This window comes from Stenotrophomonas sp. 14P6.2.3, assembly GCF_057799055.1.
In genome coordinates this window covers 1-111,101 of record NZ_JBYOLA010000002.1, presented here as the reverse complement: position 1 = coordinate 111,101, position 111,101 = coordinate 1, and the positions used below count along the sequence as shown (strand labels likewise).

The window sequence follows — 111,101 nt, the reverse complement described above, 5'->3', positions numbered from 1 at the left end:
CGCTGGCGTGCACCGTGCTGGGTGATCCGCAGCAGGTGGCCGACGGCATTGCAGCGTTCGTCGAACGCCACCAGCCCGACGAACTGATGCTTACCGCCAACCTGTACGACCACCGCGCGCGTCTGCGCTCGTTCGAGCTGGCGATGCACGCCTGGCACGCCCGCCACGCGGGCTGAACAATTGCGTCACGGCAATTTGCGGCGCAGGCGCGTCTGATGGGGACTCACACCTCCGGAGTCCCCCATGGACCAGTCCCGTACCGAACACATTGCCCAGCTGGCCGAACTGATCAAGGACGTGGAGGTGGCGATGTTCACCACCCGCGGTGTTGACGGGCGCCTCTACAGCCGCCCGCTCGGCACCCAGCAGGTCGCCTTCGATGGTGACCTGTGGTTCGCCACCGCTGCCGACAGCCCGAAAGTGGCCGAGATCGCGCTCGACCCGCGGGTCAACGTGGCCTATGCCTCACCGTCAAAGAATACGTATGTCTCGGTGGCGGGTGTGGCGCGCATCGTCGATGACCGCGCCAAGATCGAAGAGCTGTGGTCGCCGGCGATGAAGCTGTTCTTTCCCGGTGGTCCCGATGATCCGAAATTGCGGTTGATCCACGTGCGTGCGGAGACCGCCGAATACTGGGACGGGCCGGGCACGCTGCTGGGCTCGGCCCTCAGTTTCGTGTTGTCGGCCGTGCAGGATGAGCCGGCCCAGTTGGGTGACAACGGCTTCATCGACCTGCGTTGAGGTGCCGCATCCACGCATGGCGTGGATCTACTGGGTTCAAGGTAGATTCGCGCCACGCGTGGATGCAGGTGATCCGAAGTAGATCCACGCCATGCGTGGATGGGAATCGCCCGGAAATTGCCTGCGCTCAGAACCAGCGCTGGAGCAGTTCGACGGTGTAGCCCACCAGCTGCCCGGAACTGAATCCAAAGAACGCGATCGCCACCGCTGCAGCCACCCAGTTGAACAACATCAGCGCACCGTCGCGCTCCAGCAGAGCCAGCGCGAACAACAGCAGCTGGAAGCCGAACAGATAGTTGGTGAACGGAATCGGCAGCGACAGCAGCAGGCCCAGCAGCACCAGCAGCAGGCCGCTGAAGGCGTGGGCCGGTGCAGGCGTCAGCAGCTGTGGCATGCGCGGCTTGAGCATGCGGTCGAGCCTGCGCAGGGCACCATCAATGCGGTCCAGGAACCGGTGCATGGTGCCGCGCTTGGGCCCGCGACGGGCGATGAACCCGGGCATCCAGGGCCGGCGCATGCAGAACAGCATCTGCAGGCCGATCAGGATCACCAGCGGCCCGCTGACCGCACCGCCCAGCCCCGGGATGGGGATGAAGGCGGGCAGGATGGCGACGAACAGGAACACACCGAAGGCACTCTGCTGCAGATCCTGCAGGATCTGCCCCAGCTTCATGTGCTGGGCCGGGTCACCGAAGGCGAACATCGCCAGTAGGGTGCGGATGCCCTCGTTGCGGTACTCCGGCGGCGCAGCGCCGGGGCCGGACTCAGGCGGTGAGCTCATCGGCCTGCTCGTCGGACAGGGTGCGAAGCAGCAGCTTGTCCACGCGCGCACCGTCCAGATCGACCACCTCGAAGCGCCAGCCGGCCCAGTCGAAGTACTCGCCCGCGTGCGGGATGCGGCCGAAGAAGTGGATGCACATGCCGGCCAGGGTGTAGTAGTCGCCATCCTCGGCGTCGGGCAGGTCGTTGCTGCCGATCAGCTCGCGCAGATCCTCGATCGGCAGCGAGCCGTCCACCAGCAGCGAACCGTCTTCACGGGTCACCACCAGCGCGTCTTCGTCGGCATTCTCCGTCGCCTGCAGGCGGCCGACCACTGCGCCCATCAGGTCACTGATGGTCACCAGGCCCTGGATCTCGCCGTACTCGTCCACCACCAGCGCCATCGACTGCTGTTCTTCGCGGAAGATCTCCAGCAGCTTCATCGCATGGGTGGATTCAGAGACGTACAGCGGCTCGCGCAGGGTCTGGAACAGCGCGTTGTCGCCGCGCGCCATGCGCGTGGCCAGCGATTTCAGCTCAAGCACGCCGACCACGTCCATGTCGTTGTCGCGGTACACCGGGTACCGCGAGAACTCGTGCTCGGCCATGATCTCCAGGTTCTTGTCCAGGCCACCCAGTGTGTCCAGCCAGGCGATCCGGTTGCGCGGGGTCATCAGGCTGTCGGCGGTACGGTCGCCCAAGCGCATCACGCGGTTCATCATGTCGCGTTCGTGGCTGTCGATCACGCCGGCCTCGTGGCTCTCGGCCACCAGCATGCGGATCTCCTCTTCGGTGACCGACGCGACCTCGTCCTTGCCCAGGCCGAACAGGCGCAGCACCAGCTGGGTGGTCTTTGACAGCAGCCAGACGAAGGGGAAGGCCAGCTTGGCCAGCCAGCTCATCGGCAGCGCCACCAGTCCGGCGATGTCCTCTGAACGGGTCAGGGCCAGGCGCTTGGGTACCAGTTCGCCGAAGATCAGCGTGATGAAGGTGATGAAGGTGACCGCCAGCGCCTTGCCAACGGCACCGGCATAGGCGAAGCCCGGCATCAGCCCCTGGATCCAGCCGCCGATGGCCTCGCCCAGTGCTTCGCCGCCGAGGAAGCCGGTCAGCACGCCGATCACGGTGATGCCGATCTGTACGGTGGACAGGAACGCTTCCGGCTTCTCCGACAGCTCCAGCGCCTTGGCCGCGCGCTTGGAGGTGCCGGCCAGCTGCTTCAGCCGGCTCTTGCGCGAGGTCATGACCGACATCTCGGACATGGCAAAGAAGCCGTTCAACAGAACGAGCGCGAAGACAATCAGGATCATTTCAAACACGGGCATCGTCCCCGGTTGGTGACAGGGAGGGCGGGTGCTTGCGATGGCGGCAGGCGCTCAGGAACAGGGTCCGGCGCGGCGCTGGGGGATAAGGGTCGTCGTCCATAAGGTGCGCCCGAAGGCGCGCTGGCATCTTAGCAAAGGGCCGTGGCTGGGTGGCAAATGCCTGTTCAGTTTTGGGCCTCCCGGCCCCGAAAAGGGGGCAGGGATACCCGTGATGGTCATCTAGCCGTCATAATTCGCACTGGTGCCGTCCTTCCCGCGACGGCTGACAGGTTTCTCAATGTTCTCTCTGCAGACCATTTTCGGTTCCGGCAAACAGTTCTACACCCTGCTTGATGAGGCTGCCGTCGCGGCTTCCGATGCCGCCAAGGCACTGCATTCGATGCTGCGCGACGCCGATCGCCAGCCCGCCCTGGATGCCTTCAAGCTGGCCCGACTGCGCGAACGCGCGGCCTCGGACAAGATCAGCCAGGCGCTGGTGGACAGCTTCATGACCCCGATCGAGCGCGAAGACATCGAAGCGCTGGGCTCGGCCCTGTACAAGATTCCCAAGCAGATCGAGAAGTTCGCCGATCGCTATTCGCTGGCCACGACCCACCTGGAGCACATCGACTTCGCGCCCCGCGCGGCGATGCTCGAGCAGGCCGCTGGCGTGGTGGTGGAGATGGTCGCCGACCTGCGCCACATGAACCTGGACCGGATGACCGCGCTCAACGAGCGTCTGCGTTCGCTGGAAAACGAGGCCGACCGCCTGATGCTCGAGCTGTACCGCGACATCTACTCCGGTCGCTTGGACAACCTGCAGATGTTCCTGCTGAAGGAATTCTTCGAGATCCTGGAGAAGGCCATCGACCGCTGCCGCGAAGCCGGCGTGGTGGCCTACCAGATCGTGTTGAAGAACAGCTGACGGACGCCACAGCATGCTGACCCTCGTTCTGGTGGTGATCCTGGCCGCGCTCGTTTTCGAGTTCATCAACGGCTTCCACGACACCGCCAACTCCATCGCCACCGTGGTGGCGACCAAGGTGCTCTCGCCCGGCTGGGCGGTGATGCTCGCCGCGTTCATGAACCTGCTGGGTGCGCTGACCGGCACCGCCGTGGCCCTGACCATCGCGTCGGGCCTGCTCAACACCAACGTGGTCGATGTGACCCCGCAGGTGATCCTGTGCGCGCTGCTCGGCGGCATCATCTGGAACCTGATCACGTGGTGGAAGGGCCTGCCGTCCTCGTCCTCGCACGCGCTGATCGGCGGCCTGTGTGGTGCCGGCCTGGCCGCAGCCCACAACAACTGGGATGCGCTAATCTGGTCGGAACGCTTCGGCAGCTGGGCGCAGAACAAGGGCCTGCTGTGGAAGGTGTTCGTGCCGATGATCACCTCGCCGATTGCCGGCTTCCTGCTCGGCATCGTGGTGATGGTGCTGCTGTGGGCATTGATCGCCGGCCTGGCCAAGATCGGCGGCGCGATCGGCCGACTGGCACGCCCGCGCATCGTCAATGCGTTCTTCGGCAAGGCGCAGATCGCCTCGGCGGCCTACATGGGCTTCGCCCACGGCCACAACGATGCGCAGAAGACCATGGGCATCATCGCCATGACCCTGATCGGCGCCGAAGCGACCGGCGCGTTGAACGACCTGCCGTCGTGGCTTGCCTTCATGCATCCGGACGCGCACGCCGGTGATGGCATCGCCATGTGGATCGTGCTGACCTGTGCCGTGGTGATGGCCGCCGGTACCGCCTCGGGCGGCTGGAAGATCATCAAGACCCTGGGCCACAAGATGGTCAAGCTGCATCCGATCCACGGCTTCGCCGCAGAAACGAGCTCGGCCACCGTGCTGACCGTGGCTGCCCACTTCGGCATGCCGGTGTCGACCACCCACAGCATCTCGACCGCGATCATGGGCGTCGGCTTCGCCAAGAACCCGCGTTCGCTGCGCCTGGGCGTGATCGAGCGCATCGTCTGGGCCTGGATCCTGACCATCCCGGCGGCAGGCGGCTGCGCCTACCTGATCCTGAAGCTGTTCGAGCTGTTCGGCTGGGCCTGAGTTCCACGCCAACGCGGCAAAAAAAAGCCCGCCGGATTCCGGCGGGCTTTTTTCATGGCAGATCATTTCCCCGTATCCACGCATGGCGTGGATCTACTGCAGGTCGCGTGAACCTGTCAGCGACGGGGTGGGGTGGGTGTGCAGGACCGTTGGCGCCATGGATGGCGCCATCGAGCCCCCAAGGACGGGTTCACGGCGTGTCCTGCACACCCACCCCATCCCGCCGCCCTCCAGAGGCCGAGCCTTTGCCGTTGCTCTGGCCTCTGCGGGTGCCGGGCCGCAGGCCCGGCCCACACACCCCTCAATTACGCTGGAACAGCGCCTGCACATCCCTGCGGAACGCCGCCTGGCTGTCAGCCCTGCTGTAGAACATGTGCCCGCCTGGATAGCTGCGCACCTGCACGCGGTCCGGATTGCTGCCCATCGTCGGCATCTGGTCCACCGTCAGGATCGAGCCCATGAACGGGCACGACAGGTCATTCCAGCCATGCACGATCAGCACCTGCAGATGCGGGTCGATCGCCACCGCCTGGCGCAGCTGGGTCACTGCACCCTCGCGCAGGTCGCCATTGCGATCCCACAGGCGGTTCACGTCGTAGTTCAGCGCCTGGTAGCGCGCATCCACCTTCCAGCCGACCTCGCGGGTGACGAAGTCGACCATCGCCGTGGTGGTCGGCGCGATGATGCTGTCCAGCAGCGGATCGTTGGCGCGCTGCTCTGGATCGTTCGGGAACGGATCGAATGCCGTGACGTTGGAGTCGTAGCGGCTTCCCAGCGTGCCCTTGTCGCGGAACACCTCGCGCAGGTAGGCCTGGGTTTCCAGGCGACCGCCAGCGCGGCGCACGAACTGCGGGTCCAGGCCGGTCAACTCGGCCACACGGCGCAGCATCGCCTCGGTCGCCTGCGGATCACTGCGGCCCTTCATCAACGCAGTGGCGTAGTCGCCGCGGGTGTACTCGACCACCTCGCGCATCGCCGCGTCGGTCAGCTTGCCCTGGCGCTCCAGGTGCGCCGCCGCGATCGAGGGCAGGGTCTGCATCCACGCCATCGGCGAAACATCGGCGTTGTCTTCCAGGGTCGGGCTCAGGTACGGCGACACCAGCACCAGGCCGTTCATCGCCACGCCCAGGCGGGTCTGCAGGAAGTGGGTGATGCGCGGGCCACGATAGCCGCCATAGCTCTCGCCGGTCAGGTACTTGCGCGCGCCCATGCGCTGGTTGCGCAGCAGCCAGTCGTAGATCGAGCGCGACAGGTACTCGATGTCGGCGCTGGGGTTGTACAGCTGCTTCTTCGCTTCGTCATCGCCGATGCGGGCGCGGCTGAAGCCGGTGCCGACCGGGTCGATGAACACCAGGTCGGTGAAGTCCAGCCAGGTGCCGGGGTTGTCGTGCAGCTTCGCCGGCGCCGATGCGCTGTCGCCTTCCGAACCGAAGGTCACCACCTTCGGGCCGATGGCGCCCAGGTTGAGGTACACCGACGACGCGCCGGGGCCGCCATTGAGCGCGAAGGTCACCGGCCGGTCCTTGCCCGGCATGGTGTATGCGGTGAACACCACATCGGCGATCACCTTGCCCTTCGCATCGCGTACCGGCAGCGTGCCGACGGTGGCGGTGTAGTCGAGGGTGCGGCCCGCCAGGCGCATGCTCTGCCGAGCCGACGCATCGGCCGGCAGCGGAGCGGCCTCGGTCTTTTCTTCTTTCGTTTCGGAGGCGCTGTCAGCAGCAGGAGCGGCCAGTACGCAGACAGGGGCGATCAGCAGGCCGACGCAGAGCGCGGCAGAGTGCAGCAGGAACTTCATGGCACCGGAACGGCAGCGGAAGGGACCCCGATGCTAGGACGGGGCGCCGCCTACCGTATGTGTCCAAAGGCATGGGCCAGCGTTGCGGCCTGATCCGGTCAAGCCGAGGTGGCAGCTGGCGCAGCGTCGTCGGCCAGCAGCCCATACACGGCCGAGTCCGACAGTTCACCGCGGATACGCCAGCGCTGCCGCAGCAGGCCTTCGCGGTGGAAACCCAGGCGTTCGAGCACATGTGCCGAGGCCTCGTTGCGTGGATCGATCTCGGCTTCCACCCGATGCAGTTGCAGGGTGTTGAACAGATAGGCCAGCACCCGCTGCAGCGCTTCATGCATGTAGCCATGGCCCTGCCTCCCAGGTGCCAGCAGATAGCCTATTTCGGCGCGGGCGGCGTCGCGATCCAGGGCAAACACCACGCAGATGCCCAGCAGCGGGCCGTCCACCGATTCGCGCAGGGCCAGCTTCAATTGCGTGCCGGTCGCCTGTGCGGCGAGGTCGTCGTCGATCTGCGCGCGTGCTTCGGCGGGACGCGTCCACGCCGGGTGGTTCCACCAGTGCATCACGTCCGGGTCGGACTGCAGGGCGAACAGGGCCGCGGCGTCATCGCGGCGGATGGGGCTCAGCACCAGGCGCGCGCTGTGCAGCGGCAGCCCGGGAAACAGCAGCGAGTTGGCGGGCAATGGGGTCGTCCACGCGGATGAGCGCGCATTATGGACCCGCAGGGTTTGCCGATGGGGGCGTGATGTCTGTAGAGCCGAGCCGATGCTCGGCTGCCCGGCACGGCGCGAAATGCAGCCGAGCGTGGGCTCGGCTCTACAGGAGGGCCGCGAGCGTCAGGCTTCCAGCGAAGCCAGATCGCCCTTGCTCTCCAGCCAGCCCTTGCGATCCGATGCACGCTTCTTGGCCAGCAGCATGTCCATCAGCGAGCTTGTCTGCTCGCGATCGTCGACGGTCAGCTGCACCAGGCGACGGGTGTCCGGGTGGATGGTGGATTCACGCAGCTGCGGCGGATTCATCTCGCCCAGGCCCTTGAAGCGGGTCACGTTGATGGCGCCCTTGATCTTCTCGCGTTCGATCTTGTCCAGCATCGAGCGCTTCTCTTCCTCATCCAGGGCGTAGAACACCTGCTTGCCCACGTCGATGCGGAACAGCGGCGGCATCGCCACGAACACGTGGCCGGCATCGACCAGCGCCGGGAAGTGCTTCAGGAACAGTGCGGTCAGCAGGGTGGCGATATGCAGACCGTCCGAGTCGGCATCGGCGAGGATGATCACCTTGCCGTAGCGCAGGCCACTGATGTCCTCCTTGCCCGGGTCGCAGCCGATGGCCACCGCCAGGTTGTGCACTTCCTCCGAGGCCAGCACGCTGTTGGAGGACACTTCCCAGGTGTTGAGGATCTTGCCGCGCAGCGGCAGGATCGCCTGGAAGTCCTTGTCGCGGGCCTGCTTGGCGCTGCCGCCTGCCGAGTCGCCCTCGACCAGGAACAATTCGGTGCGCGACAGGTCCTGGCTGATGCAGTCGGCCAGCTTGCCGGGCAGGGCAGGGCCCTGGGTGACCTTCTTGCGGACAACCAGCTTCTCGGTCTTCAGGCGCGCGCTGGCGCGTTCGATGGCGATCTGCGCGATCTTCTCGCCCAGCTCCACGTTCTGGTTCAGCAGCAGGCTGAACGCATCGTGCGCGGCGCCTTCGACGAAACCTGCGGCCTGGCGCGAAGACAGGCGTTCCTTGGTCTGGCCGCTGAACTGCGGGTCGGTCATCTTCAGCGACAGCACGAACGACACGCGGTCCCACACGTCTTCCGGGGCCAGCTTGACGCCGCGCGGCAACAGGTTGCGGAAGTCGCAGAACTCGCGCAGCGCTTCGGTCAGGCCGGTGCGCAGGCCGTTGGCGTGGGTGCCGTGCTGCGCGGTCGGGATCAGGTTGACGTAGCTTTCCTGCACCAGTTCGCCTTCCGGCAGCCAGGCCACGGCCCAGTCCACGATCTCGGTGTCTTTCTTCAGGTTGCCGACGAACAGATCGGCCGGCAGCGATTCGCGATCGCCCAGCTCCATCTTCAGGTAGTCGCGCAGGCCGTCTTCGTAGTACCAGGTATCGACTTCACCGGTGGCTTCGTCGGTCAGCTTGACGGTCAGGCCGGGGCACAGCACGGCCTTGGCGCGCAGCAGGTGCTTGAGCGCACGCACGGCGAACTTGGGCGTATCGAAGTACTTCGGGTCCGGCCAGAAGCGCAGGCGGGTACCGGTGTTCTTCTTGCCGACGGTGCCGACCACTTCCAGCGGCGAGGCGCGGTCGCCGTTGCGGAAGGTGATGCGATGTTCGGCACCTTCGCGCTTGATGTGGATTTCCACCAGGGTCGACAGCGCATTGACCACGCTGACGCCGACGCCATGCAGGCCGCCGGAGAAGGTGTAGTTGTTGTTGTTGAACTTGCCGCCGGCATGCAGGCGGGTAAGGATCAGCTCGACGCCCGGGATCTTCTCTTCCGGATGGATGTCCACCGGCATGCCGCGGCCGTCATCGCTGACCTCCACGCTGCCGTCCTTGAACAGGGTGATCTCGATCGAGCGGGCATGGCCGGCGAGGGCCTCGTCCACCGAGTTGTCGATCACTTCCTGCGCCAGGTGGTTCGGGCGCGCGGTGTCGGTATACATGCCGGGGCGGCGCTTGACCGGGTCAAGGCCGGACAGGACTTCAATATCGGCGGCGTTATAGCGGGCGTTCATCTGTCTTCGAAAGCGTGGAGCGACGGGCAAGTGTGCGGTCTGGACCGGGAATTTGCACGCCTGCGGTTCAGCCTCGTTGGCGGGGAGGGGGTAAAATGGCAGCCGCTGGAACCGAACACCGGCGCCCCCCATATCCGAGCCATACCGCGAGGAGGACTCCATGAAGAAGTTGCTGACCATTGCGATCCTGGCTGCCGCCGCTGTTGCAGTGCCGATGGTGCTGGCGCAGAACGCCGGCCAGCCTGCTCCGCAGCAGGGTGACCAGGCCGACAAGGCACAGTCCGAAGCCGACGCCAAGGCCAAGCGCCGCGCGCAGGCCAATGCCGAGATGAAGGCCAAGGGCCAGCCGGTGCCGCAGCAGGAAGAAGAGGAAGAGGCACGCAAGAAGAAGTAATTCTTCTGCCCCTCCGAAGCCCTTGCCACAAGGGTTTCAGCGTTGAACGCCCCGCCCAGCGGGGCGTTTCTTTTTGCCGATCGCGCCATCTGCCCCTTGGGTTGGCGGCCATCTATCTGTAAACTATGGCTTTCCGGGAGTAAGTGCGTGTCCACCATTTGCGAATGGGCTGGCACGGCCAAGCGTGGCCTCCAGCAAAGCGGGTCGCAGGTGACGGTCGAAGTGACCGGCACGGCCGCCCCGAACTCGCAGGGTGGTTCCCCGTTGGCGCCTGGCGCCGGCCGGGCCCGCACCTCCCTCGCTGCTCCAGCGAACCGGAAAACCCCCCTTCTGCTCCACGCCCGCCCCCCGGGCAGGCGTGGCGCTGCCGTTTTCCATTTCCAGACAGGATGCTTGCAGCCATGACTCCCTTGATTTTCGTAACCGGCGGCGTGGTGTCCTCGCTCGGCAAAGGTATTGCCGCCGCGTCACTGGCCGCCATTCTCGAAGCGCGTGGCCTGAAGGTCACGATGATGAAGCTCGATCCGTACATCAACGTCGACCCGGGCACCATGAGCCCGTTCCAGCACGGTGAGGTGTATGTCACCGACGACGGCGCCGAGACCGATCTCGACCTGGGCCACTACGAGCGCTTCGTGCGCACCCGCCTGAGCCGCAAGAACTCGGTCACCACCGGTCGCATCTACGAAGAAGTGATCCGCAAGGAGCGCCGCGGCGACTACCTGGGCGCGACCGTGCAGGTCATTCCGCACATCACCGATGAGATCCGTCGCTGCATGGACGAAGCCACCGAGGGCTTCGACGTGGCCCTGGTGGAGATCGGCGGCACCGTCGGTGACATCGAGTCGCTGCCGTTCCTGGAGGCGATCCGCCAGGTGCGCACCGAGCGTGGCCCGGAAAAGGCACTGTTCATGCACCTCACCCTGGTGCCGTACATCGCCGCCGCGGGTGAACTGAAGACCAAGCCGACCCAGCACTCGGTGAAGGAACTGCGCTCGATCGGCATCCAGCCGGACGTGCTGCTGTGCCGCTCGGAACAGCCGGTGCCGGATTCGGAGCGTCGCAAGATCGCCCAGTTCACCAACGTCTCCGAGCGCGCCGTGATCAGCGTGCCCGACGTCGATGTGCTGTACCGCATTCCGATGGGCCTGCACGCACAGGGCCTGGACGAGATCGTCATCAACCAGCTGAAGCTGGCCGACAAGGCCGGCCCGGCCGACCTTTCGATGTGGGAAGACGCCGTCGATGCCACCCTGCATCCGCTGGATGCGGTGACCATCGCGGTGGTCGGCAAGTACATCGACCACCAGGACGCCTACAAGTCGGTCGGCGAGGCGCTCAAGCACGGTGGCCTGCGCCAGCGCACCAAGGTCACCCTGAAGTGGCTGGAAGCGCAGGACCTGGAAGGCAGCGACATGTCCGCGCTGGCCGATGTCGACGGCATCCTGGTGCCGGGTGGTTTCGGCGACCGTGGCTTCGAAGGCAAGGTCCTCACCTCGCAGTACGCCCGTGAGCAGAAGGTGCCGTACTTCGGCATCTGCTACGGCATGCAGGCTGCCGTGGTCGACTACGCGCGCCACGTGGTGGGCCTGGAAGACGCCAACAGCACCGAGAACGATCGCCAGTCGCCGAACCCGGTGATCGGCCTGATCACCGAATGGCGCACCGCCACCGGCGACGTGGAAAAGCGTGACGACAAGAGCGACCTGGGCGGCACCATGCGCCTGGGCCTGCAGGAGCAGCGCCTGAAGCCGGGCACGCTGGCCCGCGAGCTGTACGGCAAGGACGTAGTCGCCGAGCGCCACCGCCACCGTTACGAGTTCAACAACCGCTACCGCACCCAGCTGGAAGACGCGGGCCTGGTGATCGCCGGCAAGTCGATGGATGACACTCTGGTGGAAGTGGTTGAGCTGCCGCGCGACCAGCATCCGTGGTTCCTGGCCTGCCAGGCGCACCCGGAATTCCTGTCCACCCCGCGTGATGGCCACCCGCTGTTCATCGGCTTCATCCGTGCCGCGCGCGAGCGCAAGGCCGGTGGCAAGCTGCTGCAGGAAGTGCGCGCCTGACTTGTCATGGGGGCCGCCGGCCCCCATCTTGCTCGCTTCAACCCCAGCGCACCGGCACTGCCGGTGTAGCGGACAACAAGGAAACGCCATGAAACTGTGTGGATTCGAGGTCGGGCTGGACCAGCCCCTGTTCCTGATCGCCGGCCCCTGCGTGATCGAGTCGATGCAGCTGCAGCTGGATACCGCCGGCAAGCTGAAGGAAGTGACCGACAAGCTCGGTGTGAACTTCATCTTCAAGTCCAGCTTCGACAAGGCCAACCGTACCTCCGGCACGGCCTTCCGTGGCCCGGGCATGGAAGAGGGCCTGAAGGTGCTGGCCGAGGTCAAGAAGCAGATCGGCGTACCGGTGCTGACCGACGTGCACGAGTACACCCCGATGGACGAAGTGGCCTCGGTGGTGGACGTGCTGCAGACCCCGGCGTTCCTGGTCCGCCAGACCGACTTCATCCGCAAGGTGTGCTCGGCCGGCAAGCCGGTCAACATCAAGAAGGGCCAGTTCCTGGCGCCGTGGGACATGAAGCCCGTTGTCGAGAAGGCCAAGGCCACCGGCAACGAGCAGATCATGGTCTGCGAGCGTGGCGCCAGCTTCGGCTACAACAACCTGGTCAGCGACATGCGTTCGCTGGCGGTGATGCGCGATACCGGCTGCCCGGTGGTGTTCGATGCCACCCATTCGGTACAGCTGCCGGGCGGGCAGGGCACCAGTTCCGGCGGCCAGCGCGAGCATGTGCCGGTACTGGCTCGCGCCGCGGTTGCCGTGGGCATCTCCGGCCTGTTCGCCGAGACCCATCCGGACCCGTCCAAGGCGTTGTCCGATGGCCCCAATGCGTGGCCGCTGGATCAGATGGAAGCCCTGCTCGAGACCCTGATGGAGCTTGACGCGGTGACCAAGAAGCACGGCTTCTCGCGCTTCGCGTGAGTCAGCACCCGCAGGCGGCGCTGGAGATCCAGCGTCGTCGCCGGCACTGGCGGCAGTGGCCGTGGGGCCCGATTGCACTCGGTCTGGCCTTGCTTTCGGTATCCGGCGTATTCGCCATCGGCATGCTGTTCGGTGCCGGTATGCGTCCGTCCAGTGCGGGCGGCCCGGTAGTGAACCTGCTGCCTTTCGTCATCGCGCTGGCGGTGGCCGAAGTGCTGACCATTTCCGCAGGGCTTTTCGCCGCGGTGCTCGGCTGGCGCCTGAACCGGGGCAGGGTCACCGCTGCACTGGCGATGGTCCTGCTGTCGCTGTGGGTGGGCATCCTGCTGCACGATCTGCTTTGATGAATACGACACCTGAACCCTCGCGCAGTCGCCCCTGGGGCCTGATCGCCCTGTTGCTGTCGGTGCTCGCCTGGGGCGCGTTGCTGCTGGGCGTGCTGGCCTTCGCCGCCAGCTTCCGGCCGCCGGGGGATGGCAACAACGGCGTGCAGGCTGTGCAGTACTGGATGCTGGGCGCGTTGGTTACGCTGGTGCTGTCTTTCGCAGGCAGCCTGGGCGCGATGGTGATGGCCTGGCGACGGCGGCGCGGACCGGTGTGCGCGGCCATTGCCGGTGCGCTGCTGGTGCTGCTGGTGTCGCTGGTGATGATCGTGATCGGGTCCAGCTGGGGCTGATGCCGCTCAGGCCATTTGGCAAGTGAGGGGTAGCCGGGGATAATCACGCGGCATTCGTTTTTGTCGCCCCCTCTCCATACAGGTAACCGGCCCGACCATGAGTACGATCCGCAGCATCCATGCCCGTGAAATCCTCGACAGCCGTGGCAACCCCACGCTGGAAGCCGAAGTCACCCTGGAGGACGGTTCGTTCGGTCGCGCCGCGGTTCCCTCCGGCGCATCGACCGGCACCAAGGAAGCGGTGGAGCTGCGTGACGGCGACAAGACCCGTTACCTCGGCAAGGGCGTGCGCAAGGCCGTCGACAACGTCAACGGCGCCATCGCCAACGCACTGAAGGGCTTCGAGGCCACCGACCAGGCCGGCCTGGACCGTCGCCTGATCGATCTGGATGGCACCGAGAACAAGGGCCGCCTGGGCGCCAACGCACTGCTGGGTGTTTCCATGGCCGCCGCGCATGCCGCTGCTGCCTCCAGCAAGCAGGCACTGTGGCAGTACCTGGCCAGCAAGACCGGCGCGACCCCGTCGCTGCCGGTGCCGATGATGAACATCATCAACGGCGGCGCGCACGCCGACAACAACGTCGATTTCCAGGAATTCATGGTGCTGCCGGTCGGCTTCACCTCGTTCTCCGAAGCGCTGCGTGCCGGCACCGAAATCTTCCATTCGCTGAAGTCGGTGCTGAAGGGCCACGGCCTGAGCACGGCGGTGGGCGACGAAGGCGGCTTCGCGCCGGACTTCCGCAGCAACGTCGAAGCGCTGGACACCATCCTTGAAGCCATCGGCAAGGCCGGCTACACCGCCGGTGAAGACGTGCTGCTGGGCCTGGACGTGGCCTCCAGCGAGTTCTTCGAGAACGGCAAGTACAACCTGGTCGGCGAGAACAAGCGCCTGACCTCCGAGCAGTTCGTCGACTTCCTCGCCGACTGGGCCGCGCAGTACCCGATCATCACCATCGAAGACGGCCTGGCCGAGAACGACTGGGCGGGCTGGAAGCTGCTGACCGATCGCATCGGCAAGAAGGTGCAGCTGGTCGGCGACGATCTGTTCGTCACCAATCCGAAGATCTTCCAGGAAGGCATCGATTCGGGCACCGCCAACGCGATCCTGATCAAGGTCAACCAGATCGGCACCCTCAGCGAAACCCTCGAAGCGATCGCCATGGCCGACCGTGCCGGTTACGCCGCCGTGGTCTCGCACCGTTCGGGTGAAACCGAAGACACCACCATCGCCGATATCTCGGTGGCCACCACTGCCACCCAGATCAAGACCGGCTCGCTGTGCCGCAGCGATCGCGTGGCCAAGTACAACCAGCTGCTGCGCATCGAGGAAGCTCTCGGTGCCGGCGCGCGTTACGCGGGTCGTGACGCGTTCGTGTCGCTGAAGCGCTGAGCCGATGCGCGACTGGCGCTGGCTGCTGTTGTTGCTGGCCCTGCTGCTGGCATGGCTGCAGTACCGTTTCTGGTTCGGCCCGGGCAATTCGGGTGAAGTGATGATGCTCGAAGCCCAGGTCGCCAACCAGGAGCGGGACAATGACGGTCTGCGGCAGCGCAACGATGCGCTTGCTGCTGAAGTGAAGGACCTCAAGGAAGGCCAGTCCGCCATCGAAGAACGCGCGCGCAGCGAGCTGGGCATGATCAAGCCCGGCGAGAAGTTCTATCGCGTCGTGGAAGATGCACCAACGCGTCCGGCGCAGCCTGCGCCGGTCACGGCCCAGGCCGGTGACCATCCGGCGGACGTGCCATGAGCGCGGCGATCTGGGTGGTTGTTCCGGCCGCAGGGCGCGGCACGCGTTTTGGTGCGCCGTTGCCCAAGCAGTACCTGCAGGCTGGCGGGCAGACCCTGCTCGCCCATACCCTGGACACGCTGCTGGCACACCCGGCCGTGGCCGGGGCCATGGTGGTGATCGGTGCGGACGATGCCGATTGGCCTGGCTGGACCGAATGGGCCGGCAAGCCGGTGCTGACCTGCACCGGTGGCGCCACCCGCGCCGCTTCGGTGCTGGCCGGGCTGCAGGCGCTGCCGGACAGTGTGCGTGCCGATGAATTCGTGCTGGTGCACGACGCGGCGCGTCCGAACCTGTCGCAGGCCGATCTTGGCCGCCTGCTGGAAGTGGGGCGTAACGACCCGGTCGGCGCCATTCTGGCCGCGCCGGTGCGCGACACGCTCAAGCGTGCTGGCGACGATGGCGGCATCGATGGCACCGAACCGCGTGAGCGCCTGTGGCGTGCACTGACGCCGCAGCTGTTCCGCCGTCACCAGCTGATCCGCGCCTTGTCCGAAGCGGCCGCCGCCGGTATCGACGTCACCGACGACGCCATGGCCATGGAGCGCCAGGGCCAGCGCCCGCTGCTGGTGGAAGGCAGCGAGGACAACTTCAAGGTCACCACCCCGGCCGATCTCGATCGTTTCGAATTCGTACTCTCCCGCCGCGCCGGCTGATCGCCCGCGCGGCCCTGCTGCAAGGGCTGCATCCATGAGCACCTCCCCGTTCCCGCCCGTCCGTATCGGCCAGGGCTACGACGTCCATGCCTTCGGTGAAGGCGACCACATCATGCTCGGCGGCGTTGCGGTACCGCACAGCTGCGGCGTGCTCGCGCACAGCGATGGCGACGTGATTCTGCACGCGCTGTGCGACGCCATGCTCGGCGCGATCGCGCTGGGTGACATCGGCCAGCACTTCCCGCCCAGCGACGACCGCTGGAAGGGCGCGGACAGCAGCGAGTTCGTGCGCCACTGCGACAGCCTGCTGCGCGAGCGCGGCTGGCGTGTCGGCAACACCGACATCACCGTGATCTGCGAGCGGCCCAAGGTCGGCCCGCATGCCCTGGCCATGCGTGAGCGCATCGGTGAACTGCTGCAGCTGCCGTTGGATGCGGTCAGCGTCAAGGCCACCACGTCCGAGAAGCTGGGCTTCACCGGCCGCGGCGAAGGCATCGCCGCGCAGGCGGTCGTCCTGCTGGTGGCCGCATGATCCCGTTGCCGCTCGCGTTCGGCGCGCCGCTGCTGCAGGCGCGCATCCGCACCACGCCGGAAGACTTCCAGGTCGATGAACTGCCGGCCTTCGAGGCCACCGGTGAAGGCGAGCATCTGCTGCTGCATATCCGCAAGCGTGGTGTGAACACGATGCACGTGGCCAAGGTGCTGGCCAAGTGGGCGGGTCTGCCGGAAATGGCGGTCAGCTATGCCGGCATGAAGGATCGCAATGCGGTCACCACCCAGCGCTTCAGTGTGCATCTGCCCAAGCGCGTCGCGCCGGACCTGGCCGAACTGGCCAGTGACGAGATCGAGGTGATCGAGTCCACCTGGCACAACCGCAAGTTGCAGCGCGGTGCGCTGGCGGGCAACCGCTTCAAGCTGGTGCTGCGCGATGTGCAGGGTGACGCCGCGGCAATCGACGAGCGCCTGCAGCAGATTGCCACGCGCGGCCTGCCGAACTGGTTCGGCGAGCAGCGCTTCGGTCGTGATGGCGGCAATGTACCGGCCGCGCTGGCGATGTTCGGGGGCCGCCGCATGCGCAAGGACCAGCGTTCGCTGCTGTTGTCGGCCGCCCGTTCGGCGCTGTTCAACCGGGTGCTGGCCGCGCGCGTGGAGCACGGCAGCTGGGACCAGCCGCTGCAGGGTGAAGTGTGGATGCTGGACGGCAGCCGCAGCGTGTTCGGTCCCGAGCCGTACAGCGACGTGCTGGCCGAGCGCCTGGCGCGCTTCGACATCCACCCCAGCGCCCCGCTGTGGGGCGAGGGTGAGCTGCGCAGCACTGACGCCGCCCGTGAGCTGGAACTGGCAGCGCTGGATGATGACGAATCCAAGGCACTGCGTGTCGGCCTGGAAGAGGCGCGGCTGAAGCAGGAGCGACGCGCGCTGCGGCTGCGTCCGGCACTGCTGCAGCACCAGTGGTTGGCCGCTGACGTGCTGGAGCTGTCCTTCGCACTGCCGCCGGGCTGCTACGCCACGGCCGTCCTGCACGAGCTCGGGCCGGTCGAAGACGCGTCGCAGGTCTGACGGAAATGGTGGCGGAGGCGAAGAGCATCCACGCATGGCGTGGATCTACTTGCCTCCGCTCGCCGCCGTAGATCCACGCCATGCGTGGATGGGCCGTCAGTAGATCCACGCCATGCGTGGCTGAGCCGTCAGTAGATCCACGCCATGCGTGGCTGAGCCGTCAGTAGATCCACGCCATGCGTGGCTGAGCCGTCAGTAGATCCACGCCATGCGTGGATGGGCCGCCAGTAGATCCACGCCATGCGTGGCTGAATCGCCAGTAGATCCACGCCATGCGTGGATGGGCCGCCAGTAGATCCACGCCATGCGTGGCTGAGCCGTCAGTAGATCCACGCCATGCGTGGATGGGCCGCCAGTAGATCCACGCCATGCGTGGATGGGCCGTCAGTAGATCCACGCCATGCGTGGATGGGCCGCCAGTAGATCCACGCCATGCGTGGATGAATCGCCAGTAGATCCACGCCATGCGTGGATGGGCCGCCAGTAGATCCACGCCATGCGTGGATGAATCGCCAGTAGATCCACGCCATGCGTGGCTGGGCCGCCAGTAGATCCACGCCATGCGTGGATGGGCCGTCAGTAGATCCACGCCATGCGTGGATGGGCTGTCAGTAGATCCACGCCATGCGTGGATGGGCTGTCAGTAGATCCACGCCATGCGTGGATGAATCCCACCGGCAAAACGTCAGCGCCGCGCCAGCAGCACCAGCACTGCACCGGTGCCGCCTTGCCCGGTCGGGGCCGAATGGAACGCCAGCACGTCGTTGCGCAGGCGCAACAGCCGGTCCACCAGGTTCTTCAACACGGGCGCACTGCCATCGGACTGCAGGCCCTTGCCGTGGATGATGCGCACGCAGCCGTACTCGTGGGCGTGCGCCTCCAGCAGGAACTGGCGCAGCATCGTCTCGGCCTGCGCGGCAGTGGCGCCATGCAGGTCCAGTTCGTCCTGCACCGAGTACTGCCCGCGCTTCAAGCGCTGGAACAGGCGTGGCGGCAGGTTGTCGCGCCGATAGCTGGCAACGTCGCCCGCTTCGAGGGGAGTGTTGTCGCGCAGCAGCCGGGCGAACTCACCGGCCGCTTCGGCGTCGTCGCGCTCGGCCATGCGCGCGCGCGGCTTGGGGCGCGGCGCGGCAGGCGCGGGCTCCACTTCCTTGCGCAGTGGCGTCACTTCGCCGATGGCTGCACGGAACAATGCAGCCGGATCTTCGTCTTCAGGGTGCGACATGCGCACAGGTTAAACCGGCTGCGCGGGTCTGCCTATGACCGTTTGATGTCGGCCGTGACCGCAGACAGGGTAGGACCCAGCGCCCGCTTGCGGCACAATAGTCGGCGCACTTGCGGAGCTGCCTCCTCCTTGGAGGAGACGGGTCGGCTTCGCCCACGATGCAAGGTGACGGGATCGAATTCTTGGAAAATCAAGCGGTTAAATCGAAGATGCGCATCCTGGTCAGCAATGATGACGGTGTCGACGCGGCAGGCATCCGGATGCTTGCGTCCGTGCTGCGCGAGGCCGGGCACGAAGTCACGGTGGTCGCACCCGACCGCGATCGCTCCGGCGCCAGCAATTCGCTGACCCTGGATCTGCCGATCCGGCTCAAGCGCATCGACCACTACACCGTGTCGGTGGCCGGCACGCCTACCGATTGCGTGCATCTTGCGCTGACCGGCCTGCTGGAGTTCGAGCCTGACATTGTCGTGTCCGGTATCAACAACGCCGCCAACCTCGGCGACGACGTGATCTATTCCGGCACCGTGTCGGCGGCGATGGAAGGTCGTTTCCTCGGCCTGCCCGCTGTCGCAGTGTCGCTGGTGACCCGCAACCACGACCCGAAGCATTTCGAGACGGCGGCGCGTGCCGCGGTGGAGATCGTTGCCCGGCTGAAGGCCGATCCGCTGCCGGCCGACACCATCCTCAACGTCAATGTGCCGGACCTGCCGTGGAGCGAGGTCAAGGGCTTCGAAGTCACCCGCTTGGGCAATCGCCATCGCGCCGAAGGCTGCATCGCGCAGAAAGACCCGCGCGGCAACGAGGTGTACTGGATCGGTCCGGCCGGCCGCGAGCAGGACTCCGGCCCGGGCACTGATTTCCATGCGGTGCGCACCGGCCACATTTCGATCACCCCGATCCAGGTCGACCTGACCCGCTACCAGGCGCTGGAAAAGGTCGCCAGCTGGGTCGGCGGCCTTACCGCCGCGCTGGACCAGCCGGCATGAGCCCACGCCTGCGCCTGCAGCCGGAAGCGGTCGGCATCGGCATGACCTCGCAGCGCGTGCGTGACCGCCTGGTCGACCGCCTGCGCGAGGCCGGCATCGTCGACGAGTCGACGCTGAACGCGATCCGGGTGGTGCCACGTCATCTGTTCATCGACGAGGCCCTGGCCTCGCGCGCGTATGAAGACACCGCGCTGCCGATCGGCCACGGCCAGACCATTTCGCAGCCGTGGGTGGTCGCGCGGATGACCGAGGCCGTGCTGCAGGTGACACCCAAGAAGGTGCTCGAAGTGGGTACCGGTTCTGGCTACCAGGCGGCGGTGCTCGGCGCGCTGGGGCTGGAGGTCTATACCGTCGAGCGCATCGGCGACCTGCTGCGGCAGGCGCGCAAGCGCTTCCGCGCGCTGGGCATGAACATCCGCACCAAGCACGACGACGGCCGCGTTGGCTGGGCCGAGCATGGCCCGTTCGACGCCATCGTGGTCACCGCCGCCGCACCGGCGCTGGTCGATGCCCTGGTCGAGCAGCTGGCCGAAGGGGGCCGTCTGGTCGCCCCGGTCGGTGGCGCGGGCGCACAGTCGCTGGTGCAGCTTGACCGCAAGGACGACGGCAGCATCGAACAACGCGTGCTGGCGCCGGTCACCTTCGTGCCGCTGCTGTCTGGCATGCTCGATTGAATCCACGGAGCAGGGTCGCATGAAGATTTTCGGGCCGCTGTACGAGCGGGCGATGAAGTGGGCCGCGCACGAGCGCGCGCCGACCTATCTGATGGTGCTGAGCTTTTTCGAAGCCATCATCTTCCCGGTGATGCCGGAAGTGATGCTGGCGCCGATGTGCGTGGCCCAGCCCAAGCGCGGCTGGTGGTTCGCCACCCTCAGCCTGGCCGGCTCGATGGTTGGCGCGGTGGTCGGTTACGCGCTGGGCCACTACGCGTTCGAGGCGGTCAAGCCGCTGTTCGAGGCGCTGGGCATGCTGCCGGCGATCGAGCAGGGCATCGCTACCGTGCAGGCCAAGATGGTGGAGTCGCCGTGGGCGGTGTTCACCTTCCTGGTGCTCGGCGGCTTCATGCCGATTCCGATGAAGGTCTTCACGTGGGCATCGGGTATCGTCGGCGTGCCGATGCCGCAGTACCTGTTGAGCATGTTGATCGGTCGTGGCAAGCGCGTGTTCGTGCTGGCCGCGGTCATCCGTATCGGTGGTGCGCGCGCCGAAGCAGTGCTGCGCCGATGGATTGAACCGCTGGGCTGGATCGCCACCGCGTTGGTGGTGGTGCTGATCGCCTGGCTTGTATGGAGGTCGAAGTTCGCATGAGTGCAGATCGTCTGAGCAAGGGAGTGCGCATCGGCGCACTGGCGTTGCTGGTATCCACCCTGGCCGCCTGTGGCACCGCCACCGTGGTCCGGCCCAGTGGCAGTGGCGGCAGTGGCGTCAGCACGCCGAAGACGTCGGTGCCCAAGCCGGGGCAGAACGTGGTTGTGCGCAAGGGCGACACCATCTACGCACTGGCCCGCATCCACGACATCACCCCGGCCGACCTGATCGCCTGGAACAACCTGGACAACCCGTCGACCATTTACCCGGGACAGGTGATCCGCCTGTATCCGGCTGGCTCCGGCGGCGGCCGTGCGCCGACCACCGTGGTCACCGCGCCGCGTCCGGGTGGCAGCACGTCCGGCGGCAGTACCGCGCCGACGCCGGGTCCGGCCGGTCCGGTCAAGAGCAACATTGCCTGGCGCTGGCCGGCCGATGGCGCAGTCGTGGGCCGCTACGTGGCCGGCGACGCGACCAAGCAGGGTGTGGACATCGCCGGCACCAGCGGCGCACCGGTGAAAGCCACCGCTAATGGCGTTGTGGTGTATTCCGGCGCCGGCCTGGTCGGCTATGGCGAGCTGATCATCATCAAGCACAGCGACCAGTGGCTGTCGGCCTATGGCCACAACCGCAAGCGCCTGGTCAATGAAGGGCAGAGCGTGAAGGCCGGCGAGCAGATCGCCGAGATGGGCCGTACCGGTGCCAACCGGGACATGCTGCACTTCGAGATCCGCTACAACGGCAAGCCGGTCGACCCGCAGCAGTATCTGCCGGCGAAGTAATCGGACATTCGCCTTCCGGGCGGATGCCCGGCCCGGCGCAGCGCGCCGGGCCATGCCCGGCATGCTGATCTGTAGAGCCGAGCCAATGCTCGGCTGCCTTTCCGTCGCTGCACGGCGCCGCGCGAGTATCGGCTCGGGCGCTACGAATGGGGCGTGATCCAGGCGAGCGCCGGGCCATGCCCGGCGGCTTCAGGCCTCAGCCTTCCAGAATGAAGGCGGCCGCCACCTTGCGGCCTTCGCCGGCAAGGATGTTGAAGGTGCGCGCGGCAGCCGGATTGTTCATCACTTCCAAGCCGATACCACGCGACAGGCAGGCGGCCATCACAACCGCCGGCGGGAACGCCTGGCGCTCGCCGGTGCCGAGCAGTATCAACGCCGGCTTCAGTGCCAGGATCGGCTCCAGGTCAGCCACCTGCAGCGCCGTGACGTCGGTCACCGGCCACAGCTCGACCAGCTGGTCTGGCGTCAGGAAGAAGCTGCGGCCCAGAACGCGATCATTCACCCGTGCCGAGCGACCGTCAGCGGCGCGCAGGCTGTAGGCGTAGTCGGGCAGTTCGTGGTTCAGCTGCATGGCAGGGACCGATCAGCCGCGCGGCAGCACGATCTGGCGGTGTTCCTTGCTCGGGCGATACAGCACGGCCACATGGCCGATACGCTGCACCAGCGCACTGTCGGTGGCCTGCACGATCTCGCCGATCATCACGTCGCGGGCGTCACGGTCTTCGGCGGCAACCTTCACCTTGACCAGTTCGTGGCGCTCCAGCACTTCGTTCAGCTCGGTCAGGAAGGCCGGCGTGACGCCCTTGCCGCCGGTCTGCAGCAGGGCCTTCAGGTCGTGGGCTTGGCCGCGCAGGAAACGGGTCTGGGAAGGGGTCAAGGCAGTGGGCATGCAGAAAACACGGTTGAATGGGACGATCAGGGTATCATGGCGACCCCCTCAGCCCCTATTTACAATGGCTACCCGCAGCAAAAGCAGCCAGCGCTGGCTCAAGGAACACTTCTCCGACCCCTTCGTGAAGAAGGCCCAGGCCGAAGGCATGCGCTCCCGTGCGGCCTACAAGCTTGAAGAGCTGCTCGAACGTGACCGGCTGCTGAAGCCGCATATGGTGGTGGTTGACCTTGGCGCGGCCCCGGGCGGCTGGTCTCAGCAGGTTCGGAGACAGATTGGCGATACCGGCCGCGTGCTTGCCCTGGACATCCTGGACATGCCGCCGCTGGCCGGTGTGGAGTTCCTTCATGGTGACTTCAGGGAAGAAACCGTCCTATCGGAGTTTGAAGCCATGCTCGGGGATCAGCCGGTAGACCTTGTGCTGTCGGACATGGCCCCCAATAAGAGTGGTGTGGGCGCGGTCGACCAGCCGCGGATGATGCACCTGGCGGAGCTGGCCATGGATTTTGCCGACAACCACCTCAAGACCGGTGGGGCATTCCTGATCAAGCTGTTCCAGGGCGAAGGCTTTGACGACTACGTGCGTGATATGCGCCGCCGGTACGACAAGGTCTCCATCCGCAAGCCGGAAGCCTCGCGCAAGCGCTCTCCCGAGGTGTATGCCTTGGGTCAGGGAAAACGCGCCCACATGAAGTAAGCTCGACCCCGTAAGTTCGACCCCAACGCAACGCCAGCACTAAGAGGAACACCGGAGCCAATGAGGATGAACGACTTGACCAAGAACCTCCTGCTATGGGTGGTCGTCGCCGTCGTGCTGATGGTGGTCTTCCAGAGCTTCTCACCCAAGACCTCAGGGGCCGGGGCGCAGGGCGCTTCGTACTCGCAGTTCCTGGACCAGGTGGACACCGGCAACGTGCAGAAGGTCGCCTTCGGCGGCGATACGCGCGGTGGTACCAGCCAGATCACCTACACCACCCGTGGTGGACAGTCGTCCACCATCACCGCGCCGTTCGATCGCGACCTGATCAACGTGCTGCGCACCAAGAATGTCGAGATCGTGCAGGAAGAGCCGTCCAGCGGCATCTCCCTCGGCGCGATCCTGATGAATTTCCTGCCGGTCATCCTGATCATCGGCTTCTGGTTGTTCATCATGCGGCAGATGCAGGGCGGTGGCGGCGGCGCCAAGGGCGCGATGTCCTTCGGCAAGTCGCGCGCCAAGCTGCAGGGCGAAGACCAGATCAAGGTCACCTTCGCCGACGTTGCCGGTTGCGACGAGGCCAAGGAAGAAGTCGGCGAACTGGTCGACTTCCTGCGTGACCCGTCCAAGTTCACCAAGCTCGGCGGCAAGATTCCGCGCGGCGTGCTGATGGTTGGCCCGCCGGGTACCGGCAAGACGCTGCTGGCCAAGGCCATCGCCGGCGAAGCCAAGGTGCCGTTCTTCTCGATCTCCGGTTCGGACTTCGTGGAGATGTTCGTCGGCGTCGGCGCCAGCCGTGTGCGCGACATGTTCGAGCAGGCCAAGAAGCACGCGCCGTGCATCATCTTCATCGATGAAATCGACGCCGTCGGCCGTCACCGTGGTGCCGGCCTGGGCGGCGGTCATGACGAGCGCGAGCAGACCCTGAACCAGCTGCTGGTCGAGATGGATGGTTTTGAGGGCGGCGAAGGCGTGATCGTGATCGCAGCCACCAACCGTCCGGACGTGCTGGACCCGGCGCTGCTGCGTCCGGGCCGCTTCGACCGCCAGGTGGTGGTCGGTCTGCCTGACGTGAAGGGCCGCGAGCACATCCTCAAGGTGCACATGCGCAAGCTGCCGCTGGCCGACGACGTCGTGCCGATGGTGATCGCGCGTGGTACCCCGGGCTTCTCCGGTGCCGACCTGGCCAACCTCTGCAACGAGGCCGCCCTGTTCGCCGCCCGTGGCAACGAGAAGGAGGTCCGCATGGACCACTTCGATCGTGCCCGCGACAAGATCCTGATGGGTGCCGAGCGCCGTTCGATGGCCATGAGCGAGGAGGAGAAGACCCTCACCGCCTACCACGAAGCTGGTCACGCCATTGTCGGCCGCCTGGTGCCCGAGCACGATCCGGTCTACAAGGTCACCATCATTCCGCGCGGCCGTGCGCTGGGTGTGACCATGTACCTGCCGGAAGGCGACAAGTACTCGATCAACCGCGTGGCGATCAACTCGCAGTTGTGCTCGCTGTATGGCGGTCGCGTCGCCGAAGAGCTGATCTTCGGGCCGGACAAGGTCACCACCGGTGCGTCCAACGACATCGAGCGTGCCACCAAGATGGCCCGCAACATGGTCACCAAGTGGGGCCTGTCGGAGACCCTTGGCCCGATCGCCTACGGTGAAGAGGACGATGAAGTGTTCCTCGGCCGTTCGGTCACCCAGCACAAGAGCGTGTCCAACGACACCGCGCGCCGCATCGATGAGGAGGTGCGCAGCATCCTGGACAAGGCCTATGCCCGGACCACCGAGCTGCTGACCGCCAACGTCGACAAGCTGCATGCGATGACCCAGCTGCTGCTGCAGTACGAGACCATCGACGCGCCGCAGATCGACGCCATCATGGAAGGCCGCGATCCGCCGCCGCCGATGGGTTGGACCAAGTCGAGCAAGGACGATGGCGGCAATGACAAGGGTGGCGACGCCCGTCCGCTGCCGCCGATCGCCGGTCCGGCCGAATCGCTCTGACGGCCTGCCGTACGCAATGCAAGACGAGGCCGGGGCAACCCGGCCTTGTTGTTTCCGGGCCCCGGCCCATCCGATCCCGACAGTCCGCTGGAGTCCGCATGTCCGCCCCCAAGCCTGAACCGATTTCCCACACTGCCGAGATGGTGATCGCCACCGTGGTCGGCGTCGCCGTCGGCCTGACCGTGGACAATCTGCTGCTGGGCTGTGGCGTGGGTATCGCAGTGGGCATCCTGCTGAGCATCATCAAGACGCTGTACGTAGACCGGAAGCGTCGGCGCAAGTAGGGTTCTGCGGCAGGGCTGCGCCCTGCACCCGCAGAGGCGGTAGTGCCGGCCGCTGGCCGGCAACCTCAACCTCATCAGCAACAGCAACAGCAACAGCAACAGCAACAGCAACAGCAACAGCAGGCATTCCGTGGGATGGCGGGGCGGTGTCGGATTGCGGGGACGCCGTGAACCCATCCCTGGGGGCTTGGCAGCCGCATCCATGCGGCTGACACCCCGCAATCCGACACCGCCCCGCCTTCGACAATTTCCCGCTGCTGTTGGGCTGCTGTTGGTAGGTGTCGACCTTGGTCGACACGTAGATCCACGCCATGCGTGGATGCTCTTCGTTCAATTGTCGAGATATTCGATTCCGATGGAGATTCATCCACGCATGGCGTGGATCTACTGGCCACCGGAAAACGGTCGAAGGCGGGGTGGGTCCGGTTGCGGGGGTGTCCGCGGCATGGATGCTGCGGCCAAGCCTCCATGGGTGAGGGCGCTTTGCTTGCGAAGCACTGCTTCGCAAGCGCCCGAACGCACAGCCGCCAGCGGCTGGGCAGGTCTGGGGATTCACGGCGTCCCCGCAACCGGACCCACCCCGCCATCCCACGGAATGCCGCTGTTGCTGTTGCTCCAGCCCTGGCCTCTGCGGGTGCAGGGCGCAGCCCTGCCGCCGTAAACTAACCTTCGTTGCCCGCAGGATCTGCCATGTTCGATATCTCTCCCCAGCTCGATTGCGCCGGCCGCATCCTGCGCCTGGACCGTGCCCGGGTCATGGGGATCGTCAACGTCACCCCGGATTCGTTCTCCGACGGCGGTGCCCATGACACCACCGAAGCGGCGGTCGCGCATGGCCTGAAGCTGGTGGAGGAGGGCGCCGACCTGCTCGACATCGGCGGCGAATCCACCCGCCCGGGTGCGGCGCCGGTGTCGATCGACGAAGAGCTGCGTCGTGTCGTCCCGGTCATCGAGCAGCTGGCGGCGCGCACATCGGTGCCGATCAGCATCGACACCTTCAAGCCGGAGGTGATGCGTGCCGCAGTGGCTGCAGGGGCCGGGATGATCAACGACATCTTCGGCCTGCGCCAGGATGGCGCGTTGGAGGCCGCGGCAGACACCGGCGTGCCAGTGGTGCTGATGCACATGCAGGGCGAGCCGGGCCACATGCAGGCCGACCCGCAGTACGACGATGTCGTCACCGAGGTGCATGGCTTCCTGGTGCAGCGCTTGTTCGCCGCCGAGATGGCCGGCATCGCCAGGAAGAATCTGCTGATCGATCTTGGCTTCGGCTTCGGCAAGAGCACCGCGCACAACATCACCCTGCTGGCCCGCGCCGAGCGCTTTCTCGAGCTGGGCGTGCCGATGCTGGCCGGGCTGTCGCGCAAACGCAGCCTGGGCGAGCTGACCGGTCGCGAGTCGCCGGCAGAGCGGGTCGCTGCATCCGTGGCCGCACACCTCATCGCCGTGCAGCGCGGTGCCCGCATCGTGCGCGTGCACGATGTGGCGGCGACGGTCGATGCCTTGAAGGTCTGGCAGGCGGTCGACGCGGTGCCCGCTGTCCGGGTGGATGCCAAGCCGACCCTCCGCTGGCCGGACGAAGACTGATGGCAGTGGATCAGCGGCCGCTGGCGATCGCCGTGATGGGCCCGACCGCCAGCGGCAAGACCGCGACCGCGATCACGCTGGCGCAGCAGCTGGATGGTGAAATCGTCAGCGTCGATTCGGCGCTGGTCTATCGCGGGCTGGATATCGGTTCGGCCAAGCCTGATGCCGGCGAACGCGCGCTGGCAGCGCACCACCTGCTGGACCTGCGCGATCCCTGGCAGACCTATTCGGCCGCTGAGTTCGCCGCCGATGCCGGCCGCGTGGTGGCCGACATCGTCGCCCGGGGCAAGACGCCGATCCTGGCCGGCGGCACGGGCCTGTACTTCCGTGCGCTGCTGGAGGGACTGTCGCCGATGCCGGAAGCAGACCCGGCGATGCGCGACGTGCTGAGCGCCGAGGCTGCCGAGCGTGGCTGGGCCGCCCTGCATGCCGAACTTGCCACCGTCGATCCCGCCGCCGCTGCACGCATCCATGCCACCGATCCGCAACGCATCCAGCGGGCGCTGGAGGTCTACCGCCTGACCGGCACGCCGATCAGTGAATGGCAGCGTCGCCCCGGCGTCGCCCCGTTGCCGGTGCGTACATTGAAGCTGATTCTGGCGCCGCGCGACCGCGCCGTGCTGCACCAGCGCATCGAGGCGCGTTTCGACGCCATGCTCGCCCAGGGCTTTCTCGACGAAGTGCGTGCCCTGCGTGCGTTGCCGGACATGCAGGCGGTCGCCACGCCGCTGGACCTGCCAGCCGTCCGCGCGGTCGGGTATCGCCAGGCCTGGGAGTACCTGGACGGCGAGGGGGACGAGGCCCGCTTCCGTGAAAAGTCCATTTTCGCCACCCGGCAACTGGCCAAGCGCCAGCTGACCTGGCTGCGCGGCGAGCTTGATGCGCGCTGGTTCGACCCCCATATGGATGGGGAGCGCCTGGCAGGCGCGGTGTCGACCTTCGTTGCACGCTGAACCGACGCTGGCCGTGTACCATCATGGGCCGGCAAGCGGCTCGGGGGCCGCGGCAACCGCCGGCTACCAATAAGAACAATAATCAGGAGTGTGCAATGTCCAAGGGGCAATCGCTGCAGGATCCTTTCTTGAATGCACTGCGGCGCGAGCGCGTGCCGGTTTCGGTGTACCTGGTCAACGGCATCAAGCTGCAGGGCACGATCGAATCGTTCGATCAGTTCGTGGTCCTGCTGCGCAACACCGTCAGCCAGATGGTCTACAAGCACGCCATTTCCACCGTGGTGCCGGCGCGCAACGTCAAGGTCGGCCCGGGTGGTGGGTACGTGCAATCAGGTGAGGATGGTCAGGCGGGTGATGAAGCAGACGAATGATGTTGGAGCGGTGAATGTTTGACCGCTCGAAAAAGGGCGAACACGCCCTGTTGATCCAGCCGCATTTCGGCAAGCTGGAAGACGATGTGCTGGAAGAATTCGGTGATCTGGCCCGCTCGGCTGGGGCCAGCATCGCGGTGACCATCACCGCGCGCCTGGATCGCCCGAACCCATCGACCCTGCTCGGCAGCGGCAAGCTGGATGAGATCAAGGCCGCCGCCGAAGCAACCGGCGCAGACCTGATCCTGGTCAACCACGCGTTGAGCCCGGGTCAGGAACGCAATCTGGAACGTTTCCTGGAGCGCCGGGTGATCGACCGTACCGGTCTGATCCTGGACATCTTTGCCCAGCGTGCGCGCAGCCATGAAGGCAAGCTGCAGGTCGAGCTGGCCCAGCTGCGCCATATGGCGACACGGCTAGTGCGCGGCTGGACCCATCTGGAGCGCCAGCGTGGTGGTTCGATCGGCCTGCGCGGCCCGGGTGAAACCCAGCTGGAAACCGATCGTCGCCTGCTGCAGAAGCGGGTTGAACAGCTGCAGAAGCGGCTGGAAAAAGTCGAAGTACAGCGCACCCAGATGCGCCGTGCGCGTGTGCGCAGCGAATTGCCGCGCGTGGCCCTGGTGGGCTACACCAATGCCGGCAAATCGACCTTGTTCAATGCGATGACCGGCGCCGAGGCCTATGCGGCTGACCAGTTGTTCGCGACCCTGGATCCGACCGTGCGCCGGATCGCCGTGCCTGGTGGCAACGTCGTGCTGGCCGATACGGTTGGTTTCGTACGCGACCTGCCGCATGACCTGGTGGCGGCCTTCCGCTCGACCCTGTCTGAAGCGCGGGAAGCGGATTTCCTGCTGCACCTTGTCGATGCCGCCGATCCGCACCGCGAGGAGCGCATCGCCCAGGTCGACGAAGTGCTGACCGCCGTCGGTGCTGGCGACCTGCCGCAGTTGCTGGTGTTCAACAAGATCGACCGCATCGAGGGTGCCGACGTTCGCCACGATGGCCAGGACGGCGTGCCGGATGAATCGCGGCGTGAGCGGGTGTGGATTTCCGCACGCGACGGGCAGGGCATCGAGCTGTTGCAGGCCGTGCTCGGCAAGCGGTTGGGTCTGCAGCACGTCACCGGCGAGCTGCGCCTGCCGCCCAGTGCCGGCCGTCTGCGCGCGCGCCTGCACCAGCTGGAAGTGGTCCGCAGTGAACAGGCCGATGAAGAAGGCTGGCTGTTGCAGGTCGATCTTCCCATCGCCGAGGCCGAGAAGCTGGCGGCCAGCGCCGATGGCGAGCCGATCCGGGCCCTGCTGCCGGAAAAGCTGCCCGAATGGTGAGGTAGTGCCGGCCGCTGGCCGGCAGTTCCTGCGGCCCCGTGCCGCGACACCACCTTGCGATCTGCGGTACAACGTGCAGGTTCTTCACCTTTCAGCTACCCCGATGTCCTTCCCGACCGACACCGAACTCAACGCCCAGGCCGCTGCGCTGGGCCAGCGCCTGCAGCAGGCTTCGCTGCAGCTGGTGACTGCTGAAAGCTGCAGCGGTGGCTGGATCGCCAAGTGCATGACCGACATCGCCGGTTCCTCGGCGTTCTTCGACTGCGGCATGGTGGTTTACAGCTACGAAGCCAAGCAGCGCCTGCTCGGCGTGCGCGCGCAGACGCTGGAACAGTTCGGTGCGGTCAGCCGCGAAGCCGTGCTGGAGATGGTGTCCGGGGCGCTGGTCAATTCCGGCGCCGGCATCGCGGTGGCCGTGACCGGTATCGCAGGGCCGGGCGGTGGCAGCCCGGACAAGCCGGTTGGCAGTGTCTGGATCGGCTGGAAGCGCCGCGGCGGCTATGCCCGTGCCGAACTGTTCCAGTTCGACGGTGACCGTGAAGCCATCCGCCGGCAAACCGTAGCGGCGGCATTGCACGGTATCGACGCCCAGCTGTGACATGCTGCTCCGGCAATCAACCGGAGTAGGCAACGATGTGGGAGACGCTGGGCACCGTCCGTGACCTTGGCCGGCTGCAGGAAATCGCCGCCGTCCTGATCCGCTACGGCTTCGGCGACGTCGTGCGGCGCATCGGCCTGGCCACGGTACTGGAACGTACCGGCCGCCTGCTGCACTGGAACGAGGAGCGGCAGGAGATGCTGCGGATGACCGCGCCGGTGCGCGTGCGCAGCGCCCTGCAGGATCTCGGGCCGACCTTCGTGAAGCTGGGCCAGGTGCTCGCCACCCGCGTCGACCTGCTGCCGCCGGACTGGATCGCCGAACTCTCCGAGTTGCAGAACGCGGTCCCTGCATTGCCCTACGAGAAGATCCGCGAACAACTGGAGGCCGATCTCGGTGCGTCTCCGTCGCAGGTGTTCGCCTTCCTTGATGAAACCCCGATGGCCGCTGCTTCGTTGGCCCAGGCCCACCGTGCGCGGCTGCGCGATGGCCGCGAAGTGGTGTTGAAGGTGCGTCGCCCGGGTATCCGTGACGTGGTTGAAGCCGATCTGCGGTTGCTGGCACGGCTGGCCGAGATCGTCGAAGCCCGCCTGCCGGACCTGCGCCGTTACCGACCCGCCGAGGTGGTGCAGCAGTTCACCGTGTCGCTGCGGCGCGAGCTGGATTTCGCCGCGGAGTGCCGCAATGCCGAGCGCATCGCGCGCAACTTCGAGGGCCGTGACGACATTCTGATTCCTGCGGTGCACTGGCAATGGACCTGCGAAAGCCTGAATGTCCAGGATTTCGTCGATGGCATTGCCGGCCGTGATCTGGCCGGTGTCGATGCGGCCGGCCTCGACCGCCGAGAACTGGCCCGACGTGGTGCCGACATCGTATTGAAGATGGTGCTGGAGGACGGCAGCTTCCACGCCGATCCGCACCCGGGCAACATCATCTACCTGCGCGATGGCCGCATCGGTGTGATCGATTTCGGCATGGTCGGCGCCTTGTCGGAGGTGCGCCGCTTCCAGGTCGCGCAGCTGCTGCATGGTCTGGTGGAACAGGACCCGCAGGGCGTAGCCGATGTGCTGCTGGACTGGGCGGGTGGCGTGGAAGTGGACGAGAACCGGTTGCAGCACGACATCAGCCTGTTCGTCGACCAGTACCGTGGCGTGCCGCTGAAGGACCTGCGGATCGGCCTGATGCTGGGCGACATCACCCAGCTGCTGCGCAGCTACAACCTGACCCTGCCGGCGGATCTGGCATTGATGATCAAGGCCTTCCTGACCCTGGAGGGCATGGGCCGCCAGCTCGACCCGGACTTCGACATGGCCAGCGCAGCACGCCCGTTCCTGGAGCGGGTGGTACTGCAGCGCTATGCGCCGCGGGCGCTGTTCAAGCGTGGCCGCCGCAGTCTGCTGGGCATGATCGACTTTGCCGGTGAACTGCCGCGGGATCTGCGCAAGCTGGTGCAGGCTGCGCGCCGGGGCCGCCTGCAGCTGAAGGTCGAGACCAGCGCGCTGCAGGGCTTCGGCGACCAGGTCAATCGCGCCGCGAACCGGATGGTGATGGGCATCGTCACCGCGGCCCTGATCATCGGTTCTTCGATCGTGATGCACAGCGTAGGCGGCGTCTCCAGCCGTTGGCTGCTGGCGCTGGGCGTGTGCGGTTTCATCGGCGCAGGGTTCTGCGGGGTGTGGATCCTGTTCTCGATCTGGCGCAGCGGCAAGCACACGTAGTGTGCCTGCCGCGGCGGTTCCCACCAGGGAACCGCGGAATCGCGCAGCGATTCCTGTAGAGCCGACCGCTGGTCGACTGCTTTCGCCTTGTCGCTCCCGGCACTTGCAGTCCCAGGCGTTAGTAGTAATACTACTAATCATGGACCTGACCGACACCCAGCAGGCGATCCTGCAGTTGATCGCCGAGCGTATCGAGAGCGAAGGGGCGCCCCCTTCGCAGACTGAAATCGCACGTGCCTTCGGCTTCAAGGGGGTGCGAGCAGCGCAGTACCACCTGGAGGCGCTGGAGCAGGCCGGGGCGATCCGCCGCGTACCTGGCCAGGCACGCGGCATCCGCTTGGTGCAGGCACCACCGGTGGAGAAGGTTGCCGAGCCGGGCCTGCCCGACAGCGTCCTGCGCCTGCCGATCCTGGGACGGGTCGCGGCGGGTCTGCCGATCGGCGCCGACATCGGCTCGGATGATTTCGTGGTGCTGGACCGGGTGTTCTTCTCGCCGGCGCCGGACTACCTGCTGAAGGTGCAGGGCGACTCGATGATCGACGAAGGCATCTTCGATGGCGACCTGATCGGTGTGCACCGCACTCGTGACGCCCATTCGGGGCAGATCGTGGTGGCCCGCATCGATGACGAGATCACCGTCAAGCTGTTGAAGATCGCCAAGGACCGGATCCGGTTGCTGCCGCGCAATCCCGATTACAAACCGATCGACGTGCTTCCTGACCAGGATTTCTCGATCGAGGGCCTGTACTGCGGGCTGCTGCGACCGAACCGTTGACGATTCACCCTGCAATTCCCGCGGTCTTTTGTGGCGATTCTCTGGTTCTGCTGAGGTTGGTACGGATGTCCGATAATTTTTTTCCGAACGCCGGGCAGAATCTCAGCCTGTGCGATACGCCAGCCTTAAAGTGAACCCATGGCCAAGAAGACTTCCAAAGACAGCACCTCCAACGACGTGACCTCTGCAAGGACCAATCCGATGGACGAGAACAAGAAGCGCGCCCTCGCTGCAGCTCTGGGCCAGATCGAAAAGCAGTTCGGCAAGGGCTCGGTGATGCGCATGGGCGACCGTGTGGTCGAGCCCGTCGAGGCGATTCCGACCGGTTCTCTGATGCTGGATATCGCACTGGGCATTGGTGGCCTGCCCAAGGGCCGCGTGGTTGAAATCTACGGACCGGAATCCTCCGGCAAGACCACGTTGACCCTGCAGGCCATTGCCGAGTGCCAGAAGCTGGGCGGTACGGCCGCCTTCATCGATGCCGAGCACGCGCTGGACCCGATCTACGCAGGCAAACTGGGCGTCAACGTTGACGATCTGCTGCTGTCGCAGCCGGATACCGGTGAGCAGGCGCTTGAAATCGCCGACATGCTGGTCCGCTCCGGCTCGGTCGACATCCTGGTGGTCGACTCGGTGGCCGCATTGACCCCGAAGGCTGAAATCGAAGGCGAGATGGGCGACCAGCTGCCAGGTCTGCAGGCCCGTCTGATGAGCCAGGCACTGCGCAAGCTGACCGGCAACATCAAGCGTTCCAATACGCTGGTGGTATTCATCAACCAGCTGCGTCACAAGATCGGCGTGATGATGCCGGGCCAGAGCCCGGAAGTGACCACCGGCGGCAACGCGCTGAAGTTCTACGCTTCGGTGCGCCTGGACATTCGTCGTATCGGTGCGATCAAGAAGGGCGACGAGATCATCGGCAACCAGACCAAGATCAAGGTCGTCAAGAACAAGCTGGCTCCGCCGTTCAAGCAGGTCATCACCGAGATCCTGTACGGCGAGGGCATCAGCCGTGAAGGCGAACTGATCGATATGGGCGTGGAGGCCAAGCTGGTCGAGAAGGCCGGTGCCTGGTACAGCTACGGTGAAGAGCGCATCGGCCAGGGCAAGGACAACGCCCGTGGCTATCTGCGCGACAACCCGCAGGTTGCGGCCAAGCTCGAGGCCGAGCTGCGCGAAAAGTTCCAGCCGACCGAAGCCGTCCGTGAGGAAGGCGAAGACGAAGGCGACGACGAGTAAGGCTTGCTGTGGGGCAGGGCGGCGCCGTCAGTGACGTCGCCCTGTCCTGCAGATTCGGTTTCCCCGACGGGGGACGCGCCAGGGACGGCGCATTTGATTGAAGGCGAGCATGAACGATTCCGACGCCCCGGAACCCGGCCGCAAGCGCCGCGTACGCGAACAGACCCCCGTCCAGCGTGCCCTGGGGTTGCTGGTGCGGCGTGAGCATTCGCGCAAGGAGTTGACCCGCAAGCTGACCTCCCGTGGTATCGAGGGCGAGGCGGCACAGGCCGCGGTCGACAAGCTGACCGAGGCTGGCTGGCAGGACGACACCCGGTTTGCCGAGAATCTGGTGCGTATGCGCGCCAATACCGGCTACGGCCCCATCCATGTGCGGGCCGAACTGGGTACCCATGGACTGGACAGCGAGCAGATCGCTGCCGCCATGGAGACCTTTGAAGGCGACTGGACAGAGAACGCCCGGGATCTGGTCCGACGCCGCTTCGGTGAGGCTGGCCCGCAGGACCTGGCGCAGCGTCGCAAGGCCGCCGATCTGCTGGCTCGCCGGGGCTTTGATGGCGACAGCATCCGCCGTGCGACCCGATACGATCCGGACGACTGAGACTGATGGCGCCGGGCCTGATACCCTTTGGGGTTTCGGCGGTCCGTTCGACCCTGGCCACTGCGGCCGGCGGCACGGGCCCCGGCCCGCAGACTGCCAGCCCCCATGAACGCATCCGCCAAATTCACGACATCCCAGATCCGCAGCGACTTCCTTGAGTTCTTCAAGGGCAAAGGCCACACCATCGTGCCGTCGGCGCCGCTGGTGCCGGGCAACGATCCGACCCTGCTGTTCACCAACTCCGGCATGGTGCAGTTCAAGGACGTGTTCCTGGGCGCAGAGAAGCGCAGCTACGTGCGCGCGGCCGACGTCCAGCGCTGCCTGCGTGCCGGTGGCAAGCACAACGATCTCGACCAGGTGGGCTACACCGCCCGCCATCACACCTTCTTCGAAATGCTGGGCAACTGGTCCTTCGGCGATTACTTCAAGAAGGATGCGATCGCCTGGGCCTGGGAGCTGCTGACCCAGGTCTGGAAGCTGCCCGCCGAGCGCCTGCTGGTCACGGTCTACCAGACCGACGACGAGGCCTACGCGCTGTGGCGCGACATGATCGGCATTCCGGAAGAACGTATCGTTCGCATCGGCGACAACAAGGGTGCGCCTTTCGCCTCGGACAACTTCTGGCAGATGGCCGATACCGGTCCGTGCGGTCCGTGCACCGAGATCTTCTACGACCACGGTGACCATATCGCCGGTGGCCCCCCGGGCTCGCCGGATGAGGACGGTGACCGCTTCATCGAAATCTGGAACCTGGTGTTCATGCAGTTCGATCGCCAGCAGGACGGCACGCTGATGCCGCTGCCGGCGCCGTGCGTGGACACCGGCATGGGCCTGGAACGCCTGGCCGCGATCCTGCAGCACGTGCATACCAACTACGAGATCGACCTGTTCCAGGCGCTGATCCGCAAGGCATCGGAGCTGACCGGCACCGCCGATCTGGAAAACAAGTCGCTGCGGGTGATCGCCGACCATATCCGCGCCTGTTCGTTCCTGATCGTCGATGGCGTGCTGCCGTCCAACGAAGGTCGCGGCTACGTGCTGCGCCGGATCATCCGCCGCGCGCTGCGACACGGCTGGATGCTGGGCGTGCGCCAGCCGTTCTTCAGCAAGCTGGTGCCGACCCTGGTCGAGCAGATGGGCGAGGCCTATCCGGAACTGCCGGCGCAGGTCGATACCGTCGTGCGTGCACTGCAGGCCGAAGAAGAGCGTTTCGCTGAAACCCTCGACTCGGGCATGAAGATCTTCGACGACGTCGCCGCCAAGGTCAGCAATGGCGTAATTCCGGGCGTGGACGCCTTCCGCCTGTACGACACCTACGGCTTCCCGCTCGACCTCACCCAGGACATCGCCCGCGAGCGTGACCTGACCGTGGACATCGAGGGCTTCAACGCCGCGATGGAAACGCAGCGCGAGACCGCGCGTGCCGCCGGCAAGTTCGGCGGCGGCGTGACCCTGTCGGCCGATCTGGTCGCCACGCTCAAGCCGACCGTCTTCCTCGGCTACGACCGCCTGCAGGCCGACGATCTCCGCGTGGTCGCGATCCTCAAGGATGGCCGCCCGGTGGACGCTGCCCAGGCCGGTGACGAGGTCATCGTGCTGACCAGCCAGACCCCGTTCTACGCCGAGTCCGGCGGCCAGGTCGGCGACACCGGCATCTTGTCCGCTGCCGGCGTGCAGGTGCAGGTGAGCGACACCCAGAAGTTTGCGGGCCAGTTCCATGGCCATGTCGGCAAGCTCACCCAGGGCAGCCTGAAGATCGGTGATGTGCTGTCCGGCCAGGTTGATGGCGAGCGCCGTGGCGCCACCATCCTCAACCACTCGGCCACCCACCTGTTGCATGCCGCCCTGCGCGAAGTGCTGGGCACCCACGTGCAGCAGAAGGGCTCGCTGGTGGCGCCGGACCGCCTGCGCTTCGACTTCTCGCATTTCCAGCCGATCAGCGCCGAGGAACTGGCGATCATCGAGCGCAAGGTCAACCAGCAGGTGCGCGTCAACAATGCTGTGGAAGTGCACAACATGGGCATGCAGGAGGCGCTGGACTTCGGCGCGATGGCCCTGTTTGGCGAGAAGTACGGCGAGAACGTGCGCGTGCTGAAGATGGGGGACTACTCCACCGAGCTGTGTGGTGGTACCCACGTCAACCGGACCGGTGACATCGGTCTGTTCAAGATCACCTCCGAGGGCGGTGTATCGGCCGGTGTGCGTCGTATCGAGGCCGTCACCGGCCAGGGCGCGCTGGACTACGTGGACGCCGAGGAGGCACGCCTGGCCGAGGCCGCTGAACTGCTGGGTGGCAGCGCAGCCGACGTGGTCGAAAAGATCCGTGCGCTGGGCCTGCGCCAGAAGCAGCTGGAGCGCGAGCTGGAGGCCGTGAAGGCCAAGGTCGCTGCCGGCGCCACGGCTGATCTGTCCGGCCAGGCCGTCGAGGTCGCCGGCGTGAAGGTCCTGGCCGTCCGCCTGGAAGGCTTCGATGCCAAGGCCCTGCGCGATGCCATGGACCGCCTGAAGCAGCAGCTGGGCAATGCGGTGATCGTGTTGGCCGGTGCCCAGGACGGCAAGGCAGCCCTGGTCGCGGGCGTGAACGGCAGTGCAATGGGCAAGGTCAAGGCCGGGGAACTGTTGTCCCATATCGCCGGTCAGATCGGGGGCAAGGGCGGCGGACGCCCGGACCTCGCCCAGGGTGGTGGCGAGGACGGGCCCGCCCTTGCCACCGCGCTGGCTGCGGTCGTCGAATGGGTCAGCCCCCGCCTGTGATGAACCCTTGCCGTCCCCCTCCTTGTAGGAGCGGGACGGCTGACGGTACCATTGCGAATCTTTTCCCTTTGTCGTGGGCGCGCTTCTTGACGGAGCGTCAAGCCGGTGGGGGATACCCTTCCACACGGTTCCATGGAGACTTAAAAAAATGTTGATCCTGACTCGCCGCGTCGGCGAAACCCTGATGATCGGTGACTCGGTGAGCGTCACCGTGCTTGGCGTCAAGGGTAACCAGGTGCGTATCGGCATCACTGCGCCGAAGGACGTCGCTGTGCATCGCGAAGAGATCTACCAGCGCATCCAGCGTGGTGACGAAGCCGGCAGCACCGGTGGTGAAAATTCTGCGGAATAAGGCTTTACCTTCGCGCGTGATTAACGTTATGATTCACGCCCCGCTGAGGTGCAACGCACCAGACGCGGAGAAAACCCCGGAGCGATGCCCGAGCGGCTGAAGGGGCTCCCCTGCTAAGGGAGTATAGGGTCAAAAGCTCTATCGAGGGTTCGAATCCCTCTCGCTCCGCCAGATACAAAGAAGCGCCTGCAGATCCTCGATCTGCAGGCGTTTTTCTTTTCAGCTCCCTCAAAGCTTCACGGTGACACCGACCTGGAACCCGCGACCGGGCAGCGGTGCGATGTACTTCAACGGCGAGTTGTGTGGGCGGGCGTCGTCATCCAGAAGGTTGCTGCCGTTGACGAACACTTCCATCCCAGCGATGTAGGCATTGCGTACTGGCAGCTCGCGGCTGACCTGCAGATCGACCAGGTTGAATGCATCCAGCGGAATCTCTTCGCTGACGTTGCGACCCAGGTACTTCTGCTTGTCGTAGTAGGTGCTGGAGAGTTGCACCTTCCAGCTGTCGCGCTGCCATTGCAGGTTGGCGCCATAGCGGTTGGTCGGCATGTTCGGCAGGTACTCGCCGTCGTTGTGCGCGCGCAGCGTGTCCGGGCGATCGGCGTGGTTCCTGACCAGATCGGCGAAGGCGGACAGATTCAATTTTCCGTAACCGCCAAGATCGAGCGCCTGCGACGCATCGATCTCGAATCCCTTCACCGTGGTGTCGGTCTGCTTCCAGTACTTCAGCGGCAGGCGATTGGCCATCTGCATGCCGGAGTGGCCCTGGTAGAGGTAGTTGTCGTACTTCATCCGGTAGGCGGTGGCCGACAGCGCGAAGCCGCCAAGATGAAACAGTCCGGTCAGCTCCAGGTTCTTCGCGCGTTCCGGCTCCAGGTTCTGGTTGCCTTCTTCCTGGGTCATCACCGAGTAATGCGCGTTGCTGGCATACAGCTCGTTGATCTCCGGTGCGCGCTGCGAGGACGAATAGCGCACCTTGGCGGCGAACAGCGGGCCGAGTTCGACATACGAACCCAGGCTGTAACTGTTGAGACGATAGGAGCGATCCTGCAGCGTGGTGTTGGCAGCATTGCGCGAGGTCTTGAAGCGGCTGGGCTGCAGGTCATGGTCCACGCGTTCATGGCGGACACCGGCATCGAAGGAAACCCAGCCGAAGTCGAGGGTTTCCTTCAGGAACACGGCGTTGCTGCGCGTTTCCACATCAGGCAGGTAGCGCAGCGTGCCGCTGCCGGTGACGTCGCGCGCCTGATGGCTCAGGCCCAGCACGCCGCTGAGCGGCCCGACGGGTTGATGTGCCAGCAGCAGTTCGGCCTGGGTGCTCTGGAAGTCGTAGTCGTTGGCCCTGGTCGAGCCCAGGCGCTCGCCCGAGGTGTTGTCCAGTGTTGAAACCCGCAGTTCGGCACGTTCGACGTACGGCAGCGGGTCCCGCAGCAATGCTTCCAGGGCGTAGCGCTGCTGTTTGATCACCACGCCCACCGGCAGGCCGTCGGCAGGGTTCGCGCCGAAGGACAGGTTCTGCATCGAGAAGCCCGGCACACCGTATTCGCTGTCCTTGGCATCGATGCTGACGCCGACGTAACCGCGATCGAAGAACCAGGTCGAGCCGAGTGCCACCTGCGAACTGCGTGAGTAGCTGTTACCCAGCCGATGGTGGTAATCGGGGGTCACATCGTTGTTGATCTGTTTCTGTACGTACGAAGGCGTGCCGGCGACATAGGCCGGGTTGACTGGATTGAGGTAGGTGCGGCGCTGCCAGACCGAGGTCGGGCTGTTGGTGTAGAAGGAAAAATCGCCATCGGCCCAATCGGGGTTCTCGGTCATGAACTGGTCGATGTAGGGTTGCGAGGCCTTGTTGTAGAGCTGCTGGACGCGCGCTTCCTTCTGGCAGCTGTCGGCCAGCGCCGAATTGACACCGCCGGTGGCCGGGAACAGGCGGGTGTTGCAGACGCCGGCCTTGCTGTTGCCGGGAATGTCGTAGTACGAGATGCGTTGCCGAGAGACCTGCAGGTTCGTCGAGACATTCCGCTGGTTGTTGAAGTTCATGCGGAAACCCTGCGCATCGGCCGCGTTGAAACCTTTGCGCAGGACCAGTTCCATCGACTGGTCCTTGTCCTCCATCGTGCGCGAGATCAGACCGGAGTCGATGTCGACGCTGCCGCCGATGGCGTTGCCGCCGTAGCGAACGGTATCGGAGGATTTGTTGACGGTGACGCTGCGCACGAACAGCGGGTCAAAGGGAATGCTGATGTCGCCGCTGAAGGCGTTCATGCCGAGGATGGACTGGCCGTCCTCCAGGATCTGCACGCGGTTGCCGCTGAGGCTGCGGATGACCGGTGCGCCGGCGTTGGGCCCGAAGGCGCTGTTCTGCACGCCGGAGACATGTTCAAGCATGCCGCCGAGGGTGCGGTTCTGGGCCTGCGAGGCCTCGACCGTGACGATGCTGTCGATCCGGGAGGGCTTGCTTGCCTCGACCTGGACGGCGGGCAGGGTGGGGTCGTCGCTGGCATGGGCGTTGTGGACGACGAAAAGGATGGCTGCAGCAAGCAGGTGACGACGCATTACACACTCCGTGAAAAGAATGTGAAATGTTATAACGTAACTATTTAGGTTCACAAGCCGGAGGGGGACGGCGCAGGGGGGGATTGGGCCTGGCCATCGCCGGCAGCTTGGTCGCTTGCACGACCGGACGTTGGCGCGCAGCATCGGCCATTGCCGGTACCCCAGACCGCACCCTGCAGCACTTTCTCCACTCGAAAGGAGCCTCGCATGAAGCTGTTGTCCGCCGCGTTGCTGTCCGTGGCCCTGCTGCAGGCGATGCCTGCCCTGGCCGAGAGCCCGAAGTCCTCGCCGCTGCTCGGCCGCTGGTCGCTGGATATCGCCACGTCCGCGCTGCCTGAAGCACAGCGTCCGCAACAGGTCGTGCTGGAATTCAAGGATGCCGGCGCGGGCAGGTGGAGCTCGCACGTGGATATCGTCCTGCATGATGGCAAGACGATGAAATCCGACGGTACGCTGGCGTTGGATGGCACGCCCGCATCGCTGATGGGCAGCTACGGCGCCAACCAGGCGACGCTGAAACTGCCGGCGCCGAATACGCTGGTGATGCAACTGGTCGATCACGGTTCGCCGGCCTCCACTCGTGTGTATACGGTGGCCGCTGATCGTTCAACGATGACCGAAACCAAGGCGTTCTTCGGTCATGACGGCACGCCGATCCTGCAGACCAACCTGTTCAAGCGGTTGCCGTAACGGTGTGATGCAGCGACACCCGCAGAGGCGCGCTCTGCGGATGCCGTTGCTGCGCTGTCATGCAGCGGCGGGGTCGCGCTTGCTGGTATCGATCCCGTACCGGTCGATCGCCTGCTGCAGCAGGCTCCGTTCGACATGTCCGTCATCGGCCAAGGCCTTCAGTGCCGCCAGCACGATGAAGTGGTGATCGACCTCGAAGAACGTCCGCAGCGATTCGCGTGTATCCGAGCGGCCGAAACCATCGGTGCCGAGTGCGATGAAGCAGCGATCGCTGATGAAGGGACGGATCTGGTCGCCGACGATCTTCATGTAGTCGGTTGCCACCACCACTGGGCCAGCGTGGTCCTGCAGGCACTGCTGCACGTAGGGGACGCGCGGCTCGTCAGCCGGATGCAGCAGATTCCAGCGCTCGACAGCCAGGCCGTCGCGGCGCAGTTCGGTCAGGCTGGTAGCACTCCAGACGTCGCTGGCGATACCGAAATCCTGCTGCAGAAGATCGGCGGCGGCCAGCACCTCGCGCAGGATCGAGCCACTGCCCATCAACTGCGCGCGAGGCTGTGCAATGGTGTCGGCAGCGGCGGGGCGCAGCAGATAGAGGCCCTTCAGGATGCCGGCTTCGGCGCCGTCGGGCAGGGCCGGGTGCGGGTAGTTCTCGTTGAGCAGGGTGATGTAGTAGTAGATGTCTTCCTGGTCCACGTACATGCGGCGCAGGCCATCGTGGATGATCACCGCCAGCTCGAAATTGTAGGTCGGGTCATAGGACACGCAGCTGGGAATCACCGAGGACAGCACGTGGCTGTGGCCATCGTCGTGCTGCAGGCCTTCGCCCATCAGCGTGGTGCGGCCCGAGGTGGCACCAAGCAGGAAGCCGCGGGTGCGCGCGTCGGCTGCTGCCCAGGCCAGGTCGCCGACGCGCTGCAGGCCGAACATCGAATAGAAGATGTAGAACGGAATCGTGGCCAGGCCGTGGTTGGCGTATGCGGTACCGGCGGCGATCCACGAACAGATCGCGCCGGATTCGTTGATGCCTTCCTGCAGGATCTGGCCATCCTTGGCCTCCTTGTAATAGCTCAGCTGGCCAGCGTCCTGCGGCGTGTACAACTGGCCGAGGTAAGAGTGGATGCCGATCTGGCGGAACAGGCCTTCCATGCCGAAGGTGCGCGATTCATCGGGCACGATCGGGATCACCAGCCTGCCCAGCTCGGGGTCCTTGAGCAGGGTGGTGAGGATGCGCACGAAGCCCATGGTGGTGGACTGGCCGCGATCACCACTTCCCTGCAGTTGGACGTTGAACGTGGACAGCGGCGGCAGTGGCAGCGGATCGACCTGTGCCAGGCGTGCCGGCAGCTGGCCGCCCTGCGCCTGGCGACGCTGCGCGAAGTAGAGCGCCTCCGGGCTGCCCGGCGCCGGGCGCAGGTACGGCATTTCCTCCAGCTGTTCATCGCTGATCGGTAGATCGAAACGGTCGCGGAAAGCGCGCACCGCATCGGTGCTCATCTTCTTCAACTGGTGATTGATGTTCTGGCCTTCGCCGGCCTCACCCATGCCGAAGCCCTTCACCGTCTTGGCCAATACCACGGTCGGCCGGCCCGCGGTGTTCACTGCCTGCTGGTAGGCGGCGTAAACCTTCTGCGGATCGTGGCCGCCACGTGCCAGCGCCCAGATCTCGTCGTCGCTCATGTGCGCGACCAGCGCCAGCAGTTCCGGGTAGCGTCCGAAGAAGTGCTCACGTACATAGGCACCGCTCTGTGACTTGAAGGTCTGGTAGTCACCATCGACGCATTCCATCATGCGCTGGCGCAGCAAGCCGCTGTGATCGCGTGCCAGCAGGTCGTCCCAGCCACCGCCCCAGATCACCTTGATCACGTTCCAGCCGGCGGCACGGAAGGTGCCTTCCAGTTCCTGGATCACTTTGGCGTTGCCGCGCACTGGTCCGTCCAGGCGCTGCAGGTTGCAGTTGACCACGAACACCAGGTTGTCCAAGCGCTCGCGCCCGGCCAGTGAAATGGCCGCCAGCGATTCGGGCTGATCCATTTCACCATCACCGAGGAAGGCCCAGACCTTGCGGCCCTGGTGCTGCTTCAGCCCGCGGTATTCCAGGTAGCGCATGTAACGGGCCTGATAGGCCGCGGTCAGCGGGCCCAGGCCCATCGATACGGTAGGGAACTGCCAGAACTCCGGCATCAACCGCGGGTGCGGATACGAGGACAGGCCCTCACGCCCGGCTTCGCGGCGGAAGTTGTCCATGCGCTCGGCGCTGATGCGGCCTTCCACGAAGGCACGGCCATAGATGCCGGGTGCGGAATGGCCCTGGATGTAGATCATGTCGCCGTCGAAGGTGTCGGTACGGCCACGGAAGAAGTGATCGAAGCCTACGTCATACATGACCGCTGCGGACTGGTAGGTGGCGATGTGGCCGCCGACGTTGGAATGCTTGCCGGCGCGCAGCACCATCACCATGGCGTTCCAGCGGATCATCGCGTTCAACCGACGCTCGATGGCCAGGTCGCCCGGGTAGGCTGGCTGGCGCTCGGGTGGAATCGTGTTGGTGTAAGCGGTCCATGCGCGGATGTGCAGGTCGCCATGCTGCTGCACGTCGAGGTCATCGAGCTGGTCCAGCAGATAGTGCGCGCGCGGCCGGCCGCCGGCTTGGATCACCGCGTGCAGCGACTCGCGCCATTCGCGGGTTTCCTGCGGATCGATGTCGAGAGGGAAGTGTGCCTGGTTCATGCTGCGTCTCCAGAGAGCGCCGGCCGGCAACTGCGCGACACCGCCGGCAGGGCGACAGCTCTGGAGCGGAGTCGCGCCGGCAGGGCCGTGGCGCGGGGGCGGCCTTGGTGGCTGCCGGGGAGACAAGCGTAGGCGGCGCATGGGTTGGCCGGTAGACAGGTGAGGGTTGGGTCTGCGCGAACCTGCGCTTTGCCCGGCGGCGCTGCAATGCGGTTGTCATCGTCGGTGTGCACCCTGCTGGGTTTTCCAGCCTCGGGGTGGTTGGTCGGTTGTGAACAGCGTCAGGATCTGGGAGAAGAGCTACGCCCTGCGGCGCCGCCTGCTGCGTGGCTTCTTCCTTCGGCGTGGTTCACAGGCTGCCGATGCCGAGGATCTGGCGCAGGAGGTCTACCTGCGCCTGCTGCGCAGCACCGGCGAAGACGCCGCGGCGATCGAGAACCCTGAAGCCTATCTGTTCGCGGTGGCAGCCAACCTGGCCCGTGAACAGGCACGTTCGCGCTCCGGCCTGCCGCAGATCGAGGATGTTGATCTGCTGGCCGAGGTGCTCAGCAGCGAGGAGGACATCGAGGGTGATTTCGAGCGTGCGCAGCGCTGGAGCGGGATCCGCGGCGCCATCGCGCAACTGCCACCCACGACGCGGCGGGTGATGGAACTGCACTACCGCGAAGGATTGGATTGCCAACAGGTTGGGGCGCAGCTGGATGTGTCGGTGCACATGGTGCGCAAGCACATCGGCAAGGGCCTGGATGCCTGCAGGAAGGCGCTGGGCGCCGGGAAGGACGGATGAACCGGCAGGAGCCTGCAGCGATGGATGACGAGGTGGCCGAACAGGCTGCGCAGTGGTTCCTGTGCAACCGCGAGGGTGAGCTGAGCGCCGTGCAGCGCGCCGAGTTCATGGCGTGGATGAAGGGCTCGCCCGAGCACGTGCGCGCGTACCTGCATGCCCTGCATCTGCACCGGCAGGTGGGCGCGGCGATGTCGGTGCACCCGCAGGAACAGGGAAGCAGGGCAGTGCTGCCGATGCTGCCGGCAACGGCGAAAGTGGTGCCGTTGTTTGCCGCGCCCGTGTCCGCGCCGCGCGCCGTGGTTGCAACACGAACGCGCCGGCCGCTCTGGAGGCGGGTGGCTGCGGTGGCGTGCGGACTGTTGCTGGTGGCCGGTCTGCTGCCGTGGCTGATGCCGCGCGAACAGATGCTGGTCGCCGGGCACGGGCAACTGCGTGAGGTGGTGCTGGCTGACCAGACCCAGGTGCGGCTGAATGCAGACAGCCGTCTGCGGGTGACCATCGGCTGGTTCAGCCGCCGCGTCGAACTGCTGCAGGGCGAGGCCACGTTTGATATCGCAGCGGATCGCCGGCCCTTCGAGGTACGGGTCGGTGATCTGCAGATCCGTGACATCGGCACCGTGTTCGATGTGTCGCGCCGGTTGCAGAGCACGCGTATCGGCGTGGTATCCGGCCAGGTGGAGGTCTGGACCGCCGGTGATGGGCAACGCCGGCTGGCGCAGCTGCCCGCCGGGCGGGTGGTCCAAGTCGATCATCTCAGCCATGCGGTGCAGCCGCTGGAAATACCGATGTCCATGCTGCTGGACTGGCAGCAGCGCCGGGTGTCGTTCCGTGATGAGCGGCTGGACGAGGTGGCGGCTGCGTTCAACCGGCACAACCAGGTGCAGGTGCGGGTGACCGATGACGTGGCGCGGGCGGCGCGCCTGTCGGGCAGCCTGGAGGCGCACCGGGTCGCTGCGCTGCAGGCATTCCTGCAGCGGGACGCGCGCTTCGTCATCCGCCGCGAACAGGACACGGTATGGGTCTCCAGCCGCTGATCCCGGTTGGGCGATGGGCTGTCAGAAAAAATTCATCGAATCGGCGTTCTCCACTTCCGCCGATGCCGGCTCTTACTTGGGAGAAGCCGCTGTCGAATGTCGACGCAGCAGCAGTCCTCTCTCCTGCAAGGAACCGTGATGCGCAAGAAGCTCTATCTGTCGGTGGTACTGGCCTTGTCTCCCTGCCTGGGCGCACATGCGCAGGCGGTGTCGTCCAACGGGCTTGAGACCAAGGTTACTGCAGCGATCGCCGCGCAGCCTTTGAGCCAGGCACTGGAGCAGCTGTCACGCAGCTCCGGCGTGCAGTTCCTGTATGCCGGCGCGGGCAATGCACCCATGGCGGGCGCGGTACCGCGGGGGGCCACCGTCAAGCAGGCGCTGGACACGCTGCTGGCCGGCACCGGCCTGCGCTACACGGTGCTGGACGGCAACGTGATCGCCATCGATGCGGCACCGGCACAGCGCGAAACCGGGCCGGCCGCACCGGCACCGCAGCAGCCGCAAGCCGTGGTCGCTCCGACGCTGGGAACGATCAAGGTGATCGCCGCCCATGAGGTGATCGATCAGAAGAAAACCTCGCCGGTGATCAAGGATTCGGTGATCTACGATGAGATGGACAGCTACGGCGATGAGACGCTGGCCGAGAGCCTGATGGCCGCGCCCGGTCTGAGTGCGGTGGAAGATGCGGGCGAACCGCGCTATGTGACCGTGCGCGGCGTGCAGGCCAATCTCAACTACACGACCATCGACGGCATCGCGATCGCAAGCGTGGGTGGCAGTGGCGCCGGCGAGCGCATGAACAACCTGCAGCTGATTCCCAGCGACATCGGCACCCGCACGGACATCTACAAGAGTTTCAGCGCCGAGCAGGCACCGGATGCCATTGGTGGTGTGATCGACATCATCAGCCGCAGTGCCTTTGATCGCTCCGGCAAGTATGTGTTCGCCGACGTGGCCGGCATCTATTCCACGGCCGAGACCAATGTGGGGCGCAGCGCGGGCGGCGACCACAAGACCCTGGGCCACTTCGGCAAGAGCGCCAAAGCGGTGTTCTCCAACCAGTTCGGTGCCGATGACCAGTTCGGCATCGTCGCTGTTGCGCGCTATGAACAGCGTTCGCGCAACAGCGTCAAGCGCTGGGTCGAATCGAACTATTACTACAGCGATGCCGGCAAGTACCTCACCGATGGCACTACCGGCCCGGATGAAGCGAAAGGCTGGAACGGCCTGCGCGCGCCGGGCAACTTCAGCACCGGCACCTACACCAACTACATCACCAACTTCGGTGGTTCGGCCAAGCTGGAATGGAAACCGTCGGACGATCCGTTCTATGCCTCGCTGCTGCTGTACTCGTACCGGTTCTACGAGAACTCGACGATGAACAAGACCGATCTGTATGGCAACGCCAAGTTCCCGATACGCAACCAGAGCGAGGACGGCGGCACCACCCAGATCAACAGCATCTACATCAAGAACCGCCATGACCGCTGGGACCGCAGCAATCGCGGTGCGATCGCCAGCTTCAACTGGGATATAGGCGACCTTTCGCGGCTGACCCTGCGCGCCGGCCACACCGAAGAGACCTTCCACAACACCCAGGTCTACTGGGGCGTACGCGCGTACCCGAGCAACCTGTTCGTCGACTATGCCAACGACAGCCATGGCTTTCCGAACGCGGTGGGCGTCTCGGACTCCAGTCTGCTGACCAGCTCGGCGTTCAAGCTCAATCCTGCGCAGGCCTACATCTCGCCGCGCGACGCCAAGGAGAGCATCGACAACCTGCGTGCCGACTTCAGCTACAACATCGATGCCGATGCGCGCGGCTTCGGTCTCGCTGCTGGTGCCGAGTATCGCCACCTGAAGATCTGGCAGGACATCGATTTCGATTACTACAAGACCAGCGCGACCCTGAACGACTATCTGTATCCGGGTTCGACCCTGCTTGGCAGCGTCCCCGGCTTCCCGCTGATCGACAACCGCAAGTGGCATGACGAGCTGTACCCGAAGCTGGGCAACAACGATGCGGCCTACCCGAATGCCGATTTCACCAGCGACTACAAGTACGTGGAGGACATCGCCAACGCCTACGTCTCGGCGCATTACGCCTGGGACCGGCTGCTGCTGATCGGTGGCCTGCGCTATGACCACACTACCTTCGATGCGTTCAGCCCGTTCAGCGATGATGGCGGTACCACCTACACCTCGGCATTCCGCAAGAGCAGTGGCGGCTACAACAACCTGCTGCCGTCATTGAATGCGACCTTCAAGCTGAGCGAGAACCAGCGCCTGCGCTTCTCCGCCAGCCGCACGCTGGGCCGGCCGACACCCAGCAACATCGCCCAGGCCACCAGCACCAGCTGTGGCGATGACGAGCTGGGCGGAGGTTTCTGCACCATCAAGCAGGGCAATGCCTCGCTGCAGCCGCGCCGCTCGACCAATCTCGACCTGGCCTGGGACCTGTATTTCAACGGCAACAACGGCCTGGTGTCGGTCGCGTTGTTCGACAAGGTCATCAAGGACGACATCTACACCCTGACCACGTTCGAGAACATCGGCGACGTCCGCTACCGTGTCACCCAGCCGATGAACACCGATGAGTCTACGCTGCGCGGTGTCGAGTTCGCGGTGGCAAACCGAAATCTGCAGTGGGGCCGCCACCGCTTCGACATGTACCTCAATGCCACCCGTCTGGATGGGCAGACCAATTACCGCATCAGCGATGGCAGCGAGCGCCGCCTGGACCGCCTGCTGTACCAGCCGGACTGGTCGGTGAACGGCTCGGTGATCTGGCGCATGCCGTGGAAGAGCTCGCAGCTGCGCGTGTCCGGCACCTACCGCAGCCGCATGCTGGTCGACTTCGGCGATACCCAGTGGCTGGACTCGTACTACGACCCGTACATGACCTTCAACCTGGCCTTCAGCCACAAGGTCAGCAAGCACGTGACGCTGAAGTACGAGGCGAAGAACCTGTTCAATACCCAGCCAACCTACAGCACCGGTCCGAACGGACGCTTCCGCACCGAGATCGATGACTACGGTCGCTTCTTCTACTTCCACATCATCTACAACTGAGGGCGGCCGTCTTGGATACGATCAATCGCAGGCGCTTCCTTGCCCTGTCGGGACTTTCCGCGTTGGGTGCGTGGGCCGGGACTGCCCGCGCGCTGGCTGCGCAGAGCGATGCGGCAGCACTGAATCCGCGCAATCTGCTGGCATCGCCGCGCTTTGCCAGTACGCCGTTCACCCTCGGCGTGGCGTCGGGTGATCCGTCGGCCGACGGCATGGTGTTGTGGACGCGACTGGCCACCGAGCCCCTGGTGTTCGGTGGCGGCATGCCCACCCGGCCGATGGTGGTGGGATGGCAGGTGGCCATTGACGAGACCATGCGCACCGTGGTGCGGCAGGGAACCTCGCTGGCCCACCCCGAACTTGGCCATGCGCTGCACGTGGAACTGGACGGCCTGCTGCCTGGGCGGCCGTACTGGTACCGCTTCACCGTGGGAGGCCATGCCAGTGCGATCGGACGCACCCACACCCTGCCTGCGGCGAACGCGCCGATCAAGCGCGTGCGCTTCGCGGTGGCCGGTTGCCAGCATTTCGAGGAAGGGCACTACACGGCGTGGCGACATATTGCCGAGGAACCACTCGATTTCGTGTTCCATTACGGCGACTACATCTACGAGGGCGAAAGCCAGACCGGCGTGCGCAAGATGAACGGTCAGCCGTTCACCAACCTGCGCAACCACGTTGGCCCACAGACCTACACGCTCGACGACTATCGCCGTCGCTACGCGCAGTACAAGACCGATACAGACCTGCAGGCGGCGCACGCCGCATCACCGTGGTTCGTGACGTTCGACGACCATGAAGTGGACAACAACTGGGCGGGTGCCGAAGACCAGGACGGTACACCCAGCGAACTGTTCCTGCTGCGCCGCGCACAGGCATTCCAGGCGTACTACGAGAACATGCCGTTGCGGGCTTCGTCGTACCCGCGCGATGGTCATATGCAGATGTTCCGGCGGGCACGCTACGGCACGCTGCTGGACCTGCACCTGCTCGATACCCGCCAGTACCGCAGCAAGCAGGTGGACATGGCGCAGCGCGGACAGGTGGAATCTGCCGAGCGCAGCATTGTGGGTGCGAAGCAGGAGCAATGGCTGTTCGATGGCCTGGCCGATGCCGCGCCGCGTTGGCACGCGATCGCGCATCAGGTTTCGCTGGGCAACTACATGCGCGAGAAGGACGGCGTGGTGCAGTCCTCCGATGACCAGTGGTCCGGCTATCTGTCCAGCCGCCGGCGCCTGCTTGATCACATCCAGAAGGTGGGCTTCGGCAACGTGGTGACCGCCTGTGGCGATGCACACCGTCACTATGCCAGTGACCTGGTGCAGGACAACACCGATTCCGGGGTGATCTCCAGCGAGTTCCTGGCGACCTCGATCAGCTCGGGCGCCGACGGGCAGGGCGTGGATGCGTATGCAGAGAACCAGCTGCGGCACAGTCCGCACCTGAAGGCGACGACGGACAAGCGCGGTTACGTGCTGTGTGATGTCACTCGCGATGCCTGGATCGGTGACATGAAGACCCTTGATACGGTCATGCGGCCGAACGGCACGCAGCAGAGCTGGAAGCGCTATGCAGTGGAGCACGGCCGGCCGGGGCTGCAGGAGGCCTGAGCCGGCTGTCCTGCCCTGTAGAGCCGGGCAAGCGCCCGGCTCTACGGAAGTACTTTCAGCCGTGTTCGAAGCGCAACGGTGCGGTGCCCATGGCGGGGTCGCTCGAACCAGGACGGCCATCTTCGGCACGGCCGGCCAGGCGTTGCTCGACGCCCTCCGAGTGCACGATCAGGTCGTACCAGCCTGCGGTCGGTGTCGGGTCCCAGGCCAGCACGGTTTCCGCGCCGGCCACCAGCTGCAGTTCCTGTGCCGGCATGTGGCCCGCGTAGGCGCCGCCCTGCACCTTGACCCTGCGCGCTGAAGGCGATGGGTTGCGCAGCACCAGCCGCAGCTGGCCGTCGGCACGCTCCACCTGTGCATGCAGCGGCGCGAGCACGCCAGCGCCGCGATAGTGGCGATGGAATCCATTCGGCCCCAGCAGCCAGAGGTCGTAACGACCCTGTGCATCCAGCGGCCAACGATCCTGCAACGGGGCACCTGGTACCACGGTGTAACGGCGCGGGATGGCGTCCAGACGCAGGCGGTCATAGACATGCAGCACGGCCGTGGCGCCATCGCTGGCCAGCTGCAGGGTGAGGCCCTCGCCATCCACCGACGTGGCCTGCACGTGCGGCCGATAGGGCAGTGCCCGCGCCGGACGCACGCCCGGCTCCTGGCGGGCCGGATGCAGGCCATCGGGCAGCGCAGGCACGGTACGGCCGGGCAGGGCGGCGGCGCGCGCTGCGACGGCGGTGACATCCGGCAGCGCCTTGACGAAGGGGCGGGTGTCGCGCTGGGCGAAGTCGAAGGCGTTGCTGAGATCACCGCAGACCGCACGCCGCCACGGCGAGATGTCCGGCGCGGCCACGCCGAAGCGACGCTCGATCAGGCGCAGCACCGAGGTGTGGTCGTAGACCTGCGAGTCGACCCAGCCGCCACGGCTCCACGGCGAAATCACATACAACGGGACACGCGGGCCGAGACCATAGGGGCGGCCGCGCAGCTCGGCGGCATCGTATTTCCCGTCGCCCGGTGCCGGATTGCGGTGGTACTCGCCCTCGGTGCTGACCGCCGATGCACCGGCCCAGCCATCGCCAAGCGGAGAGGGCGGTGCCGGCGGCGGTACATGGTCGAAGAAGCCATCGTTCTCATCGAACATCAACAGCAGGGCGGTGCGGCTCCAGACCTCGGGATCGGCGGTCAATGCATCAAGCAGGCGCGCGGTATAGGCGGCGCCCTGCGCGGGGCTGGACGGCCCCGGATGCTCGCTGCCGGCCGCATCGGCGATGATGAAACTGACCTGCGGCAGGCGGCCGCTGACCGCGTCCTCGCGCAGCTGCGCCAGACCACGGGTACTGACGCCGCGTGCGCGCAGCTCCGGGTCATGCCCCGGGTCGCCGCGATGCGCCTGGCGGAAGGCCTCGAATCCGGCCAGCGGGTTGTCGGTGAAGTTGTCGGCCATGTCCTGGTAGATCTGCCAGGACACGCCGGCCTGCTGCAGCCGCTCGACATAGCTGGTCCAGCGATATGACTCCGGATGGCCGCCCTGCTCGGGGAAATTGTCGTGCGAATTGGCGATCACCGGGCCGCCTGCGCGGGCCTGGGCATCGTTGTGGCCGGTCCACAGGAACACGCGGTTCGGGTTGGTGCCGGCCTGCATCGCGCAGTGGTAGGCATCGCAGAGGGTGAACGCATCGGCCAGGGCGAACTGGAACGGCATGTCGCTGCGCTGGAAGTAGCCCATCGAATGGTTCTGCTTGGCCTTGGGCCAGTGCGCCATGCGTCCGTGGTCCCACGCCTGCTGTGCGTCAGGCCAGGTGTGGGGCGTGCCTTCCACCCGCATGTAGCCGAAGTGCGCAGCGGTATCCAATGGGAAAGGGGCGATCGCGCGTTGCCCACTGGCGTCGGGCTGCAGCCAAAGGCTGCGCAGGTGGTCGCCGCCGGGCAGAGGGGGCGCTGGGGCCACGAAGCGGTCGCCGAAACCACGAACGCCCGGCAGGGTGCCGAAGTAGTGGTCGAACGAACGGTTCTCCTGCATGAACACCACGATGTGCTGCAGGTCCTGCAGGCTGCGCGTGCGCGAAGCAGGGGCGATCGCTGCTGCCCGGGCGATGCTGGGCAGCAGCGGCGAAAGGCCGGCGGCGACGCCGGCCTGCAACAGTCGGCGTCGGCCGGTATCGGTCACAGGGTCACACTCACAAGTCCACGCGGAAGGAGATGCCGACGGTGCGCGGAGCGCCGATGAAGGCGTTGTCGCGGCCGTCCACCCCTGCAAGATAGCGCTTGTCGGTCAGGTTGCTCACCACCAGGTTGGCGCCCATCCCCTTCAGGCGCGGCGACAGGGCCTGCAGGTCGAAACCGATGTTGGCGTTGAACACGGTGGCCGAAGGCAGCTTGTTGACGTTGGCCGCATCCAGGTAGCGCTCGCCGAGGTAGCGACCGGACAGGCCGAAGTTCCAGCTCTCACCCTGCCAGTCGGCCGACACCACCAGGATCTGCTCGGGCTGGCCGATCACCTTGGCACCGTCGACGATGCCCAGCTGCCTGTCGCGCGCGTCGTTGCCACTGCCCAGGTACTTGGAGCGGTTGTAGGTGTAGGCGGCATTGATGCGCCAGCCATTGTCCCAGCCGTAGCCGAAGGCCGCTTCCAGGCCGTTGCTCTCCACGCCGCCGAAGTTCTCGTAGACGCCATCGGTCTCGCCGAGGTAGTCGATGCCGCTGACCAGACCGGCCGGCAGGTAGACGATGCGGTTGTCGAACTTGATGTTGTACAGGGTGACCGAAGCGGTCAGCGGCCAGCGGCTGATGCGCATGCCCAGTTCGATGTTGTCGGCGGTTTCCGGTTCGACATTGCGGAAGCGCTGCGGATCGGTTTCACCCAACACCCCGGAGGGGATCGCCGCGAAGTTCTGCGAGTAGCCGGCGAACAGCTCCATGCCCTCCACACCCGGGGCCCAGGTAAAGCCGGTGGACAGCAGCGGATCGGACTTCGAATCGGACTTCACATTCTCGGTGGCGCCGATCACACGGCGACGGGACTGGTCGACGAAGAACTGCTTCACGCCGAGGCGCGCGCTGAACGGGCCGAAGCGGGCCACGTCCTCGACGTAGTACATCTGCTCATCGACCTTGTACTTGTCTTCGAACTGCACCCAGTAGGGCTGGTGGTCGAAGGCGATGTCCTGGCCGACGTTGAGCAGGCGGTGCCAGTCGCGGCGCACGGAACGGTCGAGCTTCTCCACCCACAGGCCACCGCGGATCGTATTGTCGATCGCGCCGAAGGTCTGCCGCCATTCGACGTCGGCGGTGACGCCCATGCGATCGTTGTCGTAGTGGGAGTGGCGATAGGACTGTGCGCCCTGCACATTGCCGGCGTAGCAGTTGGGGTCGTACTCGGCGCTGAAGCCGAGTCGCGGCGTGCAGTTGGCCAGACGCTGGGCGGAACTGCCATCGGGGTTCACGAAGTAGATCTGGCCGCGGTTGCTGCCGCCGTAGACCGTCCTGCCGCCAAGGTATTCCGACTGCGGGCGACCGGCGCCATCGTCGCTGACATCGGCCAGGTACGGCGGCAGCCAGTCACCGCGGCCCTGCATGCGGTGCCCGTAGGCAGCCATCGAGGCTTTGAAACCGTTGCCGCCATCGAACGCCGCGCGCAGGTAGCCGAAGGTGTTCTCGCGCAGTGCGCGCGAACCGGAGCGGTAGTTCTGGTCCAGATACGGAATGCCGGTCAGGGTGCCGACCAGGCCGTCGCGGTCCGGGTTGGTGGCGAAGCCCTTCGGTGAAACGCTGGTGTACTCCGGCTCGTCGGCATCGTTGTAGGACAGGTAGCCGGTCAGGGTCCAGCGGTCCAGTTCGGTGATGAACTTGCCGGCGATGTTGTCGTTGCTGGTGTGACCGGTGCCATCGATCCAGTCATGCACGCGCGCCGACGATGCGCTGATCCATGCGCGGGTGTGTCCGCCCAGCAGGCCTGTGTCGTAGCGTACGTAGTACTTGCGTGCTTCATTGTCACCGGCACCCACCACCATGCGCAGGCGCTGTTCCTGCAGTGGATCGCTGGTGAGGAAGTTCAGGGTGCCGCCCAGCGCTTCGTTCGAGCGCGAGGAGATATCGGCAGTGCCCTGGCTCACCTCCACCGTTTCCAGGTCGAGCGTGTCGATGTAGCGGTTGGCCAGCGAGCCGCCGCCATAACCGGAACCGCCATTGGGCAGGCCGTCGATGGTGGTGCCGATCTGCTGGGTATCGCGGTTGGTGACGAAGCCGCGCATGCTGATCTGCGTGCCCCAGACCGACGAGCCAGTGGCATCGGCTTCGCTGACGACCACGCCGGGCACTTCGTTGAGCGCGCCATTGACGCTGCTCAGCACGGTCTGCCGGTTCAAGGTTTCCTGCCGCACCGAGGTCTTGGCATAGCTGGTGGCCTGGCCGATCACCTGCACCTGGTCCAGGGTCCGCGCGTCGGCGCTTCGCGTATCGGCTGCATCGCCCTGCGGTGCTTCAGCCAGGGCATCCAGTGCGGGAGCAATCAGCAGGGCAAGCAGCGAGATACGGGGAAAGCGCGCAATCGTTCGCATCGAAACCGGACCTTCAGGGGAGGAAAGTCCGGGAGTGTCGGCAGCGCCGATGACATGGCGGTGACGCGCAGATGCAGGGAGTGTGTTGTGTGACGGCCGGCAACACCGGCGGCGTCCCTCAGTAGCGCGCATCCTTCGGTTTCGGGTCGCGTGGCCAGTCCTTGGCCTTGCCGGCGAAGTCCGGGCGCGGCTGGTGGATGAAGTAGCTGGCGATATCCACCGCATCCTGGTCGGGCATCACCTGCTGGCCCAGTGGCGGTTCACGGGTCACTGCCGGCGGCATGTTGTGCTTGACGAAGCCAGCGGCCTTGTACAACCGCGCCATGCCGGCACCGATGTTGAAGCTGCGCTCCCCCCACAACGGCGGGAACGCGATATCGCCGCTGGCATCGCGCTGGCCTTCGCCGTTGTCGCCGTGGCAGGCAGCGCACTGCGCGGCATACAGCGCCTGCCCACGTATCGGGTCCGGCGTCAGCGTGCTGTCGATCGGCCCTTCGCTGGGCGCGGCCACGCGTGCACCCTCCGGTACCGGGCGGCTCAGCCACGCCATGTATTCCAGCATCGCGCGCATCTCCGGTGCATCCTTGGCCAGCGGTTTGCCGTTCATCGAACGCTGCAGGCAGCCGTTGATGCGCTCGGCCAGATCGATTTCCCTGCCCGGGCGCGGCATGTAGCGCGGGTAGCTGCCACCGCCGGTGTTGAAGTAGTGATTGCCGAACGGTCGCTTGCCTTCGGCCATGTGGCAGGAATTGCAGTTCAGATCGTTGCCGACGTTGTCCGGCAGCAGGCGTGCGGTCTCGTTGAGCAGGCGACGGCCGAACATCACCGCGTCTGCGTTGCCGAGGCTGGCGATCTCTTCGGCACTGGGCACGTGGTACTGGCCCACCACCTGGCCGTGACCGTCGAGGATATCCAGAGTCCTCGCCACCTCCGCATCCAGGTCCGGGTACAGGTGCTGGTACAGCAGCGTGCCGGCGCCGGCCAGCAGCACCGCAACCACTGCGCTGGCGATCATCGCTCTGGAACGCTTCTTCGAACGCCTCATTGCGCCGTCTCCTGCGGGACCACATGCACCGGCTTGTCACGCACCACCCGGCGCATGCGCGCCACGTCCAGTTCGCTGACCGCGCTGGCCTGGTTGCCCCAGCTGTTGCGGATGAAGGTGAGGATGTCGGCGAGCTGCGCATTGGGCAGCTGCTCGAAGCCCGGCATGGTGAACGCCATCCGGTCATGCGGCGTGTGCGGCGTGCGTCCACCGATCAGGGTTACCTGCACCAGCGAGCTGGGATCGTCGGCGAACACGATGGAGTTGCCGGCCAGGGCAGGGTAGACCCGTGGCATGCCACGTCCATCTGCACGATGGCAGGCCTGGCAGTGTTCGGCGTAGGCCAGCGAACCGGCCACCCGGTAGTCACCGCCGCGCAGTGCGGCAGTAGTGGTGTCGGTGCCCGGCGTCCACTGCGCGCTGCGGCCTTCGCGTGCTGGCAGCTGCTTCAGATACCGCGCCATCGCCAGCAGATCGGCGTCGGACAGGTACTGCGTGCTGTGCTCGACCACATCGGCCATACCACCGAAGGCCGCGGAACGATCGGTACGGCCGGTGCGCAGGAACTCGACGATCTCGGCTTCGCTCCAGCTGGCGAGGCCAGTTGATTCGTTGCGCAGGTTCTTCGCATACCAGCCTTCCAGCACCGACCCGGACAGGAACTGGCGGCTGCCGTCATCGGCCATCGCCTTTTCCTGGAAGGCCAGCCCGCGTGGGGTATGGCACGCGCCGCAATGGGCCAGGCCTTCAACCAGTTCGGCGCCGCGCTGCTGGCCGGCATCCAGGGTTGGATCGGGGGTGAAGCTGCGCGGGCGCGCGAACAGCAGCTGCCACCAGGCAAGCGGCCAGCGCATGTTGGCCGGCCATGGAATGGTGCTGTCAGCGTTGTCCTGCCGGACCGGCTGCACTGCGCCCATGAAGTAGGCATACAGCGCCTTGATCTCGGCATCGCTGGCGATCACGTACGAGGCGTAGGGCATTGCCGGATACAGCGGCTGGCCGTCATGGCGGATGCCACGCCGTACCGCGCGCTCGAAATCCGCATAGTCGTACGCGCCGATGCCAGTATCTGCGTCGGGGGTGATGTTGGTCGAGTACAGCGTGCCCATCGGCGTCTGCATGCCGAGCCCGCCGGCGAAGGGCTTGCCGCCCGGTGCGGTATGGCAGGCGGCGCAGTCGGCGGCACGTGACAGATACCGGCCCTGCTCGATCAGGGTCGGGTCGTGGATATCGACCTCGGCCTGTTGTCGTGGGGCGAACCAGTACGGTGTGCTGCGGGCGATGCCGTAGGCGGCGGCCAATGTGGCGGCCAAGGCAATGGCGAGCTTGAACGGGGTGCGCATGCTGGCACTGTGGCCATTCGTGCGAAGGCGTTCATTGATCCGGATCAATGCTTTGGCCGGTCGCTACATTGTGACAAGCTGAATCGATCCTGCGCTGTCATCAACCCGTCATCCAGCTGCGATAGATGGCGTCGGGCGCGACCGCTAACCTGCCACGCTGTCGCACTTTTCCCCTGACTGCCCATGAAGCGCCTGCTGCTGCTTTTGCTGGCGTGCGCCGGCCTGTGGCTGGCTGCATGCTCTTCTTCGATGACCGCCTCGTCCACCTCGCTCAGCGACCGCCTGATCGCGCCCGGTGGCGTTTCGACCCTGCTTGATCAGCCGCGTATCGCCGCAGCGGTGGCTGCGTTGCCGAACCGGCATGGTTTCGCTGCGGGCCGTGATGGCGTGCCGATCTTCTGGCGTGCTTTCGACCCGGGCGACTATGGCGCGCGCTACCACTACCTGCCGCAGCAGCACCAGAACGGCCTGCCGCTGGATACCGGGCTGAGCCTGGCGGTACCGCAGCCGTTCCGCGCGCAGGCGCCGCGTGGCACCGTGGTGCTGCTGCACGGCTGGATGATGAACGGCGATTCGATGCTGCCGTGGTCGCTGCAGCTGGCCGAGTCGGGCTACCGCGTGGTCACCCTGGACCTGCGCAACCATGGCCAGTCCGGCGCCGGCCCCTCCGGCTACGGCACCTATGAATCGGACGATGTGGTGGATGTCATCGCTGCGCTGCGCGCGCGCGGCGAAGTGACTGGCCCGCTGTACCTGTTCGGCGTTTCCTATGGCGCTGCCACCGCACTGTTCACCGCCGACAAGCTGGGCGACCAGGTTGCCGGCGTGGTGGCGATGGAATCGTTCGCCAATGCCGGCGTAGCGATCCGCACCATGATTCCGCATCTGATGGCCCTGCAGCCGGAAGGCTTGAAGGCACAGGCCATCGCTTCGTATGCACGCTGGCGCTACGGCGGCCAGGACATCAACCAGGTGGTGGCCGCCGCCAGCCGCCGCATCGACGTGGACCTGGACCAGGTGGACGTGGCACGCGCGCTGGCCGATACCCGTGCCTGCGTGCTGCTGCTGCACGGGCAGGGCGACCAGCACATTCCGGTCAGCCAGGGGCGTGCGCTGGCACAGGCCAACCCGCGTGCGCACTACATCGAGATGCGCGGCGAAGATCACATCACCCTGCCGCTGCGGCTGGACCTGCTGGCCGGCGTGGTGGATGACTGGATGGCGCGGGACGAGCACCACCCGAAGTCCGCGTGCCCAGCGCCCCAATTGCCCGCACAGGCCGAGTGGCTGGTGCACGGCGTCGATGCACCGGCAAAGACCCCAGCGCGCAGCTGAGCCTTCAAAAAAGGGGACGGAGGGGATTAAGTCGCATTCGGCCTGCTAGTGCAGGAAACGACTTAATCCCCTCCGTCCCCTTTTTGCTTCAGGGCAGGCGGCGCGCCAGCGAACGCGCCGATGCCGCGACGCCCAGCAGCATCGCCGCCACGCACAGGAAGGCAAAGCCCAGGCTGGTGGCGTGGGCGAGCGCGCCGATCGCTGCGGGGCCCGCAAGGATGCCGGCATAGCCCAGCGTGGTGACTGCTGTGATCGCAATGCTCTCCGGCATCGCGCGCTGCTGGCCGGCCATCGAGAACAGGGCGGGCACGATGTTGGCGCATCCCAGGCCCACCAGCACGTAGCCGAACAGCGCCATCGCGAAGGAGGGCACCAATGTGGCCAGTGCGAAACCGCCCGCCGCGGTGATGCCGCCAATGACGATGGTGCGGGTGCGGCCAAGGCGCTCGACGATGCCATCGCCGAACAGGCGCATCGCGGTCATCGCCAGCGTGAACACGGCAAAGCCGGCACCGGCCTGGTCGCGCGGCACCTGCCGCACTTCGGCCAGGAACACCGCACTCCAGTCGAGCATCGAGCCCTCGGCCAGGAACACTACGAAGGCGAGCACACTGATGAACAGCACGACGCCATGCGGCACGGCCAGCATCGGGCCGTCATGCAGGATGCGCTGCGGGCGCCAGTGCGGTGCCGACAGCAGGGCCACCAGCAGCATCGCCGCCACGGCGACCAATGACGCCAGCCACAGTGGCGTGCCCAGAACCAGCAGGCCGGTCATGCAGCCGGCGCCGACGAAGCCGCCGATGCTGTAGAACGCGTGGAAGCCGGACATCATCGGGCGGCCGGCATCGCGCTCGACGGCCACCGCCTGCATGTTCATCGTGCAGTCCATCGCGCCCACACCCGCACCGAACACGAACAGCGTCGCCCCCAGTGCCAGCGGCGTGGGGGCGAGCGTCAGCAGCGGCAGCGCGAGCAGGATCAAGGCCGTGGTGGCGATCATCAAGCGGCGCGAGCCCAGGCGCGCGGTCAATGCACCTGCCAGCGGCATCGCAAGCAATGAACCCAGCCCCAAGCACAGCAGCAGCCCGCCGAGGCTGGCATCGGACAACCCGGCCTTGGCCTTGGCGTAGGGCACCATCGGTGCCCAGGCAGCGGTGGCAAAGCCGGGAATGAAGAATGCAGCGCGGGTGGCGTGCTGCTGGGCGCGGGGAGAAGAAGGCGTCATGCGCGAGGAAGGCTCCAGAGGATCCCTTTATGAAAACGTTTTCACGGGACCCGGGCAAGTGCCATGCATGACATCGAATGTCGAATACGAATGCATCGTCGTGATTCCTCTGGTTTTCCATTGTGAGTAACGCATTCGGGCCATTGTGGCGTTGGTACCTGCAGCAACGGTGCGCTGCGTCGATGCTCGCGCAACGGCTCGCGCGGATGTCGCGCGCATGGAAGTGTGATCCTCCGCCAGCTTTGCACCAGCAGGAGCGGAATCCTTGGCGGAAGCAAGGACATTTCCTGATACAGGGCCCACGAAGCACCTCCTAAGGTCTCTCCGTCGCGCAGAAGCGACCGGTGCAGGGAATCCCTGCTCACCGCGTTTCCATTCACGGAGGAGATCGTCAATGAACTCATCGCGCGCGCTGAAGCTGGTCGTGGCCAGCGTTCTTGGGCTGGGAGGCGGCGCCGTTGCAGACGGCGCAATAGCAGGAACCAGTACCTGCACGGGTTCGGGGTGCTGGGTCTATCCGCCCTTCCTTCCAAACCCTGGTGGGGGCGGTGGTGTTGGAGGTGGCTGGGGCGGTGGTGACGGTTCGTCCGATCCGCGCGATGAGTATCACAAGATCTCATGGTGTACCGATGCCCCGGGCTACGCGTGGGACGGTCATGGCTGTGATCTCTACAACCCGCCGGTTCTGACGGTGAATGGCTGTGGCACGGCGGGTGGCGTACCGGTGCCGGATTTTCTGGTTGCACCTGGGGCATTGCAGGGCGGTGCGGCGGCGTTCGGAGCGATGTTCAAAGCGGCCTGTGATGCGCATGACATGTGCTACGGAACCCATGGCAATGACAAGCATCAGTGCGATGAACGTCTTCGGCAGGACATGATCGCGGATGGGCAGCAGAAGCTCGGCGGTGCATTCCCGGCATTAGGTGTATTCGTGATAGGCCAGGCCACGGCGTATGCAAGGTTTCTGCAGTGGGAGTGGATCGAGCCCTGGACTTCCCAGCCGGCCTATGACCGGTCGCAGATGGACGCGGCCTGCCGTACATCCAGCGCTGCCTTCAAGAACTACTGCGATCATCTCGGGTTCGGGAGCTGACCATGAAGTTCAGCTGGAAGGCTGCAAGCCTGTTGGCGGTCCTGATCTGCGGTGGCGGACTGTGGCTTCTGGATTCATATGTCGGGGAGGATGTCGATCCGCTGCAATCGGCAGATCATGAGGATCATTTACTGCAACCCTACAGCGACGCGATGGCGGGGATGATGGCGCATCGTGACGCCGAAGCCATGGCATCCATGAAGAAACCACCGCAGCAGCGCACACTGACGGTGCGGGAGGCGTTTGCTGGCGATCCCCGTCTGATCGCGTTGTCGGTTGAAGAGGCGGCATGGATGGATCGGCATCACTACCCGAAAGCTGCCGACTTGGCAGAGGCAGAGTCGGTCGATCCGCGACAACTGGCAGGAACCCGCGATCCGCGGCTTTTGACGATAGCGGGTTCTGCATTCAAGAAGCGTGGTGAGTACATGCTGGCCATGAGCCAGCATTTCGATGCCGGTGCTCATGGTGCTTTGTATGCCTATCAACAAGGTGCGGTTGCCGAGCGCGCGCTCTACGAGGAGCGCTTTGGACCTACGAATCGGGATAGTGCCGGCGTACTTCGAGCTCGCCTGGAGGTGCCACTGGCGCTGGGGGATCACACCGTGCAGTACCTGATGGATACCGTAATGGCCGACGTGGACGCCTTGGCGTCACCGAAGCAGGTGCAGATCCAGTCTCGTGAGTTCCTGCGCGCGCTTGCCGAAGATGCTCGACTGCAGGGGTTGGCACCGCCCAGTGTGGATCCACGCCCGAACGCAGCGCAGTGGAACGACCTGTATCAACTGAGCCGATCGGGCGTCGCAGACCAGCTGGTTACCATCTACGAGCGCCAGTAGCCATGGATATCACCTTCACCTGCAGCAGTCAGTGGATTGCTGATGCCTTTACCGAGCTGCGCCTGGCGTGTGATGTCCCGCTTCGGCGGGACATCACCTGTCCGTTGCCAGTAGTAACCGCTCTGCTGCTGCATGATTCATTTAATCATTCCGAGGTTTTTGAGCGGAACCTGGAACGTCATGAGCGGCTGCACGCGCAGGGAATACTCGAACTGTCGCTCGACCGGGCGCTCAGTGCATGCACGCTGGGGCAGCTATCGACGGCACTGGAAACGATCACCTGCATGCGCCCGGTGCAGCGCATGCAGGGGATTGGGATCGTGACGCAGAATTCCTACAGTCGACGGTTCCGCGCACCGCCAGCGGTGGAGGCCATGCGAGCGTCGGTGCGCTTGTTCAACGCACGGCGTCGGCATGCGGAACGGTCGGGTATCGAGCGGGCACTGGCCACCTATCTGGTGCTGTTGTCGATCCATCCGTTTGCCGATGGCAATGGGCGCACGGCACGCATGCTGTTTGCCGCCGATGTGCTTGCGCATGATGGCCACGCCGCGCCTCGGTTGATGCTGGGCCTGATTCTGCTGCACCGTGGGCGGGGACGGCTGTTCCACCTCGCTGCCATGTGCGCCCGCACAGGTGACTTTTCGATGCTGGCAACGTGCTACGGCGAGGCATTGTCGTTGGCTGACACATTTCTCCCAGCGCTATGCCCGCAACATGGTCGGCTGGCAGTGCTCGAGGAGTATCAGAAGATCGATGCACTGTTGAAGCGCACACCAGAACCGCACGTCTGAATTCCGACTCCAAAGCCTCACCAGGGATTAACGTCGCCTGCGCAAAGTAGCCCGACGGTCGGCATTCCGCCCGGCCGCTGCCGGAGATCAGCGCATGAGCACCACACCGACCATCCTCCTTGTCCATGGCTTCTGGGGCGGGGCCGCACACTGGGCCAAGGTGATCCTGGAACTGCACCGCAAGGGCCACGACCAGGTGAAGGCGGTCGAACTGCCGCTGACCTCGCTGGTCAACGACGCCGAGCGGACGCGCCGGATGATCCGCCAGATCGATGGCCCGGTCGTGCTGGTCGGGCACTCGTATGGTGGCGCGGTGATCACCGAAGCCGGCAACCAGCCCAACGTGCAGGGCCTGGTCTACATCGCCGCGTTTGCGCCGGACAGTGGTGAGAGCCCCGGCGGCATTACCCAGCAGCACCTGCCCGAAGCGGCACCGAACCTCGCCCCGGACAGCGATGGCTATCTGTGGCTGCGTGCCGACAAGTTCCATGAGAGCTTCTGCCAGGATCTCAGCGCCGACGAAGGCTGGGTGATGGCGGTGACCCAGAAGGCGCCGCTGGCCAGCACCTTCGGCGATGCGATCAGCGATCCGGCGTGGAAGCACAAGCCGAGCTGGTACCAGCTTTCCAGCCAGGACCGGATGATCTCGCCACAGAACCAGAAGGCCATGGCCGAACGCATGCAGCCCAAGCGCCTGCTGCAGCTGGAAGCGAGCCATGCCTCGCTGGCCTCGCATCCGGCCGAGGTGGCGGCACTGATCCTGGAGGCGGTGGCGGCCGTCGACGGCTGACGTTTGCCACGGGGCAGCGCCTGCTCAGACCCGGGCGCCACCCACGACAGCGGGGGCGCAGGAGAGTAAACTCCTGCGCCTGCGGCCCTTGGCCGCCATTCCCCCCTTCCCCTCGAGCCGCCGCCAGAGGATCCCACCCCTTCGTGGAGGTCCCGTCGTGTCGTCTGTGCCTGTCCGTTTTTCCGTGCTCTCCCTGCGTCGTCGCCCGTTGGCGAGGGCCCTTGCCCATGGTCTTCTGCTGAGCTCAGTGGCCGCTGCCGGCGCCGCCTCGGCGCAATCCGCACCGGCTGAAGAGGAGGGCAAAACGCCCTCGCAGACCCTGCAGACCGTGCAGGTCACCGCCAACCAGCTGGGCACCATCACCGAAGGCAGCGGCGCCTATACGCCGGGCACCATCGCTACCGCCACCCGCCTGGTACTGACGCCGCGACAGACCCCGCAGACCATCAGCGTGATCACCCGTGCGCAGATGGACGACTTCGGCCTGGATGGCATCGATGACGTGATGCGGGTGACCCCGGGCATCAGCATCGTCACCTACGACAGCGAGCGCACCGAGTACTACGCACGTGGGTTTGCCGTGCAGAACTTCCAGTACGACGGTATCCCGATGTCGCGCGACTCGGCCTATTCCGCGGGCAATACGCTCAGCGATACCGCGATCTACGACCGCATCGAAGTGCTCAAGGGTGCCACCGGCCTGCTGACCGGCATGGGCGATCCCGGCGCGACCATCAACCTGGTGCGCAAGAAGCCGGGCAAGGAATTTGCCGGCAGTGCGACGCTCGGCGTCGGCCGCTGGGACGACTACCGCGCCGAAGTCGATGTCGGCGGCCCGCTGACGGCCGACGGCCGCGTGCGTGGGCGCGCGGTAGGTGCCTGGCAGGACAAGCATTCCAATCTGGATTTCTACCAGCGCACCAGCAAGGTCGGCTATGCCGTGCTGGAAGCCGATCTGGGCGAACGCACGCTGCTGACCGTGGGTGGCGACGTGCTGGAGAGCGATCCCAAGGGCTCGACCTGGGGCGGCATTCCGTTGCTGGACAGCCAGGGCAATTTCAATGACATGCCGCGCTCGTTCAACAACGGTACCCGCTGGAGTGGCTGGCGCCAGTACGTGCGCACCGGCTTTGCCACGCTGGAACATACGTTCGACAACGACTGGGTGGCCAAGCTGCAGCTCAACCACCAGGTCAATGGCTACGATGCCGCGCTGGCGGGTGCGGCCGGCGGCAATCCCGATCCGGTCACCGGCGAAGGCGTCTCGCTGTGGCTGGGCAAGTACGTCGGCAAGACGGTCAGCAACGCTGCCGACTTCTACCTGAGCGGCAACTTCGGCCTGTTCGGCCGTCAGCATGAACTGGTGGTCGGCGGCAGTGCGTCGCGCAAGCGCTGGACCAACACCGGTTATTCGCCGCAGCCCGGCTATCCGACCGCCGTTGCCGACTACAACAGCTGGAAGGGTGATATCCCGGAACCGGAATGGCAGCGCGGTTACGGCAACAATGAAGTGACACGCGAGAACGGCCTGTACGTGGTCGGTCGCTTCGATGTGGCCGACCCGTTGAAGGTGATCGTCGGCAGCCGCCTGGCCAGCTACCGTTCGCCGCAGACGCGCGAGACCGGCGTGTTCGTGCCGTATGCCGGCGTGGTCTACGACCTCGGCGAGCACTATTCGGTGTATGCCAGCTACAGCACCATCTTCAAGCCGCAGGGTGAGCGCGACGAACAGGGCAAGGCACTGGATCCGCTGGAAGGCCGCAGCTATGAAATGGGCCTGAAGGCGGAGTTCTTCGACGGCCGCTTCAATGCCAGCGCGGCGCTGTTCCAGCTTGACCAGGACAATTTCGCCCAGCCTACCGGTGGCAAGACGCCGACCGGCGATATCGCCTATCGCGGATTGATGGGCGTGCGCACCAAGGGCTACGAACTGGAGTTGTCCGGACAACTGGCCGAGGGCTGGCAGGTGCAGGGCGGCTTTGCGCACAAGATCGCCCGCCAGGCAGGGACCAAGGTGTCCACGCTGGAGCCGGAAAACCAGTTCAGCCTGCACACCAGCTACCGCCTGCGCGGCGACTGGCAGGGGCTGACCGTCGGTGGCGGCGCGCGCTGGCAGGATTCCACGTTCGGCACCATCACCAACCCGGCCAATGGTGCGTCGGTGGTCCATCGCACCCAGCCGTACTGGCTGCTGGATGCCATGGCGCGCTACCAGTTCAACGATCGCCTGTCGGCCACCGTCAACGTCAACAACCTGCTGGACAAGCGCTATTACACGATCTTCAGCTGGTACAGCACCTACACCTGGGGCGAGCCGCGCAACGTGCGGCTGGCGGTGACGTACAAGTTCTGATCGCGTTGCGACATGACAAGCCCGCGATGCCGGACGGCATCGCGGGCGTGTGGGTTACAGCGGCAGGTCGAACACCAGCACTTCGGCGTCGTTGCCGTTTTCCAGGGTCAGCTGTGCCTCGTCGCTGACCTGCAGCGCGTCACCCGCTTCCAGGGTGATGCCGTTGACCTGCAGCTGGCCCCGCGCCACCTGCACATACGCGCCGCGGCCGGCAGCCAGGGCGTGATGCAGCTTCTGCTCGCCATCGAGGATGGTGGCGAAGATGCGCGCATCCTGATGGATGTGCAGCGAGCCATCGGCGCCATCCGGCGAGGCGATCAGGCGCAGCTGGCCGCGCTTGCTCTCCGGCGTGAAGTGGGTCTCCTCATACGACGGCGTGATGTTCTCGGTCTGCGGGAAGATCCAGATCTGCAGGAAATGCACCGGATCGGTGGCCGAATGGTTGAACTCGCTGTGGCTGACACCGCTGCCGGCGCTCATGCGCTGCACGTCGCCGTAGCGCAGCACCGAACCGGTGCCCATCGAGTCCTTGTGCTCCAGTGCGCCACCCAGCACGTAGGAGACGATCTCCATGTTGCTGTGGCTGTGGGTGCCGAAACCCTGGCCGCCGGTCACCTTGTCTTCGTTGATGACCCGCAGCGGGCCGAAGCTCACATAGCGGGGGTCGTAGTAGCTGGCGAACGAGAAGGTATGGCGCGAGGACAGCCAGCCATGCTCGGCCAGGCCACGGGTAGCGCTCTTGCGGATCTGCAGCATGATGGAATCTCCTTGTTCGATGGTTTCGATGGTGCGGGGTGGGTTGGTAACCCCTGTGTTTCCCCGTTGGTGAGAAGTATCCGCTTGCACCTTGGGTTTGAAAAACGGATAGTTTTGAAAGCCATCATCGAAAATTTCGAATGCTCAAGCTCAGCCTCGATGCCCTGCAGATCCTGGACGCCATCGACCGGCGTGGTTCCTTCGCCGGCGCCGGCAAGGCCCTGCACAAGGTGCCCTCGACCATTTCCTACACCGTGGCCAAGCTGGAAGAGGACCTTGGGGTGCAGCTGTTCGACCGGATCGGCCCGCGGGCGGAGCCGACCGAGGCCGGGCGCGCGTTGCTGGAGGAGGGCAGGCACCTGCTGCGAGCGGCCCGGGAGCTTGAGCTGCGGGTACGTCGGGTAGCCTCGGGCTGGGAGGCTGAATTGACCCTGGCGGTGGATTCGGTGTTTCCGACCTGGCTGCTGGGGTCGGATATTGCTGCATTCCGTGAGGTGGCGGCGCCGACCCGATTGCGCCTGTTTGGCGAGGCGTTGTCCGGCACCTGGGAAGCACTGCTGGACCGGCGCGCCGACCTGTTGGTCGGTGCACCGGGCGAGGGTCCCAGTGGCGGGGGCTACGTGGTCGAGCCGCTGGGCAGCGTGGGTTTCGTGTTTGCGGTGGCGCCGGAGCATCCACTGGCGACGGTGCCGGGTGTGCTGGGCCGCGAGCAGTTGGCGCCGTACTGCGCGATCGCGGTATCCGACTCGGCACGGCGGCTGCTGCCACGAACGGTGGGCCTGTTGATGGGCCAGGAGACGTTGACCGTGCCGGACATGGCCAGCAAGTTGAAGCTGCAGTGCCAGGGGCTGGGATTCGGTTTCCTGCCCGAGCCCTGCGCGCGCGCGGCGGTGGCACGTGGCCAGCTGGTGATCCGTGAGGTCGAGGAGCACAAGCCGGAAGAGACCTTCTGGCTGGCGTGGCGCACCGGCGAAGATGGCGCGGCCCTGCGCTGGTGGCGCGAACGCCTGCGACGGCCGGAGCTGCTGGCGCAGTGGTGGCAGACGATGGCAGAGGGGTAGGGTTCGGCAGGGCTGCGCCCTGCACCCGCCGAGGCAACAGCAACAGCAACAGCAACAGCAACGGTAACAGCCAAAGCCAAAGCCAAAGCAACAGCGGGTATTCCGTGGGATGGCGGGGTGGGTCCGGTTGCGGGGGACGCCGCAAGTACGTCCCTGTAGGCTTGGGCGCGCCATCCATGGCGCTTACACCCCCGCAACCGGACCCACCCCGCCTTCGACAGATTTCCGCAATCTGTCGGGATGGCGTTCTGTGCGGCTGGTAGGTGTCGACCTTGGTCGACACGTAGATCCACGCCATGCGTGGATGCTCTTCGTTCAATTGTCGAAGTATTCGAATTTGATGGAGTCATCCACGCATGGCGTGGATCTACCAGACATCGGAAACTGTCAGAGGTGGGGCGGTGTCGGATTGCGGGGTGTCAGCCGCATGGATGCGGCTGCCAAGCCTACAGGGACGTACTTGCGGCGTCCCCGCAATCCGACACCGCCCCGCCACCCCACGGAATGCCAGCTTCTGCAGTTGCTGTTGCCTCTGCAGGTGCAGGGCGCAGCCCTGCCAAAAAACACAAAAAAAACAGCAGGCCGAGGCCTGCTGTTTCGGTGTAATGGTGCGCCCGGAGAGATTCGAACTCCCGACCGCCTGGTTCGTAGCCAGGTACTCTATCCAACTGAGCTACGGGCGCCAATTACATAAACTTGTTGTGTTGATCGTGTGTGGTGCGCCCGGAGAGATTCGAACTCCCGACCGCCTGGTTCGTAGCCAGGTACTCTATCCAACTGAGCTACGGGCGCGCGGTACACAATCAACTTACTTCTCTATTTTACTGCACTTCCAGCGGCGGATGCTGAAGGTCTGTCGAGTGGTGCGCCCGGAGAGATTCGAACTCCCGACCGCCTGGTTCGTAGCCAGGTACTCTATCCAACTGAGCTACGGGCGCCCTGCGACAGGAGCGGAATTATGCGGATGTCGGCGCGAGTCGTCAACGCTTTTGTGAAAATTTTCACCCAACTGAATGAAAAACGCCTCTGCGACAGCCTCCGGGTGTTTCATCCACGCGAAGTGGTCAGCTCGCGTACCCAGGTCCTGCGCAGAAAGCACGCGCAGCTGTGAGGCGACATTCGGCAGTTTCGCCAGCAGCGCCTGCATCGATCCGATAGGCGCCAGCCAATCGTGTTCCATCAGCACCGCCTGCGCACTGCCATGCACACGCGCCATCTGCGCGTCCAGATCCTCGTCCATGCCGACGGCAGCGTAGTGATTGTTCAGCCCTACGCGCGCCCAGTCGGCGATCAATCCACGTGCTTCGGTGCCGCCGAAGCCCAGCCGGCGCCCGTGCAGCACGCCCTGGCGTCGCGCGATCCATGGCAGGAAGCGATAGATCAGGGGCAGCAACCAGCCACGCGGTGGCGGGAACGTGCGCCAGAAGGGTGTACCGCTGGCGGCCAGCCACAATCGATCGAATGCCTGCGGCTGGCGCCCGGCGTGCACGCAGGCCAGTTGGCCGCCCAGGCTGTGACCACCGATGATCCATGGCAGCGCGTTCTGGCCAGCATCGGCATCGGCGAGCAGGGCCTGACTGGCCGGCAGGTCGCGGTCGAGAATCTGCCGGTAGCCCCAGTCCTCGGTGCGCGACGGGCGCAGCGAGCTGCTGCCATTGCCGCGCCATTCGTGCAGGTAGACCGCCACGCCCCTGGCGGCCAGTGCCTGCGCAAGGGGCAGGTAATGGCGTGCGGCCACGCCCAGCGCCGGCAGCCACAACAACCGCGCCAGCGGCTGTGCAGGCACGCAGGCGATGACCTCGTAACGGTGGCCATCGCCGCTGTCCACGGCGAGTGCGCGTGGCGAATCGCTCATGCGTGCGGTGCCGCGCCGAAGTGGTCGAGTACCAGCACCTCGCTGCGGCCGGGCGCGTAGCCCTGCTGCAAGCCGCGCGCTACGTAATCGATGCCGGCTTCGCAGGCGTTGGCCAGGCTCAGCCCGTTGCACAGCTGCGCGGCGATGGCCGAGGCCAGCGTGCAGCCTGTGCCGTGCGCATCCAAGGGCAGGCGGGCATGGATGAATTCTTCGCTGCTGACGCCATCGAAGTAACGGTCGACCACGCGGTTGCCTTCATGCAGGTGGCCGCCCTTCAGCAGCACCGCGCCGGCACCCAGATCAAGGAGTGAGGCGGCGGCCTGCTCTGCGTCGTTGCCATTGGTGATGCTGCGGCCGACCAGCAGCTCCGCTTCCGGTGCATTGGGGGTGACCAGGGTGGCCAATGGCAGCAGCCGTTCGCGCATTGCCTGCAGCGCGCTGTCCTCCAGCAGGCGAGCGCCGCTGGTGGCGACCATCACCGGGTCGAGCACCACGTGCGGTGGTCGATGGCGTTCCAGTGCATCGGCCACGGTGTGGATCACCTCGGCGTTGGCCAGCATGCCCAGCTTCACTGCATGGATGTCGAAGTCGTCGAAGCAGGCCTCGATCTGCGCGCGCAGGAAGTCGATCGGTGGTACGTGCACGGCACTGACGCCGCGGGTGTTCTGCGCGGTCAGTGCGGCGATCACCGACAGGCCGTGCACGCGATGGGCGGCGAAGGCCTTCAGGTCGGCCTGGATGCCGGCGCCGCCGCCGGAATCGGAGCCGGCGATGGTCAGGGCGGAAACGGGGGTAGTCGGGCTCATGCAGTGATTGTGCCGTGCTGCCCAGTGTGGGGGTAGTGCCGGCCGGGTTGCACCCGGCACCCGCAGAAGCCGGGGCAACAGCAACAGCAACAGCAACAGCGGCTCTGGATTTCTGCGCGGGAGGCGGGGCGGTGTCGGATTGCGGGGACGCCGCAAGTACGTCCCTGTAGGCTTGGCCGCGCCATCCATGGCGCGGACACCCCGCAATCCGACACCGCCCCGCCTCTGACGGCTTCCTGCAGTAGATCCACGCCATGCGTGGATATCGCGGAAATGATCGGAGGGACAACGTAGACCCACGCCATGCGTGGATGACGCCATGCTCAGCGCCGCCAGCGTGCCCATTGCTGGTAGAACACATAGCCCAGACCGGTCAGTCCGGTCAGCAGGGCGGGGGCGAGCAGGGCGTCGTACTGCCAGCGCACGAACAGCCAGGCGCCGATGACGCCGCCTGCAAGGAAGCCGCTGATGATCAGGCCGCTCAGGGTCAGGCGTCGTATCTGCAGCGGCAGTCCGCGCAGCAGGTGGCCGAGGCCGATGCCGAGGTCGGTGAACATGCCGCTGAGATGGGTGGTGCGTACGACGGCACCACTGAAGGTGGTGGCCATCGCATTCTGCAGTCCGCAGGCCATCGCGGCTGCCAGTGCGCCCCAGATCTGATGCTGCTTGAACAGCGGAATGGCCACCAGCAGCAACAGCGATTCCAGCGCCAGTGCTACACCGTAGCGGCGGCCCAGCTGCAGTGCGCTGTCCTGGATCAGCAGCCCGCTGACCATCGCGCCCAGTGAGAACGCGATCAGCAGACCCCACAGGTGGCCGACCGCGCGCCAATCACCCTGCGCCAACGCCATGCCGAGCTGGCTGGTGCTGCCGGTCATGTGGCTGACCGCCTGGTGCTCAAAACCCAGGAAGCCGACCACATTGACCATGCCGGCCACGCACGACAGCGCGACCGCGCCGATCCAGACCCAGGTGGGCAGGCGGATTCCCATGGCGGGCCCTCAGGGCCCGCCGAAGCCGCCGTTGAACTGCAACTCGTTGAAGGTGCCGCTGGCCGGATCGAAGACCGCGCCCCAGAACTGCGCGCCACCATCGCAGACCCGCACCGCTTCGCGGGCGGGCCGCAGACGGTTGTCTTCAGGCAGATGGAACGCGTTGATGTAGATCACCCGCTTTCCGTCCAGCTCGATGCCGACGTACTGGCGATCGAAATCCATGACGTGCGGCACCTGCGTTTCCAGCGTTGCCAGCTTCGCTTCCAGCTGGTCCACCTGCTGCCGGCTCGGTGCCCAGTAGCCGCTGACCCGCCCGGCCTCGCGGCCGGGGCTGGGGCGCGAGCAGGTATCGATTACCTGTGCGGCGATGATCGGGCGGGTGACCACCCAGGATTGGCCACTGCGTTCGGTGGTCGGCACGCTGGCCGGTCCCTGCGTGGTCGCGCAGGCACCCAGCAGCGTGGTGATGGCGACCGCCATCGAGGGCAGCAGCAGACGGGTGCAACGGTTCACAACACCTCCGACGCGTAATCGGCCAGCCGCGAGCGTTCACCGCGACGCAGCGTGATGTGCGCGCTGTGTGGCCAGTTCTTGAAGCGGTCCACGGCGTAGGTCAGGCCCGACGTGGTTTCGGTCAGGTAGGGGGTGTCGATCTGTTCGACGTTGCCCAGGCAGACGATCTTGGTGCCGGGGCCAGCACGGGTGATCAACGTCTTCATCTGCTTGGGCGTCAGGTTCTGCGCCTCGTCCAGGATCAGGTAACGCGACAGGAACGTACGGCCGCGCATGAAGTTCATCGAACGGATCTTGATACGGCTGGCGAGCAGGTCGTTGGTCGCCTGGCGGCCCCAGGTGCCGCCTTCCTGGTTGTGCGTCAGTACTTCCAGGTTGTCGGTCAACGCGCCCATCCACGGCGTCATCTTCTCTTCCTCGGTGCCGGGCAGGAAGCCGATGTCCTCGCCGACGCTGACCGTGGCGCGGGTCATGATGATCTCGCGGTAGCGCTGCTGGTCCATCGTCTGCGCCAGGCCGGCGGCCAGCGCCAGCAGGGTCTTGCCGGTGCCGGCGGTGCCGAGCAGGGTGACGAAGTCGATTTCCGGGTCCATCAGTGCGTTGAGCGCGAAGTTCTGTTCGCGGTTGCGCGCGCTGATGCCCCACACGGCGTGGCTGCCGTGGCGGAAGTCATCGACCAGGGACAGCACCACCTTGCCATCGCCGACGATCTTGCTGACACGCAGCTCGACTTCGTCTTCGCCCGGCAGGTAGACGTACTGGTTCGGGTACCACTCTTCGCCGTCCTGGGCGAGCACTTCGTAATGGGTGCGGCCTTTGTCGCTCCAGCTGCGCAGATCGTCGCCGTGGCGCTTCCAGAAGTCTTCCGGCAGCTCGGTGGCGCCGGTGTAGAGCAGGCTGAAATCGTCCAGCGCACGGTCGTTCTCGTAGTCTTCCGAAACGATGCCGGCGATGGCCGCCTTGATCCGCAGGTTGATGTCCTTGGAGACGAACACCACCGGGATTTCCGGCGTTTCTTCCTTCAGCGCCAGGATCGCGCCGAGGATGGCGTTGTCCGGGATGACCTTGCCAAAGCTCTTGCCCGCGTCGAAATGGCTGGTCTGGAAGCGCAGCTTGCCCACGCTCTGTTTGCCGCGCAGCTGCAGGCCCTGCGGCCGCTGCAGCGGAATGCCCTCGGCCAGGTTGTCCAGGCCCGAAGCCTGCACCAGCTCGTTGAGGAAGCGGCTGACCTGGCGCGCATTGCGGCTCGCTTCGGTCGTGCCCTTCTTGCCGTTGTCCAGCTCCTCGATCACCTGCATGGGCAGGTAGACATCGTGCTCCTCGAATTTGAACAGCGCGGTGGGATCGTGCATCAGCACGTTGGTATCCAGCACGTAGATGCGCTTGCCTCGGGTCATCATCGGTTCCTGGTTACGGACAGGGAAAAACCACCACGACCTGCTGCAGGGCAGGGTGGTGGCGGACAAAGTGGGCGATGGGACTCACTTGGAGGGATGGGCCTTCAGTTCGGCAAGCACGGCGTCGGCATGGCCGGCGACCTTGACCTTGCGCCATGACTGCACGATGCGGCTGTCGGGGGAAATCAGGAAGGTGCTGCGCTCGATGCCACGTACCTGTTTGCCGTACATGTTCTTCATCTTGATGACGTCGAAGGCGGTGCACAGCGCTTCGTCGGCATCACTGACCAGCGGGAACGCGAAGCCCTGCTTGGCACAGAAGTTGTCGTGGGACTTCACCGAGTCGCGGGAGACGCCAAGCACGACTGCGCCTGCCTTCCTGAAGTCGGGCAGCAGTGCGTTGAAGTCGATGCCCTCGGTGGTGCAGCCCGGGGTGCTGTCCTTGGGGTAGAAGTACAGCACCAGCCACTGGCCGGCGTAATCGCCGAGGGTGGCCTGGGCGCCGCCGGACAGCGCCAGCGGCAGGGAGAGGGTGGTGCTGTCCAGGGTATCGCCGTTATTCATGAGGTCCTTCTGTCGAGCCTGGGTTCTTTCTACGACAATTGCATGAAACGCCACGCGCCCGTGAGGAGCGCGCGAAAAATCCGGGTTTCAATCAGAACTTCATCGGGTCCATGATCGCGTCCAGGTTCAAGTGGTCGCAGAACTCGAGGAAATCGTCGCGCAGGGCAGCGATGTGCATGTTGGCCGGCACGCCGATCGTGACCTGTGCGCTGAACATTTCCGCACCGGTCTGCATGGCGCGGTAGCGCGTGCTCTGCAGGGTCTCGATGGTGATGCCCTGGCGATCGAAGAAATCGGCCAGCTGGAACAGGATGCCCGGCTTGTCGGCGGCGATCACCTCGACGATGTACGGCAGCAGGTTGGACTGCGCCTGCTTGGCTTCGGTGCGGTACCAGACCAGCTTCAGGCCTTCCTCGCGTTCGAGCCGGGTCAGCATCGCTTCCAGCTTGGCGACCGAATCCCAGGAGCCGGTGGCCAGTGCGGTCACCGAGACATCGCGGCCCACAGTGGCCAGACGTGCATCCACCAGATTGCACCCGCTGTCGGCGATGCGACGGGTGACGGACAACAGAGGGGACTCCGGATGCGTCGTATAGGCGTTGATCAGGAGGTGGTTTTCGCTCGGCGCTGGGCGCGGGGTGGTGTCGGTCAAGGCGATTCCGGGTAATGCATGCGTTAGTCTGAATGCCCGCCAGAGGCGGGGATCCACCGGTGTCCAGCATACTTGCCCGTGCTTTCGCGCCGCAAGTAACATTCAGATCGCCCCCGGCCTTTCGTGGCGGGCGTTTTCCCTCCCCAGCCAAGAGCAGCACGTCCTTGTCCCTTTCCGGCCTCATCACCGCGCTGGCGACCCCCTTCCGGGCCGACGGTGCACTCGACCCCGACGGTTGGCAGCGCCTGCTGCACCTGCAGCTGGAGGGCGGCGTCCAAGGCGTTGTCGTTGCCGGCTCCACCGGCGAGGCAGCCACCCTGTCCGATGCGGAGTACGACCAGCTGCTGGCCAGCGCGGTCGAGCGCATCGCCGGCCGCGTTCCGGTCCTGGCCGGCACCGGCCTGTCCGGCACCGCCAAGACCATCGAGCAGACCCGTCGCGCCGCCGCGCTCGGTGCCACCCACGCGCTGGTGGTCACCCCGCCGTACGTGCGGCCGACCCAGGCTGGCCTGATCGCGCATTACCGCGCGGTCGCTGACCAGGCGGGATTGCCGGTGGTGCTGTACAACGTGCCAGGCCGGACCGGTTGCGACATGCTGCCGGAGACCGTGGCCGAGCTCGCCAGCCATCCGAACATCGTCGGCATCAAGGAAGCGGTGGGTGATACCGGTCGCGTGCGCGCGTTGCTGGACCTGCGCAGCGCGACCTTCGCCGTGCTCACCGGTGATGACGGCACTGCCGCACGTTCGATCCAGGCCGGCATGGACGGCCTGATCTCGGTTGGCTCCAACGTGCTGCCCGGCGCCTACCGCCGGATGTGCGACCTGGCCGCTGCCCGCGACCATGAAGCCGTCGAATCCTGGGATGCGCGCCTGCAGCCGTTCCATGACTTCTGCGGTATCGAATCCAACCCGATTCCGGTCAAGGCGCTGTTGCGTCGGATCGGCATCGGTCACGATCTGCGCCTGCCGCTGCTGCCGCTTTCGGCAGCACACACGCCTGCCGCCGACCATCTCGCCGGCGATATCGCCGCCCTCGAAGCCCTTTCCAGCCACTGACCTTCCGTCTTGGTCTGATCCAGGAGATTCACATGCGCCAATCCGTTTCCGCCGTCCGCGTGCTGTCCTACGCCCTGCTTGCTGTAGCTGTCGCCGCCGGCACCACCGGTTGTTTCAAGCGTGGCGTCAAGGGTGACTATGCCCTGGCCCCGGAAGTGCGTCCGCTGGAAGTGCCGCCGGACCTGAACCTGCCGGCAGGCGCCGGCAACAACCAGGTGCCGACCCTGAGCTCGGCGACCAAGCCGGCCACCCCGGCTGCCGCCACCCCGGCCGTCAGCGCCACCGGCTTCACCGTTGCCGGCAGCAAGGATGAAGCCTTCGCCAAGGTCGGTACCGCGCTGGAAGGCGTGGAAGGCCTGACCATCGCTACCCGCGCGCAGCTGCTGGGCTCGTACGACGTGGCCTATGAAGGCAGCAACTTCCTGGTCCGCGTGGTCGCCGTCGACGCCGGTGCCTACATCTCCGCGGTCGACCCGCGTGGCCTGCCGGCTACCGCCGCAGCGCCGGTGAAGCTGATTGCCGCGCTGAAGGCGAAGCTGGCCCCGTAATGGCCGGTAGCGCCGGGCCATGCCCGACGAGCGCGCAGCGGGGTCCAAGGTTCCGCCGGGCATGGCCCGGCGCTACCGGAAGCAAAAAAGGGCGCCCATGGCGCCCTTTTTTCTGCCGTTGGTGGCGCCTCAGCGCTCCAGCAGCTTCAGCTTGTCCGGCTTGCCATCCCACTCACCGGCGTCGGCCGGCGGGTCCTTGCGCACGGTCAGTACCGGCCACGCCTTCGCCAGCTCGGCGTTGAGGGCGACGAAGCCTTCCTGGCCCGCGGGCACATCGTCTTCCGGGAAGATCGCGTTGACCGGGCACTCGGGTTCGCAGAGGGTGCAGTCAATGCACTCGTCCGGGTCGATCACCAGGAAGTTCGGGCCTTCGTGGAAGCAATCCACGGGGCACACTTCCACGCAATCGGTGTGTTTGCACTTGATGCAGTTTTCGGTGACGACAAAGGGCATGGGTAGGGGGCGGATCGCTTACTGAACCTGCCAATTCTAGAACAGGTTGGCCCCCGGTGTCGGTTGTCGTGTGAAAGTGGGGCGGATTGGTACCAGGAATGCCCATTTGGCGGCATGCCCGCCCTGTGCGACGCTGCCAGGGCCGCCGGCCCGCTTCGGTCGGCCCCCTTCCTTGCAGGATCCTTCATGTCACCAGTCCAGCCCGGTGCCGCCTCCAACGGCGGTGAGAACACGGCCTTCATCGTCCTGATCAGCTGCGCCGCCACCCTCGGTGGTTTCCTGTTCGGTTTCGACAGTGGCGTCATCAATGGCACCGTCGACGGACTGCGCCAGGCCTTCAACTCCAGCGAGGCCGCGCTCGGCTTCGAGGTCGCCTCGATGCTGCTGGGGTGTGCGATCGGCGCGTTCGCGGCCGGCTGGCTGGGTGACCGGCTGGGACGTCGCGGCGTGCTGATCGTGGCGGCCGTGATGTTTCTGGTGTCGGCGCTGGGCGCCGGCGCCGCACATGCGTCCTGGTTGTTCGTCTGTGCACGCGTGCTCGGTGGATTCGCCGTGGGTGCGGCCAGCGTGATGTCACCGGCCTACATCGCCGAAGTCGCGTCGGCGCGCTATCGCGGCAGGCTGGCGACGGTGCAGCAGATGGCGATCATCTGCGGCCTGTTCGCGGCGTTCCTCAGCAACTATCTTCTGGCCCGGGCCGCGGGTGCCTCGACCGAGCCGCTCTGGCTGGGGCAGGAGGCGTGGCGCTGGATGTTCTGGATGCAGGCGTTGCCGTCGCTGCTGTTCCTGCTGCTGTTGCTGGTGATCCCGGAGAGCCCGCGTTTCCTGGTGATGAAGGGCCGCCAGGCGCAGGCGAGGGCGGTGCTTGGCCGGTTGTACGGTGAACGCGCCGCGGTGAACAAGCAGGCCGAGATCGAAGCGAGCCTGGCCCAGGACCAGCACAAGCCGCGATTCGGTGACCTGCTCAGCAAGGCCACCGGCAAGCTGCGTCCCATCGTCTGGATCGGCATCGGCCTGGCGATGTTCCAGCAGCTGGTCGGCATCAATGTGGTGTTCTACTACGGCGCCGTGCTGTGGCAGGCGGTGGGTTTCTCGGAAAGCGATGCGCTGCTGATCAACGTATTGTCCGGTGCGCTGAGCATCGGCGCCTGCCTGCTGACGGTGGTACTGATCGATCGCATCGGCCGCAAGCCGCTGCTGTGGGTCGGTTCGGTCGGCATGTCGGTGGCGCTGGTGCTGATGGTGGTTGCCTTCGCCAGTGGCGGTCTTACCGATGGTCGCCTGCAGCTGTCCGACGGCATGGGCCGGTTGGCGCTGGTAGCGGCCAACGCCTACGTGGTGTTCTTCAACATGTCCTGGGGCCCGGTGATGTGGGTGATGCTGGGCGAGATGTTCCCGAACCAGATCCGCGGCCCGGCGTTGGCCGTGGCCGGTGCGGCGCAGTGGACGTCGAATTTCGCGATCACCGTGACCTTCCCGATGCTGCTGGCCGGCATCGGCCTGGCCGGTGCGTACGGCATCTACACCGTCGCCGCGATCCTCTCGATCATCTTCGTCGTCCGCTACGTGCGCGAGACCAAGGGCAAAGAGCTGGAGCAGATGGAAGGCTGACGGCTCGGCCTGGGTTTCAGCGCCTCCCTGTTCCGAGGGGAGGCGGCAGGCCAGCCGCTCCAGGACACGCCGTAAACCCATCCATGGGGGCTCGATGGCGCCGTCCATGGCGCCAACGGTCCTGGAGCGGCCGGCCTGCCGCCTCTCGACAGATCGCGGATGGCGGACGCAGGCAAGCGCGTCGGGGTTGAATTTGTTTCGGAGGGGCGAGGCTGTTCTTGCCGCCGTCGCGGGAAATTGTCAGGAGGGGGCGGGCCACCCTTTCCTGGACCGTTGGCGCCAAGGATGGCGCCATCGAGCACCATGCATGGGCTTTAGCGTGTCCAGGAAAGGGTGGCCCGCCCCCCTCCCGCGCAGGAACAGGGAGGCGCCAAAGCGACCACGCCGGTTGGAATCGAGAATCCGGAAAACAGAAAAGCCCGCACAAGGCGGGCTTTTTCGGTTCCTGCTGCGGCGACTGGTGCTCCCTAGGGGACTCGAACCCCTGTTTTAGCCTTGAGAGGGCCACGTCCTAACCACTAGACGAAGGGAGCAGTGTGTCGCTGCCGGTGCAGGAGCGCTAGTATATGCACCTCGATGCCATTGGGCAATCCCGAAACTTCAACCGGAAGCGCCAACATCATTTCCTCTGCTACATCACCGTTCAGCCTGCGCGTCATCCCGCGCGACCAGCACACGATCTCCCGCAAGGACATCAGCCCGAACGCTTTGCGCGTGCTTTATCGACTGCGCGATGCCGGCTTCGGCGCCTACCTTGTCGGCGGCGCGGTGCGCGATCTGCTGGTCAATGGCCAACCCAAGGATTTCGACGTGGCCACCGATGCCACGCCCGAACAGGTCAAGCAGTTGTTCCGCAACTGCCGCCTGATCGGCCGCCGTTTCCGCCTGGCCCATGTTGTGTTCGGCCGCGAGATCATCGAGGTCGCCACCTTCCGTGCCAACATCGATGACGGCAGCGGCGACCGCGAGATGGAAAACGGCATGCTCGTGCGCGACAACGTGTACGGCAGCATCGAAGACGACGCCATCCGCCGCGACTTCACCTGCAATGCCCTGTACTACGCCATCGAGGACTTCTCGGTGCGTGACTACACCGGCGGCTTCGAAGACGTGCAGGCACGCCTGATGAAGCTCATCGGCGACCCGGTGCAGCGCTACCAGGAAGACCCGGTGCGCATGCTGCGTGCGGTCCGCCTGGCGGCCAAGCTCGGCTTCCAGATCGAAGAGGGCACCGCTGCACCGATCCCGCAGCTGGCCGGCCTGCTCAATGAAGCCGCACCGGCGCGCCTGTTCGAAGAAGTCCTGAAGCTGTTCCTGTCCGGGCACGGCGTGGCCAGCTTCGAAGGGCTTGAACGCTATGGCCTGTTCGACGTGTTGTTCCCGGAAAGCGCCAAGGCGCTGAAGTCGAATCGCACCGGCGCGCTGCGCCGCATGCTGATCGAAGGCCTGGCCAACACCGACGCACGCGTGGCCAACGACGAGCCTGTGTCGCCGGCGTTCCTGTTCGCGCTGTTGCTGTGGCCGGCCTATTGCCGCGCGCAGGCAACCCTGCTCAAGCAGGGCGTGGCACCGGAAGAGGCGCAGCGTCGCGCCGCCGACCGCGTCACCGTGCAGCAGTTGAGCACCATTGCATTGCCGCGCCGTTTCTCGCTGCCGATGCAGGAGATCTGGCTGCTGCAGGCGCGCTTCAGTTCGCGCCAGCGCAAGCGCGTGATGCGCACGCTCAGCCATCCCCGTTTCCGTGCCGCCTTCGATTTCCTGGCCCTGCGCCAGGTGGCATCGGCAGAGCACGAAGCCGACGTCGCGTTCTGGCGCGAAGCGCAGGCGCAGTCCGGGCATGAGCTGGATTCGTCGCTGGATTCGCTGCACAGCGAGGCCGGCGATGAGGAGGGTGGGGCGCCGCGCAAGCGTCGTCGTCGCCGTCGTCGTCCGGACGGCGCCGCTGCCGGTGCTGCCGAGTAATCCATGACCGGTGCCTGGATCGGGCTGGGCGCCAATCTTGGCGACGCAGCCAACACCGTCCGCGCGGCCATCGCCGCGCTGGGCGACCTGCCCGGAACCCGGCTGACGCAGGCGTCGCGGTTGTACGCGACGCCTGCATGGGGAAACGAGGACCAGCCACCCTTCGTCAACGCAGTGGCCTCGGTCGACACTGATCTTTCCGCTGTCGAACTGCTGCAGGCCATGCTCGCGCTGGAGCAGCGCTTCGGCCGCGTACGCGACCCTACCGTGCACTGGGGCCCGCGTGCGCTGGATCTGGACCTGCTGCTGTTCGGCGAGCAGGTGCTGGACCTGCCCGAGCTGGAAGTGCCGCATCCCTACCTGCACGAGCGTGCATTCGTGTTGGTGCCGTTGGCCGAAATCGCCGCTGATCTGGCCATTCCCGGCCATGGCCGCGTGCGGGATGCAGTGATGCGGGTGGATGCCTGCGGGATCGCGCCGTTAGGGTGATAATGCCCGGGTTATCTCCCCCGGTTATCAGCACATGAGCACCCACGCAGACAGCAAGCCCTGGACCGTTCCCGCCCTGGCCGAGGCCAAGCGCAATGGCCAGAAGCTGGTCATGTTGACCGCCTACGACGCAGGCTTCGCCCGCACGTTCGATGCCAATGGTGTCGACCTGATCCTGATCGGCGATTCGCTGGGCATGGTCGTGCAGGGCCACGATTCGACCCTGCCGGTGACCGTCGCCGACATGGTCTACCACACCCGCGCGGTCGCCCGCGTGCTGCAGCGCGCGCTGCTGATCGCTGACCTGCCGTTCGGTGCCGATGCGACCCCGGAACGCGCGCTGGATGCTTCGCTGCAGCTGCTGCAGGCAGGCGCGGAGATGGTCAAGATCGAAGGTGCAGGCTTCAAGGTCGACATCATCCGTTACCTGGTCGAGCGTGAGATTCCGGTCTGCTCGCACCTGGGCCTGACCCCGCAGTCGGTGCTGCGCCTGGGCGGCTTCAAGATCCAGGGCCGTGGCGATGCCGCGCGCCAGCTGGTGGAAGACGCCAAGGCCGTTGCCGAGGCGGGCGCCAGCATCATGGTGCTCGAATGCGTGCCGACGCCGGTTGCCGCTGCCGTCACCGCTGCCGTTCCCGTGCCGACCATCGGTATCGGTGCTGGCCCGCAGTGCGATGGCCAGGTGCTGGTGCTGCACGACTTCCTCGGCCTGGACAGTGGCCACCGTCGTCCGAAGTTCGTCAAGGACTTCCTGGCCGAAGGTGGCTCGGTGGCCGGTGCCACCCGCGCCTACGCCGATGCCGTGCGCGATGGCAGCTTCCCCGACGAAGAGCACGCGTACGCCCAATGATCCAGACCTTCAACGAACTCGGTGCACTGCGCGCGCAGATCGCGCAATGGAAGGGCGAGGGCCTGCGCGTGGCGCTGGTGCCGACCATGGGCAACCTGCATGGCGGGCACCATGCGCTGATCACCCTGGCAAAGCAGTACGCCGACAAGGTCGTGGCGAGCATCTTCGTCAACCCGACGCAGTTCGGGCCGAACGAGGATTTCAGCCGCTATCCGCGCACCCCCGAAGCCGATGTGGCCGGGCTGGAGCAGGTGGGCTGCGATGCGGTGTGGCTGCCCAGCGTCGAAGCGATGTACCCGCTGGGCGTGGACAAGACCACGCGGATGCATGCGCCCGGCGTCAGTGAAGTGCTGGAAGGCGCCAGCCGCCCGGGCCATTTCGATGGCGTGTGCACGGTGGTGGCGCGGCTGTTCCTGCAGGTGCAGCCGGACGTGGCCGTGTTCGGTCGCAAGGACTACCAGCAACTGGCGGTCATCAAGCAGATGGTGGCCGAGCTGTCGTTCCCGATCCAGATCGTCGGTGCCGAGATCGTGCGGGATGAGGATGGCCTGGCCAAGAGCTCGCGCAACCAGTACCTCAGCGCCGAGCAGCGCCCCTTGGCGACCACCCTTCATCGCACCCTGCTGGGCATGCGCGAAGGCTACGTGGCCGGGCAGACGCGCACGCAGATCGAGGCCGAAGCCACGGCTGCGCTGCAGGCGGCCGGCTTCCAGGTGGATTACGCGGTGCTGCGCACCCCGGAGCTGGCCGAGCCGAGCTTCGACGGCGGTGGCCGCGTGGCCCTGATCGCTGCCCGCCTGGGCACCACCCGGCTGATCGACAACCTGGAGTTCTGAGCCGCCCCGCGCGGTTCTGCAGGGCGCCCGTAGTGGGCGCCTCTCACCTTCCCATGGACGGGAGACCGGAAATGAATACCCCCACCACTACCGGCCGTCTTGCCCGGGCCTCGATCCTGGCGGTACTGGCCGCCGGCATGGTGCCTGCCCAGCTGATGGGCGGCCTGTTGTTCGCGCTCGAGTTCGCGCGTACGCCCGTACCGGCACTCACCGGCGGTGCGCTGATGTTCGTGCTGGGCGTGTGCAATGCCATCGCGGTGTTGCTGCCGATGGCGCTGATCCTGCAGTCCCAGCGGGGTCTGCGCCGGACCGCCTTCCTGCTCGTGGGGTTCGGTCTGGGCGCGCTGGCCATGGCGACCTGTGCCTGGCCGGGCGCGGACAATGGTCCGCTGCTGCAGCGCCTGCGCTATGTCGATACCTTCGACGTGATCAGCTACGGCCTGTCGGTGCTGGCCGCGGGCGGCTTCGGCCTGGTCGCCGGGCTGACCTTCCATATGGTGTTCGGCCTGTCGCTGCACGGCGCCTGCGGGCACGCCCCGGCAGCGCTACCGGTCGAGGGTGCCTGAACGGTCTTCAGCGTCCCGTCCCAGCCCCCTGATGACGGCCAAGCGGGTGCTAGAATCCGCTCCTTCCTTTGCCGTTGCAGCGCCCCCATGCACCTGTCCCTGCTCAAGACCAAGATCCACCGCGCCACTGTCACCCATTCCGAGCTGAACTACGAAGGCTCGATCGCCATCGATGACAACCTGCTGGCTGCCACTGGCATCCGTGAATTCGAGCAGGTGCACATCTGGGACGTGACCAACGGTGCGCGCTTCTCGACCTACGCGATCCGCGCCGAAGCCGGCAGCGGCGTCGTCTCGCTCAATGGTGGCGCCGCGCGCCACGTGCAGGTCGGTGACATCATCATCATTGCCGCCTTCGCCAGCATGACCGAGCAGGAAGCCGACAGCTTCAAGCCGAAGCTGGTGTACGTGGATGGCAACAACCAGATCTCCCACACCAACGACACGATCCCGACCCAGGCCGCATGACAACGAACAACGGATTCGACTCGCTGCATTCCCACGCCCAGCGCCTGAAGGGCGCAAGCATTCCCAGCCTGCTCGCCGCCGAACCCGGCCGTGTACAGGATCTGGCGCTGCGGGTCGGTCCGTTGTATGTCAACTTCGCCCGGCAGAAATACGATGCCGCGGCGTTGCAGGCGCTGTTGGCGCTGGCTGCCGAACGTGATGTCGGCGGTGCCATCACACGTCTGTTCCGTGGCGAGCAGGTCAACCTGACCGAAGGCCGCGCCGCGCTGCATACCGCGCTGCGCGGTGACGTGGTCGATGCGCCGGTGGCCGCCGAGGCCTATGCCACCGCGCGCGGCATCCGCCAGCGCATGGGTGTGCTGGTGCGCGCGCTGGAAGACAGTGGCGTGACCGATGTGGTCAGCGTCGGTATCGGCGGTTCCGATCTCGGGCCGCGCCTGGTGGCCGATGCGCTGCGCCCGGTCACTGGTGCACGCCTGCGCGTGCATTTCGTGTCGAACGTGGACGGCGCCGCCATGCAGCGCACGCTGGCCACGCTGGATCCGGCGAAGACCGCCGGCATCCTGATCTCCAAGACCTTTGGTACCCAGGAAACCCTGCTCAACGGCCAGATCCTGCACGATTGGCTGGGTGGCAGCGAACGCCTGTACGCGGTCAGCGCCAATCCGGAACGCGCCGCCAAGGCCTTCGCCATTGCCGCCGAGCGCGTGCTGCCGATGTGGGACTGGGTGGGCGGTCGCTATTCGTTGTGGTCAGCCGTCGGTTTCCCGATCGCACTGGCCATCGGCTTCGAGCGCTTCGAGCAGTTGCTGGAAGGTGCGGCGCAGATGGATGCGCATGCACTGGACGCGCCGCTGGAGCGCAACCTGCCGGTACTGCACGGCCTGACCGACATCTGGAACCGCAATCTGCTGGGCTCTGCCACGCACGCGGTGATGACCTACGACCAGCGCCTGGCGCTGCTGCCGGCCTACCTGCAGCAGCTGGTGATGGAAAGCCTGGGCAAGCGTGTGCAGCGCGATGGCCAGCCGGTCACCACCGACACCGTGCCGGTGTGGTGGGGCGGTGCCGGTACCGACGTGCAGCACAGCTTCTTCCAGGCCCTGCACCAGGGCACCAGCATCATTCCGGCCGATTTCATCGGCTGCGTGCACAACGACGATCCGTATACGGTCAACCACCAGGCGCTGATGGCCAATCTGCTGGCGCAGACCGAAGCACTGGCCAACGGCCAGGGCAGCGATGATCCGCACCGCGATTACCCGGGTGGCCGCCCGAGCACCATGATCCTGCTCGACGCGCTCACCCCGCAGGCGTTGGGTGCCTTGATCGCGATGTACGAGCACGCCGTGTACGTGCAGTCGGTGATCTGGAACATCAACGCCTTCGACCAGTTCGGTGTCGAGCTGGGCAAGCAGCTGGCCAGTGGCCTGCTGCCCGCTCTGCAGGGTGAGGATGTCGAGGTCAATGATCCGCTGACCCGTGAGCTGCTGGCCCAGCTGAAGGGCTGACGCGGGCGGGGAATGCCGCCGGGCATGGCCCGGCGCTACCCTTCGTTACGCCGGTAGCGCCGGGCCATGCCCGGCGGATACGACGCCGCGTCACCGGCTCGGATCGCGCTCCGGGCTCGGCCGCTTGGCCAGCTTGCGCTGCAGCGAACGCCGGTGCATGCCGAGCAGGCGCGCCGCCGCCGACACGTTGCCGCCGGTTTCATGCATCGCCTGCTGGATGTGTTCCCACTGCAGGCGGCTGATCGGGGTCATCGCATCGGGCACTTCCATCTCGCCGTCATCGGCGGGGCCGTCGTCTTCCTCGCCCAGCGCGCGCAGGATCATCGGCACCGTCGACGGCTTCGGCAGGTAGTCGTCGGCGCCGAGCTTGATCGCCTCCACCGCGGTGGCGATGCTGGCATAGCCGGTCACCAGCAGGATCCGCATGTCCGCACGCAGCGCGCGCAGCGGCTGGATCAGCGCCAGGCCGGAATCGCTGCCCAGCTTCAGATCGATCAGCGCGAACGCTGGCGGATGCTGGCGGGCCAGTGCCAGCGCGCTGGCGGCATCCTGTGCGGTCTGCGTCTCCAGCCCTTTACGGGCCAGGCTGCGCTGCAGCGTGCGCAGGTAGAGTTCGTCGTCGTCGACCAGCAGGCCAAGGGTAGAAGCAGTCATGGTCATTCCTCGCGGGGGGCCAACGGCAGGCGGAAGCCGACGCGGCTACCGGCCCCTTGGGCCGGGCGCATCCACATCTCGCCGTCCAGGCGTTCGATGGTGGCATGGGACAGGGCAAGCCCGACGCCCATGCCTTCACTCTTGCTGCTGCCGAACAGCTTGCCCGGCAGGACGGCGGCGCGGGCATCGAAGCCATGGCCGTAGTCGCGTACTTCGCCGATCAGGTCGTCGCCTTCGATGCGCAGGCTGAGGTCGACGCGCGGTCGTCCAGCCTGCTCGCCGGCATCGGCAGCGTTGTTCAGCAGCACCATCAGCAGGTGGCCGACGCCCGGGTCCAGCGGCAGGCGCAGCGGTGCGTCGTCGTTGCGATGCAGGTCGATGGTCGGGCGCACCAGCCGCCATTGCTCCAGCACTTGCTGGGCCGTGGAGTGGGCGCGGCCGGGGCGGTCGTTGGAGGCCGGCGCGGCCAGTGCCAGCACGCGCTCACGGCATTGCACCAGCAGCTCGCGCAGGGTTTCCATGTCCTCGCGTACTTCCGGCTCTTCGCTGCGCTCGGCCACGTCGTCGGCAAGCAGGGTCATGGTCGCCAGCGGCGTGTTCAGTTCGTGCGCCACCGAGGCCGCATGCGTGGCCAGGGCGACGATGCCTTCGTTGCGCGCGAAGCGTTCGCGCAGCGCCGACAGTTCCAGCTCGCGCTCGCGCAGGGCGATCGCCAGTCGGGTGGAGAAGATCAGTACCACTGCAGCGGACAGCAGGAAGGTGGCGATCACGCCCCAGCGATTGAGGTCCAGCGCGTTGAAGTAGCCGGCCGGCAGCGGCTGGCCGAACAGTCCGCTGGCGGCATAGCCCAGCAGGCAGGCGCTGGCTACGGCCAGGGCCCAGCGCAGGGGCAGGGCGAACGCGGCCAGGGCGATCAGGATCAGGAACAGCGAGCCGAACGGATTGGCGATGCCGCCGCTCCAGCTGACCATCCAGGTGAGGATGATCACGTCAACCAGGATGTGGCCGAAGGCGGTCAGCGGCGCGGTATCGGCCGGCTCCGGGCGCAGTTGCGTATACAGGTTGAACACGGCAAGCACGGCCACGCCTGACCACAACGGCAGTTGCGGCAAGGGCAGTCCCAGCACCCAGGTGGCGACCAGGATGGTGGCCGCCTGGCCAGCCACGGCCAACCAGCGCAGGCTGCACAGGGTTCGGAGAAACGGGGCGTCGGGACCGGTCATTCGCGCCCATCGTATGCGTTCGCAGGGACGCCTGCCTGCGACAATCGGCCGCAGTCGCACTGCCGCCTGAATGCGACACACCCGCAAGGTCGGAGCGAGCGTTAGAATGCCCGCATGCATGACGCCGTCACCCGCCCTACAGCGCCCTCCGATGCCACTGCCTGGCCCCGTCGCCTGACCCAATCGGTCCAGATCGGTGGAGTCACCGTGGGCGGTGGCAAGCCGGTGGTGGTGCAGTCGATGACCAATACCGACACCTCCGACGTGGCGTCCAGCGTGAAGCAGGTCGCCGAGCTCTGGCGCGCCGGTTCGGAAATGGTGCGCCTGACCGTCAATACGGTCGAAGCGGCCGCAGCGATCCCGCGCATCGTCGACAAGCTGGCGATGATGGGCATCGATGTACCGCTGATCGGCGACTTCCATTACAACGGCCATCAGCTGCTGACCGCCGAACCGGCCTGTGCCGAAGCGCTGGCCAAGTACCGCATCAACCCGGGCAACGTGGGCTTCGGCAAGAAGAAGGACCTGCAGTTCGCCCAGCTGATCGAGTTCGCCATCCGCTACAACAAGCCGGTGCGCATCGGCGCCAACTGGGGCTCGCTGGACCAGGCCCTGGCGGCGAAGCTGATGGACGAGAACAACCATCGCGAACAGCCCTGGGACGCCGGCCGCGTGCTGCGCGAGGCGCTGATCCGTTCGGCGCTGGATTCGGCCGAGCAGGCCGTCGAGCTGGGGTTGCCGCGCGATCGCATCATCCTTTCGGCCAAGGTCAGCGGCGTGCAGGAACTGATCGCGGTCTACCGCGACCTGGCCCAGCGTTCGGACTTCGCCCTGCATCTGGGCCTGACCGAAGCCGGTATCGGCAGCAAGGGCATCGTCGCCTCGGCGGCGGCGCTGAGCGTGCTGCTGCAGGAAGGCATCGGCGACACCATCCGCATTTCGCTGACGCCCGAACCGGGCCAGTCGCGCACGCAGGAAGTGATCGTTGCCCAGGAACTGCTGCAGACCACCGGCCAGCGCGCCTTCACCCCGCTGGTCACGGCCTGCCCGGGCTGCGGCCGTACCACCTCGGAGTTCTTCCAGGAGCTGGCCAAGGTGGTGCAGACGCATGTACGCGACAAGATGCCGCTGTGGAAGATCCAGCATCCGGGTGCGGAGAACATGACCCTGGCGGTGATGGGCTGCGTGGTCAACGGGCCAGGTGAGTCGCGGCATGCCAACATCGGCATCTCGCTGCCGGGTACCGGCGAAGCACCGTCGGCACCGGTGTTCGTGGATGGCGAGAAGAAGGTGACCTTGCGTGGCGAGAACATCGCCCAGGAATTCGTCGCCTTGATTGATGATTACGTTGAACGCACCTATGTCCGAAGCGCCGGGTAAGCCGACGATCCTCGCTGCCCCGGAGCCTGCCTCCGGTTTCCGCCACTGGATGGCGCGCAATGCCTGGCGGCTGCTGTTGCTGTTTGCCGGCGTGCTGCTGCCGCTGGCCGGCTTCGTCGCTTTGGCCGACGAAGTGCACGAGTTCGAGTCCTTCCACTTCGATGCGCCGCTGCTGTGGCAGATGCACGGCCTGCATTCGCCGTGGCTGGACCGCATCTTCGTGCTGCTGTCGAAACTGGGTTACGAGTGGTTCCTGATTCCGGCCGATGTGCTGATTGTCGGCGCACTGGCCTGGCACCGGCGGTGGCGCGAAGCGACCTTCGTGGCCGTGAGCTTTGTAGGGTCGGCGCTGCTGAACATGGGCAGCAAGCACTTCTTCCAGCGCGACCGGCCCAGCCTGTGGGAATCGATCGCGCCGGAATCCACGTTCAGTTTCCCCAGCGGCCACGCGATGGGCTCGATGACCCTGGCGGTCACCCTGGTGCTGCTGGCCTGGAATACCCGCTGGCGCTGGCCGGTGCTGCTGTTGGCGCCGTCGTTCAGCCTGCTGGTAAGCGTTTCCCGGGTCTATCTGGGGGTGCATTACCCCTCGGACATCCTGGCCGGATGGTGTGCCGCGCTGGTTTGGGTGGTAGGGTGCTATCTGGTCATGTTCAGCCGCCGTCATCCATGGCGACGGCACGGTTCGCCGCCAGCGACGGCCAGCGAAGCGATCACGCAAGGGGAGTGACGTGGATGCCCTCCCAAGGGCGTCTACCTGAGGGACGGGTTGTTTCGTTGTAGCGGGTTCTGCAGGGCAAGGGGCACGATCAGTGCGTGAAGAATGTGATGCGCAAGGCAGAACGCCGGAATTGCGCAACATCCGCGCTTGCAGTGGTCAGGTGCTCCTGCCTAGGTTGACCCGTATTGGCCGCATTCGAAGAGGTACGTGAATGACGATTCGAGTCTACCTGGTGGATGACCACGCATTGGTCCGCACCGGGATGAAGATGATACTGTCGAGTGAAACCGACATTGAAGTGGTGGGCGAGGCCGAGACGGGCGAAGACGCGCTGCCCGCTATCCGCCAGCTGCAACCGGACGTGGTGCTGTGTGATCTGCACCTGCCCGGGGTGAGCGGAATGGAAGTGACCGAGCGCATCGTCCGTGGCCATCGCAGCACGCGGGTGGTGATCGTGTCGGTGCTGGAGGACGGTCCGCTGCCCAAGCGCCTGCTCGAGGCCGGCGCTGCCGGTTACATCGGCAAGGGCTGCGATGCGCAGGAACTGCTGCGCGCGGTGCGCGACGTTGCCGCCGGACGGCGTTACCTGGGCACGAGCATCGCGCAGAACCTGGCGTTGTCCACGGTGGAAGGCAACGGCTCGCCGTTCGACAACCTGTCGCCGCGTGAGCTGGAAGTGGCATTGCTGCTGACCCAGGGCCTGCGCCAGGAAGACATCGCCCGACGTCTGAGCCTGAGCGCGAAGACGGTCAATACGCACAAGGCGCGGTTGTTCGAGAAGATGGGAATCCACGACAACATCGCGTTGGCGCGGATGGCCAGCCAGTACGGGTTGGTGGATCCGGCGCGGCCGCTGTAAGGGTTTCGGCCAACGGCTGAGCCCCTCGCGGTTGTGCGGTTGGTTTCATGGGGTTGGCCGGGCGGATGGGCTGCGCAGGGGACGCTGCAAGTACGTCCCTGTAAGCTCGGTCGCCGCATCCATGCGGCTCACGCCCCTGCGCAACCCATCCGCCCGGCCACGGACAGGTTCCGTGCACCGCAACCGCGGAATGAAGAAAAGAACGGCAGGAGCGGGTCGCGCGCTGTGCGCGCTCGTAGACTGGGGTCGGGTCCCTTTCCCGGCGGGAAAGGGCTCTGACCCCGTAGTGCTTCAGTGGCCGCGTACGCGCTTGACGATCTTCGCGGCCTGCGCCGCGCTTTCGCGCACCTTGTCCCACTGGCCGGCGTCGATCCAGTTGCCCGGCACCATCCACGAGCCACCGATGCAGACCACGTTCTTCTGCTCGAGGTATTCGGCCGCGGTGTTCTCGGTGATGCCGCCGGTCGGGCACAGCTTGAGGTCGGCGATCGGGCCGGCCACACCCTTGATCATGGCCAGGCCACCCACGGCCGTGGCCGGGAACAGCTTGCAGACACGGAAGCCGCGCGCGTAGAGCGACAGCAGCTCGGTCGGCGTCGCCGCACCCGGTACTACCGGCAGCGGTGCCGCAGCCAGCGCATCGGCCAGCACCGGCGGCGTGCCCGGGGTCACCAGGAAATCCGCGCCCGCATCGATGGACTGCTGCATCTGCTCCACCGTCAGCACCGTACCGGCGCCGACCACCACATCCGGCAGCTCGCGCTTGAGCATCGCCAGCGCTTCCATCGCCACCGGCGTCCGCAGGGTCAGCTCGATGGCCGGCAACCCGCCTTCCAGCAACGCCGCACTGACCGCACGTGCCTGGTCCAGCGTATGAATCGTCACCACCGGCAGGATGCCGGCCGCATGCAGCAACTCCGCCGCCCGCACCTGATGTTGTTCGATACCCATAGCTCTGCTTCTGCCTTTGCTTTCGCTCTTGTTGTGCTTTCAATGATCACTTCGCGGCGTATCGGCGCCGGAAACTGTGATGCGGCGGAGGGCAGGCCGTCGCCAGGACCGTTCGCGCCACGGATGGCGCGATCGAGCCTACAGGGATGTATTTACGGCGTGTCCTGGCGACGGCCTGCCCTCCGCCGCCCCCAGGAAACCAACCGCCGCCGCATACCCGCAGCGCTCTTCAATCCCTCAGGCGTCCTTCGCCTCATGTGGCGCCGCCGCCGCAGCAGCATCGTGCCCCAGCTCATACTCCGCGTCGTAGTCCCACGGCCCACCGTCAGCCGCCGCCGGACCACACGAAATCGAGATCGCGCCCTGATCCGCCGGACCCACCACGCGCCGGTTGATCGCGAACAGGTTGCGGCCCAGGTCATTGGCGGCCGGCGCCGTATTCGGCGCATGCGTACGCGCAGCCCATTCGGCCGCGTCCACCAGCACTTCAAGCGTGCCGGCCTCACCGTCCAGGCGGATGATGTCGCCTTCGCGCACCTTGCCCAGCGGACCACCGCGTGCGGCTTCCGGGGTCACGTGGATCGCGGCCGGAATCTTGCCCGACGCGCCGGACAGGCGGCCATCGGTGACCAGCGCCACGCGCCGGCCCTGGTTCTGCAGCAGGCCCAGCAGCGGTGCCAGCGAATGCAGTTCCGGCATGCCGTTCGCACGCGGGCCCTGATAACGCACCACGGCCACGAAATGCTCGGGCAGCAGGCCGCCGGCGTGCAGCTTGTTCAATACCTGCGGTGCATCAACCACCACGGCCGGGGCTTCGATGGTGCGGTACTGCGGCTTCACCGCTGACAGCTTGATCAGCGACTTGCCCAGGTTGCCGCGCAGCAGGCGCAGGCCGCCTTGGCTCTCGAACGGGTTGTCGACGCCGCGCACCACTTCTTCATCGGCGCTGCGTTCCAGGCCCGGCAGATACACCAGCTTGCCCTCGCGCAGCTGCGGTTCGAGGGCGTAGTCGGCCATGCCGCCACGGGCCACGCTGACCAGGTCGCCATGCATCAGGCCGGCCTTGATCAGTTCGCCGAACACGAACGCCGGACCACCCGCTGCAGCAAAGCGGTTCACGTCGGCCTCGCCGTTCGGATAGACGCGCGCCAGCAGCGGAATCAGCTGCGACAGCTCGTCGAAATCGTCCCAGGTCAGCACGATGCCGGCCGCGCGCGCCACGGCGATCCAGTGGATGGTGTGGTTGGTCGAGCCACCGGTAGCCATCAGCGCGATGATCGCGTTGATGATCGCGCGCTCGTCGATGATCCGGCCCAGCGGACGGAAATCGTCGCCCAGCGCGGTGATGTCCAGTGCGCGCTCGGTGGCTTCGCGGGTCAGTGCATCGCGCAGCGCGGTGTCCGGGTTGACGAACGACGCGCCCGGCAGCTGCACACCCATCGCCTCCAGCAGCACCTGGTTGGAGTTGGCGGTGCCGTAGAAGGTGCAGGTGCCCGCACCGTGGTAGGAGGCCGATTCGGCTTCCAGCAGTTCTTCACGGGTGGCTTCGCCGGCGGCGTAGCGCTCGCGCACTTCGGCCTTCTGCTTGTTGGGAATGCCCGGTGTCATCGGGCCGGCCGGCACGAACACCGCCGGCAGATGGCCAAAGGCGAGGGCGCCGATCAGCAGGCCCGGCACGATCTTGTCGCACACACCGAGGTACACGGTGGTATCGAACATGTCGTGGCTGAGCCCGATCGCGGTGGCCTGGGCGATGACATCACGCGAGAACAGCGACAGCTCCATGCCGCCACGGCCCTGGGTGACACCGTCGCACATCGCCGGCACGGCACCGGCCACCTGCGCCGTAGCGCCGAGTTCGCGGGCCACCGCACGGATCTGTTCGGGATAGGTCTCGAACGGCTGGTGCGCCGACAGCATGTCGTTGTAGGCGGTGATGATGCCCAGATTGGCCGTCACGCCGCCACGCAGGCGGCTCTTGTCGGTGCCACCGCAGGCGGCGAAACCGTGGGCGAGGTTGCCGCAGCTGAGGCGGCTGCGGAACGGGCCATCGCGCAGGGAGGCGTCGATCGCTGCCAGATAGGCGGCGCGCGAGGCGGCGCTGCGGCGGATGACGCGCTCAGTGATGGCTTGCAGTTGCGGATGGAGGCTCATTGGCTACCGGCGTTCGAGGTGGCGAGAGGCGGGCGACGGCAGGGCGCCGCCGCCGACATCAATCAGCCCAGTGGACGCGCAGGCGCGCGCCGTCCAGGTTGATCGCGTTGAGGATCGGATACTGCTGAGGGTCGTTGCTGTCCAATGCCTGGCGCAGCACCTGCAGCTTCTGCTTGCCGCGCAGCAGCAGCAGACGCTGGCGGCACTGACCCAGCCCGCGCGGCGTCAGGGTGATGCGCAGCGGCCACTGGTTGGCACCGGGGCAGCCGGTGGCATCAAGCGCGGCATACGGCAGGGTGCTTTCGAGGGCGCGCTGCAGGTCGCGCGAGCCCGGGAACAGCGAGGCGGTATGGCCGTCATTGCCCATGCCCAATGCGACCAGGCTTGGCCGCTGGCTGTGCTGGGCCTGCAGGTTGGCGGTGTACACGCACTCCGGCAGCGGCTTGCCGATCCGCACCAGCGGATCGAAGTGCGCACCTTCGGCACGTGTAAGCAGGTTCTCGCGCACCAGCCACGCATTGCTGTCGCGATCCTGCGGCGACAACCAGCGCTCGTCGGCCAGGCTCACTTCAACGCGGTCCCAATGCACGTCCAGCTCGGCCAGCGCCTGGTACACCGGTGCCGGCGTGGTACCGCCGGACAACAGGATGCGTGCGCGGCCCAGCTCGTTGATGTCGTGGTTGATCGCCTGTGCCATTTCGGCAGCGACCGCTTCGATCCAGCCATCGGCATCGCCATGGTTGATGAACTCGATACGGTCGTCGTGGAAGGTGGGGCTCATGCGGCAACTCCTGGTGCGTCACGTTCGGCGTCGGCGGCATAGGCAGCGGCGCCCAGCAGTCCGGCGTGGGGATGCATCACGGCCAGCGACGGCACCCGCGCCATGATCGAAGAGAACCGGCCCTTGTGTTCGAAGCGCTGGCGGAAACCGGAGTGCTGCAATGAATCGAGCATCTTCGGAGTCAGCCCGCCGGTCAGGAACACGCCGTCCCAGGCGCCCTGGGTCAGCACCAGATCACCGGCAATGGCGCCGAACACCGCGCAGAACACATCCACGGTACGCATCGCCTGTGGATCGCCGTGCAGGGCGCGGGCGGTCACGTCCACCGGTTGCAGTTGGCCCGGGTCGATACCCGCCATCTCGCAGATTGCGCGATGGATGTTGACCAGGCCGGGGCCGCAGATCAGCCGCTCGTTGGAGACGCGCCCGAACTGCTCGGACAGGATCTCCAGGATGCGGATCTCTTCCGGCGTTCCCGGCGGGAAGCTGACATGGCCGCCTTCGGTTTCCAGCGGATAACAGCGGCCGTGGCGAAGGATCAGGCCGCCGACGCCGAGGCCGGTCCCCGGCCCGATCACTGCGTAGTTGCGCGGCTGGCCCGGCTTGCCCGGAACCCAGGCGGCACCGCCGACCTGGACCACGTCATCGGGCTGCAGCAGCGAGATCGCCATCGCCTGCGCGGCGAAGTCGTTGATCAGGTGCAGTTCGTTGAAACCCAGCATCGCGGCTGTGCGGCTGCGCGAGATCACCCACGGATGGTTGGTGATGCGTGCTTCGTCACCATCGACACGACCGGCGACTGCGAACACGCCACGGCTTGCGGTGGCACCGATCTGTTCCAGATGGTGGCGCGCGGCATCACCCAGCGACGGGAACTCCGCCACTGCGTACTCGCGGATGCTCTCTTTCAGCAGCGGGGCGTCCTGCGAGGTGTCGGCAAGGGCGAAGCGGGCGTTGGTGCCACCGATGTCGGCGACCAGCACCGGCTGCGAGCTGGCACTCATTCCGACGCTCCGCTATCCGGCGCATCCACGCCCTGCGGCAGGAAGTCGACCGCGTTGGCCGGGCCCCATTGGCCGGCCGGGTAGGGTTCCAGCGGCAGGTCGGCCGCCTTCCATGCATCGGCGACGCTGTCGATCCAGGCCCAGGCGGCGCGCACTTCGTCATCGCGCACGAACAGGGTGTGGTTGCCGTTGAAAGCGTCCAGGAACAGGCGTTCGTAGGCGATACGGCGATGCAGGCCAGTCGGCACCGACAGTTCCAGTTCCAGTGGCTGCAGTTCCAGCGCACCCCATTCCGGGCCGGCCAGGCTGCTCATCAGTCCCAGTTCGATGTTCTCCTGCGGCTGCAGCTGGAACACCAGGCGGTTCGGTGCGGCCTGCGCACGCTGCGGACGCTCGAACAACCAGTGCGTGACCGGCTTGAGGGTCACCACCACGCGGGTGGTGCGCTCGGGCAGGCGCTTGCCGGTGACCAGGTGGAACGGCACGCCGCTCCAGCGCCAGTTGTCGATGTGCGCGGTGACGCCGGCGAAGGTTTCCACATCGCTGCCTTCCGGTGGCTGGTAGGCCTGTGCGGGCTGGCCGTTGATGCTGCCGGCGGTGTAACGGCCACGCACGCTGTCACGCGCTGCGTGCTTGGCATCCAGCGGGCGCAGCGCACGCAGCACCTTGACCTTCTCGTCGCGGATGCGGTCGGCTTCCAGCGAAGCCGGCGGCTCCATCGCCACCATGCACAGCAGCTGCAGGATGTGGCTCTGCACCATGTCGCGCAGGGCGCCGGAGCGCGCGTAGTAGGCATCGCGGCCATCCACGCCTTCGCTTTCGGCGACCAGGATGTGCACCGATTCGATGTAGTTGCGGTTCCACACCGCTTCCAGCAGCGTGTTGCCGAAGCGCAGCGCGATCAGGTTCTGCACCGCCGCCTTGCCCAGGTAGTGGTCGAGGCGGAACACGCGGTCTTCGTCGATCCACTGGCCGATGGTGGTGATGATCTCTTCGGCGCTTTCGCTGTCGCTGCCGATCGGCTTTTCCAGCATCAGGCGCGCCGGTGCGGCCAGTGCGCCGCCCTTGGCCAGGCCTTCGCAGGTGGAAATGTACAGGCCCGGCGGGATCGCCAGGTAGCTCACGCAGCGGCGGTCGACCAGGTCGGATACCGCGGCGGCGACCGAGTCGACGTCGCGCAGGTCGACCGAGCGGTAGTCGATGCGACGCAGCAGGGAGGCGATGTCCTCCTGGCTGGCCATCGGCATCGCCTGCTGCAGTCGTGGCCGCAGGATGTCATGGAAGGCTTCGGTGTCGTGGCCTGACAGGGCCAGCGCACGGATGCGGAAATCCTCCGGCAGCAGGCCGTCGCCGAGCAGGCGCAGCAGCGAAGGGAACAGGTAGCGCTGGGCCAGATCACCTGTGGCACCAAACAGGAAGAGTGTGTCGTGCATCGCTCGAGTTTCAGATCCGGGTGACATCGTTGTCAATCGCTTCATGGCTGGGTTCGGGGGACATCCGCGCAACTGCCTGTCCGAGGCTGATCTGGATCGGCTTTCCGGGTTGCCGGAGCACCGTTCCAATCGAAACCACTACAGCGGCAACCCTTCGTTCGGTCGACGATGCAGGTCGGCGCGCACCGACTGTCGGATAGTGCCACGTGAAAACGTTTACATGGCAGAATGGGCAACTGTATTCGATTGCAGTGGTCGCCGTCATGCGGCGACCGCGCAATCATCACTGCCATCGGGAGGGCCGAGGCAGTCCCAAAAGACAGCCCGGCGTCGGGCGGACTGGATGAGTGAAATGGCAAAAGTGCAGTTGCAGGGTGTGCGCAAGGTCTACGACAACGGCCAGGTCGCGGTGAAGGACGCCACCTTCGAGGTCGCCGACGGCGAACTGATGGTGCTGGTCGGCCCGTCCGGGTGTGGCAAATCGACCCTGCTGCGGATGGTGGCGGGTTTGGAAGAGATCAGCGGCGGCACGCTGACCATCGGTGATCGCGTGGTCAACGACGTGGCGCCCAAAGATCGCGACATCGCGATGGTGTTCCAGAGTTACGCGCTGTACCCGCACATGACCGTGGCCGAGAACCTGGCCTTTGGCCTGAAGCTGCGCGGGCATGACAAGGCGACCATCGACAAGCGCATCAGCGAAGCCGCGCAGACGCTGGGCCTGACCGAGATGATGGACAAGCTGCCCAAGGCGATGTCCGGCGGCCAGCGCCAGCGTGTTGCACTGGGCCGTGCGCTGGTGCGTGAGCCGGCGGTGTTCCTGCTCGACGAGCCGCTGTCCAACCTTGACGCCAAGCTGCGCCACAGCGTGCGCACCGAGATCGCGCAGCTGCACCGCAAGCTGGGCACCACGATGATCTACGTGACCCACGATCAGGTCGAGGCGATGACCCTTGGCCAGCGCATCGTGGTGCTGAAGGACGGCATCATCCAGCAGATCGACACGCCCATGGCGCTGTACGACCGCCCGGCCAACCTGTTCGTGGCCGGCTTCCTCGGCAGCCCGGCGATGAACGTGCTACGCGGCACGCTGCAGGGCGACGCCGGTGGCGTGACCGTGGTTGATGGCGCGTGGCAGGCTCCGCTGGGGCAGGCGACGATCGATCCGGCGTGGCTGCAGAAGCCGATCGCGGTGGGCGTGCGTCCCGAACACCTGCAACCGGCAGACAGCGAAGACACCCATGCGTTCACCGCGCGCGTCGAAGGCATCGAGCCGGTCGGCAACGAGATCTTCGTCAACATGAGCAGCGGCCAGCACGCGCTGACCATGCGCGTTGCGCCGCAGTCGCTGCCGGGCGTGGGCGAGGACATCCGGGTGGCGATCCACCCGCAGGGCCTGCATTTCTTCAACCCGGAAACCGGCGAGCGCCTATAGTCCTGTAGAGCCGAGCCCACGCTCGGCTGCTTCATCGCAGTGCGGACCAACGGTCCGCACCCACCGGAACAGGGTCTCGGGCTCGGTAGATCCACGCCATGCGTGGATGACGTACCGGATCGGCGCCTCAGCGCGCCAAGCCGTCCAGCAGCGGCATCCGCCGCGCGGGCGCATCACCCACCTGCAGTTCGCTGTCGCCGGTCTCCAGCGGCAGCACCGCCAGCGCCAGGTCGCCGGCCACGCTGGCCAGGGTGCCGAGCGCGACGCCGTCCTGCTGTACGCCATCGCCGGCCTGCGCCGGTGCTGCGGTGTGCAGCAGCTGCACCGCGCGTTTGGCCTTGCCGAGGAAATGGGTGCGCGCGACGATTTCCTGTCCGGGGTAGCAGCCCTTCTTCACGCTGTAGCCGTTGAGGCGGTCCAGGCCCAGCTGCTGCGGGGTCCACACCTCGCGCTGGCTCGCTTCCAGTCGCGGCAGGCCAAAGCGCAGGTCGGCCTGGCGCCAGGCCAGAGCAAAGGCGGCGTCACCGGTTTCGTCGCTGGCCGGGAAGGCCTCGACCGGGCCGATGCGCAGCGTGCGGGGAAGTGCGTCGCTGCCCAGGTCCAGTTCCCAGCCGTGGCTGCCGGCCTGCGCGATGGCGGCGCCGGTGGCGGCTTCCGGCGCAGTAAAGGCCCCGGCCACTGCCAGGTCGGCATGCACCTGCAATTTCACTTTGCGGCGGAACACGAACCGCTGCAGTTGCGACGCAATCGCATCGGCATCGCCGTCGGCGAGCACCAGCAGCACATGGTCATCGGCCAGCCGCAGCAGCTGAAACACTGCCAGGGTGCGGCCTTTGGCGCTCAGCCACGCGCTCCATTGCCAGTGCAGCAGGGGCAGGGCGGTCACGTCGCTGCTGAACTGGGCATGGGCAAAAGCCACTGCATCCACGCCCTGCAGGCTCAGCAATTGATGGCCGGGCAGGCGCGGATATGCGACGAAAGCAGGGGGAAGGTTGTCAGGCACGTGAACGAGGTCTAAAATTTGTGCGTTGCGAGACCCATCATGATAGGCCAAACAACCCCCACTCCCGACGCCGAAGCTGAAGCCCCGCTGGTTCCCCCGGTCCCTGTGCCCGTGGAACAACCAGAGGTGGAAGAAGAATTCGGTGGCCGCGGCGGACTCGATCCGGTGCGGTATGGCGATTGGGAAAAAAACGGACGCTGCATCGATTTTTGATCAGCATTGAGCCAACGCGGCCTTATGCCGCCCAGCCGAGACAACGAGCCCAGCGAATGGCGACCAGACAACGTCCCCTTTCTCCGCACCTTCAGGTGTATCGCTGGCAGATTCAGATGGCCACCTCGATCCTGCATCGAGCCACTGGCGTCTTTCTGTCTGTTGGTGCCCTCATCATCGCCGGAGGCCTGTTGGCTCTGATGATGGGGCCCGAATCCTGGAACTGCTTCACCGGCCATGCCGGGGCCTGGTATGGCCGCGTGTTCCTGTTCGCGTGGACATGGTCGTTCGCCTATCACCTGTGCAATGGCATCCGCCATATCGTGCAGGACTTCGCGATCGGATTCCGCATTGCCACCTTCATCCGCAGCAGCTGGATGTCGGTGATCGGCAGCCTGCTGATCACCCTGGCGGTGTGGGCCTATGTGATGTTCGGAGGTGCCGCGTGAGCAAGTTCCGTACCCCGTTGAAGGGCGTGCGCGGTCTCGGTTCGGCCAAGACCGGCACCGAGCACTTCGTGCATCAGCGCCTGACCGCCGCCGCACTGGTGGTGCTGGGCATCTGGTTCCTGGTGTTCGTGCTGGGCCTGCTGGGCTCGGATTACGTGACCGCCACTGCCGCGATCGCCAAGCCGTGGAACGCCGTTCCGCTGATCGGCCTGCTGATCGCCATGTTCTGGCACGCCCAGCTCGGCCTGCAGGTCGTGCTGGAGGACTACATCCACGAATCGCTGCTGGCCCTGGTGCTGCAGACCGCGGTGAAGTTCGTCGCCGTGCTCGGCATGATCGTCAGTGTGTTTGCGGTGGGCCGCATCGCCCTCGGCGTTGCCTGAGCCCAGGCGCCAAGACAGGAATCCAGACTAGATGTCCGCTTACAAGATTACCGAACACAAGTACGACATGGTCGTGGTGGGCGCCGGCGGCGCCGGCCTGCGTGCCACGTTCGGCCTGGCCGCCAAGGGCCTGCAGACCGTGTGCCTGACCAAGGTCTTCCCGACCCGGTCGCACACCGTCGCCGCCCAGGGCGGTATCTCCGCTGCGCTCGGCAACATGGGCGAGGACGACTGGCGTTACCACTTCTTCGACACCATCAAGGGTTCGGACTGGCTGGGCGACCAGGACGCCATCGAGTACATGTGCCGTGAAGCGATTCCGGCGATCATCGAGCTCGAGCACTACGGCGTGCCGTTCAGCCGCACCGCCGAAGGCAAGATCTACCAGCGTCCGTTCGGTGGCATGACCACCCAGTACGGCGAAGGCCCGGCGGCGCAGCGTACCTGCGCGGCGGCCGACCGTACCGGCCACGCGATGCTGCACACGCTGTACCAGCAGTCGCTGAAGCACGACGCACGCTTCATGATCGAGTACTTCGCACTCGACCTGATCTTCGATGACGAAGGTGCCTGCCGCGGCGTGCTGGCGTTGGACATGTCCGACGGCACGCTGCACCTGTTCCGCGCCCAGGGCGTGGTGCTGGCCACCGGCGGCTACGGCCGTGCCTACTTCAGCGCCACCTCGGCGCACACCTGCACCGGCGACGGTGGCGGCCTGGCCATGCGCGCCGGCATCGCCATGCAGGACATGGAGTTCGTGCAGTTCCATCCGACCGGCATCTACGGCGCCGGCTGCCTGATCACCGAGGGTGTCCGCGGTGAAGGTGGCATCCTGCGCAACAGCAGCGGCGAGCGCTTCATGGAGCGCTACGCACCGCACTACAAGGATCTGGCGTCGCGTGACGTGGTCAGCCGTTCGATGACCATCGAAATCCGCGAAGGCCGCGGCGTCGGCGAGCACAAGGACCACATCCTGCTCGACCTGACCCACCTCGGCCCGGGCGTGATCGACGACAAGCTGCCGGGCATCGCCGAGAGCGCCCGCATCTTTGCTGGCGTCGACGTGCACAAGCAGCCGATCCCGGTGATCCCGACCGTGCACTACAACATGGGCGGCATTCCGACCAACTACCACGGCGAAGTGGTGCGCAAGGACGGCGAGAACCCCGATGCGGTCGTGCCGGGCCTGTACGCCATCGGCGAAGCGGCCTGCGTTTCGGTGCACGGTGCCAACCGCCTGGGCTCGAACTCGCTGCTGGATCTGGTGGTGTTCGGGCGTGCGGTGGCCAATCGTTGCGCTGCGACGATCACCCCGGGCGCGGCGCACAAGACCCTGCCGGCCGACGCCTGCGACAAGGCGCTGGGCCTGCTGGACAAGCTGCGCCACGCCAACGGCGATACGCCGACGTCGGTCATCCGCGATCGCATGCAGCGCACCATGCAGGCTGACGCGGCGGTCTTCCGTACCAGCCAGACGCTGAAGGAAGGCTGCGAGAAGATGGACAAGATCTTCGACTCGTTCCAGGACGTAAAGGTCTCCGACCGTTCGCTGGTCTGGAACTCGGACCTGATCGAGACCTACGAGCTGAACAACCTGCTGCTGAATGCGGTGGCGACGATCAACTCGGCCGAGCAGCGCAAGGAAAGCCGCGGCGCACACGCGCACGAGGACTTCCCGGACCGCGACGACGTCAATTGGCAGAAGCACACCCTGGTCAGCGTGGACGAGAAGGGCAAGTGCAGCTTCGACTACCGTCCGGTGCACATGTACACGTTGACTGATGACGTGTCCGTGGTGCCGCCGAAGCCGCGCGTGTACTGATCCGACCCCGCCTAACATGCAATCCGCGCCCTCGGGCGCGGGCCGCCTGAGCCAACGAGAGCAGCCATGGCCGAGTTTTCACTCCCCAAGAATTCCAAGATCACGAAGGGCAAGCACTTCCCCGCCAAGACCGGCGGCAAGAACGTGCGCACCTTCAAGATCTACCGCTGGAGTCCGGACGACGACAGCAATCCGCGCACCGATACCTATGATGTCGATCTGGACGCCTGCGGCCCGATGGTCCTGGACGCGCTGATCAAGATCAAGAACGAGATCGACCCGACCCTGACCTTCCGCCGCTCGTGCCGCGAAGGTATCTGTGGTTCGTGCGCGATGAACATCGACGGCACCAACACCCTGGCCTGCACCCGAGCCATCTCGGACTGCGGCAAGAAGGAAGTGCCGATCTACCCGCTGCCGCACATGAACGTGGTCAAGGATCTGGTTCCGGATCTGACCCACTTCTATGCGCAGTACGCCTCGATCAAGCCGTGGATCCGCACCCAGACCCCGGCACCGCCGGACCGTGAGCGCCTGCAGTCGCCGGAAGACCGCAAGAAGCTGGACGGTCTGTACGAGTGCATCCTGTGCGCGTGCTGCTCGACCAGCTGCCCGAGCTACTGGTGGAACGGCGAGCGTTACCTGGGCCCGGCGATCCTGCTGCAGGCCTACCGCTGGATCATCGATTCGCGCGACGAGGACACCGGTGCGCGCCTGGACGATCTGGAAGATCCGTTCAAGCTGTACCGCTGCCACACCATCATGAACTGCGCCCGGACCTGCCCGAAGGGCCTGAATCCGGCGCTGGCGATCGCCGAGATCAAGAAGCTGATGATGGAACGCCGCGCCTGATACGGCGCCGGGTAGCTGCATGACCCCAGTAGAGCCACGCCATGCGTGGCTTTGCTGTATCTGGAGAGACACGATGGAAGAAGATGTTCTGCTGAAGAAGCTGCGCTGGCGTTGCCGGCGCGGCATGCGCGAACTGGACCAGTTGTTCGGCCGCTACCTGGACCGCGAATGGGGCAGTGCGCCGACCGAAGAGCGCGAGGTTTTCCTGTTCCTGCTCGACTGCGAGGACGATAAGTTGTGGCGCTGGTTCATGGGCTACGAGGCCTGCCCACATGCGCACGCCGTGCCCCTCATGCACAAGATCCTCGCCCTCAAGCCTTGAGTGGCGTGCGTCGCGGCTGCAGGCCGGTGCTCAGCTGGCTGTACTGCTGGCCGCGCCGTGGCTGCTGCGCGCTTCGGATCTGCCGTCCACGCATCTGATTCCCGCGCTGATCGGGGTCTGGGTGCTTGGCCTCGCCGAACTGGCCTGGCGCCTGCGGCGGCCCCGCGTGGTGGTGCAGCTGCCGCCCGTGCCCGAGCCACTGCGCGTGGACGGCCACGACGTTCCCGCGCCGCAGCTGGTGGTGCGCGGGCCGTGGCTGCTGCTGCACTGGCGGGAGGGCTGGCACCGTCGACGGCTGTTGTTCTGGCCGGACGTGCTCGATCGCGGGCAGCGACGTGAACTGCGACTGGCCGTATCCGCACGCGGCGTTTCCCGTCAGCCCCGGTCGGTGGCACCATAGGCTGAATCGACTGGCGTGCCTGCATGTTCAAACCCATTCCCGTGGCCATTGGCCTGCGCTACCTGCGCGCCAAGCGCCGCAACGGCTTCATCTCTTTCATATCGATGGCATCGATCCTGGGCATCGCGCTCGGGGTGACGGTGCTGATCACCACGCTGGCGGTGATGAGCGGTTTCCAGAAGGAGATCCGCAGCCGCCTGCTGCAGATGACCGCACACACCACCATCAGCCGCGACGGCGAACCGATGCCGGACTGGATGCGCGTGGTCGATGTGGCCAGCAAGGATCCGCGCGTGGCCGGTGCTGCGCCGTATATCGAGATCCAGTCGATGATCAGCGGCCCGCGTGTGCAGGGTGCGATCATCCAGGGCATCGACCCGGCGCTGGAGCCGAAGGTGTCGGTGATCGACAAGAAGGTCACCAAGGGCAGCTACGGCAGCCTGACCCCGGGCAGCTTCAACCTGCTGCTGGGCAAGGAACTGGCCGTCTGGCTGGGCGTGGACGTCGGTGACCAGGTACTGGTGACCTTTGCGGAAGTGCAGGGCACGCCGGCCGGTGCGGTGCCACGGATGAAACGCTTCACCGTCAGTGGCATCTTCGAGGCCGGTTACAACGAAGTCGATCGCGGTGTGGGCTTTGCCAACATGAAAGACCTGGAGCGCGTACTGCGTTCCGATGGCGCCACCGGCGTCCGCCTGAAGCTGCATGACATGGACCGCTCGCTGGAGGTGGGCGTGGACCTGGCGCAGAACCTCGGCGGCGCGTATCGGGTCAGCGACTGGACCCAGCAGAACGCCAACCTGTATCACTCGCTGCGCATGGAAAAAGTGGTGATGGGCATCCTGCTCTCGCTGATCATCGCCATGGGCGCGTTCAACCTGGTGTCCTCGCAGGTGATGCTGGTGACCGACAAGCAGGCCGACATCGCGATCCTGCGCACCCTCGGCCTGACCCCGGGCGGGGTGATGCAGGTGTTCATGGTGCAGGGCTCGCTGATCGGCATCTTCGGCACCCTCGCAGGCCTGATCGGCGGCATCACCCTGACCTTGAACCTGGAGCGCATCCTCGGCGCGATCGAAGCGGTGTTCAAGATCAAGCTGCTGCCGGAGGATGTGTACTACATCACCGGCCTGCCTACCGACATGCAGACCAGCGACATCGTGGTGATCACCCTGATCGCGCTGTTGATGAGCTTCCTGGCCACTTTGTACCCCGCCTGGCGGGCAGCACGCACCCAGCCGGCGGAGGCCCTGCGCTATGAATAAGGTCTTCAACCGCGGCGATGAAGTGATCCGTGCCGAAGCGCTGGGCAAGACCTACGCTGAAGGGCGCATGCAGACCCCGGTGTTCGATGGCCTGGACCTGACGGTGACCGCAGGCGAGACGGTTGCGATCATCGGCGCCTCCGGTGCCGGCAAGAGCACGCTGTTGCACCTGCTGGGCGGGCTGGATACGCCGACCGCGGGCGAGGTCTATGTCACCGGCCAGCGCATGTCCGCGCTGTCGGACACCTCGCGCGGCCTACTGCGCAACCAGGCGCTGGGTTTCGTCTACCAGTTCCACCACCTGCTGCCGGAATTCACCGCGCTGGAAAACGTGATGATGCCGGTGATGCTGGCCGGTACCGCAGTGGCGGAGGCCAGCACGCGTGCGACTGCGCTGCTGGAATCGGTCGGCCTCGGCCATCGCCTGGATCACAAGCCCGGCGAATTGTCCGGTGGCGAACGCCAGCGTGCTGCAGTGGCGCGCGCGTTGGTCAATCACCCGGCCTGCGTGCTGGGTGACGAGCCGACCGGCAACCTGGATGACCGCACGGCGGCGACAGTGTTCGAGTTGATGCTCGAGCTGAACCGTGCCCGCCACACCAGCCTGGTGCTGGTCACCCATGACCGCTCGCTGGCGCGGCGCCTGGACCGGGTGCTGGAGCTGCGCGAAGGGCGCCTGCACGCGCTGGCCCACGCCGACGTCTGAGCGCCAACCAAGGTTGGCGACTACCGGATTCCGGCGCGGGACTTGCTTTGGTAGATGCCGGCCTTGGTCGGCTGCGGATGGCCCACGCAGGCCAAGCGCCAACCAAGGTTGGCGACTACCGGAGTCGATGCCGGCGCTGGTCGGCTGGTCCTGCAGGGCAGGCGCCAACCAAGGTTGCCAGCGACCTCGGACCGCCGACCAACGGCTGAACTGGGCCGCCGGCCGTCGCGCCGGCGCTGCCTGACTGGGCGCATGATGTGCACAGTTCGTCCGTGGAGATCGCCATGAAGACCCCGTTGTTGATCGCCGGGCTGTGCCTGGCCCTGGCTGGCTGTGCAACCACTGGCCGCTTGGGCAGTGCCGAGAAGCTGGAGCTGTATCGTGCCCACGCCGGCGCACCGCAGAGGGACATGCAGTTCTTCGGCAGCCTCAATGGCTGGACCGAACTGGGCGACAGCGCGCTGGCGGTCTGGACCAAGCCCAGCGAGGCCTACCTGCTGGAGCTGAGCGGGCCGTGCCCGGATCTGTCCTACGCGCCAGCGATCGGCTTGACCAGCCACATGGGCCGTGTCTCGGCACCGTTCGACAAGGTGCTGGTGCGCGACCCGACCAACGGCCCGCGCATGCCGTGCTTCATCAAGACCATCCGCAAGCTGGACGTGAAGTCGCTGCGGGCGGAGGAGAAGGAAATGCGCCAGGCACAGGTGCAGGAGCGCGAAGAATCCACGAAATAGGCCGGTAGCGCCGGGCCATGCCCGGCGGATGCGGAAACGCCGGGCATGGCCCGGCGCTACCTCCAGATCAGGCTTCCGGGGTGAAACCAGCAGGCTTCTCTGCGTCCTTCTCGAACAGGAACTTCACCAGTTCCGTTTCCAGCAATGCGCGATGCTCCGGCTTGCGCGGGGAGAGGCGGTTCTCGTTGATCAGCATGGTCTGGTGTGCCAGCCATGCGGTCCACGCCGGCTTGCCGATGTGGTTGAACACGCGCTGGCCCAGATCGCCCGGGTAAGGCACGAAGTCCAGGCCCTCGGCATCGCGTTGTTCGTACTGGCAGAAGACGGTTCGGGGCATGGCACTCACTCGTGGTTGCGGGATTTTGCGGAGGTTCGCTTCGGGGCCTTGATGGGCGTGCCATCAAGCAGTTTTCGGATAGGGGCTGGCAAGCCCAGTGCAGACAGTTCGGCGGCGCCGACCCAGCGCAGCGTGGGTTCTTCCACGCGCAGGCCGTGCACCTGCCGCGACAATACCTGCAGATGCAGCTTGTAGTGGCTGAAGGTGTGCTGCAGCACCGGTAGTTCCTCGGCATCTTCCAGTGAACCATCGACGTGCACGTCGAACCAGTCCTGCAGCTCGCTGCCCGCATCTGCCTGCGGAAGCGTCCACAGCTGCGCCCAGATGCCGGTATCCGGCCGCTTCTGCAGCAGCACGCGCTGCTGCTTGTCGCGCAGCAGCAGGGCCACCGCCTCGCGTTCGGGCAGCACCTTGCTCGGCTTTGCTGTTGGCAGCTCGGCCGTGCGGCCTTCGCGACGGGCCACGCAATCGGCCTGCAGCGGGCAGATCACGCAGGCCGGTCTGGACCGGCTGCAGACCGTCGCACCGAGGTCCATCTGCGCCTGGGTGTAGTCCGCCATGCGCCCGGCCGGTACCTGGGCGACCTGCGCTTCTGCGATGGCCCACAGCTGCTTTTCGATGGCGGGCAGGCCGGGGAAGCCTTCGACGCCGTGATAGCGGCTGAGCACGCGCTTGACGTTGCCGTCGAGGATCGCGAACGGGTCGTTCCAGGCCTGGCTGAGGATCGCGCTGGCGGTGCTGCGGCCGATGCCGGGGAGGTTGTGCAGGGCATCGAAATCACGCGGCAGGTCGCCCCCGTGTTCGCTCACGCAGCGCTTGGCGGCCGCATGCAGATTGCGCGCACGGGCGTAGTAACCCAGCCCGGCCCACTGCGCCATCACCGCGTCGTTGCTGGCGGCGGCAAGGTCGGGCAGGGTGGGGAAGTGCTGCAGGAAACGGTGGAAGTACGGAATGACCGTTGCCACCTGGGTCTGCTGCAGCATGATCTCGGACAACCAGACCCGATACGGGCTGCGCGGATGCTGCCAGGGCAGATCGTGGCGGCCGTGGTCGTCGAACCAGTGCAGCAGGCGGGCGACGAAGCCGTGCTCAGGAGCGGGCGTGGCGCTGGCGTTCGGCTGGCGGGGCATCGGTACTCCAGGAGGCAGCCACCCATGGGGTGGCTCTACTACGGCAGCGGCCGGTCACCCAGTAGAGCCACGCCATGCGTGGCTGCACGGTGTGTCAGGCACCCAGCGCTTCGGGCAACAGGGCGTCGACGAAAGCTTCCGGATCGAACACGCGCAGATCTTCCGGGCGCTCGCCGATGCCGGCGAAACGGATCGGAATGCCGAACTCACGGGCCAGCGCGAACACCACGCCGCCCTTTGCGGTGCCGTCCAGCTTGGTCACCACCAGGCCGGTCACCTTGACCGCGGCATTGAACTGGCGCAGCTGCGAAAGCGCGTTCTGGCCAGTGGTACCGTCGATCACCATCAGCACTTCGTGCGGCGCGTTCTCATCGATCTTGCCGAGCACGCGGCGGATCTTGCCCAGCTCGTTCATCAGCCCGGACTGGGTGTGCAGGCGGCCGGCGGTATCGGCGATCAGTACCGACGTGCCACGGGCCTTGCCGGCCTGCAACGCGTCGTAGGCGACCGAGGCGGCATCGGCGTTCTGCCCCTGCGCGACCACCGCCACGCCGTTGCGCTCGCCCCAGATCTGCAGCTGGGTCACGGCGGCAGCACGGAAGGTATCACCAGCGGCCAGCATCAGGCTGTGGCCCTCGTCCTTGAAGCGCTTGGCCAGCTTGCCGATGGTGGTGGTCTTGCCGACGCCGTTGACGCCGACGGTCAGCACCACGAAGGGCTTGGCGTTGCGGTCGATGACCAGCGGCTTTGACACCGGCTGCAGGATCGCGATGAGGTCAGCGCGCAGTGCCGCCAGCAGGGCATTGGCATCGATGAACTCGCGCGCCTTCATGCGCTTGCGCAGGTCGGCGATCAGGTCGGTGGTGGCGGCAACGCCGACGTCGGCGGTCAGCAGCGCGGTCTCGATCTCGTCCAGCAGGTCGTCATCGAGCTTGGGATTGCGCGAGAACAGGCCGCCGAAGCTGCGGGCGAAAGCGCTGTTGCGCAGGCGTTCGCGCCAGCCGGGCTTGCCGGCCGGTGCGGCCGGTGCATCGACCAGCACCGGCAGGTCGGCGGCGGGGGCGGCCGGTTCCTGCGCGGGGATGACCGGGGCCAGCGGAGCGAGGACCGCAGCGGCGGCGGCCGCTTCGGCGGCGAAGTTCTCCGGTGCCAGCACGCGGTCCGGCAGGGCTTCGGCACTGGTTTCCTGCGGCGCTTCCAGCGTTGCCTGCGGGGGCGGCGCTGCTGACGTTGCGGGCGCGACGACTTCGGGCGTGACGGTTGGAACCGGCGCTTCCGCCACGGGCGGGGCTACCGGTGCGGCCGGGGCCTGCTCGGGCGGCGCGGCCGACGGGAATGCCGCCGCCAGCTCTTCAGCCGAGTAGTGCTGGGTCTTGGGCGCGTCCGGTGTGGCGGCGTCCTGGGGCTTCTTGCGGCGGAAAAAACTGAGCATTGGCAAAAGGCGCTGAAATCAGAGGGATATGCTACCACCCGGGCCTGTCTGGCCGGCGTGGACTCAAGGTCGCAGCCGCGCGGCCGTTAACCGGTGCGGAAGGCTGCGTTGGGTGGCCTGGGAGACCCCCGATGAACGATGTGACCGGTATTGCCCTCAGCGGGATGCGTTCGGCCCAGCGGGGCGTGCAGGTGGCCGCGCACAACGTGGCCAACCTGGCGACCGCGGATGCACCGCGCCTGCAACTGCAGCGCGAAGCCGCAGCGCAGGGCGGGGTGGACTCCCGCGTGATCTCCACTGGTGACACCGACCCGACCACGCCACTGGGCGACCTGTTGGCCGCCAAGGCCGAGGTGGTGGCCTTTGCTGCCAACGCTGCGGTGATCCGCCGCGAGGACCAGATGCTGGGCTCGCTGCTGGATCGACAGGCCTGATCCGACCGGCTCTGGGCGTGCCGGTGGCCGGCCTTGTAACCGCGGCCTGTTTCTGCGGAATACCAACCTCGCCGTGCTTCGGGGGACAACCGCGATCCGCTCTGGTAGGTGCCAACCTTGGTTGGCACGCTTTTGCAGTCGAACCAAACGCCAACCAAGGTTGGCACCTACCAGTGCAGCGACAGCGCCAACCAAGGTTGGCCTCTACCGGGGCAATGGCGGTGCCAACCGGGCTGGGCGATACCGGCATCGATCAGGCCGACAGCTCCAGCAGCAGCTTGTTCAGACGGGCCACGTAAGCACCCGGATCCTTCAGGCTGTCGCCGGCGGCCAGTGCAGCCTGGTCGAACAGCACCCGGCCCAGGTCGTCGAAACGTGCGCCATCGGCTTCGGCATCCAGCTTGGCGATCAGCGGGTGACCCGGGTTGATCTCCAGTACCGGCTTGCTGTCGGGCACCTTCTGGCCGCTGGCTTCCAGGATCTGGCGCATCTGCAGGCCCAGGTCCTGTTCGCCGATGGCCAGCACCGCCGGCGAATCGGTCAGGCGGTGTGACACGCGCACTTCGGCCACGTCATCGCCGAGCACGTTCTTCAGGCGCTCGACCAGGCCCTGCTTGTCCTTCGCTGCTGCTTCCTGTTCCTGCTTGTCCGCTTCGCTTTCCAGCGCGCCCAGATCCAGATCGCCACGGGCGATGTCGACGAAGCCCTTGCTGTCGAAATCGGTCAGGTAGCCCATCAACCACTCGTCGATGCGGTCGGTCAGCAACAGGACTTCGATGCCCTTCTTGCGGAACACTTCCAGGTGCGGACTGTTGCGCACCTGGCTGTAGCTCTCGCCGGTCAGGTAATAGATCTTGTCCTGGCCTTCGGCCATGCGGCCGATGTAGTCGGCCAGTGACACGGTCTGTGCATCGGCCTCGCCACGAGTGGAAGCGAAGCGCAGCAGGCCGGCGACCTTTTCGCGGTTGTTGTAGTCCTCGGCCGGGCCTTCCTTCAGCACCTGGCCGAATTCCTTCCAGAACGTGGCGTACTGCTCGGGCTTGTCGTTGGACAGCTTCTCCAGCATGTCCAGCGAACGCTTGGTCAGCGCGGCCTTCATCGAATCGATGACCGGGCCGGATTGCAGGATTTCGCGCGAGACATTCAGCGACAGGTCGTTGGAATCGACCACGCCCTTGATGAAGCGCAGGTACAGCGGCAGGAACTGCTCGGCCTGGTCCATCACGAACACGCGCTGCACGTAAAGCTTCAGGCCCTTGGGTGCATCGCGGTGGTACAGGTCGAACGGCGCGCGGCCCGGTACGTACAGCAGCGAGGTGTACTCCAGCTTGCCTTCGACCTTGTTGTGGCTCCAGGCCAGCGGATCGCTGTGATCGTGGGCGACGTGCTTGTAGAACTCGGTGTACTCGGCATCGCTGATTTCGGTGCGCGGGCGGGTCCACAGCGCGCTGGCGCGGTTGACGGTCTCCCATTCGACGGCAGCACCTTCTTCGCCGCCTTCCTTGGGCATCTGGATCGGCAGGCCGATGTGGTCGGAGTACTTCTTGAGGATGCTGCGCAGGCGCCAGCCTTCAGCGAAGTCGTGCTCGCCATCCTTCAGGTGCAGCACGATGCGGGTGCCGCGCTCGGCCTTGTCGATGGTGGCAACGTCGAAATCGCCTTCGCCACGCGAGGTCCAGCGCACGCCTTCATTGGCGGCCAGGCCGGCGCGACGCGAGGTGACTTCGACCTCATCGGCGACGATGAAGGCGCTGTAGAAGCCTACGCCGAACTGGCCGATCAGCTGCGAATCCTTCTTCTGGTCGCCGGACAGCTGGTGCAGGAAGTCGCCGGTGCCGGACTTGGCGATGGTGCCGAGGTGGGTGATGGCATCGGCGCGGCTCATGCCGATGCCGTTGTCTTCGATGGTGATGGTGTGGGCGGCCGGATCGAAACTGACGCGCACGCGCAGTTCGCTGTCGCCTTCCAGCAGCTCGGGCTGGGTCAGGGCTTCGAAGCGCAGCTTGTCGGCGGCGTCGGCGGCATTGGAGACCAGCTCGCGGAGGAAGATCTCCTTGTTGGAGTACAGCGAGTGGATCATCAGCTGCAGCAGCTGCTTGACTTCGGTCTGGAAGCCAAGGGTTTCGGTCTGGATCGTCTCGGACATCGGTTAGGGCTCCATGTGCAATGCCGCGCAAGCGCGTGCGGCCTCGCCAAGGGGTAAGGGTGATTGTCCCGAAATCAAGGGGTTGTTCTGGCAGGGCGGCGCCCTGCACCCGCAGAGGCCAGGGCAACAGCAACAGCGGGCATTCCGTGGGATGGCGGGGCGGTGTGGGTGGGCAGGACACGCCGTA

105 protein-coding genes and 5 tRNA genes (1 of these 110 running past the window's edge) are annotated in these 111,101 nt (G+C 65.9%); 70 read left to right on the top strand and 40 right to left on the bottom strand.

Annotation, left to right across the window (positions count from 1 at the left end; genetic code table 11):
* Positions 1 to 176, top strand: the 3' portion of a protein-coding gene (locus AC27VL_RS02250) for an LLM class flavin-dependent oxidoreductase (RefSeq protein WP_488765440.1). 820 nt of this gene lie to the left of the window's left edge; the window shows 176 of its 996 coding nt (coding positions 821–996); its start codon lies off the left edge, out of view; its stop codon occupies positions 174 to 176.
* A gap of 67 nt (positions 177 to 243) precedes the next feature.
* Complete coding sequence (locus AC27VL_RS02245) at positions 244 to 741, top strand: pyridoxamine 5'-phosphate oxidase family protein (RefSeq protein ID WP_488765438.1); 498 nt, start codon at positions 244 to 246, stop codon at positions 739 to 741.
* A gap of 127 nt (positions 742 to 868) precedes the next feature.
* On the opposite strand, the gene AC27VL_RS02240 is transcribed toward AC27VL_RS02245, so the two are convergent.
* Both AC27VL_RS02240 and AC27VL_RS02235 read right to left on the bottom strand, forming a co-directional pair.
* Positions 869 to 1,522: an exopolysaccharide biosynthesis protein gene (locus AC27VL_RS02240; RefSeq protein WP_488765436.1), complete on the bottom strand. Its 654-nt coding sequence runs from the start codon at positions 1,520 to 1,522 to the stop codon at positions 869 to 871.
* Positions 1,506 to 2,810: a hemolysin family protein gene (locus AC27VL_RS02235; protein ID WP_223880018.1), complete on the bottom strand. Its 1,305-nt coding sequence runs from the start codon at positions 2,808 to 2,810 to the stop codon at positions 1,506 to 1,508. Before AC27VL_RS02235 ends, AC27VL_RS02240 begins: the two co-directional genes overlap by 17 nt.
* Positions 2,811 to 3,102: 292 nt before the next feature.
* Here AC27VL_RS02235 and AC27VL_RS02230 point away from each other — a divergent pair, with 292 nt between their 5' ends.
* Both AC27VL_RS02230 and AC27VL_RS02225 read left to right on the top strand, forming a co-directional pair.
* Positions 3,103 to 3,729 (top strand): DUF47 domain-containing protein, encoded by a 627-nt coding sequence (locus tag AC27VL_RS02230; protein WP_025878890.1) that lies wholly within the window; start codon positions 3,103 to 3,105, stop codon positions 3,727 to 3,729.
* A 13-nt stretch (positions 3,730 to 3,742) separates the two neighbouring features.
* Entirely contained in the window at positions 3,743 to 4,864 is a 1,122-nt protein-coding gene (locus AC27VL_RS02225) for an inorganic phosphate transporter (protein ID WP_089240221.1), read from the top strand.
* Between the two features lie 301 nt (positions 4,865 to 5,165).
* Here the strand turns inward: AC27VL_RS02225 and AC27VL_RS02220 are convergent, their stop codons facing one another.
* The 3 genes from AC27VL_RS02220 to parE all read right to left on the bottom strand — a co-directional run bounded on the left by AC27VL_RS02220 (position 5,166) and on the right by parE (position 9,382).
* Positions 5,166 to 6,662 carry a S10 family peptidase gene (locus AC27VL_RS02220; RefSeq protein WP_089240223.1) on the bottom strand — a complete coding sequence of 499 codons (1,497 nt, stop codon included), beginning with the start codon at positions 6,660 to 6,662 and terminating at the stop codon, positions 5,166 to 5,168.
* A gap of 98 nt (positions 6,663 to 6,760) precedes the next feature.
* Positions 6,761 to 7,339 carry a GNAT family N-acetyltransferase gene (locus AC27VL_RS02215; RefSeq protein WP_205403928.1) on the bottom strand — a complete coding sequence of 193 codons (579 nt, stop codon included), beginning with the start codon at positions 7,337 to 7,339 and terminating at the stop codon, positions 6,761 to 6,763.
* 153 nt (positions 7,340 to 7,492) lie between these two features.
* Positions 7,493 to 9,382, bottom strand: coding sequence for a DNA topoisomerase IV subunit B (parE, locus tag AC27VL_RS02210; protein ID WP_346558359.1), 1,890 nt, complete (start codon positions 9,380 to 9,382; stop codon positions 7,493 to 7,495).
* A gap of 160 nt (positions 9,383 to 9,542) precedes the next feature.
* Here parE and AC27VL_RS02205 point away from each other — a divergent pair, with 160 nt between their 5' ends.
* The 10 genes from AC27VL_RS02205 (at position 9,543) to truD (ending at position 17,437) form a co-directional block, all read left to right on the top strand.
* On the top strand, positions 9,543 to 9,776 hold the full coding sequence (locus AC27VL_RS02205) for a hypothetical protein (protein ID WP_089240228.1): 234 nt from the start codon (positions 9,543 to 9,545) through the stop codon (positions 9,774 to 9,776).
* A gap of 401 nt (positions 9,777 to 10,177) precedes the next feature.
* On the top strand, positions 10,178 to 11,842 hold the full coding sequence (gene pyrG, locus AC27VL_RS02200) for a CTP synthase (protein ID WP_100464696.1): 1,665 nt from the start codon (positions 10,178 to 10,180) through the stop codon (positions 11,840 to 11,842).
* An 88-nt stretch (positions 11,843 to 11,930) separates the two neighbouring features.
* Complete coding sequence (gene kdsA / locus AC27VL_RS02195) at positions 11,931 to 12,761, top strand: 3-deoxy-8-phosphooctulonate synthase (RefSeq protein WP_014036736.1); 831 nt, start codon at positions 11,931 to 11,933, stop codon at positions 12,759 to 12,761.
* Positions 12,758 to 13,105, top strand: a complete 348-nt coding sequence (locus tag AC27VL_RS02190) for a hypothetical protein (RefSeq protein ID WP_089240231.1) — start codon at positions 12,758 to 12,760, stop codon at positions 13,103 to 13,105. The genes kdsA and AC27VL_RS02190 overlap by 4 nt, the downstream gene beginning before the upstream one ends.
* Positions 13,105 to 13,437 (top strand): hypothetical protein, encoded by a 333-nt coding sequence (locus tag AC27VL_RS02185; protein ID WP_482995352.1) that lies wholly within the window; start codon positions 13,105 to 13,107, stop codon positions 13,435 to 13,437. The genes AC27VL_RS02190 and AC27VL_RS02185 overlap by 1 nt, the downstream gene beginning before the upstream one ends.
* Positions 13,438 to 13,534: 97 nt before the next feature.
* Positions 13,535 to 14,827: a phosphopyruvate hydratase gene (gene eno / locus AC27VL_RS02180; RefSeq protein WP_089240235.1), complete on the top strand. Its 1,293-nt coding sequence runs from the start codon at positions 13,535 to 13,537 to the stop codon at positions 14,825 to 14,827.
* Positions 14,828 to 14,831: 4 nt separating this feature from the next.
* A complete protein-coding gene (gene ftsB, locus AC27VL_RS02175) occupies positions 14,832 to 15,182 on the top strand; it encodes a cell division protein FtsB (protein WP_180167586.1) in 351 nt (116 codons plus the stop codon).
* Positions 15,179 to 15,877 carry a 2-C-methyl-D-erythritol 4-phosphate cytidylyltransferase gene (ispD, locus tag AC27VL_RS02170; protein ID WP_488765432.1) on the top strand — a complete coding sequence of 233 codons (699 nt, stop codon included), beginning with the start codon at positions 15,179 to 15,181 and terminating at the stop codon, positions 15,875 to 15,877. Before ftsB ends, ispD begins: the two co-directional genes overlap by 4 nt.
* Before the next feature lie 34 nt (positions 15,878 to 15,911).
* Positions 15,912 to 16,409: a 2-C-methyl-D-erythritol 2,4-cyclodiphosphate synthase gene (gene ispF / locus AC27VL_RS02165; protein WP_089240241.1), complete on the top strand. Its 498-nt coding sequence runs from the start codon at positions 15,912 to 15,914 to the stop codon at positions 16,407 to 16,409.
* Positions 16,406 to 17,437, top strand: coding sequence for a tRNA pseudouridine(13) synthase TruD (gene truD / locus AC27VL_RS02160; protein WP_488765431.1), 1,032 nt, complete (start codon positions 16,406 to 16,408; stop codon positions 17,435 to 17,437). The genes ispF and truD overlap by 4 nt, the downstream gene beginning before the upstream one ends.
* 685 nt (positions 17,438 to 18,122) lie before the next feature.
* On the opposite strand, the gene AC27VL_RS02155 is transcribed toward truD, so the two are convergent.
* Positions 18,123 to 18,662 (bottom strand): Smr/MutS family protein, encoded by a 540-nt coding sequence (locus AC27VL_RS02155; protein ID WP_100552138.1) that lies wholly within the window; start codon positions 18,660 to 18,662, stop codon positions 18,123 to 18,125.
* Positions 18,663 to 18,871: 209 nt separating this feature from the next.
* Here AC27VL_RS02155 and surE point away from each other — a divergent pair, with 209 nt between their 5' ends.
* Genes surE through AC27VL_RS02135 form a run of 4 tightly spaced genes read left to right on the top strand, consistent with a single transcriptional unit; the run spans position 18,872 to position 21,741 of the window.
* Positions 18,872 to 19,651 (top strand): 5'/3'-nucleotidase SurE, encoded by a 780-nt coding sequence (surE, locus tag AC27VL_RS02150; protein ID WP_089240247.1) that lies wholly within the window; start codon positions 18,872 to 18,874, stop codon positions 19,649 to 19,651.
* Positions 19,648 to 20,325: a protein-L-isoaspartate(D-aspartate) O-methyltransferase gene (locus AC27VL_RS02145; RefSeq protein WP_100552139.1), complete on the top strand. Its 678-nt coding sequence runs from the start codon at positions 19,648 to 19,650 to the stop codon at positions 20,323 to 20,325. Before surE ends, AC27VL_RS02145 begins: the two co-directional genes overlap by 4 nt.
* Positions 20,326 to 20,344: 19 nt before the next feature.
* The gene (locus AC27VL_RS02140) at positions 20,345 to 20,959 is read left to right on the top strand and encodes a YqaA family protein (RefSeq protein ID WP_180167583.1); all 615 of its coding nucleotides are present in this window, start codon (positions 20,345 to 20,347) and stop codon (positions 20,957 to 20,959) included.
* Entirely contained in the window at positions 20,956 to 21,741 is a 786-nt protein-coding gene (locus AC27VL_RS02135) for a peptidoglycan DD-metalloendopeptidase family protein (RefSeq protein ID WP_100552141.1), read from the top strand. Before AC27VL_RS02140 ends, AC27VL_RS02135 begins: the two co-directional genes overlap by 4 nt.
* A 196-nt stretch (positions 21,742 to 21,937) precedes the next feature.
* Here the strand turns inward: AC27VL_RS02135 and AC27VL_RS02130 are convergent, their stop codons facing one another.
* Both AC27VL_RS02130 and yhbY read right to left on the bottom strand, forming a co-directional pair.
* A complete protein-coding gene (locus tag AC27VL_RS02130; RefSeq protein ID WP_100552142.1) occupies positions 21,938 to 22,312 on the bottom strand; it encodes an Mth938-like domain-containing protein in 375 nt (124 codons plus the stop codon).
* Between the two features lie 12 nt (positions 22,313 to 22,324).
* A complete protein-coding gene (gene yhbY, locus AC27VL_RS02125; RefSeq protein WP_025878910.1) occupies positions 22,325 to 22,630 on the bottom strand; it encodes a ribosome assembly RNA-binding protein YhbY in 306 nt (101 codons plus the stop codon).
* A 64-nt stretch (positions 22,631 to 22,694) separates the two neighbouring features.
* Here yhbY and rlmE point away from each other — a divergent pair, with 64 nt between their 5' ends.
* The 15 genes from rlmE (at position 22,695) to AC27VL_RS02050 (ending at position 38,059) form a co-directional block, all read left to right on the top strand.
* On the top strand, positions 22,695 to 23,327 hold the full coding sequence (gene rlmE / locus AC27VL_RS02120) for a 23S rRNA (uridine(2552)-2'-O)-methyltransferase RlmE (protein WP_100552143.1): 633 nt from the start codon (positions 22,695 to 22,697) through the stop codon (positions 23,325 to 23,327).
* Positions 23,328 to 23,393: 66 nt separating this feature from the next.
* Positions 23,394 to 25,331: an ATP-dependent zinc metalloprotease FtsH gene (ftsH, locus tag AC27VL_RS02115; RefSeq protein ID WP_488765430.1), complete on the top strand. Its 1,938-nt coding sequence runs from the start codon at positions 23,394 to 23,396 to the stop codon at positions 25,329 to 25,331.
* A 98-nt stretch (positions 25,332 to 25,429) separates the two neighbouring features.
* Positions 25,430 to 25,615 (top strand): hypothetical protein, encoded by a 186-nt coding sequence (locus AC27VL_RS02110; protein WP_100464731.1) that lies wholly within the window; start codon positions 25,430 to 25,432, stop codon positions 25,613 to 25,615.
* 690 nt (positions 25,616 to 26,305) lie between these two features.
* Positions 26,306 to 27,202 (top strand): dihydropteroate synthase, encoded by an 897-nt coding sequence (gene folP, locus AC27VL_RS02105; RefSeq protein ID WP_488765429.1) that lies wholly within the window; start codon positions 26,306 to 26,308, stop codon positions 27,200 to 27,202.
* A complete protein-coding gene (miaA, locus tag AC27VL_RS02100) occupies positions 27,202 to 28,155 on the top strand; it encodes a tRNA (adenosine(37)-N6)-dimethylallyltransferase MiaA (protein WP_488765428.1) in 954 nt (317 codons plus the stop codon). The genes folP and miaA overlap by 1 nt, the downstream gene beginning before the upstream one ends.
* A gap of 95 nt (positions 28,156 to 28,250) precedes the next feature.
* Positions 28,251 to 28,526: an RNA chaperone Hfq gene (hfq, locus tag AC27VL_RS02095; RefSeq protein ID WP_025878916.1), complete on the top strand. Its 276-nt coding sequence runs from the start codon at positions 28,251 to 28,253 to the stop codon at positions 28,524 to 28,526.
* A 14-nt stretch (positions 28,527 to 28,540) separates the two neighbouring features.
* Positions 28,541 to 29,851 (top strand): ribosome rescue GTPase HflX, encoded by a 1,311-nt coding sequence (gene hflX / locus AC27VL_RS02090; RefSeq protein WP_089240267.1) that lies wholly within the window; start codon positions 28,541 to 28,543, stop codon positions 29,849 to 29,851.
* A 103-nt stretch (positions 29,852 to 29,954) separates the two neighbouring features.
* The gene (locus AC27VL_RS02085; protein ID WP_100552146.1) at positions 29,955 to 30,449 is read left to right on the top strand and encodes a CinA family protein; all 495 of its coding nucleotides are present in this window, start codon (positions 29,955 to 29,957) and stop codon (positions 30,447 to 30,449) included.
* A 35-nt stretch (positions 30,450 to 30,484) separates the two neighbouring features.
* Positions 30,485 to 32,167: a 2-polyprenylphenol 6-hydroxylase gene (gene ubiB, locus AC27VL_RS02080; RefSeq protein ID WP_100552147.1), complete on the top strand. Its 1,683-nt coding sequence runs from the start codon at positions 30,485 to 30,487 to the stop codon at positions 32,165 to 32,167.
* Positions 32,168 to 32,306: 139 nt separating this feature from the next.
* Positions 32,307 to 32,942 carry a transcriptional repressor LexA gene (gene lexA, locus AC27VL_RS02075; RefSeq protein WP_089240271.1) on the top strand — a complete coding sequence of 212 codons (636 nt, stop codon included), beginning with the start codon at positions 32,307 to 32,309 and terminating at the stop codon, positions 32,940 to 32,942.
* Between the two features lie 201 nt (positions 32,943 to 33,143).
* Positions 33,144 to 34,181, top strand: a complete 1,038-nt coding sequence (gene recA, locus AC27VL_RS02070) for a recombinase RecA (RefSeq protein ID WP_180167630.1) — start codon at positions 33,144 to 33,146, stop codon at positions 34,179 to 34,181.
* 109 nt (positions 34,182 to 34,290) lie between these two features.
* Positions 34,291 to 34,782 carry a recombination regulator RecX gene (gene recX / locus AC27VL_RS02065; RefSeq protein WP_099820106.1) on the top strand — a complete coding sequence of 164 codons (492 nt, stop codon included), beginning with the start codon at positions 34,291 to 34,293 and terminating at the stop codon, positions 34,780 to 34,782.
* A 105-nt stretch (positions 34,783 to 34,887) separates the two neighbouring features.
* Complete coding sequence (gene alaS / locus AC27VL_RS02060) at positions 34,888 to 37,536, top strand: alanine--tRNA ligase (RefSeq protein ID WP_100552149.1); 2,649 nt, start codon at positions 34,888 to 34,890, stop codon at positions 37,534 to 37,536.
* A 148-nt stretch (positions 37,537 to 37,684) separates the two neighbouring features.
* Complete coding sequence (gene csrA / locus AC27VL_RS02055) at positions 37,685 to 37,888, top strand: carbon storage regulator CsrA (protein WP_025878924.1); 204 nt, start codon at positions 37,685 to 37,687, stop codon at positions 37,886 to 37,888.
* A 78-nt stretch (positions 37,889 to 37,966) separates the two neighbouring features.
* Positions 37,967 to 38,059 (top strand) — tRNA-Ser (locus AC27VL_RS02050).
* Positions 38,060 to 38,116: 57 nt separating this feature from the next.
* On the opposite strand, the gene AC27VL_RS02045 is transcribed toward AC27VL_RS02050, so the two are convergent.
* Positions 38,117 to 40,447, bottom strand: coding sequence for a TonB-dependent receptor (locus AC27VL_RS02045; RefSeq protein WP_488765426.1), 2,331 nt, complete (start codon positions 40,445 to 40,447; stop codon positions 38,117 to 38,119).
* Between the two features lie 207 nt (positions 40,448 to 40,654).
* On the opposite strand from AC27VL_RS02045, the gene AC27VL_RS02040 reads away from it, so the two are divergent.
* On the top strand, positions 40,655 to 41,137 hold the full coding sequence (locus AC27VL_RS02040) for a LuxR family transcriptional regulator (RefSeq protein ID WP_488765425.1): 483 nt from the start codon (positions 40,655 to 40,657) through the stop codon (positions 41,135 to 41,137).
* A gap of 57 nt (positions 41,138 to 41,194) precedes the next feature.
* On the opposite strand, the gene aceE is transcribed toward AC27VL_RS02040, so the two are convergent.
* The gene (aceE, locus tag AC27VL_RS02035; protein WP_488765423.1) at positions 41,195 to 43,867 is read right to left on the bottom strand and encodes a pyruvate dehydrogenase (acetyl-transferring), homodimeric type; all 2,673 of its coding nucleotides are present in this window, start codon (positions 43,865 to 43,867) and stop codon (positions 41,195 to 41,197) included.
* A 271-nt stretch (positions 43,868 to 44,138) separates the two neighbouring features.
* Here aceE and AC27VL_RS02030 point away from each other — a divergent pair, with 271 nt between their 5' ends.
* The 4 genes from AC27VL_RS02030 (at position 44,139) to AC27VL_RS02015 (ending at position 50,367) form a co-directional block, all read left to right on the top strand.
* Positions 44,139 to 44,654, top strand: a complete 516-nt coding sequence (locus AC27VL_RS02030; protein ID WP_089240285.1) for an RNA polymerase sigma factor — start codon at positions 44,139 to 44,141, stop codon at positions 44,652 to 44,654.
* On the top strand, positions 44,651 to 45,688 hold the full coding sequence (locus AC27VL_RS02025; RefSeq protein WP_100552153.1) for a FecR family protein: 1,038 nt from the start codon (positions 44,651 to 44,653) through the stop codon (positions 45,686 to 45,688). Before AC27VL_RS02030 ends, AC27VL_RS02025 begins: the two co-directional genes overlap by 4 nt.
* Before the next feature lie 138 nt (positions 45,689 to 45,826).
* On the top strand, positions 45,827 to 48,760 hold the full coding sequence (locus tag AC27VL_RS02020; RefSeq protein ID WP_488765422.1) for a TonB-dependent receptor: 2,934 nt from the start codon (positions 45,827 to 45,829) through the stop codon (positions 48,758 to 48,760).
* Positions 48,761 to 48,771: 11 nt separating this feature from the next.
* Positions 48,772 to 50,367 (top strand): alkaline phosphatase D family protein, encoded by a 1,596-nt coding sequence (locus AC27VL_RS02015; RefSeq protein ID WP_488765421.1) that lies wholly within the window; start codon positions 48,772 to 48,774, stop codon positions 50,365 to 50,367.
* 55 nt (positions 50,368 to 50,422) lie between these two features.
* Here AC27VL_RS02015 and AC27VL_RS02010 read toward each other — a convergent pair whose 3' ends face one another.
* The 4 genes from AC27VL_RS02010 to AC27VL_RS01995 all read right to left on the bottom strand — a co-directional run bounded on the left by AC27VL_RS02010 (position 50,423) and on the right by AC27VL_RS01995 (position 57,308).
* Complete coding sequence (locus AC27VL_RS02010) at positions 50,423 to 52,531, bottom strand: phosphocholine-specific phospholipase C (protein WP_488765420.1); 2,109 nt, start codon at positions 52,529 to 52,531, stop codon at positions 50,423 to 50,425.
* A gap of 10 nt (positions 52,532 to 52,541) precedes the next feature.
* Positions 52,542 to 54,920 carry a TonB-dependent receptor gene (locus AC27VL_RS02005; RefSeq protein ID WP_100552157.1) on the bottom strand — a complete coding sequence of 793 codons (2,379 nt, stop codon included), beginning with the start codon at positions 54,918 to 54,920 and terminating at the stop codon, positions 52,542 to 52,544.
* 118 nt (positions 54,921 to 55,038) lie between these two features.
* Positions 55,039 to 55,965: a c-type cytochrome gene (locus tag AC27VL_RS02000; protein WP_488765419.1), complete on the bottom strand. Its 927-nt coding sequence runs from the start codon at positions 55,963 to 55,965 to the stop codon at positions 55,039 to 55,041.
* Positions 55,962 to 57,308, bottom strand: coding sequence for a c-type cytochrome (locus AC27VL_RS01995; protein WP_488765418.1), 1,347 nt, complete (start codon positions 57,306 to 57,308; stop codon positions 55,962 to 55,964). Before AC27VL_RS01995 ends, AC27VL_RS02000 begins: the two co-directional genes overlap by 4 nt.
* Positions 57,309 to 57,491: 183 nt before the next feature.
* On the opposite strand from AC27VL_RS01995, the gene AC27VL_RS01990 reads away from it, so the two are divergent.
* A complete protein-coding gene (locus AC27VL_RS01990) occupies positions 57,492 to 58,643 on the top strand; it encodes an alpha/beta hydrolase (RefSeq protein WP_100552160.1) in 1,152 nt (383 codons plus the stop codon).
* 88 nt (positions 58,644 to 58,731) lie between these two features.
* Here the strand turns inward: AC27VL_RS01990 and AC27VL_RS01985 are convergent, their stop codons facing one another.
* The gene (locus AC27VL_RS01985) at positions 58,732 to 59,871 is read right to left on the bottom strand and encodes an MFS transporter (RefSeq protein ID WP_488765417.1); all 1,140 of its coding nucleotides are present in this window, start codon (positions 59,869 to 59,871) and stop codon (positions 58,732 to 58,734) included.
* 394 nt (positions 59,872 to 60,265) lie between these two features.
* Here AC27VL_RS01985 and AC27VL_RS01980 point away from each other — a divergent pair, with 394 nt between their 5' ends.
* The 5 genes from AC27VL_RS01980 to AC27VL_RS01960 all read left to right on the top strand — a co-directional run bounded on the left by AC27VL_RS01980 (position 60,266) and on the right by AC27VL_RS01960 (position 65,740).
* Positions 60,266 to 60,964 (top strand): hypothetical protein, encoded by a 699-nt coding sequence (locus AC27VL_RS01980; RefSeq protein WP_191078954.1) that lies wholly within the window; start codon positions 60,266 to 60,268, stop codon positions 60,962 to 60,964.
* A 2-nt stretch (positions 60,965 to 60,966) separates the two neighbouring features.
* Entirely contained in the window at positions 60,967 to 61,803 is an 837-nt protein-coding gene (locus tag AC27VL_RS01975; protein WP_488765416.1) for a hypothetical protein, read from the top strand.
* 2 nt (positions 61,804 to 61,805) lie between these two features.
* Positions 61,806 to 62,597, top strand: coding sequence for a Fic family protein (locus tag AC27VL_RS01970; protein WP_488765415.1), 792 nt, complete (start codon positions 61,806 to 61,808; stop codon positions 62,595 to 62,597).
* Positions 62,598 to 62,691: 94 nt separating this feature from the next.
* Complete coding sequence (locus tag AC27VL_RS01965; RefSeq protein WP_089240303.1) at positions 62,692 to 63,387, top strand: alpha/beta hydrolase; 696 nt, start codon at positions 62,692 to 62,694, stop codon at positions 63,385 to 63,387.
* A gap of 157 nt (positions 63,388 to 63,544) precedes the next feature.
* Positions 63,545 to 65,740 carry a TonB-dependent siderophore receptor gene (locus tag AC27VL_RS01960; RefSeq protein WP_191078951.1) on the top strand — a complete coding sequence of 732 codons (2,196 nt, stop codon included), beginning with the start codon at positions 63,545 to 63,547 and terminating at the stop codon, positions 65,738 to 65,740.
* 54 nt (positions 65,741 to 65,794) lie between these two features.
* Here the strand turns inward: AC27VL_RS01960 and AC27VL_RS01955 are convergent, their stop codons facing one another.
* Positions 65,795 to 66,496, bottom strand: a complete 702-nt coding sequence (locus tag AC27VL_RS01955) for a pirin family protein (RefSeq protein WP_099820122.1) — start codon at positions 66,494 to 66,496, stop codon at positions 65,795 to 65,797.
* A gap of 140 nt (positions 66,497 to 66,636) precedes the next feature.
* Here AC27VL_RS01955 and AC27VL_RS01950 point away from each other — a divergent pair, with 140 nt between their 5' ends.
* The gene (locus AC27VL_RS01950; protein ID WP_488765414.1) at positions 66,637 to 67,557 is read left to right on the top strand and encodes a LysR family transcriptional regulator; all 921 of its coding nucleotides are present in this window, start codon (positions 66,637 to 66,639) and stop codon (positions 67,555 to 67,557) included.
* Between the two features lie 606 nt (positions 67,558 to 68,163).
* On the opposite strand, the gene AC27VL_RS01945 is transcribed toward AC27VL_RS01950, so the two are convergent.
* The 10 genes from AC27VL_RS01945 to AC27VL_RS01900 all read right to left on the bottom strand — a co-directional run bounded on the left by AC27VL_RS01945 (position 68,164) and on the right by AC27VL_RS01900 (position 74,339).
* A tRNA-Arg gene (locus AC27VL_RS01945) sits at positions 68,164 to 68,240 on the bottom strand.
* 32 nt (positions 68,241 to 68,272) lie between these two features.
* Positions 68,273 to 68,349: transfer RNA gene (locus AC27VL_RS01940), tRNA-Arg, on the bottom strand.
* 69 nt (positions 68,350 to 68,418) lie between these two features.
* Positions 68,419 to 68,495, bottom strand: a tRNA-Arg gene (locus AC27VL_RS01935).
* Complete coding sequence (locus AC27VL_RS01930; RefSeq protein WP_100552165.1) at positions 68,486 to 69,412, bottom strand: alpha/beta hydrolase family protein; 927 nt, start codon at positions 69,410 to 69,412, stop codon at positions 68,486 to 68,488. The genes AC27VL_RS01935 and AC27VL_RS01930 overlap by 10 nt, the downstream gene beginning before the upstream one ends.
* Entirely contained in the window at positions 69,409 to 70,218 is an 810-nt protein-coding gene (gene thiD / locus AC27VL_RS01925) for a bifunctional hydroxymethylpyrimidine kinase/phosphomethylpyrimidine kinase (protein WP_100552166.1), read from the bottom strand. Before thiD ends, AC27VL_RS01930 begins: the two co-directional genes overlap by 4 nt.
* 323 nt (positions 70,219 to 70,541) lie before the next feature.
* Positions 70,542 to 71,210: a YoaK family protein gene (locus tag AC27VL_RS01920; RefSeq protein WP_100552167.1), complete on the bottom strand. Its 669-nt coding sequence runs from the start codon at positions 71,208 to 71,210 to the stop codon at positions 70,542 to 70,544.
* 9 nt (positions 71,211 to 71,219) lie between these two features.
* On the bottom strand, positions 71,220 to 71,726 hold the full coding sequence (locus AC27VL_RS01915) for a hypothetical protein (protein WP_488765413.1): 507 nt from the start codon (positions 71,724 to 71,726) through the stop codon (positions 71,220 to 71,222).
* Positions 71,723 to 73,123, bottom strand: coding sequence for a PhoH family protein (locus tag AC27VL_RS01910; RefSeq protein WP_100552169.1), 1,401 nt, complete (start codon positions 73,121 to 73,123; stop codon positions 71,723 to 71,725). The genes AC27VL_RS01915 and AC27VL_RS01910 overlap by 4 nt, the downstream gene beginning before the upstream one ends.
* Before the next feature lie 84 nt (positions 73,124 to 73,207).
* Positions 73,208 to 73,687, bottom strand: coding sequence for a peroxiredoxin (locus AC27VL_RS01905; protein ID WP_089240319.1), 480 nt, complete (start codon positions 73,685 to 73,687; stop codon positions 73,208 to 73,210).
* A gap of 91 nt (positions 73,688 to 73,778) precedes the next feature.
* A complete protein-coding gene (locus AC27VL_RS01900; protein WP_025879444.1) occupies positions 73,779 to 74,339 on the bottom strand; it encodes a glycine cleavage system transcriptional repressor in 561 nt (186 codons plus the stop codon).
* A 164-nt stretch (positions 74,340 to 74,503) separates the two neighbouring features.
* Here AC27VL_RS01900 and dapA point away from each other — a divergent pair, with 164 nt between their 5' ends.
* Complete coding sequence (gene dapA, locus AC27VL_RS01895) at positions 74,504 to 75,397, top strand: 4-hydroxy-tetrahydrodipicolinate synthase (RefSeq protein WP_089240321.1); 894 nt, start codon at positions 74,504 to 74,506, stop codon at positions 75,395 to 75,397.
* A gap of 32 nt (positions 75,398 to 75,429) precedes the next feature.
* A complete protein-coding gene (locus AC27VL_RS01890) occupies positions 75,430 to 75,945 on the top strand; it encodes a hypothetical protein (protein WP_089240323.1) in 516 nt (171 codons plus the stop codon).
* Positions 75,946 to 76,074: 129 nt separating this feature from the next.
* On the opposite strand, the gene fdxA is transcribed toward AC27VL_RS01890, so the two are convergent.
* Positions 76,075 to 76,398, bottom strand: a complete 324-nt coding sequence (gene fdxA, locus AC27VL_RS01885; RefSeq protein ID WP_049411316.1) for a ferredoxin FdxA — start codon at positions 76,396 to 76,398, stop codon at positions 76,075 to 76,077.
* A 186-nt stretch (positions 76,399 to 76,584) separates the two neighbouring features.
* Between fdxA and AC27VL_RS01880 the strand changes: the two genes are divergently transcribed.
* Positions 76,585 to 78,009 carry a sugar porter family MFS transporter gene (locus AC27VL_RS01880; RefSeq protein WP_488765411.1) on the top strand — a complete coding sequence of 475 codons (1,425 nt, stop codon included), beginning with the start codon at positions 76,585 to 76,587 and terminating at the stop codon, positions 78,007 to 78,009.
* Between the two features lie 458 nt (positions 78,010 to 78,467).
* Here AC27VL_RS01880 and AC27VL_RS01875 read toward each other — a convergent pair.
* A tRNA-Glu gene (locus tag AC27VL_RS01875) sits at positions 78,468 to 78,542 on the bottom strand.
* A 49-nt stretch (positions 78,543 to 78,591) separates the two neighbouring features.
* Between AC27VL_RS01875 and pcnB the strand changes: the two genes are divergently transcribed.
* The 7 genes from pcnB to pgi all read left to right on the top strand — a co-directional run bounded on the left by pcnB (position 78,592) and on the right by pgi (position 84,691).
* The gene (gene pcnB / locus AC27VL_RS01870) at positions 78,592 to 79,971 is read left to right on the top strand and encodes a polynucleotide adenylyltransferase PcnB (protein ID WP_100552174.1); all 1,380 of its coding nucleotides are present in this window, start codon (positions 78,592 to 78,594) and stop codon (positions 79,969 to 79,971) included.
* A gap of 3 nt (positions 79,972 to 79,974) precedes the next feature.
* Positions 79,975 to 80,460: a 2-amino-4-hydroxy-6-hydroxymethyldihydropteridine diphosphokinase gene (folK, locus tag AC27VL_RS01865; RefSeq protein WP_488765410.1), complete on the top strand. Its 486-nt coding sequence runs from the start codon at positions 79,975 to 79,977 to the stop codon at positions 80,458 to 80,460.
* Between the two features lie 34 nt (positions 80,461 to 80,494).
* Positions 80,495 to 81,310, top strand: coding sequence for a 3-methyl-2-oxobutanoate hydroxymethyltransferase (gene panB / locus AC27VL_RS01860; RefSeq protein WP_089240331.1), 816 nt, complete (start codon positions 80,495 to 80,497; stop codon positions 81,308 to 81,310).
* Positions 81,307 to 82,146 carry a pantoate--beta-alanine ligase gene (gene panC, locus AC27VL_RS01855; protein ID WP_488765409.1) on the top strand — a complete coding sequence of 280 codons (840 nt, stop codon included), beginning with the start codon at positions 81,307 to 81,309 and terminating at the stop codon, positions 82,144 to 82,146. The genes panB and panC overlap by 4 nt, the downstream gene beginning before the upstream one ends.
* 71 nt (positions 82,147 to 82,217) lie before the next feature.
* The gene (locus tag AC27VL_RS01850) at positions 82,218 to 82,712 is read left to right on the top strand and encodes a hypothetical protein (RefSeq protein WP_488765408.1); all 495 of its coding nucleotides are present in this window, start codon (positions 82,218 to 82,220) and stop codon (positions 82,710 to 82,712) included.
* A gap of 87 nt (positions 82,713 to 82,799) precedes the next feature.
* Positions 82,800 to 83,180, top strand: coding sequence for an aspartate 1-decarboxylase (panD, locus tag AC27VL_RS01845; protein ID WP_004153087.1), 381 nt, complete (start codon positions 82,800 to 82,802; stop codon positions 83,178 to 83,180).
* Positions 83,177 to 84,691 (top strand): glucose-6-phosphate isomerase, encoded by a 1,515-nt coding sequence (pgi, locus tag AC27VL_RS01840; RefSeq protein ID WP_108267062.1) that lies wholly within the window; start codon positions 83,177 to 83,179, stop codon positions 84,689 to 84,691. The genes panD and pgi overlap by 4 nt, the downstream gene beginning before the upstream one ends.
* A 90-nt stretch (positions 84,692 to 84,781) precedes the next feature.
* Here pgi and AC27VL_RS01835 read toward each other — a convergent pair whose 3' ends face one another.
* Together AC27VL_RS01835 and AC27VL_RS01830 are read right to left on the bottom strand one after the other, a co-directional pair.
* On the bottom strand, positions 84,782 to 85,351 hold the full coding sequence (locus AC27VL_RS01835; protein ID WP_032952096.1) for a response regulator transcription factor: 570 nt from the start codon (positions 85,349 to 85,351) through the stop codon (positions 84,782 to 84,784).
* Entirely contained in the window at positions 85,348 to 86,568 is a 1,221-nt protein-coding gene (locus AC27VL_RS01830) for an ATP-binding protein (RefSeq protein ID WP_089240341.1), read from the bottom strand. Before AC27VL_RS01830 ends, AC27VL_RS01835 begins: the two co-directional genes overlap by 4 nt.
* Before the next feature lie 114 nt (positions 86,569 to 86,682).
* On the opposite strand from AC27VL_RS01830, the gene ispG reads away from it, so the two are divergent.
* The 3 genes from ispG to AC27VL_RS01815 all read left to right on the top strand — a co-directional run bounded on the left by ispG (position 86,683) and on the right by AC27VL_RS01815 (position 89,528).
* Positions 86,683 to 87,948 carry a flavodoxin-dependent (E)-4-hydroxy-3-methylbut-2-enyl-diphosphate synthase gene (ispG, locus tag AC27VL_RS01825; protein WP_108267060.1) on the top strand — a complete coding sequence of 422 codons (1,266 nt, stop codon included), beginning with the start codon at positions 86,683 to 86,685 and terminating at the stop codon, positions 87,946 to 87,948.
* The gene (locus AC27VL_RS01820; protein WP_089240345.1) at positions 87,929 to 88,678 is read left to right on the top strand and encodes a phosphatase PAP2 family protein; all 750 of its coding nucleotides are present in this window, start codon (positions 87,929 to 87,931) and stop codon (positions 88,676 to 88,678) included. The genes ispG and AC27VL_RS01820 overlap by 20 nt, the downstream gene beginning before the upstream one ends.
* 202 nt (positions 88,679 to 88,880) lie before the next feature.
* The gene (locus AC27VL_RS01815) at positions 88,881 to 89,528 is read left to right on the top strand and encodes a response regulator (RefSeq protein WP_025878804.1); all 648 of its coding nucleotides are present in this window, start codon (positions 88,881 to 88,883) and stop codon (positions 89,526 to 89,528) included.
* A gap of 291 nt (positions 89,529 to 89,819) precedes the next feature.
* Here AC27VL_RS01815 and AC27VL_RS01810 read toward each other — a convergent pair whose 3' ends face one another.
* The 5 genes from AC27VL_RS01810 to zwf all read right to left on the bottom strand — a co-directional run bounded on the left by AC27VL_RS01810 (position 89,820) and on the right by zwf (position 95,851).
* On the bottom strand, positions 89,820 to 90,479 hold the full coding sequence (locus AC27VL_RS01810; protein WP_099820140.1) for a bifunctional 4-hydroxy-2-oxoglutarate aldolase/2-dehydro-3-deoxy-phosphogluconate aldolase: 660 nt from the start codon (positions 90,477 to 90,479) through the stop codon (positions 89,820 to 89,822).
* A 237-nt stretch (positions 90,480 to 90,716) separates the two neighbouring features.
* Complete coding sequence (edd, locus tag AC27VL_RS01805; RefSeq protein ID WP_488765407.1) at positions 90,717 to 92,633, bottom strand: phosphogluconate dehydratase; 1,917 nt, start codon at positions 92,631 to 92,633, stop codon at positions 90,717 to 90,719.
* 58 nt (positions 92,634 to 92,691) lie between these two features.
* Entirely contained in the window at positions 92,692 to 93,414 is a 723-nt protein-coding gene (gene pgl / locus AC27VL_RS01800; RefSeq protein ID WP_191078112.1) for a 6-phosphogluconolactonase, read from the bottom strand.
* The gene (glk, locus tag AC27VL_RS01795; protein WP_025878808.1) at positions 93,411 to 94,418 is read right to left on the bottom strand and encodes a glucokinase; all 1,008 of its coding nucleotides are present in this window, start codon (positions 94,416 to 94,418) and stop codon (positions 93,411 to 93,413) included. Before glk ends, pgl begins: the two co-directional genes overlap by 4 nt.
* A complete protein-coding gene (gene zwf / locus AC27VL_RS01790; protein WP_089240355.1) occupies positions 94,415 to 95,851 on the bottom strand; it encodes a glucose-6-phosphate dehydrogenase in 1,437 nt (478 codons plus the stop codon). The genes glk and zwf overlap by 4 nt, the downstream gene beginning before the upstream one ends.
* Before the next feature lie 352 nt (positions 95,852 to 96,203).
* Here zwf and AC27VL_RS01785 point away from each other — a divergent pair, with 352 nt between their 5' ends.
* The gene (locus AC27VL_RS01785) at positions 96,204 to 97,286 is read left to right on the top strand and encodes an ABC transporter ATP-binding protein (protein ID WP_191078111.1); all 1,083 of its coding nucleotides are present in this window, start codon (positions 96,204 to 96,206) and stop codon (positions 97,284 to 97,286) included.
* Between the two features lie 127 nt (positions 97,287 to 97,413).
* Here the strand turns inward: AC27VL_RS01785 and ygfZ are convergent, their stop codons facing one another.
* Positions 97,414 to 98,289: a CAF17-like 4Fe-4S cluster assembly/insertion protein YgfZ gene (ygfZ, locus tag AC27VL_RS01780; protein WP_191078110.1), complete on the bottom strand. Its 876-nt coding sequence runs from the start codon at positions 98,287 to 98,289 to the stop codon at positions 97,414 to 97,416.
* A gap of 39 nt (positions 98,290 to 98,328) precedes the next feature.
* On the opposite strand from ygfZ, the gene AC27VL_RS01775 reads away from it, so the two are divergent.
* The 10 genes from AC27VL_RS01775 (at position 98,329) to AC27VL_RS01730 (ending at position 105,435) form a co-directional block, all read left to right on the top strand.
* Positions 98,329 to 98,502: a DUF1674 domain-containing protein gene (locus AC27VL_RS01775; RefSeq protein ID WP_080149151.1), complete on the top strand. Its 174-nt coding sequence runs from the start codon at positions 98,329 to 98,331 to the stop codon at positions 98,500 to 98,502.
* Between the two features lie 56 nt (positions 98,503 to 98,558).
* The gene (gene sdhC / locus AC27VL_RS01770; RefSeq protein WP_089240360.1) at positions 98,559 to 98,951 is read left to right on the top strand and encodes a succinate dehydrogenase, cytochrome b556 subunit; all 393 of its coding nucleotides are present in this window, start codon (positions 98,559 to 98,561) and stop codon (positions 98,949 to 98,951) included.
* Positions 98,948 to 99,334: a succinate dehydrogenase, hydrophobic membrane anchor protein gene (gene sdhD / locus AC27VL_RS01765; protein ID WP_025878813.1), complete on the top strand. Its 387-nt coding sequence runs from the start codon at positions 98,948 to 98,950 to the stop codon at positions 99,332 to 99,334. Before sdhC ends, sdhD begins: the two co-directional genes overlap by 4 nt.
* Positions 99,335 to 99,365: 31 nt before the next feature.
* Positions 99,366 to 101,156: a succinate dehydrogenase flavoprotein subunit gene (gene sdhA, locus AC27VL_RS01760; protein ID WP_025878814.1), complete on the top strand. Its 1,791-nt coding sequence runs from the start codon at positions 99,366 to 99,368 to the stop codon at positions 101,154 to 101,156.
* A 66-nt stretch (positions 101,157 to 101,222) separates the two neighbouring features.
* A complete protein-coding gene (locus AC27VL_RS01755; RefSeq protein WP_025878815.1) occupies positions 101,223 to 102,008 on the top strand; it encodes a succinate dehydrogenase iron-sulfur subunit in 786 nt (261 codons plus the stop codon).
* 73 nt (positions 102,009 to 102,081) lie between these two features.
* Positions 102,082 to 102,330: an FAD assembly factor SdhE gene (locus tag AC27VL_RS01750; protein WP_108267043.1), complete on the top strand. Its 249-nt coding sequence runs from the start codon at positions 102,082 to 102,084 to the stop codon at positions 102,328 to 102,330.
* A complete protein-coding gene (locus AC27VL_RS01745; RefSeq protein ID WP_191078109.1) occupies positions 102,281 to 102,730 on the top strand; it encodes a hypothetical protein in 450 nt (149 codons plus the stop codon). Before AC27VL_RS01750 ends, AC27VL_RS01745 begins: the two co-directional genes overlap by 50 nt.
* Before the next feature lie 23 nt (positions 102,731 to 102,753).
* Positions 102,754 to 103,995 (top strand): lipoprotein-releasing ABC transporter permease subunit, encoded by a 1,242-nt coding sequence (locus AC27VL_RS01740; RefSeq protein WP_100464876.1) that lies wholly within the window; start codon positions 102,754 to 102,756, stop codon positions 103,993 to 103,995.
* The gene (gene lolD, locus AC27VL_RS01735; RefSeq protein WP_089240372.1) at positions 103,988 to 104,701 is read left to right on the top strand and encodes a lipoprotein-releasing ABC transporter ATP-binding protein LolD; all 714 of its coding nucleotides are present in this window, start codon (positions 103,988 to 103,990) and stop codon (positions 104,699 to 104,701) included. Before AC27VL_RS01740 ends, lolD begins: the two co-directional genes overlap by 8 nt.
* 284 nt (positions 104,702 to 104,985) lie before the next feature.
* Positions 104,986 to 105,435 (top strand): DUF6491 family protein, encoded by a 450-nt coding sequence (locus tag AC27VL_RS01730; RefSeq protein WP_488765406.1) that lies wholly within the window; start codon positions 104,986 to 104,988, stop codon positions 105,433 to 105,435.
* A gap of 67 nt (positions 105,436 to 105,502) precedes the next feature.
* Here the strand turns inward: AC27VL_RS01730 and AC27VL_RS01725 are convergent, their stop codons facing one another.
* The 3 genes from AC27VL_RS01725 to ftsY all read right to left on the bottom strand — a co-directional run bounded on the left by AC27VL_RS01725 (position 105,503) and on the right by ftsY (position 108,334).
* On the bottom strand, positions 105,503 to 105,772 hold the full coding sequence (locus AC27VL_RS01725) for an oxidative damage protection protein (protein ID WP_236512232.1): 270 nt from the start codon (positions 105,770 to 105,772) through the stop codon (positions 105,503 to 105,505).
* A 5-nt stretch (positions 105,773 to 105,777) separates the two neighbouring features.
* Entirely contained in the window at positions 105,778 to 106,902 is a 1,125-nt protein-coding gene (gene mutY, locus AC27VL_RS01720) for an A/G-specific adenine glycosylase (protein ID WP_100552188.1), read from the bottom strand.
* Between the two features lie 94 nt (positions 106,903 to 106,996).
* On the bottom strand, positions 106,997 to 108,334 hold the full coding sequence (ftsY, locus tag AC27VL_RS01715; protein WP_488765404.1) for a signal recognition particle-docking protein FtsY: 1,338 nt from the start codon (positions 108,332 to 108,334) through the stop codon (positions 106,997 to 106,999).
* A gap of 131 nt (positions 108,335 to 108,465) precedes the next feature.
* Here ftsY and AC27VL_RS01710 point away from each other — a divergent pair, with 131 nt between their 5' ends.
* Positions 108,466 to 108,768, top strand: a complete 303-nt coding sequence (locus tag AC27VL_RS01710) for a hypothetical protein (protein WP_191078105.1) — start codon at positions 108,466 to 108,468, stop codon at positions 108,766 to 108,768.
* A 253-nt stretch (positions 108,769 to 109,021) separates the two neighbouring features.
* Here AC27VL_RS01710 and htpG read toward each other — a convergent pair whose 3' ends face one another.
* The gene (gene htpG / locus AC27VL_RS01705) at positions 109,022 to 110,914 is read right to left on the bottom strand and encodes a molecular chaperone HtpG (protein ID WP_488765403.1); all 1,893 of its coding nucleotides are present in this window, start codon (positions 110,912 to 110,914) and stop codon (positions 109,022 to 109,024) included.
* Positions 110,915 to 111,101: the final 187 nt, after the last annotated feature.

What these genes read in the sequence shown, in the direction of transcription:
- folP (WP_488765429.1), top strand. Translation starts at nt 26,306, where the DNA reads ATGTTCGATATCTCTCCCCAGCTCGATTGCGCCGGCCGCATCCTGCGC.
- AC27VL_RS01930 (WP_100552165.1), bottom strand. Translation starts at nt 69,412, where the DNA reads ATGAGCGATTCGCCACGCGCACTCGCCGTGGACAGCGGCGATGGCCAC.
- AC27VL_RS02135 (WP_100552141.1), top strand. Translation starts at nt 20,956, where the DNA reads ATGAGTGCAGATCGTCTGAGCAAGGGAGTGCGCATCGGCGCACTGGCG.
- AC27VL_RS01750 (WP_108267043.1), top strand. Translation starts at nt 102,082, where the DNA reads ATGGAAGAAGATGTTCTGCTGAAGAAGCTGCGCTGGCGTTGCCGGCGC.
- AC27VL_RS01880 (WP_488765411.1), top strand. Translation starts at nt 76,585, where the DNA reads ATGTCACCAGTCCAGCCCGGTGCCGCCTCCAACGGCGGTGAGAACACG.
- AC27VL_RS01740 (WP_100464876.1), top strand. Translation starts at nt 102,754, where the DNA reads ATGTTCAAACCCATTCCCGTGGCCATTGGCCTGCGCTACCTGCGCGCC.
- ftsY (WP_488765404.1), bottom strand. Translation starts at nt 108,334, where the DNA reads ATGCTCAGTTTTTTCCGCCGCAAGAAGCCCCAGGACGCCGCCACACCG.
- AC27VL_RS01990 (WP_100552160.1), top strand. Translation starts at nt 57,492, where the DNA reads ATGAAGCGCCTGCTGCTGCTTTTGCTGGCGTGCGCCGGCCTGTGGCTG.
- panC (WP_488765409.1), top strand. Translation starts at nt 81,307, where the DNA reads ATGATCCAGACCTTCAACGAACTCGGTGCACTGCGCGCGCAGATCGCG.
- AC27VL_RS01985 (WP_488765417.1), bottom strand. Translation starts at nt 59,871, where the DNA reads ATGACGCCTTCTTCTCCCCGCGCCCAGCAGCACGCCACCCGCGCTGCA.
- AC27VL_RS02130 (WP_100552142.1), bottom strand. Translation starts at nt 22,312, where the DNA reads ATGCAGCTGAACCACGAACTGCCCGACTACGCCTACAGCCTGCGCGCC.
- miaA (WP_488765428.1), top strand. Translation starts at nt 27,202, where the DNA reads ATGGCAGTGGATCAGCGGCCGCTGGCGATCGCCGTGATGGGCCCGACC.
- lexA (WP_089240271.1), top strand. Translation starts at nt 32,307, where the DNA reads ATGGACCTGACCGACACCCAGCAGGCGATCCTGCAGTTGATCGCCGAG.
- htpG (WP_488765403.1), bottom strand. Translation starts at nt 110,914, where the DNA reads ATGTCCGAGACGATCCAGACCGAAACCCTTGGCTTCCAGACCGAAGTC.
- glk (WP_025878808.1), bottom strand. Translation starts at nt 94,418, where the DNA reads ATGAGTGCCAGCTCGCAGCCGGTGCTGGTCGCCGACATCGGTGGCACC.
- AC27VL_RS01815 (WP_025878804.1), top strand. Translation starts at nt 88,881, where the DNA reads ATGACGATTCGAGTCTACCTGGTGGATGACCACGCATTGGTCCGCACC.
- AC27VL_RS01965 (WP_089240303.1), top strand. Translation starts at nt 62,692, where the DNA reads ATGAGCACCACACCGACCATCCTCCTTGTCCATGGCTTCTGGGGCGGG.
- AC27VL_RS02245 (WP_488765438.1), top strand. Translation starts at nt 244, where the DNA reads ATGGACCAGTCCCGTACCGAACACATTGCCCAGCTGGCCGAACTGATC.
- AC27VL_RS01785 (WP_191078111.1), top strand. Translation starts at nt 96,204, where the DNA reads ATGGCAAAAGTGCAGTTGCAGGGTGTGCGCAAGGTCTACGACAACGGC.
- fdxA (WP_049411316.1), bottom strand. Translation starts at nt 76,398, where the DNA reads ATGCCCTTTGTCGTCACCGAAAACTGCATCAAGTGCAAACACACCGAT.
- sdhA (WP_025878814.1), top strand. Translation starts at nt 99,366, where the DNA reads ATGTCCGCTTACAAGATTACCGAACACAAGTACGACATGGTCGTGGTG.
- pgi (WP_108267062.1), top strand. Translation starts at nt 83,177, where the DNA reads ATGACAACGAACAACGGATTCGACTCGCTGCATTCCCACGCCCAGCGC.
- AC27VL_RS02145 (WP_100552139.1), top strand. Translation starts at nt 19,648, where the DNA reads ATGAGCCCACGCCTGCGCCTGCAGCCGGAAGCGGTCGGCATCGGCATG.
- panD (WP_004153087.1), top strand. Translation starts at nt 82,800, where the DNA reads ATGCACCTGTCCCTGCTCAAGACCAAGATCCACCGCGCCACTGTCACC.
- ispG (WP_108267060.1), top strand. Translation starts at nt 86,683, where the DNA reads ATGCATGACGCCGTCACCCGCCCTACAGCGCCCTCCGATGCCACTGCC.
- AC27VL_RS01890 (WP_089240323.1), top strand. Translation starts at nt 75,430, where the DNA reads ATGCGCCAATCCGTTTCCGCCGTCCGCGTGCTGTCCTACGCCCTGCTT.
- AC27VL_RS02040 (WP_488765425.1), top strand. Translation starts at nt 40,655, where the DNA reads ATGAAGCTGTTGTCCGCCGCGTTGCTGTCCGTGGCCCTGCTGCAGGCG.
- AC27VL_RS01995 (WP_488765418.1), bottom strand. Translation starts at nt 57,308, where the DNA reads ATGCGCACCCCGTTCAAGCTCGCCATTGCCTTGGCCGCCACATTGGCC.
- AC27VL_RS01920 (WP_100552167.1), bottom strand. Translation starts at nt 71,210, where the DNA reads ATGGGAATCCGCCTGCCCACCTGGGTCTGGATCGGCGCGGTCGCGCTG.
- aceE (WP_488765423.1), bottom strand. Translation starts at nt 43,867, where the DNA reads ATGAACCAGGCACACTTCCCTCTCGACATCGATCCGCAGGAAACCCGC.
- pgl (WP_191078112.1), bottom strand. Translation starts at nt 93,414, where the DNA reads ATGAGCCCCACCTTCCACGACGACCGTATCGAGTTCATCAACCATGGC.
- ubiB (WP_100552147.1), top strand. Translation starts at nt 30,485, where the DNA reads ATGTGGGAGACGCTGGGCACCGTCCGTGACCTTGGCCGGCTGCAGGAA.
- mutY (WP_100552188.1), bottom strand. Translation starts at nt 106,902, where the DNA reads ATGCCCCGCCAGCCGAACGCCAGCGCCACGCCCGCTCCTGAGCACGGC.
- AC27VL_RS01950 (WP_488765414.1), top strand. Translation starts at nt 66,637, where the DNA reads ATGCTCAAGCTCAGCCTCGATGCCCTGCAGATCCTGGACGCCATCGAC.
- AC27VL_RS02110 (WP_100464731.1), top strand. Translation starts at nt 25,430, where the DNA reads ATGTCCGCCCCCAAGCCTGAACCGATTTCCCACACTGCCGAGATGGTG.
- AC27VL_RS01820 (WP_089240345.1), top strand. Translation starts at nt 87,929, where the DNA reads ATGTCCGAAGCGCCGGGTAAGCCGACGATCCTCGCTGCCCCGGAGCCT.
- sdhC (WP_089240360.1), top strand. Translation starts at nt 98,559, where the DNA reads ATGGCGACCAGACAACGTCCCCTTTCTCCGCACCTTCAGGTGTATCGC.
- ispD (WP_488765432.1), top strand. Translation starts at nt 15,179, where the DNA reads ATGAGCGCGGCGATCTGGGTGGTTGTTCCGGCCGCAGGGCGCGGCACG.
- AC27VL_RS02005 (WP_100552157.1), bottom strand. Translation starts at nt 54,920, where the DNA reads ATGCGAACGATTGCGCGCTTTCCCCGTATCTCGCTGCTTGCCCTGCTG.
- pyrG (WP_100464696.1), top strand. Translation starts at nt 10,178, where the DNA reads ATGACTCCCTTGATTTTCGTAACCGGCGGCGTGGTGTCCTCGCTCGGC.
- AC27VL_RS02085 (WP_100552146.1), top strand. Translation starts at nt 29,955, where the DNA reads ATGTCCTTCCCGACCGACACCGAACTCAACGCCCAGGCCGCTGCGCTG.
- AC27VL_RS01725 (WP_236512232.1), bottom strand. Translation starts at nt 105,772, where the DNA reads ATGCCCCGAACCGTCTTCTGCCAGTACGAACAACGCGATGCCGAGGGC.
- kdsA (WP_014036736.1), top strand. Translation starts at nt 11,931, where the DNA reads ATGAAACTGTGTGGATTCGAGGTCGGGCTGGACCAGCCCCTGTTCCTG.
- csrA (WP_025878924.1), top strand. Translation starts at nt 37,685, where the DNA reads ATGTTGATCCTGACTCGCCGCGTCGGCGAAACCCTGATGATCGGTGAC.
- thiD (WP_100552166.1), bottom strand. Translation starts at nt 70,218, where the DNA reads ATGAGCCCGACTACCCCCGTTTCCGCCCTGACCATCGCCGGCTCCGAT.
- eno (WP_089240235.1), top strand. Translation starts at nt 13,535, where the DNA reads ATGAGTACGATCCGCAGCATCCATGCCCGTGAAATCCTCGACAGCCGT.
- recX (WP_099820106.1), top strand. Translation starts at nt 34,291, where the DNA reads ATGAACGATTCCGACGCCCCGGAACCCGGCCGCAAGCGCCGCGTACGC.
- AC27VL_RS02225 (WP_089240221.1), top strand. Translation starts at nt 3,743, where the DNA reads ATGCTGACCCTCGTTCTGGTGGTGATCCTGGCCGCGCTCGTTTTCGAG.
- AC27VL_RS02205 (WP_089240228.1), top strand. Translation starts at nt 9,543, where the DNA reads ATGAAGAAGTTGCTGACCATTGCGATCCTGGCTGCCGCCGCTGTTGCA.
- AC27VL_RS01710 (WP_191078105.1), top strand. Translation starts at nt 108,466, where the DNA reads ATGAACGATGTGACCGGTATTGCCCTCAGCGGGATGCGTTCGGCCCAG.
- AC27VL_RS01970 (WP_488765415.1), top strand. Translation starts at nt 61,806, where the DNA reads ATGGATATCACCTTCACCTGCAGCAGTCAGTGGATTGCTGATGCCTTT.
- yhbY (WP_025878910.1), bottom strand. Translation starts at nt 22,630, where the DNA reads ATGCCCACTGCCTTGACCCCTTCCCAGACCCGTTTCCTGCGCGGCCAA.
- edd (WP_488765407.1), bottom strand. Translation starts at nt 92,633, where the DNA reads ATGAGCCTCCATCCGCAACTGCAAGCCATCACTGAGCGCGTCATCCGC.
- panB (WP_089240331.1), top strand. Translation starts at nt 80,495, where the DNA reads ATGAGCACCCACGCAGACAGCAAGCCCTGGACCGTTCCCGCCCTGGCC.
- AC27VL_RS02230 (WP_025878890.1), top strand. Translation starts at nt 3,103, where the DNA reads ATGTTCTCTCTGCAGACCATTTTCGGTTCCGGCAAACAGTTCTACACC.
- ftsB (WP_180167586.1), top strand. Translation starts at nt 14,832, where the DNA reads ATGCGCGACTGGCGCTGGCTGCTGTTGTTGCTGGCCCTGCTGCTGGCA.
- surE (WP_089240247.1), top strand. Translation starts at nt 18,872, where the DNA reads ATGCGCATCCTGGTCAGCAATGATGACGGTGTCGACGCGGCAGGCATC.
- AC27VL_RS01835 (WP_032952096.1), bottom strand. Translation starts at nt 85,351, where the DNA reads ATGACCATGACTGCTTCTACCCTTGGCCTGCTGGTCGACGACGACGAA.
- AC27VL_RS02020 (WP_488765422.1), top strand. Translation starts at nt 45,827, where the DNA reads ATGCGCAAGAAGCTCTATCTGTCGGTGGTACTGGCCTTGTCTCCCTGC.
- ftsH (WP_488765430.1), top strand. Translation starts at nt 23,394, where the DNA reads ATGAACGACTTGACCAAGAACCTCCTGCTATGGGTGGTCGTCGCCGTC.
- AC27VL_RS01745 (WP_191078109.1), top strand. Translation starts at nt 102,281, where the DNA reads ATGCGCACGCCGTGCCCCTCATGCACAAGATCCTCGCCCTCAAGCCTT.
- hfq (WP_025878916.1), top strand. Translation starts at nt 28,251, where the DNA reads ATGTCCAAGGGGCAATCGCTGCAGGATCCTTTCTTGAATGCACTGCGG.
- AC27VL_RS01905 (WP_089240319.1), bottom strand. Translation starts at nt 73,687, where the DNA reads ATGAATAACGGCGATACCCTGGACAGCACCACCCTCTCCCTGCCGCTG.
- AC27VL_RS02185 (WP_482995352.1), top strand. Translation starts at nt 13,105, where the DNA reads ATGAATACGACACCTGAACCCTCGCGCAGTCGCCCCTGGGGCCTGATC.
- AC27VL_RS01810 (WP_099820140.1), bottom strand. Translation starts at nt 90,479, where the DNA reads ATGGGTATCGAACAACATCAGGTGCGGGCGGCGGAGTTGCTGCATGCG.
- rlmE (WP_100552143.1), top strand. Translation starts at nt 22,695, where the DNA reads ATGGCTACCCGCAGCAAAAGCAGCCAGCGCTGGCTCAAGGAACACTTC.
- alaS (WP_100552149.1), top strand. Translation starts at nt 34,888, where the DNA reads ATGAACGCATCCGCCAAATTCACGACATCCCAGATCCGCAGCGACTTC.
- parE (WP_346558359.1), bottom strand. Translation starts at nt 9,382, where the DNA reads ATGAACGCCCGCTATAACGCCGCCGATATTGAAGTCCTGTCCGGCCTT.
- AC27VL_RS01730 (WP_488765406.1), top strand. Translation starts at nt 104,986, where the DNA reads ATGAAGACCCCGTTGTTGATCGCCGGGCTGTGCCTGGCCCTGGCTGGC.
- AC27VL_RS02220 (WP_089240223.1), bottom strand. Translation starts at nt 6,662, where the DNA reads ATGAAGTTCCTGCTGCACTCTGCCGCGCTCTGCGTCGGCCTGCTGATC.
- AC27VL_RS01980 (WP_191078954.1), top strand. Translation starts at nt 60,266, where the DNA reads ATGAACTCATCGCGCGCGCTGAAGCTGGTCGTGGCCAGCGTTCTTGGG.
- AC27VL_RS02140 (WP_180167583.1), top strand. Translation starts at nt 20,345, where the DNA reads ATGAAGATTTTCGGGCCGCTGTACGAGCGGGCGATGAAGTGGGCCGCG.
- AC27VL_RS02000 (WP_488765419.1), bottom strand. Translation starts at nt 55,965, where the DNA reads ATGAGGCGTTCGAAGAAGCGTTCCAGAGCGATGATCGCCAGCGCAGTG.
- AC27VL_RS02045 (WP_488765426.1), bottom strand. Translation starts at nt 40,447, where the DNA reads ATGCGTCGTCACCTGCTTGCTGCAGCCATCCTTTTCGTCGTCCACAAC.
- folK (WP_488765410.1), top strand. Translation starts at nt 79,975, where the DNA reads ATGACCGGTGCCTGGATCGGGCTGGGCGCCAATCTTGGCGACGCAGCC.
- AC27VL_RS01975 (WP_488765416.1), top strand. Translation starts at nt 60,967, where the DNA reads ATGAAGTTCAGCTGGAAGGCTGCAAGCCTGTTGGCGGTCCTGATCTGC.
- truD (WP_488765431.1), top strand. Translation starts at nt 16,406, where the DNA reads ATGATCCCGTTGCCGCTCGCGTTCGGCGCGCCGCTGCTGCAGGCGCGC.
- AC27VL_RS02235 (WP_223880018.1), bottom strand. Translation starts at nt 2,810, where the DNA reads ATGATCCTGATTGTCTTCGCGCTCGTTCTGTTGAACGGCTTCTTTGCC.
- AC27VL_RS01755 (WP_025878815.1), top strand. Translation starts at nt 101,223, where the DNA reads ATGGCCGAGTTTTCACTCCCCAAGAATTCCAAGATCACGAAGGGCAAG.
- lolD (WP_089240372.1), top strand. Translation starts at nt 103,988, where the DNA reads ATGAATAAGGTCTTCAACCGCGGCGATGAAGTGATCCGTGCCGAAGCG.
- AC27VL_RS02025 (WP_100552153.1), top strand. Translation starts at nt 44,651, where the DNA reads ATGAACCGGCAGGAGCCTGCAGCGATGGATGACGAGGTGGCCGAACAG.
- AC27VL_RS01955 (WP_099820122.1), bottom strand. Translation starts at nt 66,496, where the DNA reads ATGCTGCAGATCCGCAAGAGCGCTACCCGTGGCCTGGCCGAGCATGGC.
- AC27VL_RS01775 (WP_080149151.1), top strand. Translation starts at nt 98,329, where the DNA reads ATGATAGGCCAAACAACCCCCACTCCCGACGCCGAAGCTGAAGCCCCG.
- AC27VL_RS02240 (WP_488765436.1), bottom strand. Translation starts at nt 1,522, where the DNA reads ATGAGCTCACCGCCTGAGTCCGGCCCCGGCGCTGCGCCGCCGGAGTAC.
- AC27VL_RS01850 (WP_488765408.1), top strand. Translation starts at nt 82,218, where the DNA reads ATGAATACCCCCACCACTACCGGCCGTCTTGCCCGGGCCTCGATCCTG.
- zwf (WP_089240355.1), bottom strand. Translation starts at nt 95,851, where the DNA reads ATGCACGACACACTCTTCCTGTTTGGTGCCACAGGTGATCTGGCCCAG.
- ispF (WP_089240241.1), top strand. Translation starts at nt 15,912, where the DNA reads ATGAGCACCTCCCCGTTCCCGCCCGTCCGTATCGGCCAGGGCTACGAC.
- AC27VL_RS02155 (WP_100552138.1), bottom strand. Translation starts at nt 18,662, where the DNA reads ATGTCGCACCCTGAAGACGAAGATCCGGCTGCATTGTTCCGTGCAGCC.
- recA (WP_180167630.1), top strand. Translation starts at nt 33,144, where the DNA reads ATGGACGAGAACAAGAAGCGCGCCCTCGCTGCAGCTCTGGGCCAGATC.
- AC27VL_RS01830 (WP_089240341.1), bottom strand. Translation starts at nt 86,568, where the DNA reads ATGACCGGTCCCGACGCCCCGTTTCTCCGAACCCTGTGCAGCCTGCGC.
- hflX (WP_089240267.1), top strand. Translation starts at nt 28,541, where the DNA reads ATGTTTGACCGCTCGAAAAAGGGCGAACACGCCCTGTTGATCCAGCCG.
- AC27VL_RS01910 (WP_100552169.1), bottom strand. Translation starts at nt 73,123, where the DNA reads ATGACCCGAGGCAAGCGCATCTACGTGCTGGATACCAACGTGCTGATG.